The sequence below is a fragment of the Rhodococcus sp. NPDC056516 genome (assembly GCF_042794655.1).
Lineage (GTDB): Bacteria > Actinomycetota > Actinomycetes > Mycobacteriales > Mycobacteriaceae > Rhodococcus_F.
The window spans coordinates 115,343-230,685 of the sequence record NZ_JBHTTG010000002.1 but is presented as its reverse complement, the minus strand read 5'-3'; the positions used below and the strand labels follow the sequence as shown (position 1 = coordinate 230,685).

General features: G+C 63.6%; 83 protein-coding genes, 1 pseudogene and 1 riboswitch (2 of these 85 running past the window's edge). Of the genes and pseudogenes, 37 read left to right on the top strand and 47 right to left on the bottom strand.

Features of this window, described 5'->3' with window-relative positions:
* The 3 genes from fabG1 to ACFQ6Y_RS06105 all read left to right on the top strand — a co-directional run.
* Window positions 1–22, top strand: the final stretch of a protein-coding gene (gene fabG1 / locus ACFQ6Y_RS06115) for a 3-oxoacyl-ACP reductase FabG1 (protein ID WP_378533077.1). Its footprint begins 728 nt before the window's first position; 22 of the gene's 750 nt are visible here — the last part of the coding sequence; the start codon falls outside the window, past its left edge; its stop codon occupies window positions 20–22.
* A 57-nt stretch (window positions 23–79) separates the two neighbouring features.
* Window positions 80–877 carry an NADH-dependent enoyl-ACP reductase InhA gene (gene inhA / locus ACFQ6Y_RS06110; protein WP_003944803.1) on the top strand — a complete coding sequence of 266 codons (798 nt, stop codon included), beginning with the start codon at window positions 80–82 and terminating at the stop codon, window positions 875–877.
* An 84-nt stretch (window positions 878–961) separates the two neighbouring features.
* A complete protein-coding gene (locus ACFQ6Y_RS06105) occupies window positions 962–2,014 on the top strand; it encodes a ferrochelatase (protein WP_378631320.1) in 1,053 nt (350 codons plus the stop codon).
* An 11-nt stretch (window positions 2,015–2,025) separates the two neighbouring features.
* Here ACFQ6Y_RS06105 and ACFQ6Y_RS06100 read toward each other — a convergent pair whose 3' ends face one another.
* Together ACFQ6Y_RS06100 and ACFQ6Y_RS06095 are read right to left on the bottom strand one after the other, a co-directional pair.
* Window positions 2,026–2,634 carry a transcriptional regulator gene (locus ACFQ6Y_RS06100; protein WP_378630204.1) on the bottom strand — a complete coding sequence of 203 codons (609 nt, stop codon included), beginning with the start codon at window positions 2,632–2,634 and terminating at the stop codon, window positions 2,026–2,028.
* Between the two features lie 106 nt (window positions 2,635–2,740).
* A complete protein-coding gene (locus ACFQ6Y_RS06095; protein ID WP_003944783.1) occupies window positions 2,741–3,082 on the bottom strand; it encodes a metallopeptidase family protein in 342 nt (113 codons plus the stop codon).
* A gap of 77 nt (window positions 3,083–3,159) precedes the next feature.
* On the opposite strand from ACFQ6Y_RS06095, the gene ACFQ6Y_RS06090 reads away from it, so the two are divergent.
* Window positions 3,160–3,651 (top strand): hypothetical protein, encoded by a 492-nt coding sequence (locus tag ACFQ6Y_RS06090; RefSeq protein ID WP_378630201.1) that lies wholly within the window; start codon window positions 3,160–3,162, stop codon window positions 3,649–3,651.
* A 153-nt stretch (window positions 3,652–3,804) separates the two neighbouring features.
* On the top strand, window positions 3,805–5,598 hold the full coding sequence (locus ACFQ6Y_RS06085; RefSeq protein ID WP_378630198.1) for an enoyl-CoA hydratase-related protein: 1,794 nt from the start codon (window positions 3,805–3,807) through the stop codon (window positions 5,596–5,598).
* On the opposite strand, the gene ACFQ6Y_RS06080 is transcribed toward ACFQ6Y_RS06085, so the two are convergent.
* Entirely contained in the window at window positions 5,588–6,379 is a 792-nt protein-coding gene (locus ACFQ6Y_RS06080; protein ID WP_378630195.1) for a hypothetical protein, read from the bottom strand. The two genes, ACFQ6Y_RS06085 and ACFQ6Y_RS06080, sit on opposite strands and share 11 nt — an antisense overlap.
* A 67-nt stretch (window positions 6,380–6,446) precedes the next feature.
* Here ACFQ6Y_RS06080 and ACFQ6Y_RS06075 point away from each other — a divergent pair, with 67 nt between their 5' ends.
* Genes ACFQ6Y_RS06075 through ACFQ6Y_RS06065 form a run of 3 tightly spaced genes read left to right on the top strand, consistent with a single transcriptional unit; the run spans window position 6,447 to window position 9,031 of the window.
* The gene (locus tag ACFQ6Y_RS06075) at window positions 6,447–7,274 is read left to right on the top strand and encodes a DUF3097 domain-containing protein (RefSeq protein ID WP_378533067.1); all 828 of its coding nucleotides are present in this window, start codon (window positions 6,447–6,449) and stop codon (window positions 7,272–7,274) included.
* A gap of 42 nt (window positions 7,275–7,316) precedes the next feature.
* Window positions 7,317–7,748 (top strand): NfeD family protein, encoded by a 432-nt coding sequence (locus ACFQ6Y_RS06070; protein WP_003944877.1) that lies wholly within the window; start codon window positions 7,317–7,319, stop codon window positions 7,746–7,748.
* Window positions 7,748–9,031: an SPFH domain-containing protein gene (locus ACFQ6Y_RS06065; protein ID WP_378445985.1), complete on the top strand. Its 1,284-nt coding sequence runs from the start codon at window positions 7,748–7,750 to the stop codon at window positions 9,029–9,031. Before ACFQ6Y_RS06070 ends, ACFQ6Y_RS06065 begins: the two co-directional genes overlap by 1 nt.
* Window positions 9,032–9,080: 49 nt before the next feature.
* Here the strand turns inward: ACFQ6Y_RS06065 and ACFQ6Y_RS06060 are convergent, their stop codons facing one another.
* Genes ACFQ6Y_RS06060 through ACFQ6Y_RS06050 form a run of 3 tightly spaced genes read right to left on the bottom strand, consistent with a single transcriptional unit; the run spans window position 9,081 to window position 11,041 of the window.
* Window positions 9,081–9,614 carry a hypothetical protein gene (locus ACFQ6Y_RS06060; RefSeq protein WP_378630191.1) on the bottom strand — a complete coding sequence of 178 codons (534 nt, stop codon included), beginning with the start codon at window positions 9,612–9,614 and terminating at the stop codon, window positions 9,081–9,083.
* 55 nt (window positions 9,615–9,669) lie between these two features.
* Window positions 9,670–10,266, bottom strand: coding sequence for a hypothetical protein (locus ACFQ6Y_RS06055; RefSeq protein ID WP_378630188.1), 597 nt, complete (start codon window positions 10,264–10,266; stop codon window positions 9,670–9,672).
* Window positions 10,267–10,297: 31 nt separating this feature from the next.
* On the bottom strand, window positions 10,298–11,041 hold the full coding sequence (locus ACFQ6Y_RS06050) for a TVP38/TMEM64 family protein (protein WP_378544612.1): 744 nt from the start codon (window positions 11,039–11,041) through the stop codon (window positions 10,298–10,300).
* A gap of 436 nt (window positions 11,042–11,477) precedes the next feature.
* On the opposite strand from ACFQ6Y_RS06050, the gene mutA reads away from it, so the two are divergent.
* From mutA to meaB, 3 genes are read left to right on the top strand one after another with little or no spacing between them, the layout of a single operon-like run.
* Window positions 11,478–13,373, top strand: coding sequence for a methylmalonyl-CoA mutase small subunit (gene mutA / locus ACFQ6Y_RS06045; protein WP_378630185.1), 1,896 nt, complete (start codon window positions 11,478–11,480; stop codon window positions 13,371–13,373).
* Window positions 13,370–15,622 carry a methylmalonyl-CoA mutase gene (scpA, locus tag ACFQ6Y_RS06040; protein WP_378544227.1) on the top strand — a complete coding sequence of 751 codons (2,253 nt, stop codon included), beginning with the start codon at window positions 13,370–13,372 and terminating at the stop codon, window positions 15,620–15,622. The genes mutA and scpA overlap by 4 nt, the downstream gene beginning before the upstream one ends.
* 17 nt (window positions 15,623–15,639) lie before the next feature.
* A complete protein-coding gene (gene meaB, locus ACFQ6Y_RS06035; RefSeq protein ID WP_378630183.1) occupies window positions 15,640–16,659 on the top strand; it encodes a methylmalonyl Co-A mutase-associated GTPase MeaB in 1,020 nt (339 codons plus the stop codon).
* 60 nt (window positions 16,660–16,719) lie between these two features.
* Here meaB and ACFQ6Y_RS06030 read toward each other — a convergent pair whose 3' ends face one another.
* The 14 genes from ACFQ6Y_RS06030 to ACFQ6Y_RS05965 form a co-directional block, all read right to left on the bottom strand.
* Complete coding sequence (locus tag ACFQ6Y_RS06030; protein ID WP_378630180.1) at window positions 16,720–17,667, bottom strand: sulfite exporter TauE/SafE family protein; 948 nt, start codon at window positions 17,665–17,667, stop codon at window positions 16,720–16,722.
* 233 nt (window positions 17,668–17,900) lie between these two features.
* Window positions 17,901–18,935 carry a nucleoside hydrolase gene (locus ACFQ6Y_RS06025; RefSeq protein WP_378630177.1) on the bottom strand — a complete coding sequence of 345 codons (1,035 nt, stop codon included), beginning with the start codon at window positions 18,933–18,935 and terminating at the stop codon, window positions 17,901–17,903.
* A complete protein-coding gene (locus tag ACFQ6Y_RS06020) occupies window positions 18,928–19,404 on the bottom strand; it encodes an OsmC family protein (protein ID WP_230815609.1) in 477 nt (158 codons plus the stop codon). The genes ACFQ6Y_RS06025 and ACFQ6Y_RS06020 overlap by 8 nt, the downstream gene beginning before the upstream one ends.
* Before the next feature lie 31 nt (window positions 19,405–19,435).
* The gene (locus tag ACFQ6Y_RS06015) at window positions 19,436–20,737 is read right to left on the bottom strand and encodes a CoA transferase (RefSeq protein WP_378630173.1); all 1,302 of its coding nucleotides are present in this window, start codon (window positions 20,735–20,737) and stop codon (window positions 19,436–19,438) included.
* A gap of 19 nt (window positions 20,738–20,756) precedes the next feature.
* On the bottom strand, window positions 20,757–21,632 hold the full coding sequence (locus ACFQ6Y_RS06010; RefSeq protein WP_378630168.1) for a 3-methyladenine DNA glycosylase: 876 nt from the start codon (window positions 21,630–21,632) through the stop codon (window positions 20,757–20,759).
* 3 nt (window positions 21,633–21,635) lie between these two features.
* On the bottom strand, window positions 21,636–22,724 hold the full coding sequence (locus ACFQ6Y_RS06005) for a hemolysin family protein (protein ID WP_378630164.1): 1,089 nt from the start codon (window positions 22,722–22,724) through the stop codon (window positions 21,636–21,638).
* Window positions 22,717–24,099, bottom strand: a complete 1,383-nt coding sequence (locus ACFQ6Y_RS06000) for a hemolysin family protein (RefSeq protein ID WP_378445995.1) — start codon at window positions 24,097–24,099, stop codon at window positions 22,717–22,719. Before ACFQ6Y_RS06000 ends, ACFQ6Y_RS06005 begins: the two co-directional genes overlap by 8 nt.
* A gap of 311 nt (window positions 24,100–24,410) precedes the next feature.
* Window positions 24,411–25,847, bottom strand: coding sequence for a GuaB1 family IMP dehydrogenase-related protein (locus ACFQ6Y_RS05995; RefSeq protein ID WP_378630162.1), 1,437 nt, complete (start codon window positions 25,845–25,847; stop codon window positions 24,411–24,413).
* Between the two features lie 3 nt (window positions 25,848–25,850).
* Window positions 25,851–26,732, bottom strand: coding sequence for a DMT family transporter (locus ACFQ6Y_RS05990; RefSeq protein ID WP_378630158.1), 882 nt, complete (start codon window positions 26,730–26,732; stop codon window positions 25,851–25,853).
* Window positions 26,733–26,736: 4 nt separating this feature from the next.
* On the bottom strand, window positions 26,737–28,239 hold the full coding sequence (locus ACFQ6Y_RS05985; protein WP_378630155.1) for a DEAD/DEAH box helicase: 1,503 nt from the start codon (window positions 28,237–28,239) through the stop codon (window positions 26,737–26,739).
* A 62-nt stretch (window positions 28,240–28,301) separates the two neighbouring features.
* The gene (gene gndA / locus ACFQ6Y_RS05980) at window positions 28,302–29,759 is read right to left on the bottom strand and encodes an NADP-dependent phosphogluconate dehydrogenase (RefSeq protein ID WP_378630151.1); all 1,458 of its coding nucleotides are present in this window, start codon (window positions 29,757–29,759) and stop codon (window positions 28,302–28,304) included.
* A 217-nt stretch (window positions 29,760–29,976) separates the two neighbouring features.
* Complete coding sequence (locus ACFQ6Y_RS05975; protein ID WP_378630148.1) at window positions 29,977–31,953, bottom strand: DEAD/DEAH box helicase; 1,977 nt, start codon at window positions 31,951–31,953, stop codon at window positions 29,977–29,979.
* A gap of 261 nt (window positions 31,954–32,214) precedes the next feature.
* Window positions 32,215–33,168, bottom strand: coding sequence for a M56 family metallopeptidase (locus ACFQ6Y_RS05970; protein ID WP_003944922.1), 954 nt, complete (start codon window positions 33,166–33,168; stop codon window positions 32,215–32,217).
* Between the two features lie 25 nt (window positions 33,169–33,193).
* Window positions 33,194–33,607, bottom strand: a complete 414-nt coding sequence (locus ACFQ6Y_RS05965) for a BlaI/MecI/CopY family transcriptional regulator (protein WP_003944876.1) — start codon at window positions 33,605–33,607, stop codon at window positions 33,194–33,196.
* 191 nt (window positions 33,608–33,798) lie between these two features.
* On the opposite strand from ACFQ6Y_RS05965, the gene ACFQ6Y_RS05960 reads away from it, so the two are divergent.
* Window positions 33,799–36,372 (top strand): bifunctional lysylphosphatidylglycerol flippase/synthetase MprF, encoded by a 2,574-nt coding sequence (locus ACFQ6Y_RS05960; RefSeq protein ID WP_378630145.1) that lies wholly within the window; start codon window positions 33,799–33,801, stop codon window positions 36,370–36,372.
* Between the two features lie 10 nt (window positions 36,373–36,382).
* On the opposite strand, the gene ACFQ6Y_RS05955 is transcribed toward ACFQ6Y_RS05960, so the two are convergent.
* The 3 genes from ACFQ6Y_RS05955 to ACFQ6Y_RS05945 are packed head-to-tail and all read right to left on the bottom strand — an operon-like array spanning window position 36,383 to window position 39,779.
* Window positions 36,383–37,234 (bottom strand): ABC transporter ATP-binding protein, encoded by an 852-nt coding sequence (locus ACFQ6Y_RS05955; protein ID WP_020907760.1) that lies wholly within the window; start codon window positions 37,232–37,234, stop codon window positions 36,383–36,385.
* Complete coding sequence (locus ACFQ6Y_RS05950) at window positions 37,231–38,322, bottom strand: iron chelate uptake ABC transporter family permease subunit (RefSeq protein WP_230815623.1); 1,092 nt, start codon at window positions 38,320–38,322, stop codon at window positions 37,231–37,233. The genes ACFQ6Y_RS05955 and ACFQ6Y_RS05950 overlap by 4 nt, the downstream gene beginning before the upstream one ends.
* Window positions 38,319–39,779: an iron ABC transporter permease gene (locus tag ACFQ6Y_RS05945; RefSeq protein ID WP_230815749.1), complete on the bottom strand. Its 1,461-nt coding sequence runs from the start codon at window positions 39,777–39,779 to the stop codon at window positions 38,319–38,321. The genes ACFQ6Y_RS05950 and ACFQ6Y_RS05945 overlap by 4 nt, the downstream gene beginning before the upstream one ends.
* A gap of 201 nt (window positions 39,780–39,980) precedes the next feature.
* Between ACFQ6Y_RS05945 and ACFQ6Y_RS05940 the strand changes: the two genes are divergently transcribed.
* The gene (locus ACFQ6Y_RS05940; protein WP_378533031.1) at window positions 39,981–40,763 is read left to right on the top strand and encodes a hypothetical protein; all 783 of its coding nucleotides are present in this window, start codon (window positions 39,981–39,983) and stop codon (window positions 40,761–40,763) included.
* 236 nt (window positions 40,764–40,999) lie between these two features.
* Complete coding sequence (locus ACFQ6Y_RS05935; RefSeq protein WP_003945020.1) at window positions 41,000–41,428, top strand: PaaI family thioesterase; 429 nt, start codon at window positions 41,000–41,002, stop codon at window positions 41,426–41,428.
* A gap of 68 nt (window positions 41,429–41,496) precedes the next feature.
* Here the strand turns inward: ACFQ6Y_RS05935 and ACFQ6Y_RS05930 are convergent, their stop codons facing one another.
* Window positions 41,497–42,912, bottom strand: a complete 1,416-nt coding sequence (locus ACFQ6Y_RS05930) for an NAD(P)/FAD-dependent oxidoreductase (protein ID WP_378533029.1) — start codon at window positions 42,910–42,912, stop codon at window positions 41,497–41,499.
* Window positions 42,913–43,355: 443 nt separating this feature from the next.
* Between ACFQ6Y_RS05930 and ACFQ6Y_RS05925 the strand changes: the two genes are divergently transcribed.
* A complete protein-coding gene (locus ACFQ6Y_RS05925; protein ID WP_378630141.1) occupies window positions 43,356–44,120 on the top strand; it encodes an ArsR/SmtB family transcription factor in 765 nt (254 codons plus the stop codon).
* Between the two features lie 391 nt (window positions 44,121–44,511).
* Here the strand turns inward: ACFQ6Y_RS05925 and ACFQ6Y_RS05920 are convergent, their stop codons facing one another.
* Window positions 44,512–44,883 (bottom strand): hypothetical protein, encoded by a 372-nt coding sequence (locus ACFQ6Y_RS05920; RefSeq protein WP_378630137.1) that lies wholly within the window; start codon window positions 44,881–44,883, stop codon window positions 44,512–44,514.
* Window positions 44,884–44,934: 51 nt separating this feature from the next.
* Between ACFQ6Y_RS05920 and ACFQ6Y_RS05915 the strand changes: the two genes are divergently transcribed.
* The 5 genes from ACFQ6Y_RS05915 to galE are packed head-to-tail and all read left to right on the top strand — an operon-like array spanning window position 44,935 to window position 50,332.
* Window positions 44,935–47,022, top strand: coding sequence for a glycosyltransferase (locus tag ACFQ6Y_RS05915; protein WP_378630134.1), 2,088 nt, complete (start codon window positions 44,935–44,937; stop codon window positions 47,020–47,022).
* A gap of 47 nt (window positions 47,023–47,069) precedes the next feature.
* On the top strand, window positions 47,070–47,342 hold the full coding sequence (locus tag ACFQ6Y_RS05910) for a PqqD family protein (RefSeq protein WP_378630130.1): 273 nt from the start codon (window positions 47,070–47,072) through the stop codon (window positions 47,340–47,342).
* Window positions 47,343–47,349: 7 nt separating this feature from the next.
* On the top strand, window positions 47,350–48,228 hold the full coding sequence (locus tag ACFQ6Y_RS05905) for a hypothetical protein (RefSeq protein WP_378630126.1): 879 nt from the start codon (window positions 47,350–47,352) through the stop codon (window positions 48,226–48,228).
* The gene (locus ACFQ6Y_RS05900) at window positions 48,207–49,337 is read left to right on the top strand and encodes a nucleotidyltransferase family protein (protein ID WP_378630123.1); all 1,131 of its coding nucleotides are present in this window, start codon (window positions 48,207–48,209) and stop codon (window positions 49,335–49,337) included. Before ACFQ6Y_RS05905 ends, ACFQ6Y_RS05900 begins: the two co-directional genes overlap by 22 nt.
* On the top strand, window positions 49,334–50,332 hold the full coding sequence (gene galE, locus ACFQ6Y_RS05895) for a UDP-glucose 4-epimerase GalE (RefSeq protein ID WP_378630121.1): 999 nt from the start codon (window positions 49,334–49,336) through the stop codon (window positions 50,330–50,332). The genes ACFQ6Y_RS05900 and galE overlap by 4 nt, the downstream gene beginning before the upstream one ends.
* Before the next feature lie 7 nt (window positions 50,333–50,339).
* Here galE and ACFQ6Y_RS05890 read toward each other — a convergent pair whose 3' ends face one another.
* Window positions 50,340–51,320: a hypothetical protein gene (locus ACFQ6Y_RS05890; protein ID WP_378630119.1), complete on the bottom strand. Its 981-nt coding sequence runs from the start codon at window positions 51,318–51,320 to the stop codon at window positions 50,340–50,342.
* A 622-nt stretch (window positions 51,321–51,942) separates the two neighbouring features.
* Between ACFQ6Y_RS05890 and ACFQ6Y_RS05885 the strand changes: the two genes are divergently transcribed.
* On the top strand, window positions 51,943–52,983 hold the full coding sequence (locus ACFQ6Y_RS05885) for a diguanylate cyclase domain-containing protein (protein WP_378630116.1): 1,041 nt from the start codon (window positions 51,943–51,945) through the stop codon (window positions 52,981–52,983).
* On the opposite strand, the gene ACFQ6Y_RS05880 is transcribed toward ACFQ6Y_RS05885, so the two are convergent.
* The 4 genes from ACFQ6Y_RS05880 to ACFQ6Y_RS05865 form a co-directional block, all read right to left on the bottom strand.
* Complete coding sequence (locus tag ACFQ6Y_RS05880; RefSeq protein ID WP_003945009.1) at window positions 52,972–53,445, bottom strand: DUF5709 domain-containing protein; 474 nt, start codon at window positions 53,443–53,445, stop codon at window positions 52,972–52,974. The two genes, ACFQ6Y_RS05885 and ACFQ6Y_RS05880, sit on opposite strands and share 12 nt — an antisense overlap.
* Window positions 53,446–53,518: 73 nt before the next feature.
* Window positions 53,519–54,754 (bottom strand): lipase family protein, encoded by a 1,236-nt coding sequence (locus ACFQ6Y_RS05875; RefSeq protein ID WP_378630114.1) that lies wholly within the window; start codon window positions 54,752–54,754, stop codon window positions 53,519–53,521.
* Between the two features lie 50 nt (window positions 54,755–54,804).
* Window positions 54,805–81,378: a non-ribosomal peptide synthase/polyketide synthase gene (locus tag ACFQ6Y_RS05870; protein WP_378630109.1), complete on the bottom strand. Its 26,574-nt coding sequence runs from the start codon at window positions 81,376–81,378 to the stop codon at window positions 54,805–54,807.
* 309 nt (window positions 81,379–81,687) lie between these two features.
* Window positions 81,688–82,044, bottom strand: a complete 357-nt coding sequence (locus ACFQ6Y_RS05865) for a hypothetical protein (RefSeq protein ID WP_192804714.1) — start codon at window positions 82,042–82,044, stop codon at window positions 81,688–81,690.
* Between the two features lie 189 nt (window positions 82,045–82,233).
* On the opposite strand from ACFQ6Y_RS05865, the gene ACFQ6Y_RS05860 reads away from it, so the two are divergent.
* Together ACFQ6Y_RS05860 and ACFQ6Y_RS05855 are read left to right on the top strand one after the other, a co-directional pair.
* Entirely contained in the window at window positions 82,234–82,572 is a 339-nt protein-coding gene (locus ACFQ6Y_RS05860; protein WP_230815631.1) for an RNA polymerase-binding protein RbpA, read from the top strand.
* Window positions 82,573–82,924: 352 nt separating this feature from the next.
* The gene (locus tag ACFQ6Y_RS05855; protein WP_378630106.1) at window positions 82,925–83,491 is read left to right on the top strand and encodes a hypothetical protein; all 567 of its coding nucleotides are present in this window, start codon (window positions 82,925–82,927) and stop codon (window positions 83,489–83,491) included.
* A 10-nt stretch (window positions 83,492–83,501) separates the two neighbouring features.
* Here ACFQ6Y_RS05855 and ACFQ6Y_RS05850 read toward each other — a convergent pair whose 3' ends face one another.
* The 4 genes from ACFQ6Y_RS05850 to ACFQ6Y_RS05835 all read right to left on the bottom strand — a co-directional run bounded on the left by ACFQ6Y_RS05850 (window position 83,502) and on the right by ACFQ6Y_RS05835 (window position 88,253).
* The gene (locus ACFQ6Y_RS05850; RefSeq protein ID WP_378630102.1) at window positions 83,502–84,347 is read right to left on the bottom strand and encodes a hypothetical protein; all 846 of its coding nucleotides are present in this window, start codon (window positions 84,345–84,347) and stop codon (window positions 83,502–83,504) included.
* Between the two features lie 92 nt (window positions 84,348–84,439).
* Complete coding sequence (gene lnt / locus ACFQ6Y_RS05845; protein ID WP_378631318.1) at window positions 84,440–86,008, bottom strand: apolipoprotein N-acyltransferase; 1,569 nt, start codon at window positions 86,006–86,008, stop codon at window positions 84,440–84,442.
* A 37-nt stretch (window positions 86,009–86,045) separates the two neighbouring features.
* On the bottom strand, window positions 86,046–87,680 hold the full coding sequence (locus ACFQ6Y_RS05840; RefSeq protein ID WP_378630099.1) for an amidohydrolase: 1,635 nt from the start codon (window positions 87,678–87,680) through the stop codon (window positions 86,046–86,048).
* 12 nt (window positions 87,681–87,692) lie between these two features.
* Complete coding sequence (locus ACFQ6Y_RS05835) at window positions 87,693–88,253, bottom strand: FxsA family protein (RefSeq protein WP_378630097.1); 561 nt, start codon at window positions 88,251–88,253, stop codon at window positions 87,693–87,695.
* Between the two features lie 249 nt (window positions 88,254–88,502).
* Here ACFQ6Y_RS05835 and ACFQ6Y_RS05830 point away from each other — a divergent pair, with 249 nt between their 5' ends.
* Window positions 88,503–89,162 carry a hypothetical protein gene (locus ACFQ6Y_RS05830; protein WP_378630095.1) on the top strand — a complete coding sequence of 220 codons (660 nt, stop codon included), beginning with the start codon at window positions 88,503–88,505 and terminating at the stop codon, window positions 89,160–89,162.
* Between the two features lie 37 nt (window positions 89,163–89,199).
* Here the strand turns inward: ACFQ6Y_RS05830 and ACFQ6Y_RS05825 are convergent, their stop codons facing one another.
* Together ACFQ6Y_RS05825 and ACFQ6Y_RS05820 are read right to left on the bottom strand one after the other, a co-directional pair.
* Window positions 89,200–89,859, bottom strand: a complete 660-nt coding sequence (locus ACFQ6Y_RS05825) for a response regulator transcription factor (protein ID WP_003945024.1) — start codon at window positions 89,857–89,859, stop codon at window positions 89,200–89,202.
* Window positions 89,860–89,936: 77 nt separating this feature from the next.
* The gene (locus ACFQ6Y_RS05820) at window positions 89,937–91,100 is read right to left on the bottom strand and encodes a sensor histidine kinase (protein WP_378446023.1); all 1,164 of its coding nucleotides are present in this window, start codon (window positions 91,098–91,100) and stop codon (window positions 89,937–89,939) included.
* 38 nt (window positions 91,101–91,138) lie between these two features.
* Between ACFQ6Y_RS05820 and ACFQ6Y_RS05815 the strand changes: the two genes are divergently transcribed.
* From ACFQ6Y_RS05815 to ACFQ6Y_RS05800, 4 genes are read left to right on the top strand one after another with little or no spacing between them, the layout of a single operon-like run.
* Window positions 91,139–91,906: a TSUP family transporter gene (locus tag ACFQ6Y_RS05815; RefSeq protein WP_230815638.1), complete on the top strand. Its 768-nt coding sequence runs from the start codon at window positions 91,139–91,141 to the stop codon at window positions 91,904–91,906.
* A gap of 30 nt (window positions 91,907–91,936) precedes the next feature.
* Complete coding sequence (locus ACFQ6Y_RS05810) at window positions 91,937–93,457, top strand: TldD/PmbA family protein (RefSeq protein ID WP_378630088.1); 1,521 nt, start codon at window positions 91,937–91,939, stop codon at window positions 93,455–93,457.
* On the top strand, window positions 93,454–94,815 hold the full coding sequence (locus tag ACFQ6Y_RS05805; protein WP_378630084.1) for a metallopeptidase TldD-related protein: 1,362 nt from the start codon (window positions 93,454–93,456) through the stop codon (window positions 94,813–94,815). Before ACFQ6Y_RS05810 ends, ACFQ6Y_RS05805 begins: the two co-directional genes overlap by 4 nt.
* Complete coding sequence (locus ACFQ6Y_RS05800) at window positions 94,815–95,720, top strand: TIGR01777 family oxidoreductase (RefSeq protein ID WP_378630080.1); 906 nt, start codon at window positions 94,815–94,817, stop codon at window positions 95,718–95,720. The genes ACFQ6Y_RS05805 and ACFQ6Y_RS05800 overlap by 1 nt, the downstream gene beginning before the upstream one ends.
* 7 nt (window positions 95,721–95,727) lie before the next feature.
* Here ACFQ6Y_RS05800 and ACFQ6Y_RS05795 read toward each other — a convergent pair whose 3' ends face one another.
* A complete protein-coding gene (locus tag ACFQ6Y_RS05795; RefSeq protein ID WP_378630076.1) occupies window positions 95,728–96,108 on the bottom strand; it encodes a PPOX class F420-dependent oxidoreductase in 381 nt (126 codons plus the stop codon).
* A gap of 203 nt (window positions 96,109–96,311) precedes the next feature.
* Here ACFQ6Y_RS05795 and ACFQ6Y_RS05790 point away from each other — a divergent pair, with 203 nt between their 5' ends.
* Window positions 96,312–97,967, top strand: coding sequence for a GMC oxidoreductase (locus ACFQ6Y_RS05790; protein WP_378630073.1), 1,656 nt, complete (start codon window positions 96,312–96,314; stop codon window positions 97,965–97,967).
* Between the two features lie 39 nt (window positions 97,968–98,006).
* On the opposite strand, the gene cobN is transcribed toward ACFQ6Y_RS05790, so the two are convergent.
* Window positions 98,007–101,627 carry a cobaltochelatase subunit CobN gene (gene cobN / locus ACFQ6Y_RS05785; RefSeq protein WP_378630069.1) on the bottom strand — a complete coding sequence of 1,207 codons (3,621 nt, stop codon included), beginning with the start codon at window positions 101,625–101,627 and terminating at the stop codon, window positions 98,007–98,009.
* 63 nt (window positions 101,628–101,690) lie between these two features.
* Window positions 101,691–101,777, bottom strand: a riboswitch (cobalamin riboswitch).
* A 74-nt stretch (window positions 101,778–101,851) separates the two neighbouring features.
* On the opposite strand from cobN, the gene cobG reads away from it, so the two are divergent.
* From cobG to ACFQ6Y_RS05750, 7 genes and pseudogenes are all read left to right on the top strand, one after another.
* Window positions 101,852–102,994, top strand: coding sequence for a precorrin-3B synthase (gene cobG / locus ACFQ6Y_RS05780; protein ID WP_378630065.1), 1,143 nt, complete (start codon window positions 101,852–101,854; stop codon window positions 102,992–102,994).
* 19 nt (window positions 102,995–103,013) lie between these two features.
* On the top strand, window positions 103,014–103,640 hold the full coding sequence (locus tag ACFQ6Y_RS05775) for a precorrin-8X methylmutase (protein ID WP_007729839.1): 627 nt from the start codon (window positions 103,014–103,016) through the stop codon (window positions 103,638–103,640).
* Complete coding sequence (gene cobJ, locus ACFQ6Y_RS05770) at window positions 103,637–105,124, top strand: precorrin-3B C(17)-methyltransferase (RefSeq protein WP_378630062.1); 1,488 nt, start codon at window positions 103,637–103,639, stop codon at window positions 105,122–105,124. Before ACFQ6Y_RS05775 ends, cobJ begins: the two co-directional genes overlap by 4 nt.
* A 26-nt stretch (window positions 105,125–105,150) precedes the next feature.
* Window positions 105,151–105,510, top strand: coding sequence for an HNH endonuclease (locus ACFQ6Y_RS05765; protein ID WP_378630058.1), 360 nt, complete (start codon window positions 105,151–105,153; stop codon window positions 105,508–105,510).
* Window positions 105,507–105,794, top strand: coding sequence for a hypothetical protein (locus ACFQ6Y_RS05760; protein WP_378630053.1), 288 nt, complete (start codon window positions 105,507–105,509; stop codon window positions 105,792–105,794). Before ACFQ6Y_RS05765 ends, ACFQ6Y_RS05760 begins: the two co-directional genes overlap by 4 nt.
* 113 nt (window positions 105,795–105,907) lie before the next feature.
* On the top strand, window positions 105,908–106,147 hold the full coding sequence (locus tag ACFQ6Y_RS05755) for a PLDc N-terminal domain-containing protein (RefSeq protein ID WP_378532974.1): 240 nt from the start codon (window positions 105,908–105,910) through the stop codon (window positions 106,145–106,147).
* 76 nt (window positions 106,148–106,223) lie between these two features.
* Window positions 106,224–106,828, top strand: a pseudogene (locus tag ACFQ6Y_RS05750) (dihydrofolate reductase family protein).
* 503 nt (window positions 106,829–107,331) lie between these two features.
* Here the strand turns inward: ACFQ6Y_RS05750 and ACFQ6Y_RS05745 are convergent.
* Both ACFQ6Y_RS05745 and ACFQ6Y_RS05740 read right to left on the bottom strand, forming a co-directional pair.
* On the bottom strand, window positions 107,332–108,159 hold the full coding sequence (locus ACFQ6Y_RS05745) for a DUF4352 domain-containing protein (protein ID WP_378630052.1): 828 nt from the start codon (window positions 108,157–108,159) through the stop codon (window positions 107,332–107,334).
* 324 nt (window positions 108,160–108,483) lie between these two features.
* Window positions 108,484–109,257 carry an alpha/beta hydrolase gene (locus ACFQ6Y_RS05740; RefSeq protein WP_378630051.1) on the bottom strand — a complete coding sequence of 258 codons (774 nt, stop codon included), beginning with the start codon at window positions 109,255–109,257 and terminating at the stop codon, window positions 108,484–108,486.
* Between the two features lie 274 nt (window positions 109,258–109,531).
* Here ACFQ6Y_RS05740 and ccsB point away from each other — a divergent pair, with 274 nt between their 5' ends.
* A complete protein-coding gene (gene ccsB, locus ACFQ6Y_RS05735) occupies window positions 109,532–110,491 on the top strand; it encodes a c-type cytochrome biogenesis protein CcsB (RefSeq protein WP_378630050.1) in 960 nt (319 codons plus the stop codon).
* 13 nt (window positions 110,492–110,504) lie between these two features.
* On the opposite strand, the gene ACFQ6Y_RS05730 is transcribed toward ccsB, so the two are convergent.
* From ACFQ6Y_RS05730 to cbiE, 7 genes are all read right to left on the bottom strand, one after another.
* Window positions 110,505–111,020: a DUF1990 family protein gene (locus ACFQ6Y_RS05730; RefSeq protein ID WP_378631315.1), complete on the bottom strand. Its 516-nt coding sequence runs from the start codon at window positions 111,018–111,020 to the stop codon at window positions 110,505–110,507.
* On the bottom strand, window positions 111,020–111,379 hold the full coding sequence (locus ACFQ6Y_RS05725) for a VOC family protein (protein WP_378630048.1): 360 nt from the start codon (window positions 111,377–111,379) through the stop codon (window positions 111,020–111,022). The genes ACFQ6Y_RS05730 and ACFQ6Y_RS05725 overlap by 1 nt, the downstream gene beginning before the upstream one ends.
* Before the next feature lie 10 nt (window positions 111,380–111,389).
* A complete protein-coding gene (locus ACFQ6Y_RS05720) occupies window positions 111,390–112,031 on the bottom strand; it encodes a ScbR family autoregulator-binding transcription factor (protein ID WP_378630046.1) in 642 nt (213 codons plus the stop codon).
* A gap of 159 nt (window positions 112,032–112,190) precedes the next feature.
* Window positions 112,191–113,090, bottom strand: a complete 900-nt coding sequence (locus tag ACFQ6Y_RS05715; RefSeq protein WP_225320034.1) for a HAMP domain-containing protein — start codon at window positions 113,088–113,090, stop codon at window positions 112,191–112,193.
* A gap of 166 nt (window positions 113,091–113,256) precedes the next feature.
* On the bottom strand, window positions 113,257–114,030 hold the full coding sequence (locus ACFQ6Y_RS05710; protein ID WP_378631313.1) for a cobalt-precorrin-6A reductase: 774 nt from the start codon (window positions 114,028–114,030) through the stop codon (window positions 113,257–113,259).
* Complete coding sequence (gene cobM / locus ACFQ6Y_RS05705; protein WP_378446043.1) at window positions 114,027–114,776, bottom strand: precorrin-4 C(11)-methyltransferase; 750 nt, start codon at window positions 114,774–114,776, stop codon at window positions 114,027–114,029. Before cobM ends, ACFQ6Y_RS05710 begins: the two co-directional genes overlap by 4 nt.
* Window positions 114,773–115,343, bottom strand: partial view of a precorrin-6y C5,15-methyltransferase (decarboxylating) subunit CbiE gene (cbiE, locus tag ACFQ6Y_RS05700; RefSeq protein WP_378630044.1) — the 3' portion only. Its footprint extends 713 nt past the window's final position; only the last 571 of its 1,284 coding nucleotides appear in the window; the start codon falls outside the window, past its right edge — the gene reads right to left on this strand; its stop codon occupies window positions 114,773–114,775. The genes cobM and cbiE overlap by 4 nt, the downstream gene beginning before the upstream one ends.

The window sequence follows — 115,343 nt, the reverse complement described above, 5'->3', positions numbered from 1 at the left end:
CGGACTCGGCATGGGGCACTGACCCGCTTTTTCGAACACGCACACCTTTCTCGTACGTCTGAAATCAGGAGGACATCTCATGGGCGGTTTGCTCGAGGGTAAGACCATTCTTGTCACCGGCATCATCACCGATTCGTCGATCGCGTTCCACGTGGCCAAGGTCGCGCAGGAGCAGGGCGCGAAGGTTCTCATCACCGGGTTCGATCGTCTGCGCCTCATCGACCGCATCGCACAGCGCCTGCCGCAGCCCGTGCCGCCGGCAATCTCGCTCAACGTCCAGAGTTCCGAGGATCTCGCCTCCCTCGCCGAGCGTGTTCGCGAGCTGGCTCCCGAGGGTATCGACGGCGTCGTCCACTCGATCGGCTTTGCCCCCCGTTCCTGCCTGGGAAGCCCGTTCATGGACGCGCCGTGGGAGGACGTGGCGGTCGCACTCGAGGTGTCCGCATACTCGTACAGCGCGCTGGCCAAGGCGTTGCTGCCGGTGCTCAACGACAACGCGTCCATCGTCGGTATGGACTTCGATCCGGCACGCGCGATGCCGTTCTACAACTGGATGGGCGTCTCCAAGGCGACGCTCGAGGCCGTGAACCGCTATGTGGCCAAAGAGGTCGGCGTTCGTGGCATCCGCTCGAACCTGGTGTCCTCCGGTCCGATCAAGACCCTGGCCGCCAAGGCCATTGCCGGTGACAGCACCGGTCCGGGCGCGGAGTTGGACAAGCTCAACACCGCGTGGGACGGCGCTGCGCCCATCGGCTGGGACGTCGACGATCGCGAGCCCGTGGCCAAGACCGTCTGCACCGTCCTCTCGGATTGGTTGCCCGGCACGACCGCGTCGATCATCTACGTCGACGGCGGCTTCCACGCGATGGTCGGCTAGTAGCACTAGTTCTACTACGCAGGTGAGTACCCGGATGATCCCCGCCGAACGGCATCGCGCAAGATTGAACTCATGACCGCAAGTATGGACATGCAGTTCGATGCTCTTCTCGTTTTGTCGTTCGGCGGTCCCGAAAAACCCGAAGACGTACGACCCTTCCTCGAAAACGTCACGCGCGGTAGGGGAGTGCCGGCGGAGCGCCTCGACGCCGTCGTCGAGCACTACATGCATTTCGGTGGGGTTTCACCTATCAACGCGCTCAATCGGGACCTGATCGACCGGGTCGAGGGTGAACTGGCAGCAGCCGGCCTGGACTTGCCCGTGTACTTCGGCAACCGCAACTGGCACCCGATGGTCGAAGACACCGTTGCCAAGATGCGCGAGGACGGTGTCCGCAACGCCGCCGTGTTCGCCACGTCGGCGTGGGGCGGTTACTCCGGGTGTCGGCAGTACCACGAGGACATCGCCCGTGCCCGTGAGGCGGTCGGTGACGGCGCGCCGACGCTGACCAAACTTCGCCAGTACTACGACCATCCGCTGGTCGTCGGCGCATTCGCCGACGGGGTCCGAGCTGCCCGCGCCGAGTTGCCCGAAGCGACTCGCGATACCGCGCGCCTGGTGTTCACAGCGCATTCGGTACCGATTGCCGCAGACCGCAATGCGGGTCCGCCGACGGAGGGTGGAAACCTCTACAGCCGACAGGTCGCCGAGGCCGCGAAGCTTGTTGCCGAAGCCGTCGGCGTCGAAGATTTTGATCTGGTGTGGCAGTCGCGATCTGGCCCGCCGCAGGTTCCTTGGCTGGACCCTGACATTTGCGATCATCTGGATACGTTGTCCGCCAAGGACGTTCGTGCCGTGATCGTGTGCCCCGTCGGCTTCGTCTCCGATCACCTCGAAGTGGTGTGGGATCTGGATACCGAGGCCAAGGACAAGGCAGCCGAACTCGGGATGGATTTCGTTCGTGCAGCGACACCCGGCCGCGATCAGCGTTTTGCGCAACTGGTGCCCACGCTCGTTCAGGAACTGGCCGAGGCCGAGCAGCCACTGCGACTGGGGGTCGAGCCGCTGCTCGGCTCGACCACCAACGGACTCTCGTGCGCAGTGAACTGCTGCGCGGCCGTTCAGCGCCCCCGCTGACGCCCCGACGCTCAGGTGTTCGGCTGCTTGAGCTTTCCGCAGGGCCCCGGAACGGTGGACGTGCTGCGCGAGGTGAGGAGCGTCTCGACGATCTGTCGCTCTTGCGGGCTCAGTGACGGGTCAATGTAGTTGAGTTCGGGCGCGCCCAGTTCGCGGACTCGCCCGGCGAGGGTCGCGACAAACGAGACCCGTTCCTCGTCGTCGCCGTTGACGTCGTGGATCTGCAGAACCGACACCGGGAACTTGCGCAGCGTCACGGGCAGGAAGCGGGCGCTCAACACGTGGTCGACGTTGAATCCTGCCCACTGTCCCTGGTTGGCTTCCACGCATTCGGCGTCGGAGTGAATTGCGCTCTCGCCGATGTACTTACGGGCGGGCAGCATCTTCTTCGGTGCAAGTTCGGATGCGCCTTGCTGAAGGACGGGAAAGTCGCCGTCCGAGTACAACCACGGTTGGTTGGCCATCGAGATCAACCGGCCGGCGTCCAGATCCGGGAGATAGCGAGACTTGAGGAGAAACGCGACGCTGTCGACCGAGATACCCAACAGTTCGGCAGCCTTCTGCCGGCTCATCGCAAACGTCGGGGCATTCTTCGGGGCGATCTGGATCAAATTGACCATGCGAACTCCTGTGAGTGTTCAATTGTTGCGGGCTTGGTACAGCTGACATGACAATTCGCCGATTATCAACCTCTAGCTGATTTCCGACTTGTAGATGAGTCGGTTGTCACCATCCGAGTTCGCGCAACCGGGGATCCCCGATCCCGAAGTGGTGGCCGATCTCGTGGATCACGGTTCGGCGAACCTGCTCGATCACCTCGTCTTCGGTGCTGCAGATCGCACAGATGGCCCTGCGGTAGATCGTGATGCGGTCGGGGAGTACGCCCGCGTACGTGGTGGTTCTCTTGGTCAGCGGGATACCTTGATACAGCCCGAGTAGCCCTGGTCGTCCCCCTTCGAGTTGAACGGTCACCGCGACATTGGCCATCTCCGCTCCCAATTTGGGCGGCAGACTGTCGAGCGCCCGTTTGACCATGTCCTCGAACTGACTGTCGTCCACGTCGATCATCTGCCCATTGTGCGTGCGAGGGTGGGATCCGGGTGTGTCCATGTGGAAACAGTGCAGCTTACGGCTATGTTCATTGCGTGGCCGAAGACCTCTATCACCGTTACGAATTCACATTCATCGTTCAGATGCTGACAGTCTCGCAAGAGCAGGCGATCGAAGAGAGCTTGGGCGGAAGGGTCGAGGATCGACGTGGGTTGCAGTTGCTGACGCTCACCGCGGAGGGCATGCGCGCAGCGACGACGGCTATCACCGCGGTGGACCAGTTGGTGGCCGCGGGCGTGCGCCCACAGCGGACACATCCTGACCTGGTGTCACGCCAGGACATTGCCGACCGTGCGGGCGTGACCCGGCAAGCCGTCGGACAATGGGTGCGAGGGGTTCGGCAGGCCGCTACTCCTTTTCCGATTCCTTACAACTCGGTGGCCGGTGGTATCTGGTTCTGGGGCGATGTCCTGGATTGGTTGCGCCGTCAGGGGTACAGCCAGGACACCGGTCTGCGCTACCCGACGCTGGACGAACATATTCGAATCGACCGCCACATCGCGATCAACCACAAGCCCGGGCGTTGACCAGACGAACTGTTTGCTTGAAAATAGCCATTGAAACAAACCGACGGTAGGTATAAAGTCCCTAAATACCTCAATCAATCTATCGGTGCGTCGGCCCGGCTCTGGGGGGAGTCGGGTCTGCGCTGCGGATACTCGAGATGCGAGCAGGAATCCATGGTTTCAACCCCCGAAGTCACACCGCTGCCCACATCCGCTGCCCTCGCGACTTCTGTGGCCACTGCGGGTGTGGGAGCTACGGTGAAGCTACGCGAAGGTGGATCGGCCAAGGGTCGCTTGCGGGCGGCCACCGCGGCGCTGTTCCGGCGCTCGCGCCCACACGTCGCTTCCGCGCCGCCGTTGAGCGTGCTTCTCCTCGTCACCTCCGATAACGGTCTTTCCCAGCGGGCCGCCCTGGTTCTTCGGGAGGCAGGACACCAGGTCCGCACCTCCGTCGTAGCCGACGCAGAAGCGGCGCTGACCGCAACGGCGGCGGGGGATTTCGATATCGTCATCTGCCCATTCCTGAAAGCCTATGTACCGGAATCCATTTGGCAGCGGTGGACGACGATCATCATTCACCCCGGCCCACCCGGAGATCGCGGACCGTCGTCGCTGGACTGGGCAATTGCAGACGACGAACCGATCTGGGGAGTCACCGCATTGCAGGCCGCCGAGGAACTCGATGCAGGAGCGGTGTGGGCGTGGCGGACCTTCGAACTTCCGAGCGCGGCAACCAAATCCTCGGTGTACAACGGGGCAGTCACCGACGCGGCGATGGAGTGCATAGCGGTGGTCGTCGAGCATTTCCGTACTCCTGATTTCCAGCCGATCCCGTCCGAGCGCGTTGCCAGGCCCGTGGCATCGGCCCGATCGAGGCCGAGCATGAAACAGTCCGATCGCGTGTTCAGTTGGGCGGAGGACGCATCGAGCATCGTCCGCGCCGTCAACGCCGCCGACGGGTTTCCCGGCGTCGCCGTTCAACTCGGGCTCGACCGGGTCTACGTCTACGACGCTTTCCTCGACGCCCACGTCGATGCGGCACCTGGCACCATCGTCGAGTACTTCCACCAGGCAATACGTGTTGCTACCGGTGCCGGTTCGGTGTGGATCGGGCATGCGCGGCTCGTCGGCGCGGGCAATGTCAAACTTCCGTCGACCGCTGTCGTGCGGCCGGACGTGTTCGTTCCACAGGTCTGGGAGAGTCGCTATCCCGAGACCGACTATCACCGGGACGGCGATATCGGACATCTCTCGTTCCGCTTCTACAACGGCGCGATGAGTACCAAGCAATGCGCACGCCTGGCGGCCAGGCTGCGCTGGGCGATCGCGCAGGACACCAAGATCCTTGTCCTGACGGGCGACTACGACAGATTCAGCAACGGTATCCACCTCAACGTCATCGAGGCGGCGTCGGATCAAGCCGGAGAAGCGTGGGCCAATATCAAGGCCATCAACGAGATCGCGAAAGCGATAGTCACCTGTACGGAGCAGGTAGTGGTGGCGGCTTTCACCGGCAACGCCGGTGCCGGTGGGGTCATGCTCCCGCTCGGGGCCGACGTAGTCGTGGCCAGGGACGGTGTGGTTCTCAATCCTCACTACGCCACGATGGGCCTGTTCGGCTCGGAACTGCACACGTACACACTTCCGACCCGGGTCGGCGAGGAGCAGGCACGCAGCCTGCTGACCGAATGCAGTCCTATCGGTATTCGTCGCGCATTGGACATCGGACTGGTCGACGCGATCGGCCCCAGGCGGCCGGATCTGTTCGAGGCGTGGCTGGACAAGGTCGCCGTCGACTTACTCGAAGGAGATCGCCTGGAATCGATGCTGGAGCGCAAACGTCTTCGGCTGGAACGCGATCCGGTGCAGCCCTACGAGGAACGTGAACTCGAGGAGATGAAGATCGACATGTTCGGTGACCGCAACGGGTTTGCCGAGAAACGCCGGAACTTCGTGCTCAAGCTCTGATCGACACACTGTTGGCCGACGCAACACGGGCGATGCGGACGACGTCCCACAGTCGTCGCAGCAGGTCTTCACGCGTCTGCGCGGTGGACACGCTCGGTGCCTGGTTGGTCCCGGCCGACGCGGCGACGGCAAGAATTGCTGCCACGTTGTCGGCGGTGTCGATCACCTGCAGATGCCGCGGTGACAGCGTCGACGGCCAGCGATACCCGGCCTGCGCCTGCAGTGCTTCGGCGACCAGGGTGCGCGCGTCGCTTCCGGGCATACCCGTGGCAACAGTCGGAAGCCCGCCGAGGATCTCCGCTGCATCCCGAACAGCTTGACGCAGTTCGTATTCGGCTTCACGGAGCCCGATCGTTTCGGCGCTGCCCGCCACAGTCGGGATGGAGAAGACCGTCCACCGCAAGACGTCCGGGCCTTCCTTCGACGGCACGAGGCCGACTCCAGGTTTGCCGACGGCGCCGATTTGTATCCCCTCACCCGCTGTGATCGCAGCGCGAGCGAACTCGGTTCCGGTAGGCAGGCCTCGCACGTCGCCGGCCGTGGGAAGGACCAGGCGGACTTCGGCAGCCTCCGAGCGCGCGATTCTCAGCAGCGTGGAGATACCGGATGCCGTGAGACCCGGCCACTCGAGATCGTGGCGGACTGCGGTTTCCGCATCGGCGGCCCCGATCAGGTGCATCGGTGCCCACGCGGCAAGGGCGTCGATGACGTCGTCCGGCGCAGCGTCGCCGGCGAGCCATGACGCTGCCCACACGGTGAGGGTTGCGCTGGGAGAACTCATGACCGTGAAGTTTAGTTCGGCGTGGCGAGATGCGCGGCCCCGGCGTTGTGACCTAGCGTGATCCGGCGTGAGCGGTGGCAACGGATACGGTGACATTTTTGCGGGTCATACCCGTAAACAGAAGCGCGTGACGCCCGAAGTGGCGGCCGAACGTGATCTAGTCGTCGAGGATGCGGCGACGGGATTCTGCGGGGCGGTAGTCGGTTTCGAGCGCACGTACGACGGCGATTTCGTGCGCCTCGAGGACGGGCGTTCCCGGACGCGGTTGTTCGCGATGCGCGAGGCGGCTTTCCTCGTCGACGGCTCACCGGTCACCCTCGTCCGGCCTGCGCCCAAGGCCGCGTCCACCAAGCCCGCACGGTCGGCTTCGGGTTCGACGCGAGTCGAAGGCTTGCGTGCCCGCACGGCACTGCCCAGCCGGATCTGGGTGGAGGGCGTGCACGACGCCGCCCTCGTCGAGCGGGTATGGGGTCACGACCTTCGCGTCGAAGGTGTTGTCGTCGAACATCTCGAAGGACTCGACAATCTGGGGGAGCGTCTTGCCGAATTCGGTCCAGGCCCCGGCCGCCGCGTCGGGGTCCTGGTCGACCACCTGGTCACCGGTTCCAAGGAGACCCAACTGACTCAGGGCCTCGGCCCCAACGTGCTGGTGACCGGTCATCCGTACATCGACGTCTGGGAGGCAGTGCGCCCCACATCCGTCGGTATCGCAGCCTGGCCGAAGATCCCGCGCGGCGAGGATTGGAAGACGGGAATCTGCCGCGAACTCGGTTGGGGGACCCCTCAGGAGGGCTGGCGGCGGGTCTACAACTCGGTGGAGAGCTTCCGCGATCTGGAAGCTCCGTTGATCGGCGCCGTCGAACAACTTGTCGATTTCGTTACCGAGCCGAACTGACGTAGCGGCGGCCTGGGTCACACATTCTGGTTAGATGGTGTTGTGGCTGCACTAATTTGGCTGATCGGAGCACTTGTGCTCGCCGGGGCCGAGGCGTTGGTGGGGGATTTCTTCCTGCTGATGCTCGCCGGTGGGGCACTCGCTACTGCCGGTGTCAGTGCTGTCACCGACTTCCCGGTGTGGGTCGACGCCGTCATGTTCGGAGTTTTCTCCGCCGCTCTGGTCCTGGGCGTGCGACCGATCATGTTGCGTCGCTTCGGTAGTCCGCCGCCGACCCCGACCGGAATTCAAGCACTCGAAGGTAAGCACGCTCTGGTTCTGGAAGAAGTAGGCGAGCATTCCGGGCAGGTCAAGTTGGACGGCGAGGTGTGGACTGCCAGGCCGTACGACACCACCGAGGTGTACCCGCCGGGCACCAAGGTGACGGTGATGGAAATCAACGGCGCAACAGCAGTCGTCTGGAGGGGACCTTAATGGCAGCACTCATAGTGCTCGGTGTGTTGGTGTTATTCGTGATCTTGGTGGTCGCGAAGTCGGTGGCACTGGTACCGCAGGCAGAAGCCGCGGTCATCGAACGGCTCGGCAGATATTCGAAGACGGTGTCCGGTCAGCTGACGTTCTTGATCCCGTTCGCCGATCGCGTGCGCGCCAAGGTGGATCTTCGCGAGCGCGTCGTCTCCTTCCCGCCGCAACCGGTGATCACCCAGGACAACCTGACACTGTCCATCGACACCGTGGTGTACTTCCAGGTCACCAATCCCCAAGCTGCGGTGTACGAGATCAGCAACTACATCGCTGCCGTCGAGCAGTTGGCAACCACGACGCTGCGAAACGTCGTCGGCGGAATGACCCTCGAAGAGACGCTGACCTCGCGTGATTCCATCAACGGTCAGCTTCGCGGTGTCCTCGACGAGGCAACCGGTCGCTGGGGCCTGCGAGTGGCCCGCGTCGAGCTCAAGAGCATCGATCCGCCGCCCTCGATCCAGGAGTCGATGGAGAAGCAGATGAAGGCGGACCGTGAAAAGCGCGCCATGATTCTGACGGCTGAAGGTCACCGTGAGTCCGCCATCAAGACCGCCGAGGGTGCAAAGCAGAGTCAGATTCTTTCTGCCGAGGGCAACAAGCAGGCGTCGATCCTGAACGCCGAGGGCGAGCGACAGTCTCAGATCCTTCGCGCTCAAGGTGACCGCGCGGCCAAGTACCTGCAGGCCCAAGGCGAGGCCAAGGCCATCGAGAAGGTCTTCGCCGCCATCAAGTCCGGTAAGCCGACTCCGGAATTGCTTGCATACCAGTACCTTCAGACGTTGCCGCAGATGGCGCAGGGCGATGCAAACAAGGTCTGGCTCGTACCCAGCGACTTCGGTGATGCACTGAAGGGATTTGCGAAAACGCTTGGCGCGCAGGGACAGGACGGTGTTTTCCGTTACGAGCCGCCGGCCGCCGAAGAGAATCTTCCCAACCCTGAGGACGATTCAGCTGAGGTGGCAGAGTGGTTCGAGACAAAATCCGACCCGGCCATCGCAGAAGCGGTGCGCGCCGCTGAAGTTGCTGCGCGCACACCCGTCGAAGATCCGGCAGCTGCAGTCAGGCACCGCCGTGAAAGTGCGCCCGAGCAGCCTGGATTCACCGATCCCGCGCTACCGCAGCAGGGTGAAAACCCGTGGCCCGGTCAGCTACCGCTGCCGTCCGAGCGTGAAGAATTCCAGCAGAAGTACCCGTACCAGGGTCAGCCGCCGGAAGGCGGCCAGCGCCAGTAGTCACCTCTCGTAGTAGTAACTCGTAGTCGTCGGGACGGGCACTCATCACCTATGTGATGAGTGCCCGTCCCGTTCCACATACAGCGATCGCCCAGAGGACGCTGACGAAGGTTCCCATGATGAACTGCTCGGACGCGTGCGGTTCGCGAAGTTCCGGGTACCGTGCGAGTCCCTTGACTGCCAAGACGATCGCGATGCCTTCCGGCCAGGTAGCGAGAATCGACGCCGCCACCGCGAGTCGCTCGAGGATGCCGATCACACGTCCGCCCCGAAGAGGTCCGGCGTCCGGTGCCGGGCTTCCGTCTGGTTGGCGACGAGCGATCTTGAAGGTGGCAAGTACCAACGGTGCACCGGCCGTGGCGGCGGCAAGTACGCACAGGACAAGCGTCGCGCCAAGAGCGAAACCGGTGACCGGGGTCGTTCGGGTCGATGCCAGCGCGGCAACACCCAGCGCCGGAAGAGCCACCACGGACGACGCCCATTCGGGGACTTCCAGTCGACCACGACTGAGCGGTCCCAGTGCCGCTGCAACTGCTGGTGCCGCGGCGGCGATGGCGAGCGCGATCAACGCCAGAACGACCATGAATTCGAGCCCCCTGCTGTGTCGACGAGTTTGTACCGGTGCGAGCGTGAGCAGTCTAGGGCTGGAGTCTGACCAAAAGTCGTTCTGCGAGGCGGCGCCCGGCGAGTTCTGCGTGCCACCCGGCTGTCAAGAGTCTCTTCGACATGGCCTGCTTGGTGATTCCGAGCTGGGCCGCCGCGCTGACCTGAGTGAGTCCGCTGTCCATCAGAGCGATGGCTTCGCGTCCGTCCTTCGTCTGTCTCGTGACGATCGTTCCGAGCAAGGTGAACGCGGCATCGACATCTGCGGCGAGTTCGTCGCGTGAGCTATCCGCCGGCGCTTGTTCGACGGCAATTCTGGCCGGGGCTCGCTTGGCTCGCTCGACGGCGATCCGGGCAGCTTCGAACGCCGGTCCGCGTCCGGCTCGGGTCTGCCGTGGGAGAGGCTGCTCGACTGGGCCGATCCCGATCCCGACACTCCAGTGCTCGCGCCGAATCAGCTCCAGTGCGACGAGGACGAGCAGCGCCGGATCGTCGGTCACCGCTTGAATCTCGTCGCCTGCAGTGCGCTCGAACGGCCGCAGGAACCTGAGATCGGCCATGTCGTCGATGATGTCCCCGACGCGATCGACATCCCGTCGGCTACCTCGCTGATCCACTGTCAGTACGAACATTAGTCAATGCTAAATAGTTGACTTTCATTAGTCAATCGTTTTGGGTTGACTTCATTAAATCAATCTCTTGGGGTTGACCAACGTCGTGGGGTTGACCAGTGTCGTCGGGTTGACCATTGTCGGCGGTAGTTTCGCCCAGCGGGGGCTGGCGGCGAGCGTCGAACACCAGACCGGCGATGCCGATTGCGATGCAGACCCCCGACAGGATCAGGAGACGAGGATCGGCTTCGCCGGAGAGAGCATCACCCAGAACGACGATCCCCACGGTGCCGGGCAAAATGCCGACAACGGTGGCAAGGACGTAAGGCACGATCCGGATCGACGAAATGCCGCAGCAGTAGTTCACCACCGAGAAGGGGACGAACGCGATCAAGCGTAGAGAGCCGACGGCCAGCCAGCCCCGCTTCTCGATCCGCTCGTCCACCCGCCGGATCGTCGGACTCGAAATCCGTTGCCAGACGACGTCGCGGCCGATGGCGCGCACCAGGTAGAGGGCCAGAACAGCGCTCACCGTCGTCGCCGCCACGGTCAGGGCGATGCCGGTCACCGAACCGAAGAGAACGCCCGCGCTGAGGGTGAAGACGGTGCGCGGGAACGGCGCGACGGTGACTATCGAGTGAACCAGGAAGAACACGAGGGGAAACGCCGGGCCAACCGAGTCCGCCCACTCGCGCACCTGAGACACCGTGGGATGTGGAGCGAGGAGGGCTGCGAGGAACAAAGCGAGCACTACCAGGACTATTGCGATCAATCTTCGGTCCAGCAGGCGTCCCATCACAGGTCACAAGGCTACCTGTGAACGGTGAACCGAGACGCTCGCGCGCTGGGAACGGTGTGCCGAAGACCATCCCGAATGCTGGTAATTCACGTGCTCCAGGCGACAATGAAAGCTGAGCTGTGACGAAAACCACTACGCTTTCCAGGTGGTCCACACCTGCAGTCCCGGCCAGTGAAACGAACTCGCGAGTAACTCACATACATGCTGAACAATCGCTAGGTAAGGACCAGTTGCAGGTGTCCGAATCACTGAACACGCACGCCGGCGGACCGGTCGGGAAGTGGTCGTGAACCGCGTCGTGAACGGCACTGTGAAGAACCTGACGTGATCCTCACGATATCTGAGCTCAGACGCGGGTTAGCATCACAGAACTAACGAACAATTCCGATTATCGGTAAAGCGCTCACGCTAAAAATGAGAGGGAGCGGACACAGTGTCATTAGCTTCAGAAGCCGAGGCTGTCGAGCAGGCATACGCGGAGTGGCAGCGCTCCGTAGCCGGTGTGCTCGCCAAGTCCCGCAGAGTCGATGCGGCAGAACTGGGCCCCGAGCCTCAGAAACTGCTTGAAACCGTCACCTACGACGGAGTCACTGTCGCACCGCTTTACAGCCCCCGCGACGAACGCCCCGAGCAGACCCTGCCGGGCACGTTCCCGTACGTGCGGGGTGTCGATGCTCACCGTGACGTCAATGCAGGCTGGTTGGTCTCCGCTGCATTCGGAACCTCCTCCGCAGCCGAGACGAATCGCAGCGTCCTGGACGCCCTCGAAAACGGCGTCAGCGCACTCTGGTTGAAGGTGGGCGGGGACGGCGTTCCGGTCACCGACCTCGCCGCTGCGCTCGAGGGCGTGCTTCTCGATCTCGCGCCGCTGACGCTCGACGCAGGCGCGGAGGCCGGCGATGGCGTCCGCGCACTCTTCTCACTCCTCGACGCGCGTGCCGAAGCCGGTGACGGCGTCAGCGATCGCGCCGGTATCCGCATCCACCTCGGTGCTGCTCCGCTGACCAGTTCGTTTTCCGGCTCAGCCGACGTCGAACTTGCCGACGCCGTCGAGTTGGCCGCCCTCGCTGCAGCTCGCGCGGAAACCGTGCACGCGATCACCGTCGACGGCACGGCGTTCCACAACGCCGGTGCCGGGGATGCCGAAGAACTCGGAGCCGCGATTGCCGCAGGCCTCGAATACCTCCGCGCACTCACCGCCGAGAGCGGCCTGACCATCGGTGCTGCGTTGTCGCAGTTGGCTTTCCGCTACTCGGCAACCGACGATCAGTTCCAGACCATCGCGAAGTTCCGTGCCGCACGTCTCGTGTGGGCACGCATCGCCCAGGTCTGCGGAGCTTCCGATTTCGGTGGAGCACCCCAGCATGCGGTCACCTCCGCCGCGATGATGGCTCAGCGTGATCCCTGGGTGAACATGCTGCGCACCACCCTCGCCGCGTTCGGCGCCGGTGTCGGTGGAGCAGACGCAGTGACGGTTCTCCCGTTCGACGTCGCGCTTGCCGACGGCACCCTCGGCGTCAGCAAGTCGTTCTCCTCACGCATCGCCCGAAACACACAGCTGCTCCTGCTCGAAGAGTCGCACCTGGGCCGTGTTCTCGATCCTTCGGCCGGATCCTGGTACGTCGAAGACCTGACACAGCAGATCGCCGCCACCGCGTGGGAGTTCTTCCAGGAAATCGAAGCAGCCGGCGGATATCTTGCTGCACTCGAAGCGGGAATCGTCTCCGGTCGCATCGCTGCCACCAAGGCCAAGCGCGACTCCGACATCGCACACCGCAAGACCACTGTCACCGGTGTCAACGAGTTCCCGAACCTCGGTGAAACACCGCTGTCCGCCGAAGCCGTCGAGCCGGGCCAGGCCGTCGCCCGCTACGCAGCCGCTTTCGAAGCGCTTCGCGACCGTTCGGATGCGTTCCTCGCCGCCGGTGGCGCCCGCCCCACGGCACTTCTCGCGCCGTTGGGCTCGGTCGCAGAACACAACGTGCGCACCACGTTTGCGTCCAACCTGCTCGCTTCGGGTGGTATCGACGCAGTCAACCCCGGCCCGCTCGAGGTAGGCGCCGAGGCCATTTCCGCAGCCGTCAAGGCATCCGGCGCCACCGTCGCCGTGCTGTGCGGCACGGACAAGCGTTACGGCGAGAGTGCCGCAGCGGCCGTCGCCGAACTTCGCGCCGCCGGTATCACCAAGGTGCTGCTGGCCGGCCCGGAAAAGGCAGTCGCCGACGCGACCGGCGATTCTCGCCCGGACGGATTCCTCACCGCCCGCATCGACGCAGTGTCGGCTCTGACCGAACTGCTCGACTTCATCGAGACGGGAAGCTCCAAGTGACGACACGAGAGGTCAAGCACGTGATCGGCAGTTTCGCCGAGGTCCCACTCGAGGACCCGCAGTCTCCGGCACCCACACCGCCGTCGGTCGAGCAGGCCCAGGCGCTCATCGAAGAGGGCGCCAACGCCAACAACTACGCCGCCGAGCAGGTTGTCTGGTCCACGCCGGAAGGCATCGACGTCAAGCCGGTGTACACCGGTGCGGACCGCACGGCCGCTGCCGAATCCGGATACCCGCTCGACAGCTTCCCAGGTGCTGCTCCGTTCCTGCGTGGTCCGTACCCGACCATGTACGTGAACCAGCCGTGGACCATTCGTCAGTACGCCGGCTTCTCCACTGCCGCCGAGTCGAATGCGTTCTACCGACGTAACCTTGCGGCCGGTCAGAAGGGCCTCTCGGTCGCCTTCGACCTCGCTACACACCGCGGCTACGACTCCGACCACCCGCGTGTGGCCGGCGACGTCGGAATGGCCGGTGTCGCAATCGATTCCATCCTCGACATGCGTCAGCTCTTCGACGGGATCGACCTCTCGCAGGTGTCGGTTTCGATGACGATGAACGGTGCCGTGCTGCCGATCCTCGCGCTGTACGTCGCAGCGGCAGGCGAGCAGGGTGTCACTCCGGACAAGCTGGCCGGAACGATCCAGAACGACATCCTCAAAGAGTTCATGGTTCGTAACACCTACATCTATCCGCCCAAGCCCTCGATGCGGATCATCTCGGACATTTTCGCGTACTCCAGCGCGGAAATGCCGAAGTACAACTCCATCTCCATCTCGGGCTACCACATCCAGGAAGCCGGAGCGACGGCCGATCTGGAACTGGCATACACCCTCGCCGACGGCGTCGAGTACATCCGCGCCGGCCTCGACGCCGGTATGGACATCGACAAGTTCGCGCCTCGCCTGTCCTTCTTCTGGGCCATCGGCATGAACTTCTTCATGGAGGTCGCCAAGCTCCGCGCCGGACGCCTCCTGTGGGCCGAGCTGGTTGCCAAGTTCGACCCCAAGAGCGCCAAGTCCTTGTCGCTGCGTACCCACTCGCAGACCTCGGGCTGGTCGCTGACCGCTCAGGACGTCTTCAACAACGTTCCGCGTACCTGCGTCGAAGCCATGGCAGCCACGCAGGGACACACCCAGTCGCTGCACACCAACGCTCTCGACGAAGCCATCGCTCTGCCGACGGACTTCTCGGCGCGAATTGCCCGCAATACCCAGTTGCTGCTGCAGCAGGAGTCCGGCACCGTTCGCCCGATCGACCCGTGGGGCGGCTCGTACTACGTCGAATGGCTCACCAACGAGCTCGCCAACCGGGCACGTAAGCACATCGAAGAGGTCGAGGAAGCCGGCGGAATGGCTCAGGCCATCAACGAGGGCATCCCGAAGCTGCGCATCGAGGAAGCTGCCGCCCGCACCCAGGCACGCATCGACTCCGGTCGTCAGCCGTTGGTCGGCGTCAACAAATACGTTCCCGACGAGGTCGACACCATCGAAGTTCTCAAGGTCGAGAACTCCAAGGTGCGTAAGGAACAGCTCGAGAAGTTGGTTCGTCTTCGCGCAGAACGTGATCCGGTAGCCGTCGAGGCTGCGCTCGCCGACCTCACTCGCGCAGCAGCGTCCACCGAAGGCGGCATGGAGAACAACCTCCTCGCCCTCGCTGTTGTCGCCGCCCGCGCCATGGCCACCGTCGGCGAGATTTCCGACGCCCTCGAAAAGGTGTACGGACGCCACCAGGCGGAGATCCGCACCATCAGTGGTGTGTACCGCGACGAGGCAGGATCGGTGAGCAACATCAGCAAGGCGATGGAATTGGTCGAGAAGTTCGCCGAGGACGAGGGACGTCGTCCCCGCATCCTCGTTGCGAAGATGGGCCAGGACGGTCACGACCGTGGCCAGAAGGTCATCTCCACGGCATTTGCGGACATCGGATTCGACGTCGACGTCGGACCGCTGTTCCAGACCCCCGAAGAGGTCGCCAACCAGGCGGCCGACAACGACGTCCACGTAGTCGGTGTGTCGTCGTTGGCAGCCGGTCACCTCACCTTGGTGCCGGCGCTGCGGGAAGCTCTGGCTGCGGCCGGTCGTCCCGACATCATGATCGTGGTCGGCGGAGTCATCCCGCCCGGCGACTTCGACGAACTCTACGAAGCCGGCGCTGCTGCCATCTTCCCGCCCGGAACCGTCATCGCCGACGCCGCCAGCGGATTGTTGGAGAAGCTCTCCGCCCAACTGGGTCACGACAACAGCTGAGAAGGGGGTCACTGAAGATGGCACGTCAGCCCATCGACACGCCGTCGCCAGCGGCAAGGCCATCAGTTGATTCCCTCGCCGAGGCGGTGCGCGGAAATCAGCGTGCCGGCCTCGCTCGGGCGATCACCCTCGTCGAGTCCACTCGCGACGACCACCGGGCCCTTGCGCAGCAGCTTCTATTGAAGTTGCTGCCCGAGGCCGGGGGAGCGCACCGGATCGGCATCACCGGCGTTCCCGGCGTCGGCAAGTCGACCTTCATCGACGCGCTCGGAATGTATTTGCTGGGCAAGGGACATCGGGTTGCGGTGTTGGCGGTTGATCCGTCGTCCACCCGCACCGGCGGCTCGATTCTCGGCGACAAGACACGCATGGCTCGGCTCACCGTCGAACCGAATGCGTACATCCGGCCGTCACCGACGTCCGGCACGCTCGGTGGTGTTGCAAAGGCAACCCGCGAGACCATCGTGCTTCTCGAAGCTGCCGGTTTCGACGTCATCCTGGTGGAGACGGTGGGTGTCGGCCAGTCCGAGGTCACCGTCGCGAACATGGTGGACTGCTTCACGTTCTTGACCCTCGCTCGTACGGGCGATCAGCTGCAGGGGATCAAGAAGGGTGTACTCGAACTCGCGGATCTGGTCGCGGTCAACAAGGCCGACGGCAAGCACGAGCGCGAGGCGAAAGGCGCAGCCCGCGAACTGGCCGGAGCGTTGCGCCTGATCTACCCGCACGACGCCATCTGGAAGCCGCCCGTCATCACGATGAGCGGCCTCGAAGGTGTCGGACTGGACGAGTTCTGGGGAACTGTCACCAAGCACCGTGAGGTGCTCACCGAAGCGGGGCAGTTCGAGGAGAAGCGCCGACAGCAGCAGGTGGACTGGACCTGGACGATGGTCAACGATCAGTTGCTGCGCAGGCTCTCCAGCAACGAGCGGGTGCGTGCGATCCGGGCTGACGTCGAGCAGAGCGTGCGCGACGGTTCGCTGACAGCGGCGTTGGCTGCGGGGCGGATTCTCGACGCGTTCGACGGAAGCAACTAGTACGGAAGCAGGAAATCCCGGGTATCCAGCGCGGATACCCGGGATTTCTTCTGTGACGAGTTATCGTTCGCGTTTGGCTGCAGGCTCGGTGAGTTCGGTCTCGACCGCGAGTTCGACTCCCGTGAAGTTGCCTTCTGCTTCGGCCGGGGTGAGCGTGGACCGCTTCCACGCGTAGAACAGCAACGCTGCCCAGGCGGCGATGATGGTGAGGTATCCGGCCACCGTGACCGCTCCGGTGATGTCGAAGGATTTGAACAGCTTCTGCGCGTTGGTCAACACGATCACGCCGCCCACTGCCGTTCCGAGCAACGTCGCGGGCACGCGGCTGACCAACCACGCCGCAAACGGTGCTGCGATCACACCGCCGAGAGCGAGACCGGCAACAACGAGGAGGTTTCCCGCCGACTCACGACCCAATCCGACAAGAAATCCCAGCGACGCGGCTGACGCGACCAGAAACTCCGAAGCGCTGACCGAGCCGATCACCGTGCGCGGCGCGGTCTTGCCGCGGGAGAGCAGTGTGCTGGTGGTGATGGGGCCCCAACCGCCGCCGCCGGATGCGTCGATGAAACCACCGAACAGGCCGAGTGGGGACAGGAAACGTGCAGTGTGCGGAGTGGTACGAGCATCCGCGACGGCCGGTGGGCGGACCGAAAAGCGAAGTGCCACATAGATACCGATGGCCAGCAGGATCGTCGCCGTGATGGGGACTGCCGCTTCGGTCGACAGACCCGAGAGCACAGTTGCGCCGATGAATGCACCGACTGCGCCGGGCACACCGAGCTTGGCGACGAGCTTCCAGTCGATGTTCTTGAACTTCCAATGCGACACACCCGAAGCGAGGGTGGTGCCGACCTCGGCCAGGTGAACAGCGGCGCTGGCCTGAGCCGGACCGAGGCCACCGATCATCAACAGAGTGGTTGCGGTGACACCGAAGGCCATACCGAGGGCGCCGTCGACGAGCTGGGCGCCGACGCCGACAAGGGTGAACAAAAGAAGGTTGAACATGAGAAGACAGACTCCGAGCGAAGAAGCGACAAAGTCAGGGGTGCAGGCAGCGAGAAACCGCCGCTCAGCAACACGCCTGATCGAAGCATGCGCTACGACGAGTGGGCCAGAACGCCATCAATCCGAGCGCAAATGCCGGGGAGGCATCGTGGCTGGAAATCTGCACGTCAGGGTCCTTCGGTTCTCGTTCGTTGGTGTTCTGTCCATGCGAGCATAGCCGGTGCCGCGCTCGGTCAACCCACGGCGCGGGCGTAATTTCCCACTCGGTGGACAAGTCGATCGAAGAATTCCGCCGGATCGGTGCTGACCGCGATGTCCGCGTTGGGTTTGCGTTTCCAATGTCCGACCCAGTCCGCGACAGTGGTACCGATCAACAGCGGGCTCTCGGTTTCGACGTCGACCGTTGCCGGTTTCAGAGTCGCCAGGGTCGGGTCGAGCGCGACAGCAGCAGCAAACGGGTCGTGCATGTGAGCAAGAAATCCCTGGTCGTACTCGCGATGGAACTCCATGTAGAACCGGATCGCGTCGGACATGTGCCGGATCACGCTGTTGGACGCGGAACTGCGGACGTCGGGGCCGTCGTCAGGAGAGATGATCTCTTCCGGGGTGCTCCCGGCAGCTTCGGCGAGCCGACGCACATGTTCGGGGAACATCTCGATGGATTCGGTGACGTTGAGGCCGCAGATGATCGGACGTCGGTGCGCGGGCACTACGGAGAACGCGTCGAACACTTCCTTGGCGGCGTGCGGATCAACCGAGACGTTCCATTCCGCGGTCGGCGTCGTGTTGCCCGGATAATTGAACGACCCACCCATCACGACCAATCGTTTCAGCAGAGAAGGAAGATCGGGTTCGCGTCTGATCGCCAGGGCCAGATTGGTGAGCGGTCCCGTCACCAGCCCTGTGAGCTGTCCGGGGTACTCACGCACCAGATCCACCCAGAGGTCGGTGGCGGAACGAACCGAGAGCTCACAACCAGAGTCGGGGAGCACGGCATGCCCGATCCCCTGTGGACCGTGGGTCTCCTCGGTGGTGCGCAGCGGGATGACCAGGGGCTCGCGGGCACCGAGTGCAACCTCGATGTCCGGGGCCCCGCAGAGCGCAAGCCAGTTCAAGTTGTTGGCCGCGACCTGTTCCACGGGAACGTTGCCGGCGGTACTCGCGATCCCCAGAATCTCGGCCTCGGCGCTGGCGAGTAGATAGAGCAGTGCCAGCGAGTCGTCGATACCGGTGTCGACGTCGACAATGAGCTTGTGGACATCACTCATCGGTGGCCACCAGGATCGTCGGGGAATGCAGGACCGGGAAGTTCACCGAACGAGCGATGAAGCACTTCGTGTGTGCCGGGCCGTGAAGATCCTCGGCCGTCTCGACCATCGACGCGTCGGCGACCAACACCGTCGGATTCAACGTCACTTCGATGAACTGGCCGCCGCCATCGGATTCCTCGATCATGCTGCCGACCGGCTGATCGCTGTAGTCGAGAACGACGACCCCTGCGGCCGCTGCCAGGCCGAGGTACCAGAGCATGTGGCACTGGGCGAGCGAGGCAACGAGCAGTTCCTCGGGATTCCACCGCTGCGCGTCACCGCGGAACGAGGGATCGGAGCTGCCGAGAAGCTCCGGCTTCCCGACCGCGGATATTGCGTGATTGCGCGAATATGCCTGTGTGCTGGACGTTCCGGATCCCAGATCGCCCGTCCACTGAAGGTCGAGTGTGTAGGTATGTGACTTCACAGGTCCATCTTGCCCTGAATGTGCCGGTCCCTCAGTGTGCCCACTCCGCCCGATCCGATCCCCACGAATGTGCCGGTGAAGGGTAGTCCTCGAACTCTGCCAACGCGGGTCGTGCGGTGGTCACGTCGCCGTGGTTGACAACAGCATCGAAGCCGGGGGCCGTCGGCAGGCCGGGGTGGAGGGTCCGCCCAGGCGCGTCCAGAAGACGGGCGCAGGTACCTGCCAGCGACACGTCGACAGCGCGGCCACGGCCGTCGTGCGAGCGCATGGTCAACGCGTCGAGGATCCCTGCTGCAAGGAAGTACCCGCTTGCGTGGTCGAGTGCCTGTGCGGGAAGGGCGCCGGGTTTCTCTCCACCCTCGAGGAACGAGATACCGGACGCGGCCTGCACGATGCTGTCGAAGCCGCGCCGATCCGCCCACGGACCTTCCCAACCCCATGCGCTGACACGACCGTGAATCAGGTGCGCGGGAAGATCTCGCCCGATGAGCGCTTCGAGTGCACCCGGCCGGTATCCGGTGACCAGCACGTCGGCAGTTTCGAGGAGTTCGCGGAACGCTGTCGCACCCTCCGAGGATTTCAAGTCGAGAAGCGCCGAGCGCTTGCCCTGGCCACTGTCGAGATGCTGCCATCCGATTTCAGGGATCGCCGGGGGATCGATCCGTAGAACTTCGGCGCCGACCAGCGCGAGGGCGCGGGTCGCGACCGGGCCGGCGATGACGCGGGTCAGGTCGAGAACACGTGGGCGCGTGGGGAGTGCGCGGGGTTCCCCCATCTCGCGTGCTCGGATGGATACCAGAGGCGCAGACCTCGCGGCTGCACACTGCTCACTCAGGCGCCACTCGGTCTCGGTACGCACGCGAACCGCGATGGCACCGATCTCGGCGGCTTGCTGTTCGATCTCGATAGCAGAGAGTTCGGATATACGTTGCGCCACTGCTTCTTTGGGCGACCCAGGTTCGAGTTCCAGAATGGTGAGCAGTCGGTCGCGATGGTGCGGATAGTTGCCGTGCGTGCGGACCCAACCGTCACGGGCGGCGAAGAATCCCGAGTACTCGGAAAACCCGTTGATCGGTTCGCCTCCGGTGCGGAACAGGCGATCGCTCGAGAAGGACGCGGCGATACGCTCGGGATTCAGCGTCCAGTGCCCGGCCGCTCGATCAATCGCAGAGGCGAACGCCCCAACCGAACCCGCAGCGAGGTCGAACACCGGCAAGTGGGCCGCGAGAAAGCCCGCCGAGTCCGGGCATTCGATGTGCCCGCGCCGGTCCTCGGTATGCACTCCGACGTCGCGTTGGTATTCGTCGAGATAGAACCCGTACCCGTGATCCATACGACGCCTTTCGGGCAGTTCAGTGGTCGAGAAGCTCCCGACACTTCTTTGCCAGCGTATCGCGGAGCGGCGCAGCACGATCCGCCAAGTGCTGTTGCTGGCGCACGTATTCGGCGCGTCCGGCGGGGGTTTCGATGCGAATAGGGGAGTACCCGTACTCGGCGAGGTCGTAGGGGCTCGCGCGCATGTCGAGTTCGCGGGCCAGGAGCGCGTGTTCGAAGCACCGCATCACCAGATCCGAATCGACGAGCGGCAACAATTTGAAAGACCACTTGTACAGGTCCATCCCGGCGTGCAGGCAGCCCGGCTGCTCGTGGTCCGCCTGAGTCTCCCGGGCAAGGGGGAGCGAATTCTTGGGGGCCGCGTCCGGCGTGAAGAACCGGAACGCGTCGTAGTGCGTGCATTTGAGCGGCAAGGATTCGACGACCGCGTCTGTACCCGCGAATCCGAGCCGCAACGGCACGGATTGGTGCCGGATCGCATCCTCGCCGCCGCGATAGACCATCGCCCATTCGTGCAGGCCGAAGCAGCCGAGCACAGCGGGGCGCGCAGACGTCTGGTTCAACAGATTCCACACGAATTCGACAGTGTGACGACGCCGCTCGAGCACTAAATCGTCGACCGTCGCGGTACCCGAATCGACACGGTAGCCGGAGAAGGCTGCGTACTCACCGGCATTCTCGAGCGCGACTCCGTAGCCGGGGTGCCAGCGCCGCAGTTGAGCGGGCTTGAAGTTGTAGTACGTGAAGAGGAAGTCGTGCACCGGGTGCGAGATACCGGCGCTACGACGCGCTCGGTGCGGCTCGACGAGCTTCTCCACCTCCTCGAGGTGAAGTGCCCGCCGAGCCGTCCACTCGCTCTGCGCGAGTGCGAGTGAGTGCACCGAACGTGTCATCGATCAGCTGTTTCGTTGTCCGGGAACAGCATCCGTGCCGCGGTGTGTGCCGTCGCGAACAGTGCCGACGTACTCCTCGAGGAGATCCTCGAGCGCGACGATACCGATCACCACTCCGTCCACGTCGGTGACTGCACCGAGGTGCGAGCTGGCCCGACGAAGGCCGGCCAACGCTTCGGCCAGCGGCGTGCTGAGCGGAACGATGGGCAGCGGGCGGATATCCGACGTCGGAACGACGGTGTCCGGTCCGGCAGCTTCGTCCAGAACCTCGTCGAGCACGTCCTTGAGGTGCACGTACCCAGCCAGGGATCCGTCGCTCGCCCGCACCGGGTAACGCGAGTATCCGGTCTCGATGACCGCACGCTCGATCTCACCCAGTGTCGTTCCCGAGGGTGTGAGGGGAATGGTCCGAACCTTGTCGAGGGTGATCAGAACCTCGGACACCGTGCGATCGGTCGATTCGAGAGCCTGCTTCAACCGCCGGTGTTCTTCGGCGTCGATCAGACCTTCGGATCGCGATTCACCGATCATCGCGGACAACTCCACGGCAGAGACCGTGACGTCGAGTTCGTCCTTCGGTTCGACGCGCAGGAGCTTCAGCACGCCGTTTGCGCACAGGTTGTAGAACGCGATGATCGGGCGGGCGATCTTGATGAAGGCCAGATGCACGGGAACGAGCAGCATGGCCGTCTTCTCGGGGCCGGCCAACGCGATGTTCTTCGGAACCATCTCGCCGAGCAGGATGTGCAGTACGACGACGAGCGAGAGCGCGATCGCGAACGAGATCGGGTGCAGCAGCCCGTCAGGCAGGCCGACGGCTTCCATCGGCACCTCGAGGAGGTGCGCAATGGCAGGTTCGGCGACCTTACCCAGGAGGATCGAGCAGATCGTGATACCCAACTGAGCCGCCGCGAGCATGAGCGAGAGGTTCTCACCGGCCTTGATGACTGTGAGTGCCCGCTTTTTACCTTGCGCGACCAGTGCCTCGAGACGGTCACGGCGAGCGGAGATCAGCGCGAATTCCGCGCCGACAAAGAATGCGTTGCTCGCGAGCAACACGACGGTCAGGAGAACGCCGAAGAGGTTATTCATCGTCGGACTCCTTCTTGTCGTGGTCGGCGGATTCGGGTTCGACGTCCGCCGGGACCGGTGTGATGGTTACTCGGTCGATGCGACGGCCGTCCATGCTGGTCACTCGGGCGATCCACTTTCCGCGGGAATCCCCGGACGAGTCCACGTCGGGCAACTCCACTTCGTCACCTTCCTCGGGGATGCGCCCCAATTCGGTGAGCACCAATCCGCCGAGGGTGTCGTAGTCGCCTTCGGGCGCGGTGTATCCGGTAGCCGAAGTGACCTCGTCGATACGCAGGAGACCGGAGCACGACCATCCGTCGCCGACGCGTTGCACGTCCAGCTCGGGCTCGTCGTGTTCGTCGCGCACATCGCCGACGATTTCCTCGATGAGGTCTTCCATCGTGACGATGCCCGCAGTTCCGCCGTATTCGTCGACGACCAGAGCGACCTGCATGCCGTCCGAGCGGATCCGCTCCATGACGGTGTCACCGTCCAGGCTCGACGGCACGACCGGAACACGTTGAGCCAGACTGTCGACTCGCGTCGTGCGCCTGCGCTCGGCGGGAACCGTGAACGCGTGCTTGATGTGTACGACGCCGACCGTGTCGTCCAGATCGCCGCGAACGACCGGGAAGCGCGAGTAGCCGGTCCGCGACGCCGTCACGATCAGGTCTGCGACGGTGTCCGAGAGTTCCAGCGATTCGATCTTCACTCGCGGGGTCATCAGTTCTTCTGCCGTGCGGTCACCGAACTGCAGCGAACGGTCGACGAGCATCGCCGTGCCCTTGTCGATGGAACCGCGCTGCGCGGACGTCCGCACGAGGGATCCGAGTTCCTGCGGTGAACGCGCCGAGCGCAGTTCCTCCGCGGGTTCGATGCCCAGGCGTCGCACGATCCAGTTGGCAGTTCCGTTGAGACCGTTGATTGCCCACTTGAAGATCAGCGAGAAGCCGGCCTGCAGGCCCGCAGTTGCGCGGGCGGTGGGCATCGGCTTGGAGATTGCGAGGTTCTTGGGTACGAGCTCGCCGAAGATCATCGAGAACGACGTCGCGAGTACCAGCGCCAAGATCAAAGACGTTGTCGAGGCAGCGGATTCGCTGAGTCCGACGGCCTTCGCAACCGGTGTGATGAACCGCGCCAGAACGGGCTCGGCCAGGTAACCGGTGATCAGTGTCGTGATCGTGATGCCGAGTTGGGCACCGGAGAGCTGGAACGAGAGAGTCTTGTGCGCGTGTTGAACCTGGCGCGAGCGTCGGTCGCCGTCGCGAGCGGCTTCGTCGACGGTACTGCGCTCGAGCGCGGTCAGTGAGAATTCGGCCGCCACGAAGAGGGCAGTGCCTGCAGTCAGCGCGATGAAGCCGAAGAGGCTGAGAATGGTGAAAACGATGTCCATGTGTCATCGCCACCTGAGTTGTGCACGGGGGCCGCCGGGTTTGTCTCCCGGCTCGCTAGAGGAGCCCTCCGAACCGGCGGAATCAGACGATTCCTCGGATAAAACGACGGGTGTAGCGCCGGGTAAGTGTGTGGGTGCCTCGGGCACCGGGTTCCTCTCGTCAGAGCCGAGGATTTCTCGGCTGTAGCGGGCTCGGTCGGGTCGCCGAAGGGCACCCGACCGAGTTTTGTTTTCTGTTTACGGAACCAATGATACCGGCGGGTGCCCGGGAGTAGGGACCCGAGCACCCGCCGACTGTCACGGAACCCTGTTCACCAACCTGACGGAAGCGGCCGTCCTTCGGCGAATCCGGCAGCGGACTGAACACCGAGAACTGCCTTCTCGTGCAACTCTTCGAGGGAGCGCGCACCCGCGTACGTGCAGGTACTGCGCACGCCGGAACAGATCTGATCGATCAGGTCCTCGACACCCGGGCGCTCGGGGTCGAGGCGCATCCGCGAACTGGAGATGCCTTCCTCGAACAATCCCTTACGGGCGCGATCAAAAGCCGTTTCGGTGGCTGTGCGAGCGGCAACGGCGCGCTTGGACGCCATGCCGAAGCTCTCCTTGTACGCATTGCCCGCCTGATCGACCTTGAGGTCGCCGGGGGACTCGTACGTGCCGGCGAACCACGAGCCGATCATGACGTTCGACGCGCCCGCTGCGAGGGCGAGTGCGACGTCGCGGGGGTGGCGTACTCCGCCGTCGGCCCAGACGTGCTTGCCGAGCTCACGTGCCGCTGCGGCACATTCCGCGACGGCCGAGAACTGTGGGCGTCCGACGCCGGTCATCATGCGCGTCGTGCACATAGCGCCCGGCCCGACTCCGACCTTGACGATGTCCGCGCCGGCCGCGATCAGATCGCGGGTGCCCTGTGCCGACACCACGTTGCCTGCGACCAACGGGACGCCGAGGTCGAGGGCCTTGAGAGTGGTGAGCGCATCGATCATTCTCTGCTGGTGACCGTGCGCCGTGTCGACGACGATCACGTCGGCACCGGCGTCGACGAGTGCCTTTGCCTTCGCGCCCACGTCACCGTTGACACCCACCGCCGCAGCAACCCGGAGTGCGCCCCGATCGTCGACTGCGGGATCGTAGATTCCCGCACGAATCGCACCGGTACGGGTGAGGACTCCGGCAAGAGTGCCGTCTTCGTTGACGATGACCGCCAGCGGATCATGCTTGGCTTCGAGGAGTTCGAACACCTCGCGAGGTGTAGCGGTGACCGGGGCGGTGACGAAGTCGGTGATCGCGACGGTACGTAGGCGCGTGAACCGGTCGACGTCCGCACAGGCGGCCTCGGTGACGACACCGAGCGGCTTACCGTCCTCGACCACCACGACGGCGCCGTGAGCGCGCTTGGGCAGAAGCGCCAGCGCGTCGGACACGGCGTCGTCGGGGCTCAAGGTGACCGGCGTATCGGCGACGAGGTGGCGGCTCTTGACGAATGCCACGGTCTCGGCGACGGCTTCGGTGGGGACGTCCTGCGGAATGATGACCAGCCCGCCGCGGCGGGCAACTGTCTCGGCCATACGGCGGCCGGCCACTGCGGTCATATTGGCGACGACGACGGGAATGGTGGTTCCGGATCCGTCGGAAGAAGTGAGATCGACGTCGAACCGGGAGGTGACCTCTGTCCGGTTAGGGACGAGAAAAACGTCGTCGTAGGTCAGGTCGTATGGGGGGCGTTGCCCTTCGAGGAACTGCACGTTTCACGAGCTTACCGTCGATTCCGCCGCAGCGCCCTCGGTATCGCGTGCCTGTGAGCGGGAGAGGGCGATCGTGGTCATGATCATGACGGCGACAGCGCACCCGATAAGAGCAATTCCGGGGCCGTCGACGCGGAGGCGTTCGTCCAGAACCGTCATCCCCAGGAAGATGGCCGCAATCGGCTCGCCGATCGTGAGAGCGGGCAGCGACGCCGACAGCGGCCCGACTTGGAATGCACGTTGTTGCAGGTAGACGCCGATCGCGCCCGAGGCGATCAGAGCCCACGTCTGCCAGGCCGAAATCACCCCGACGACGCCGTGTCCGAGTAGGTCGGTGACGTACTTGGTGAAGGCGACCGCAACGCCGTAGAAGATGCCGGCCGCGGAGCCGAGAAGCAGTGCGCGCCAACCACCGTCGAGTTTGGACAAGCCGCCGATGGTCGCGACCACGGCGCCTGCGACCGTGATCGTCAGGGGCACAGCCCAATCGGACCACGGAGCATTGCTGTCACCCTCGGTGGGATCGCCGACCACGAGGAAGATCGCCAACGAAATCGCGAGCATGATCGCCAGTGACCACGCCGAACGGGTGATGCGAATACCCGAGAACTTGGCCGAGAGTGGCAGCGCGAACAGCAGTGAGGTCACGATCAGCGGCTGCACCACCAACACCGAACCCAATGACAGTGCAACGGCCTGCATGACGTAACCGCCGCCGTCGCCGATCAATCCGGCCCACCACCGAGGGCTCCGAATCAGCGACGCCACCAGCGCCTCGCCCTCGGGAACCGCCGACGCTGCCCGCTGCTGAGCGACGGACGCGCACGCGAAGAGCAGTGCGGCGACGAGTGCGCAGAGAACCGAGATCAGTGGAAGATCACCCATGTCCTCAGTGTGCGCGTTTGCCCGCCCGATTTCCGGCAGACGGCTTTCCTGCGCCCGGTGCACCCCGCCGAGGCGTCAGGCCCTTGGAGGCCAAACGTTCCGAACGGGTCGGGACCGGGGTGCCGTCGGCCCGGATCTTCTTCACACTCTTGGGATCGGTGACGCGCCGCGAGGAGGCGGCTCGCTTGTCGCCGTCCTTTTTCATGCGGCCACCGGCAGCCGTCCGACCTGCGGTGTCGTGTTCCTGGCGTCCACGCTTTGCGGTGTGCTTGACGGCGACGGTCGTATCGGGAGCCTCGACCGGGATGCCCGTCGGCTCCATTGCTCCGGTGATACGCGTGAGTTCCAGATCGTCGGGGCGGACCCGCACACCGTGAACCTTGATGCCTGCCTGTTTGGTCAGCTTCTCGACCGCGTCACGTTCTTCGTCGGTGACGATGGTGACGACGACGCCCGATTCCCCGGCGCGAGCGGTCCGGCCGGCGCGGTGCAGGTAGTCCTTGGCCTCGGCCGGGGGATCGACGTGAACAACGAGGGTCACGTCGTCGACATGGATTCCGCGGGCCGCGACATCAGTGGCGACCAGGACGGGGGTTGTTCCGTCGGAGAACGACGCGAGGGTCTTGGTCCGGTTGTTCTGTGTCTTACCGCCGTGCAGAGCGCCGGCAGAGACACCGATCAAATGCAGCTGCTGCGCAAGCCGATCCACGCCGTGCTTGGTCTTGACGAACATGATGGTCCGCCCCGCGCGCGAAGCGATATGTGCGACAACGGATCTCTTGTCGTCGCGGTCGACGAAGAGCAGGTGATGCTCCATCGTCGAGACGGTGGCAACCGGGGGAGCAGTCGAGTGCGACGCCGGATTGCGCAGGTAACCCGCGACCAGATCGTCGACCTTGCCGTCGAGGGTTGCCGAAAAGAGAAGACGCTGACCATCTTTCGGCGTCGTGTCGAGAATCTTCGCGACCTCGTCGATGAAGCCCATGTCTGCCATGTGGTCGGCTTCGTCGATAGTCGTGATCACGACGTCGTCGAGCACTACCGACCGCTGCTCGAGCAGGTCGAGTAGACGGCCGGGAGTCGCGATGAGCAGATCGACGCCCCTGGTCAAGATGTCGGCCTGGCGCTTGATGGGAACACCACCGACCGCGTTGGCCACCCGCAAACCGATCTCGGTGGCGGCGTCGTCGAGTGCTTTGTGAATCTGGATCGCCAGTTCGCGGGTGGGAGCGAGCACCAAGCCGCGAGGACGATTCCGCTTGCTCGCCCCACCCTTGAGGCGCACCAACATCGGAAGCCCGAAGGCCAAAGTCTTTCCGGAACCCGTCGCGCCGCGCCCGAGCACATCCCGGCCGGCAAGGACATCGGGGATGGTGGCCGACTGAATGGGGAAGGGGGCATCGATGCCGCTCCGGCGCAACGCGTGCACCATCACGGCGGGGATTCCGAGGTCGACGAACGAACGCCCTTCGGTCGAGGTGGGCGAGTCGATCGTCGATTCCTGCATTTGTCCAGGCTACCGGGTATCGGTAGACGCAGATAACCGCATCTACCGATACCCGCTGTGAATCAGGCCTCGATTTCGCTGCGGTCACCGCTCCACAGCGTGTGGAACTTGCCGGGCTTGTCGATGCGCTCGTAGGTGTGAGCGCCGAAGAAGTCGCGCTGACCCTGTGTCAGGGCGGCCGGCAGACGCTCTGCGCGCAGACCGTCGTAGTACGACAGCGAAGACGCGAACGCCGGTACCGGAATGCCGAGCATCGTCGCCGTGGCGACCACACGGCGCCAACTGTCGATGCCCGCCTCGATGGCCTCGCGGAAGTACGGCGCCAGAATCAAGCTCGGCAGGCTCGGATCCGCGTCGAACGCGTCCTTGATGCGGTTGAGGAACTGCGCACGGATGATGCAGCCACCGCGCCAGATCGTTGCCAAGTCGGCAGGCTTGAGGTTCCAGTCGTACTCGGCGCTACCGGCAGCGATCTGGTCGAAGCCCTGCGCGTACGCCACGATCTTCGACGCGTACAGCGCGGCCTGGATGTCAGCGGCGAACTGCTCGGCGTCAGCCGGCTTGTCGCCGAGCGAACCCGAAGCCAATCCCTGCGCCTGGGCTGCGGCGCGCTGATTGCGGCTACCGGACAGTGCGCGAGCAAACACGGCCTCGGCGATACCGGTGACCGGCACGCCCAGATCCAGAGCGGACTTGACCGTCCAGCGGCCCGTGCCCTTCTGCTCGGCAGCGTCGACGATGACGTCGACCAACGGCTTGCCGGTCTCGGCGTCGACCTGACGGAGCACCTCGGCGGTGATCTCGATCAGGTAGGACTCGAGCGTGCCCTTGTTCCACTCGGTGAAGACGTCGGCAACCTGACCGGCGTCGTAGCCCAGCGCGTCACGGAAGAGGTTGTACGCCTCACCGATGAGCTGCATGTCGGCGTACTCGATGCCGTTGTGCACCATTTTGACGAAGTGACCGCTGCCGTCGGGGCCGATGTGCGTGCAGCACGGTGTGCTGTCGACGTGAGCGGAGATCGACTCGAGAAGCGGGCCGAGAGCCTCGTACGACTCCTTCGGGCCGCCCGGCATGATCGACGGACCGTTGAGTGCGCCTTCTTCGCCGCCGGAGATACCAGCGCCGACGAAGTGCAGACCGCGGGCGCGGATCGCGGCTTCACGGCGGATCGTGTCCGTGTACAGCGAGTTACCGCCGTCGATGATGATGTCGCCGGGCTCCATGGCGTTCGCGAGCTCTTCGATGACAGCATCCGTCGGCGCGCCGGCCTTGACCATGATCAGGACGCGTCGCGGCTTCTGCAGTGCGGCAACGAACTCTTCGACGGTCTCGGTGCGCACGAAATCGCCCTCGGAACCATGCTCGGCGATCAAAGCATCGGTCTTGGCGATGCTGCGGTTGTGCAGGGCAACGGTGTGACCGTGGCGGGCGAAATTGCGGGCAATATTCGAACCCATGACAGCCAGGCCGGTGACGCCGATCTGAGCCCGGGGTGATTCGGTGCTAGTGGTTGACATGCTTACAGCTTTCCCTCTCGGTCCGCGGCTGTGAAATCCTGCGCTGTGCGCAGCCGAAAACTGTGCGGCCGCGACGCGCGTGAACATCAGACCGTGCATACAAAACACGGATGCAGATCACTTTAATTGCAGTGACCTGCATCCGTCTCGATACAGCTTCCGGCGCAGCCGGAAGGTTCTCAGTGTTCAGTTGTCGAGCCGCAGCTCAGCGCAGGTATTACCGCTGATCGCGCTTCGGGCCGTCGAATCCGTCATAGCTACGACGGTCGGTGCGGCTGCGGAAGCCACCACCGCTGGTCGAGGCTGCGCGGTTGTCGCCGCCGTCGCGGTTGCCCTGGTATCCGCCGGAGGAGCGGTTGCCCTGGTATCCGGTCGAGGGGCGGCTGTCGCGGTCTCCGTAGGACGGACGGCTGTCGCGGTTGCCCTGGTATCCGCTGCCACCCGAAGAGCGGTTGCCCTGGTAGCCGCCGCGGCTCTCGCCGTCACGGCTTCCCTGGTATCCACCCGAAGAGCGGTTGCCCTGGTAACCCGTCGACGGGCGGCTGTCGCGGTCTCCATAGGACGGACGGCTGTCGCGGTTGCCCTGGTATCCACCGCTGGAGCGATCACCCTGGTAGCCACTGCCACCCGAAGAGCGGTTGCCCTGGTAGCCGCCGCGGCTCTCACCGTCACGGTTGCCCTGATATCCACCGGAAGAGCGGTTGCCCTGGTATCCGGTCGAGGGGCGGCTGTCGCGGTTGCCCTGGTATCCACCGCTGGAGCGATCACCCTGGTAGCCGCCGCGGCTCTCGCCGTCGCGGTTGCCCTGGTACCCACCCGAGGAACGGTTGCCCTGGTATCCGCCGGAAGAGCGGTTGCCCTGGTAGCCGCCGCGGCTTCCGCCACGATCACCGAAGGAACGCTCGCCACGAGAAGAGCTCTCGCGCAACGGTTCTCCGGTCGGCTTCTTGGCGCCGGTGATACGAGCCAGCTCAGCAGAACCCGGGGTGACGGCGACGGCAGCGGCATTGACGCCGGCCATTCCGGTCAGACGCTTGAACTGACGCTTTTGGTTGGGCAGCACGATTGCGACAACGGTGCCCTTCTCGCCGGCGCGAGCGGTACGACCCGCGCGGTGCAGGTAGTCCTTGTGGTCAGCCGGGGGATCGACGTGAACGACAAGGTCGATGCCGTCGACGTGGATTCCGCGCGCTGCGACGTCCGTTGCGACGAGGACCGGGGTGCGGCCGTTCTTGAAACGCTCGAGGACGCGGGTGCGCTGATTCTGAGCCTTGCCGCCGTGAAGCGACTCGGCAGCGATGCCGACTGCGCGGAGTCGGTCGGTGATTCCCTCGCAACCGAGCTTGGTACGGGCGAACATGATCGTGCGTCCGTCGCGGGCACCGATCTCGGCGAGGACGGAATCCTTCTGGCCGCGGTCGACGAGGAGGACGTAGTGCTCCATCGTGTCGACGCTCGCGCGGCCGTCTTCGGTGGAGTGCGTGACGTGGTTGGCCAGGAACTGACGAACCAGCGACTGGACCTCACGGTCGAGGGTCGCCGAGAACAGCAGGCGCTGTCCGTCTGCGGGGGTCTCACCGAGGATCGAGCGAACCTCGGGCAAGAAGCCCATGTCCGCCATCTGGTCGGCTTCGTCGAGTGCGGTGATTTCCACCGAGTCGAGGATGCAAGTGCCCTGACGCAGGTGGTCGCCGAGACGACCCGGGGTGGCGACGAGGACGTCGACGCCGCGGCGGAGCTGATCGACCTGCTTGGCGAACGGCGTTCCACCGACAGCGGGACGAACCGTGAGTCCGAGTGCGCCGGCGTAGGAGTTGAGGGAGTCGACCACCTGGAAAGCAAGCTCACGGGTGGGGACGAGCACGAGTGCACGGGGACGCTTGGCGGCCGGGCGATCCTCGTGGCGCGAGAGGCGGGTCAGCATCGGCAGGCCGAATGCGAGGGTCTTACCCGATCCGGTCTGTGCGCGGCCGAGAACGTTGGTTCCGGCGAGCGCGTCCGGGATGGACTGCGCCTGGATGGGGGACGGGACGGTGATGGAGTTGCGCGCCAATGCGGCAACAAGCTGCTCGGGCAGGCCGATCTCGGCGAAGGTGATACCCGGCTCGGTGGCGACTGCTTCTTCGGCAGCGGGGGTGTTGACGGTGGTGTCTTCGATGTTCTCGGAAGACGACATTTGGACAGCGTTGGTCACGCGGAAACCTCTCCGGACTACGGGCACGTCGCGGAGCGGAAGAAGCCATGCTGAAATACACGACACAGTTCGCAAAGGGACGAGCCAGGGCACATGTCACCTGGCAATCCGAACGCATACTGCGGGGAATTGGGCTGTGTGCCGTTATATGTTGACGGACCACGATGGTGGCCGAGGTCCACTCTACGCCACCGGCTAGGTCGAAGTCAGGTAACCCCGCCTGTGACCTGCACTACTACACGTGGTTGCGCTGGTCAAGACTCAGTAGGCGTTGAAAAGCAGGCGAAGTTCCGTGAGCCAGGGCACTGCCACAGCCACGGTGGGCACCACGAGAATGGCGACCGCCCCCAGATACGCAAAAACTGCGATGCGGGGATCTGCGTCGTCGGCCGAGAGGCGCTGCACTCTGATGAGCGTCGACGGCCCGCCCGCTGCCATTGCCCCGCGGGGTGCGGTCGATCCGGCACACGCGACCAGTGCCCGCGCGAGGGGAGTGGGACCGGTAGCCCGCACGGCTGAATCGTCGGCGAGCAACTCCACCAGGAGCTGCACCGATCCGAGGGCCGACTTGCTACGAACGAAACGAGGGAACGCGTGATTGACGGCCGTGAAAGCCTCGAGAACCAAATCGTGACGAGCTCGCAGATGTGAACGCTCGTGCGTCAGGATGGCCTTGACCTCGGCATGATCGAGGTTCTGCAGAGTGCCCTGACTGAGAACCACGCGTTGACGCAGACCTGGCAGGCAGTACGCGATCGGTTCGTCGACGTCCAGTACGCGCAGATCGGGTGTGCGTTCCACCGACGCGGGCATGGCGCAGTCGTCGAGAAGGTCCACCAACACGCGGTGACGTGCACGGCGACGTCGGGTCCTCACAGCGACCTGGATGATCGAGAAAATCAGCTTCGCGCCGATCAGAAGCGTCAGGGCGAAAACAACCACGTACAAAATCCACAGCGGCAACCCGAGTGCATCGATCTCGGCCGTCGGGGCCGTCGTCGGCCTGCCGTCAGCACCGGGAACGAGCAGCTGGCTGGCAATGGCCAGGCCCGAGCTGAATGCCGACAACACCGCAGCGATCGCGACGGCTTGCCACAGGACCAACGCCGCGCGTGGAGCGCGGTAAGGCCACGTGGAGCGGCTCAGGAGTGCGGGTACCGGACCGGCCAGCAACAAGGCAAGCAGTCCGAAAACCAGTGCAGTAGTGGCGTTCATGTCCTACACATCATGCACGACGAATTCAGTTCGGCCTAGAAATTCCGGGCTGCGCAGCCTTTTTCGCGGACTCGCGCACCTCGAGGGCAGCGAGCGCTTCGCGGAGAGCATCTGCTTCGTCTGCATTGACCTGGCCCACGAAGTGAACGAGTGCCGCAGCGCGACCGCCGGACTCCGGAGCCTGGGCGAGAGCGTCGACCATCAGGCTCGCAACCAGTTCTTCGCGCTTGTTGACGGGAAGATAGCGATGCGCGCGATCGTCGCGCTGCTGAATCACCAGATGCTTCTTCGCCAGGCGCTGCAGAACGGTCATGACCGTCGTGTACGCCAATTCGCGATGCGTCGCGAGTGCTTCATGCACCTGTCGCACAGTTTGCGGTTCTGATGTGGACCACAAATGATCCATCACCGCGCGTTCGAGTTCACCTAGACCTGCCATTCTTCGATTCTACGGACTTCCACGACGAAATACGTACTACTGGTAGTAGTAACCGCCTCGGTAGGGGTGTGGTATTGGCCATAGTGATCTGCGTGACGGTTACGGTGGTGAGAGACGACCAAAGTCCCGACAATGAACATGCCCGATAATTGGACTCCGCCAGTCGATCCGCAGAAAGCAGCCGCACGTAGATGACGATCGACAGTTCGCCGAGCACCGAAGAATCCACATCACGGGCACGGGCAGTCGCGCAGAAAGCTGCCGACATCGTTCGTTTCGGCATTCGCGACGCACCGTTGACGGTCGTTTTACTTCTCACCATGTGGATCCTGGGCGCCGCCACCGGCAGCCTGGTGCACGGACCGTCCCGCGACCTCGAGCACGCGATCGGCGCGGGAATGGGCTCGATCCAGCACGGACGCATCTGGACTCCGCTCACCTCCGCTCTGTGGGCGGGAAACCTGCTCGGGTACATCGGTGCGAGCGTGCTCCTGATCGCGGTCGCTGCGCCCCTCGAGCGGCGCTTGGGGACGGTCAAGCTCGCAATCGCCGGAGCGAGCACCCAAATCCTCGGTGTACTCCTCGGACTCGGCTGGGCATCGTTCGTGAAAGTGTTCGACTCCAACTGGGGATTCCGCCTACACGTCGGCTCCGCTGTCGGCGCGAGCGCGTGGATCGTCGGCGCCGCCATGGCCGCCAGCTCGAACATGGGCACACTGTGGCGTCGACGCATCCGCGTCGGAACCCTGGCTTTGACCATCACCTTGGCCCTGTTCAGCGGCCAACTTCAAGATGTCATCAGGTTCTTCGCCGCCGTCGTAGGTCTGGTGATCGGCCAGTGGATCGTGGGACGGTCGGCTCGCGGTGAGCGAATCGCCGGGACCCAGCGGGAGGGCCGCGTCCTCGTGGCCATCGTCGTGGCGGCCAGTGCGATCGGCCCGATGATCGCCGCACTGTCCCCACAAGCGGTAGGTCCACTTGCCGTCCTTCGTGACCTCTTCCGCGGAGTTCCGTGGACCGTCGCCGAGGTTCGAGAACTGTGCGAGGAGTCCGCGTCGGACCCGGACTGCCGGCGAGGACTCCTCGAGCTCAGACTCTCGGGTATCGGGCCGACTCTGCTCTCGCTGATGCCGTCGATTTTTGTCCTGGTGCTGAGCGACGGGCTTCGGCGTGGCCGCAGATTCGCCTGGATTGCGACGGTGTGCGCTCAGGTTGTCCTGCTCGTCCTCTCGATCGGGAACTTCGTCATCAGGTTCGTCGACGCCGTGGACAGTGACAGTCTGTTCTACGGAATCAGCGATCCGAACGTGTACCGGACACTCGTGCCGTTCCTGACGCCGCTGTTCGTGCTGATCCTCTTGATCTCCACACGCCGATACTTCGACGTGGCGGCCCCGGCCAGGACATACAGACGCTTGGGCGTTGCGATCGTGACGTTGCTCGGGGTCCTCGCCGTGATCTACGTGGGCGGCGGAATGCTCGCCAGGCACGGGTTCGACCGCGAGCCCACTGTCACCATGCTGCTCGCAGACTTCCCTCAGCGCCTCGTACCGCCGGTGTACCTGCAGTTGATCGACCCGCGCCTGCTCCCTGTAGACATCGAGTCGACGCTGCTGTTCGAGTGGACCGGCGTCGTGTTCTGGGGCGTTGCTGCCGTGCTGGTCTTCGTGAGCTTCCTCAAGCCCGTCAAGACCGCTGATCCGAAAGCCGCCGAACGCGCGCGATCGATGTTGCTCGCCGGCACCGGCAGTCCGTTGTCGTGGATGACGACGTGGAAGGGCAACACCTACTGGTTCAGTGCAGACGGTTCGAGCTACGTCGCCTACCGCGTCATCGCCGGAGTCGCACTCACCACGGGTGACCCGGTCGGTCCTCCTGATCGGATGCGCGCAGCGATCGAGGGGTTCGCCGAGTTCGCGTCGTCGAACGGTTGGATTCCGTGCTTCTACTCGGTGACCGACGACGCGCGCACCATTACCGATTCCATGGGCTGGAGCGGCCTACAGGTCGCCGAGGAAACAGTGCTCGATCTGGGCGGAATCGCGTTCACGGGCAAGCGGTTCCAGGACGTGCGCACGGCACTGAATCGGGCGAAGAAGTCCGGGATCACGGCCGAGTGGATTTCCTTCCCGCACGCGCCTCTCGCGATCAAGGATCAGATCGTCGCGATCTCGGAAGAGTGGGTGGCGGACAAGGGGATGCCCGAGATGGGCTTCACTCTCGGCGGGCTCGACGAGGTCGACGACGAGGCGGTGCGCTGCCTGATCGCCGTCGACGAGGATCGCACGGTGCACGGTGTCACGTCGTGGCTGCCGGTGCACCGTGACGGCCAGGTCGTCGGCTGGACCCTCGACTTCATGAGGCGACGCTCCGAAGGGTTCCGGCCCGCGATGGAGTTCCTCATCGCTTCTGCCGCACTGAAATTGGAGGAGGAGGGTGTTGAGTTCCTCAGTCTGTCCGGTGCACCGTTGGCAACAATCGCCGCCGACTCCACTACGGACGCAGCCGAACCTGCGGCCACGACCTTCTCGGCGATGATGGACAGCGTCCTCGATCTACTCGGTCGCACACTGGAACCGGTGTACGGCTTCCGATCGCTGCTGGCCTTCAAATCGAAGTTCCAACCCCGGTACGTGCCGATGCACATGACTTTTGCCGATCCGGCCGCGCTACCGAGCATCGGCAACGCGGTCGGGCGGGCGTATCTGCCGACCGTGTCGATCGGTCAGGGATTCAAACTCGTTCGGACGATTCTGGGTCGCTGATTCGCGATCTTCAGGCGGGCTTGGCCGGCCCGCCGACAGCGCCGAAGACGTGTCGGGTGCCGATCGGGACGATCAGGGGCCGATCCGAGACCGGATCGTCGATGACTGCAGCTTCGAGACCGAAGACCTCGAGCAGAAGTTCCGCGGAAATGATGTCCTTGGGGACGCCCGAAGCGACGACGGCGCCGTCGCGCATCACGATCAGATGATCGCTGTACCGGACTGCGAGATTGAGGTCGTGCAGAACCATCACCACGGTGCGCCCCATTTCCTCGTGGAGTTGATCCACCAGGTCGAGGACTTCCATCGAGTGCGCAAGGTCGAGGTACGTGGTGGGCTCGTCGAGGAGCAGGATGTCGGTTCCCTGGGCGAGAGCCATCGAGATCCAGGCCCGCTGACGTTGGCCGCCGGACAATTGATCGACCGGCCGATCCGCAAGGTCCGAGACTCCGGTCAGCTCGAGTGCTTCGGCGACCTCGCCCTCGTCGTCCGCAGACCACTGCCGAATCCACGACTGATGCGGGTGGCGTCCACGTGAGACCAGATCGGCGACGGTGAGCCCTTCAGGCGCTACCGGCGTCTGGGGGAGCATGCCGAGGACCCGCGCGACTTCCTTGGTCTTCATCGAACTGATCGCTTTGCCGTCGAGGATGACCGATCCGCCCTTGGGCTTGAGTAGACGGCCCAGCGCGCGGAGAAGTGTCGACTTGCCGCATCCGTTGGGTCCGATGACCGTCGTGATCACGCCGGTGGGGATCTCGAGATCGAGTCCGTCGACGATGATGCGATCCCCGTACCCGAGCGTCAGATTCTGCGCGACGAGACGCGAAGGAGCATCGGTGGACTGGGCGATGGTGGTCATGCTGTGACCTTCCGATTGTTACGAACCAACAGGTAGAGCAAGAACGGACCACCCAGTGCGGAAGTCACGATTCCGACGGGGAGTTCCACAGGCAGAATTGTTCGAGCGATGACGTCGCTGCCGACCACCAGTACAGCACCGGTCAGCGCGGAAGCCACGATGGGCGGGCCGGCAGAGCGCACCAGACGCATGGCGACCTGAGGCGCAGCCAGGGCGACAAAGCCGACCGGACCTGCTGCGGCGGTTGCGATGGCGGCCAGCGCCACGGCGGAGAGCAACAGTTTGGCCTGCGATGATTGCAAGCGAACACCGAGTGAGGTGGCGTTGTCGTCACCCAACCGCAGCGCTCCCATGGTGAACGAGGCGATCACCGCGTAGCCGCCGACCACCGCGACAGCGATGGCTACCGGCCACATCTGATTCCAGGTGGCACCGTTGAGCGAACCGTTGAGCCACACCTGCGCTCGGGAAGCATCGTTTATGTCCGCCGAGATGAGGAGCCATCCCGTCGCTGCCACGAGCATGGCGTTTATGCCGATGCCGATCAGGATGAGGCGGAACCCCTCTACGCCTTTACGCCATGCCAAGGCGTAAATCACCACTGCTGTCAGCAGTCCGCCACAGAGTGCCGCCAACGGAATCCCCAGTGTGGCAAGCAGTCCCACGAACGACCCGCCACCGCCGAGCACGATGAGAGCAACTGCGGCAGCACTCGATCCGGCCGTGATTCCGAGGATGTCGGGGCTGGCGAGGGCGTTGCGAGCGATCGTCTGGGTGACCGCACCGGCAATGCCGAGTGCCATACCGATGAAGAGTGCGGTGAGCGAGCGAGGAAGTCGGAGGTCGAAGACGATCAGGTTCTGTGTCTTGCTTCCATTGCCGAGCAGGACGGAAATGACATCGGGGATCGAGATCGGATAGTCGCCGCGTCCGATGTTGATGCAGAGCAGAAGGAAGAGTGCGACCGCGAGTGCAATGCTCACCGACACCGCGAGTGGACGGTAGACGAGCGAGAATCCACCGATACGAATCGACTTACGGGAGGGGACGGTCCGGGGCAGTACCCGGAGTTCTTGCTTGAGCGTCACAGACTTGCCAACTTCCTGCGGCGTACGAGAGCGATGAAGAACGGAGCGCCGAAGAGGGCCAGGATGATTCCGACCTGCAACTCGCCGGGGCGCACGACCACGCGACCGATGATGTCCGCGGTGATCAGCATGACCGCACCGAGCAAGCCCGCGTACGGGACCAGCCATCGGTAGTCGGGTCCGGTGATGGCCCGGGCCACGTGGGGGACCACCAATCCGATGAACGCGATAGGTCCACACGCTGCAGTCGCGGCGCCGGTCAGCAGGGTGATCGCGATGATGCCGAGTGTGCGACTGAACGCGATGTTCGTTCCCAACGCTTTTGCGACGTCTTCACCCAGGCTCAGGACGTTGAGACCAGGCGTACTTGCCAGGGCGATGACCAAACCGAGTATCAGGAAGGGGAGGACCTGCCAGAGAACGTCGAACCCTCGACCGGACACCGACCCGACTACCCAGAAACGGTAGGCGTCCAGGCTGGTCTGGTCGAGGATGATCACGGCATTGGTCATGGCTTGCAGGAAGAACGCGACGGCTGCGCCCGCCAGAGCCAAACTCAGAGGACTTGCGCCGCCGTTTCCGATGGAGGACAAGCCGAAGACGACGATGCTGGCGACGAACGATCCTGCAAACGCGAACCAGAGATACTGACTCGGTGCGGTGAAGCCGAAGAGATAGATCGCCATGACTACGAAGAACGCCGCGCCGGCGTTGAGGCCGAGCAGACCGGCATCTGCCAACGGGTTACGCGTGTGTCCCTGAATCAGGGCGCCGGCGATACCGAGTGCGATGCCGACAACAAGACCCAGGATGGTCCGAGGCGCACGCAACGTTCGCACGATGATGTCCGTCTGGGTGCCGTCCGAACTGAAGATGGCGTGGAAGATCTCGGCAAACGTCAGCGGCCGAGCGCCCACCGCGATGCTCGCGAGCATGACGAGCGCGAGAAGTACCGTGAGCACCGCGAGACCGATCAGTCGGCGTCGACGAGTTGCCCCGACGCTGTTGTCGCGCGCGAGTTCCTCGAACCCTTCTTCGCGCGCCGTGCTTTCACGCACCACCTCGATACCGGTTCGATCGAACGGCCTGCGCAGAGCCCGGCGAACACCGATGGGCTGCTTTGTCTTCGCGTCTCGCGTGACCAGGCCTACCCATCCCTTTCCCGAGGTCCGGCCCGTGGCACCTTCGCGGAATCCGAGGTTCCACACAAGGAGACCGACGGCAATGGCTATTGCCGTCCCACCGAATACGGCGCGGTCGGCTTCGCCGCCACCGTTCTCGTCTCGGAGCGACTGAACGATGTACCAGCCGACGAGCAACGGAAGCAGGAACACCCCCGCGTCGAAAATGCCAGCTAGAACACGCATTCGGACAGGAGCCGGGCCGCGCGGCACTATGCGCCGTCCGTACGTCTCGCTGGGTCCTCGGGGATGTCCGTTCCCGAGAGGTTTGATCATCGTCACTGGCGGTTCGAGCTCCTGGTCTTTGTGCGCAGGGATTCGCATCTTAGGTTACGGAACCCTATGTGGGTGTGCTCCCCGCGGGGCAAGTTCCTGTGAATATGCGGTGCCCAGCGTCACAGTTCTTTACTCTTGAATTATGGTGAGGCTAACCTACATTAAGAACCACAAGACAACTTCGGCCGATTGGAGTGCACGGTGACAATCACCTTGACCACCCAGCATGCGGATGTTCGTGAATTCGAACTCCGGTCGAACGCATTGAGCCGCACCAGCGTTCGCCTACGAGCACTCAACCCTGACTATCCGCGTGTCTATGCGGTTGCCGCCATGGCGGGCGAAGGCAAACGGCGCTGGTGGCAGCTCAGTGAAGGCTTGTGTGGGGATCGGGTGCAACAGATGTTCGCCCGGTCACTTCAAGATCTCGACAGTGCTGAAGCTGCCGCGATACAGGTTGCGACGTCGCTCATTCATGCCGTGGTCGGCAGAGTTGCCGCATCCATCGTCTCCGAGGGGTCCGCCTGGGACCCGGGGCTCGAGAACCTGTTCATCCACATGGACAGCGACGGCGGAATCGATTGGGCAGGCGTAGTCGACGAAACGCTTCGTGTGGCACCCAACGGGCGAGAGTCCGGAAGTGACGGCGTCGTCGACATGCCGTGTGAAGAGGCGCTCCTCATCTGGACTGCGCACCGTTGCCTGACGTCGCTGCGCGCCATCTACGACGCCGTGGCCAGATGTGCGCCCGTCGACCAGTTCAGATTCTGGGGACTGGTGGGGGAGTCGATCCTGGGTGCAGCTGCTTATGTCCCCATCCTGGCCGGTGAAGGCGAATCGGTAGCGCAGCGCCGTGGACAGGGCCTGCTCGACGCCTTTGTCGCAGCCGGGTTGCCGGTTCGCGCGCGCCGCAAGGTCTCGCTGCGCCCTCGCTGGAACCAGTTCGACGAAGGGCTTGCTAAATTAGGTCAGCCTTGCCTATGATTGTGGAACACCTCGCGGAGAGTTACACACCGCGAGAGCGGCGAAACTGCCGGACCGCGCCGGAGTCCTGAGGGCTGCAGAGACTCCCGGTCCTTCCCACGGCGGGTTTCACATCGATTGATGTGAAACCCGCCGGTTCTTTTTCCAGACCTGATTCCAAGCTCGAGTTACCTCTCGTGTAATCAAGTAGGGAGTGGCAGCCACACCGGCGCCGGAGAATCACAGATGGAGATGGCATGGTCGACACTGCTGAGACCGCAGAGATGATGAAACGGCTCGGAACGGGCTTCGACGCCACCATCGGCCTCGAATACACCGAACTGAGCCCAGATCGTGTGCGGGCGCAATGGACGGTCAAGCCCACGCTGCACCAACCCGCGGGGATTCAGCACGGAGGCGTCTACTGCTCGGTGGTGGAGTCTCTCGCCAGCGTCGGTGGCACCGTGTGGCTGGGCGAGCGAGGTCACGTGGTCGGCGTCAACAACAACACCGACTTCCTGCGCGCAACGAGGGAAGGCACACTCACCGCAGAAGCCACCCCGATTCATCGCGGACGCACTCAGCAGCTCTGGGAGGTTCGCATCACCGACGAGAACGACAGACTCGTCTCCAAGGGACAGGTTCGCCTCGCGAACATCACCGAGGTGGCGAAGATCGGAAACTGAGAACACGGGAAAGGGTGGCAGTGGAGTTGAACTCCACTGCCACCCTTCGCCGTTCACTCAGGTACTGATCAGCCGGCAGCCTTCTGTTGCTTGCCTGCCGTCTTCTTCGACTCGCCGTTGGAAGCACTGCCGGACTCGGTCGCTTCCTTGTTCTTCTTCTCCAATTCGCCCATCGCGTTTCGCGCGAAGACCTGCTGCTCGGTGGACGCCATCTGAGCACGGCCACGCCCGAAGAACGTCACAGCCCATGACAAGAGCGTCGAGGCTCGCGAACGGAACCCGACCAAGTACAGAAGGTGAATTGCCAGCCAGGCAACCCATCCGATGAAGCCACTGATCTCGAGCTTGCCCACCTTGGCTACCGCGCTGAAGCGCGAGATCGTTGCCATGCTGCCCTTGTCGAAGTACTTGAACGGAACTCGCGCCGAGGGGGACTGACCATTCAGTTCCGCCTTGATCTGCTTGGCCGCGTACTTGCCGCCCTGCATGGCGACCTGAGCCAAACCGGGAAGCTTGTCGAGCGACATCATGTCGCCGATGACAAAGACATTGGGGTGTCCGGGAAGCGACAGGTCAGGATTGACCATCACGCGGCCGGCGCGGTCGGTTTCTCCGCCGCTCTGCTCTGCGAGCTGCTTGCCGAGAGGGCTCGCCTGAACCCCGGCAGACCACACCTTGCACTGCGACTCGATACGTCGAAGCGTGCCGTCCTTCTCCTTGATGATCAAACCGTCGTTGTCGACGTCGGTGACCATCGCGTCGAGCTGGATCTCTACGCCGAGCTTCTCGAGGGTCTCGGCTGCCTTACGGCTGAGCTTGCCGCCGTACACGGGCAGGACTGCAGGCGCGCCGTCCAGGAGCACAACACGTGCCTCACGCGGATCGATCTTGCGGAAAGCGCCGTCGAGCGTTCGGCGGGAAAGCTCGGCGATCTGTCCGGCCAACTCCACGCCGGTGGGGCCGGCGCCGACCACGACGAAGGTCAGCAAGCGCGCGCGCTCGGCAGGATCGTCCGACAGCTCAGCTTGTTCGAACGCGCCGAGGATACGTCCACGCAGTTCGAGGGCATCGTCGATTGTTTTCATGCCCGGGGCGAACTCTGCGAACTGATCGTTACCGAAGTACGACTGACCGGCACCTGCTGCCACGATCAGACTGTCGAATGGCGTTACCGTGACGCGTTCGAGCAGGCGCGAGGTCACAGTCCGGTTCTCGAGATCGATCGTCTCGACTTCACCGAGCAGTACCTGGGCGTTCTTCTGCTTACGCAGCACGAGCCTCGTAGCGGGAGCGATGTCCCCGACCGAGAGGATGCCGGTGGCAACCTGATAGAGGAGCGGCTGAAACAGATGGTGGGTTGTACGCGCGATCATCGTGATGTCGGCATCGGCTTTTTTGAGAGCCTGAGTGCCGAACAATCCTCCGAAGCCGGAACCGATCACCACTACGCGGTGGCGGTGCGGTTCAACCGACTGGATGCTCATTCCGTACTCCTCGAGTTCTAGGCGACAGTCCTACGGTAGTCCCACCGCGGCCGAGCTTCTCTGCGAGCAGGCCGTCGAACGCAGCAGGGTCCGAATCGATCAAGCGGCCTCGGAGGTGATCACTCCCGATGCGATCGGCTTCGCCGAACCGGGGGTGATCACCACTTTGTCGAGGTGTCGGCTACTGGCGGACCGACAAGATGAACAGTGCGATGCACCCGCCGACGAAAACCAGTATCGACAGGGCCACCGACGCGTACCCGACACCTACTCCAATTGCTGCCCAGTCCATGTGCCCAACCTCTCGTCTGCTGCGATCCGGGATTCAGATCACATTCACCTAGTGACATCACACCTCATCGATCCCCACTTTCGAAACCCGGCACGCCCAACCATTGACATGCAAGTAAATGCTTGCATATTGTGAAGTTGTGGACGACCGGATGAATGCAGTGTTCAAAGCTCTTGCCGATCCGACACGGAGGCTTCTTCTGGATCGCTTGTTCATAGCCAACGGTCAGTCGCTCGGCGATCTGTGCGACAGCCTGGACATGAGTCGACAAGCTGTCACGCAACACCTCACAGCGCTCGAGGATGCAAATCTGATCAGCACGGTTCGGCAGGGGAGATCCAAGCTTCATTATCTCAATCCCGTTGCGCTCGAAGAAATTCGAGAGCGATGGATCAACAAGTTCGAGGTACCGCGCCTCAACGCGCTCAGTACCGTCAAAAAACTCGCGGAGGAAGCCATGACCGACAAGCCCAGCTTTGTGTATGTCACCTACATCGCCAGCACAGCCGAGAACGTCTGGAAAGCACTCACGGATGCACAGGCCACTGCAGAGTATTGGGGACACAGCAACGTCTCCGATTGGCAGCCGGGATCGACGTGGGAGCATCGCCGGATCGACGGCTCGAACATCGCGGATGTAGTCGGCACCGTGGTCGAGAGCAACCCGCCGTCGAGGTTGGTTACCACCTGGGCCGATCCGAACGGTGAACCGGGCGTCGACATCTCGCGGGTGAGTTTTGACATCGAAGCCTTCGGCGCGATCGTGCGCCTGACCGTCAAGCACACCGATTTGGCGGACGAATCGGCTCGCATGGAGGTAGCGGGCGGATGGTCGGCGGTGCTGTCGAACCTGAAGTCCTATCTCGAGACCGGAAACACGCTTCCGGTGGCGCCGTGGGAGATGCCGGTCGGTTGACGGTTGTCGACCACGACAAACGTGTCCCCTGAACAGGAGGAGTTCGCCGTACTTCGGCCCGAATTGTCGGCACGATCCGGTCTCAAATTCGCAAAAAGCCCAAATTCCGGCGCGTTCAGTCTGTAAAGTTGCCAGTTGGATGCTAGCGTTTGCCCCGACATCGGGTGAGGACGACCTCGTCTCGGACGCATGGGAGAAACGCTATGGGCGGCGACGCTTTTCAGAATGTTCCGGTTGATCGGCGCAAGTTCGTCAAGACAGTTCTAGCGGCCTCGGCGGTAACTGTGCCGGTCGTGACGTCGATCAGCCTCGGTGGTGCGGCGCCGGCCTTCGCAGCCGGTGACACGCCGAATCTTTCCGGAGCGCCTAGTCGTGGCCAGCAGAATCCGAATCAACCAGGCGGTGAACAACCGGGCGGGAACCAACCCGGAGGCAATACTCCGGGCGGAAACGAGCCGGGCAGCCCCGGATCGTCGGGAAGTTCAGGATCGTCGGGAAGTTCAGGATCGTCGGGAAGTTCAGGATCGTCGGGAAGTTCAGGATCGTCGGGAAGTTCGGGGTCCTCGGGTAGTTCTGGTAGTACCGGGAGTTCGGGATCAACTGGTAGCTCTTCAGGTTCGGGTGGAACGACGACCGCAAAGCCCACCGGGCCCACTGGGCCGACTGAGCCGACAGAGCCGACCGTCCCGACTGTGCCAACGGTGCCGACCACTCGCACCGAGCCGACCCTTCCGACCGTCCCGACTCTGCCGACGAATCCCACGGAACCCACGTAACCGACACAACGAAATTGGTTCCGAGTGAGCACACGACGATGACAGAGTTCGACGTCGCGCTACACCGCGCTCTGAAGAAGCTTCAGAGCGCGGGCCCAGTCCAGGTGAGGGAGACGCCGCCGCACGGAGAACCGGCTGATCTGACTATCGCAATCGCGACCTACGACGATTTCGACGGGGCGTACTTCACGATCCACTCGATCCTGGTCCATCATCGCGAGATTCTGGACAGAGTCGAGTTCGTCTTGTTGGACAACAACCCCGAGGGGTTGCCGGCGCCTATGCTCGAGTCGTTTGCGGGATACATCGATCGTTTCCGCTACATTCCGTTTACCGATGTTCGATCCACCGCAGTGCGGGATGTCCTGTTCCGCAAGGCAACCGGGAAGTACGTCCTGGTCCTCGATTCTCACGTGATCCTGGCACCTGGATCGCTGTCGGCCCTGCTGGCGTATTTCGATGCGAACCCGGAAACCGACGATTTGATCCAGGGACCGATGCTCTCCCAGGATTCCTCGCATATCGCGGCGACCCATATGGACCCCAAGTGGCGCAATGGAATGTTCGGCTCCTGGGGTGTTGATCCGCGCGCGAAGCAACACCCCGACGTGCCTTTCGAAATTGTCATGCAGGGCCTCGGCTCATTTGCCTGCAGGCGCGAGGCGTGGCCCGGATTGAACTCGCATTTCACCGGATTCGGAGGCGAAGAGGGGTACATCCACGAGAAGTTCCGAATCAACGGCGGCAAGGTCGTCTGCCTTCCGGCATTCGGTTGGCACCATCGATTCGAGCGCCCGGCAGGTGTCCCGTATCGAATAAATTGGGAAGATCGTGTTCACAATTACCTGCTCGGTTGGAGTGAAGTCGGTTGGGACCTCGGCTCACTCCATCGTCAGTTCTCCAGGTACCTCGGTGATTCGTATCCCGAGATTCGCCGCCGTGCCGAACTGAGCGTCCAGCGACCGGAACTGATTTTCGGTGGGGTGATCGTTCTCAGCGATGACAGCCGAGTCGCTCCGTGGCGTTCATGCCTGGCCGAGGCCGAGTCGATCGAACTGACCGTTCACCGTGCGATTCCGTCGCAAGAGGACGGTCCGGATGTGTGGAGGACGGCGTCCGCGTTGCTCGCCGGAATCGACAAGGCAATTCTGCTGGGATGGAAGTCGGTGGTTTTCCTGGACGAGGAGCGCGTGATCGAACCAGCCCTCGCGTACAAACTGCGGAACATAACCAACGATCTCCCCACCGACGCCGATACTGCCGTTATCCACGCACCCGGCGACAACCTGCCCGGGGCCACACTGATTGTTCGCGCGGCGGCGTACCGAGCTTTGCGGGACGAACTCTCTCGTCTCATCGACGGACCCGCGCCGACCGACTTTTCACTGGCGGCGTATCTGCTCGAGCGGGGCGCAGTCGACGTTGTGCTCGATCGTCCCCTGTCGCCCGCCCGGTCAGTGGGAGAACATGACTCGGATATCGAGGATTCGAACTCGGAACTCGGCGTTGTCGTCGTGAATCTCGACCTCGACATCGACAGATGGAAGGCGTCCTGGCATAGACTCATTCGCCTGCCGGGCGTAGCCGCGGTGGAGAGGGTCTCAGCTTTCGAGGACGTGCTGAATCAGGAAGCGGCCTTTGCCGTCTCGTGGCGTCGCGCGGTCTCTCGGGCGACCGAGAAGGGCTGGGATTCGGTCCTCATCACTGCTGACGACGTCAGTTTGCTCGATGCGGCTGCCTCGATCCTGGACCATGCACGCGAAGAGCTCGATCACCGCGATTGGGATCTCGTCCAACTAGGACACGACCCGAAATCGAGGGACGGAGCTCTGCTCGTCGGTTCGGCACTCTTGCGCACCAGCCCCGAGAACCGTGGTGTCCACGCCGTTCTCGTCCATTCGCGCGCCTTCGAGCGAATTCTCGACGAGATTGCGGATCCGGAGTCAGATCCCGAAGCATTCGGAAAATGGGCGGGTCACTACCGAACTCTGGGCGAGTACCTGGTGGATGCGAGTGCCGGGGGAGCGCTCACGTGCCTGACGGTGGCACCCGGCATCGCCTCCACGCGTAGCCTGATTCGTTCGGGCGCAATCGAATCCGAATACTCACGACGCTTCGCGCTGTGAGACCACCACCAAAACGAAAATCGGATTCGCTGAATCAAGGAGATATCTTGACCGAACTACTCGAAGATGTGAGACCGCAACGCTCTCAGACGGTGGAGAGCAACGATCTCACCGACGGGGTTGTGCTGTACGACAGTTCCAGCGAGGTTGCCCATCACCTCAACCCAGTCGCGACGTTGGTGTGGGAACTGTGTGACGGCCGGACCGTCGGCGAGATCGTCCAGGCTGTGGCAGAGGTGCTCGAGATCCCTGACCACGACGCGGAGTCGGTAGTCACCGAGACGTACGGGCAGCTGAACACCTCGCGTCTGCTGGTGTGAGAATTCCGTGATCGGGAACGACGTACCGCAATTCCGGGCGCACTATCTGTGGGTTGACGCGATTGTGCGCGGTTTCGGCATACCAGAGGTTGGCGTCGTCGAGCATCGGATTGCCAGCCCCTGGCCTGCGGACAACAACGTCGACGTTCGGATTCAGCGGAATCGAGCGACATTCGGTCGCTGGGACGTCACCATCGAATCGACCATCGGTGGGGGCAATGAAATGCTGGTCGGTCTGGACGGTCTACATCTCGCGGAGAGTGTGTATCGCACGGTGCACCGGGATGTCATGACAGCCGCACAGGCCCAACAGTGGACACGCTTGCACGCCGCTCTGGTCGACTGCGACGGTACGAGAGTGGCGATCGCCGGGCATTCCGGGGCGGGCAAGACAACCTTGGCGCTCGCCCTTGCCCTGCGGGGTGCACAATTGCGTGCTGACGAAGGCGTCTTCATTCGTGGTACCGACGCTGTGGGCCTACCGCGGCGGGTTCACCTCAAAGCCGGTACGTTCGACGTCCTCCCGGAGATCAAAGCGCACGATTCGCTGTATCTTCCGTACGCCCCGCCGGTGTGGGCGTTGGACCCGTCAACCTTGCCTGCTGAACCGAACGTCGACTCGGCGGTTCGCGGAATCGACCTGGTGCTAATCCTCGATGGATGGGACGAGGGTCCGACTCGATTCAATCCGATGCCCGTATCCCAGGCGATACAGTCGCTGGCCGAGCAATCCGCGTTGTGGTCCGACAATCACGGACAGACCCTCAGAAACATCGCTGCCCTACTCTCGAATGCCCCGTGCTACAGACTGATTCGGCACCACGGCGACACCGGCGCGGACACTGTGGAGGAACTGGTGGCGTCATGCGTGACACCCGGTATCTGATTTCCATGTTGGAACCCGAGTGTGGGGCCGATGTCATCCGCTTGTGTTCACAGCAGGATTGGCCCAGAGTCATCGACGCCGCTGCAAGGCACAAGGTGTTGCCGCTGCTCGCCTCCCGAGCAGTCGAGGCCGGCTTCGCATCGGTCCTGCCTGCGAGCTTCGCGGAAATGCTGTCGGAATCCTCGGCCACCGCATCGAGTCCGGAATTGACGCTGAGCCTTGTCCATCACCGAAACACCATTCGGATCTCGGACCTCGACGCGCAGCGAGTGGAACTGCAAGAGGTGTTACACAGCAACGGATTTCCGACGGTTGCGCTGAAGGGTGCGGCCCTTCTCGAGCGAAATGTCTGGCCGAACCCGGCAGCACGACGGATGACGGACATCGACCTCTTGGTGGTCGACCCTGCACACGCCGTTCCGGCCAACGAAGCGATCCTCGATTTCGGCTATCGAATGGTCCGCCCGGACGAAGTGGACTCTGACGCCATCGATCACGACGATCATCAGGAACCGGCACTACTTCGCGACGACCGTCATGGCTCCGTCGAAATCCATTCGCACCTGCTTCCGCGGTTCGCCCGTCACGCACTGACCCGAGAGGCCGCCGTCCGAAGAATCAGCCCGGAGGCGAATGGACACCGCCTTGCGATTGCCGACGTCACGCTGCACGTCATCGCTCACGCGCGGCTTGCCGATCGGGCCTTGATTCGAGCCGATTTGTCATTGAACAGCGTTTTCGACGTGGGGTACCTGATCGCTTCCGAACCCGCACTCGCTGTGACGCTCGCCCGACGCCAGTTGCCACGAGACGTCCGTCGGGCGGTGAACGTCCACTGGGCCGCCGTGGAATCGATCTTCGGCGTGAGCACCGGGGTGAGCACCACCTCCGCGCGTTGGTGGTGGCAATGGACGTTGTGGTTGGCCGATCGCCCACGTCTGCACTCGCTCTACCGCGACCTGGTCATGGTGCCGCTCTTTCTCGACCGTAATCGGCTCTCGATCCGGGACGGACGGGACCTACGCGGATGGGACTTGGCGCGCGCACGCGTGTCTCACTTCGTCCGTCGTGCGAGGACTGCTGTCGAAGATGCCGGGGGAGCAGCATGAAAGTCCTGATCACCGGCGGAGCGGGATTCATCGGAAGCACCGTGGCGTCGAAGTGCGTCGACGCCGGGATCGATGTCGTGATCCTCGACAACCTGCTGACAGGCCGTGCCGAATTCGCCCGTCGATTCCCGTTCTACTGCGGCGACATTGCGGACGAGAAATTACTCGACAGGATATTCACCGAGCATCCCGATATCGGTGCCACAGTTCATTGTGCTGCCCTGATCGTGGTCGGAGATTCCGTCAGTAGCCCGGCGCGATACTACGAGAACAACGTCTCCAAATCACTGGCGCTGGTATCGAGTGTCCTTCGGAACGGGTGTGGGCGCTTCGTATTCAGTTCCTCTGCCGCGGTGTACGCGCCGGGCGAGGGCGGGTGTGTCGACGAATCCTCGCCGATCGAACCGCAGAGTCCCTACGCGCACAGCAAAGCTCAGTTCGAAACGATGCTCGACGACATCGTGGCAGCAACAGATTTATCGGCGATATCTCTCCGATACTTCAACCCGGTCGGAGCAGATCCGGATCTACGAAGTGGAACACCATCTGCACGCCCGACGCACGCACTCGGAAAGCTCTTCGAATCATATTCGACAGGAACACCTTTCACAGTGACCGGAACGGATTGGCCGACGCGCGACGGGTCCGGAGTGCGTGATTACATTCATGTCTGGGACCTTGCAGACGCTCATGTTCGAGCACTACAACGGTTCGATCGGATCATCGCCGATTCATCGGGAATGACTGTCGTCAATCTGGGCAGTGGGCGGGGGACCACGGTGTGGGAGCTGGTTCGCACATTCGAGAATGTGCTCGGTGAAGACATCAACGTGGTCGTTGCCGACCGACGCACCGGTGACACTGCCGGCGCTTATGCGTCGAACGATCGTGCGTTGCGACTACTCGGGTGGGTTCCGACATTCACCCTGGAACAGGGGATCGAGGACACCGCGCGGTGGCTGGCAGTGCGGCCGCACCTGCTCAACTCGGTGTAGCCGAACGTCAGCCCGTCGGGTCATCGTCAACGGTGATGTTGTTGCTACGTAGCCAGAAGGTGGCGTCCGGATCCCACCCGGCGAGCACGGTGGCCCCCGCGTTGGCCGACAACGGGATCGCGATGCCTGGAGTGGTCAGGTAAGCCATCATGGTCAGGTGGACGGCGTCGTAATCCGCGGACACCGAAACCCAGTCCGGAATGAACCAGTTGCGGAATTCACCGGTCGTGTCGTACCACACGGAGCGACGTGAAGCGGGCACAGGCAGGGGATAGGTGTCGACCAGATTTGCCCAGGCCTGCGGACCGGTGATCTCGTAGATGCGGGGCGCACCGTAGGTCCTTACCGGCTGCACCCGAGCCTCGTTCGAGGAGCTGTCTTCTTCGAGAAACACCCCGAGTGCCCCGATACCATCGCGGGCCCTGGTTGTTTCGGTTGTGCCGTTGGCAAAAGGGATAGACCACCATTCGCCTCCGATATGGCGGTCCGGATCTGCGTTCTGATACTCCAGAAACTGACGTTCGGTATCGAGCGCCTCAGCGCGCCACTGTTCAAGGCCGTCTTCCGTTCGGTAAATTCGCACGGGTAAGTCCGACCAGCCGTAGATGGGATTTCGCTTCTCAACCAGATGCTGGTTCAGGAGGTCAATCGGCTCGGTCCACCAGGCAGAGTGTGGCGAGCCGAGAAGGGTCCGGGCGATCGGGTGTAATGCCGCAATGACCGCGGGGCGCACGAAGATCAAGTCTTCCTCGTCGGGCGGCTCCCAATAGCGTGCACAATCGACGGCATACGCGAGACAGTGCAGAATCTCGAGTTCCGACATTTCAGTGATTGCTCGGACGTCAACAGCGTCGAGCACTTCGAGCGCATGTTCGGTCGATTGAGGCCAATGTCCGCCGGAGCGTGCGCCGGCGTGGCACGCGTACCCGACGTTCGCGCAGAACCGACGACCACGCGGTGAGCCGAGGACAAGCGCCACAGAATCCATGTGGGTAAAGCTAGCGGACGAGCTGACGGGGGACGTTCGAATATCTATTACTTGACATAATGTAGATTATCGGCAAGTTGTCGACCTGGCGATATTCGGCTTACGTGCCGTTTCTTGCATTCGTCTTCGACGTCGCCCGCCGATGTCGATCTGTCGGTTTCATCTGCCGTCTGTTCACACATTTCCGTCCGAGATCACTGACTGTCGTGGGCTGGCTTGGTCATTGTGACTCGACTGTCGCCGGCCGAGTTGCTACCGATCGACATCTGGCTTCGCCGGCGACTGCGGCTACGCCAAGTCGCTAGTTACCTAGTTACTCACCAAGTAAGATCGACCAATAAGCCCTCTGATCTGGATTGATGTTGATAAGCGCGGCTCGCCCACTTCCAGCCACCCCCTGTTAATTCGTCACTGTGACGTATTAAGGGCGACAGGCTGGACGCGAGTGCAGTTCCATTGTCATTGCCACGGACTACTATCGCCGCATGTGTTGTATTCGACCGGCCGCTTCTCATGGTCAGTGGCCGCTATGAGCGACACACCCAAGGTCGTGCACCGGTGGCTCGCAGTGCCAGACCAGTTTGACCGATTCACTCGATTCTTGCGCGACAACGGAATTCTGATGCCGACGCGCATAGGCATCGGCGTACTGGTTTTCCTCCTGGGCGTCACAATTCTGCTGAAGCGACTCGGCACCCACTCGGTACAGACCATCGGATTTCCGTTGGACGTCGTCGTCGCAGTGCTTGTGATGATCGGCGGAATTGCCCTGCCGGTCATTGCGACCACCCGTGAAAGATCGTATTTCTTAGTCGTTACCGGGGACTTCGCTATTGCGGTGATCGTGCTGGCCGAGGCGAATCCGGATCAGCGATTGCTCGGATGCCTCGTCTTCGGGCTCGTCGGCTCGTACGTAGCCTTCTTTCACAACCTTCGAGCGCAACTGTGGCACCTCCTGTGGTCCGGGGCGATTATCGTTGTCGCCAGCATCGGGGTTTTCACGGACGCGCCTTCGTCAGCCTCAGACGTACTGGGACGCATCGCCTTTGCCATCCCTGTCATCACTGTCATACCGGTCGTCACCCAGATTGCGCTGGCGCTCCTGAGCAACGACGCACAAAGCTCCGAACTCGATCCATTGACGGATCTGCTGAATCGGCGTGGACTGGCGCGGCGGACTTCCGAACTCCTACAGGCGAAATCCAGCCTCGATCAGTCTTTGCTGGTTGTGGTGATCGACATCGACAATTTCAAACACTTCAACGACACCTACGGTCACGACGTGGGTGACCGCGTCATCTTGCGGACCGCGTATCGACTCCACGACTGGGCCAGATCGGACGCAGCGATCGCTCGTATCGGCGGAGACGAGTTCGTCGTCGTTCAGATGATGCCGTTGCCCTATGTCGGCGACTTGCTCGCGCGGATTCACCCCGTCATGAACTCCCCTACGGGCGAACCACTCTCGACGACGAGCATCGGCATAGCCGTACACAACGGCGGCTGGCCGGACGTGCAGGCAGCAGAAAGCGGCCTGCACGATCTACACCGCCTAGCCGATTCAGCGATGTACGAAAGTAAGAGGATGGGCGGAAATCACGTTCATTCCATCGTTCTCACCGATCAGCAGCCACAACAGGTCGGCGGTCGTTCAGTCCTCTGAGTCGTCGATCAGATGCATCGCGGCTTCCTCTGCCGACGCCGCGCCGCCGTCGATTCCGACGTCTCCGGCAATGAGTTCGCTTTCCTCGTCTTCGTATCGGCCCTCGTCCTCGGCAACGAGACGCCCGACACGGCGGTTACCCACTTCGTCACCATTCGGGAATTCTTCTTCCCGTTCGAATTCGTCGGCATCGGCGGGATCCTTCAGCGGATCACCCAGCGACGCGTACGGATCGGGTTCTTCCTCGGCCAGGCGCTCGTCGAGGGTCTCCCCCGCTGATTCTTCACTACCGGTCAATCCGTGAGCGTCCAGTCCGAGTGGGCGCTCCGGTGGTGAGATTCCCTCGTCGAGAATGTCGTCCACGCCTCGATCGATCAGGGTGTCTTCGGGCTGAAGCTGGTCGTCGGGATCGAGACTGTAATCGCCATTGCCGGCTGCGCCGGTGTCATCCGTGTCGCTCATACGATCAACGATGCCACGAGCACACCGAGTTGGCCATGTGCCGCGCTTGCCCGATACATCACTCCGGATACATTCAGCACGAACGCGGGGCCGGCACTCCGTCGAACCGGTCCTGCAGGTACTCGAACGCGGTGGGCAAGCCGAGGACCGCGGTGGTCAGGTGGTCCGGGCTGGGGAACAGTTGGGATTGAATCGTTGCTCCTGCGGCGCAGTACCTCGAAATGGTGTTGACCACCGAATCGATGGGAATCAGCACGTCGTCGGGCGTGTGCCATTCGAACACCGGGGCGGTCGGTACTCCTGGATAGAGTTCGACGCTGTTGTCGTCCATCACCTTTCGCACCTCAGGACTGGACAACAGGGAAGTCGACGTCGACACCTGGGAAGCACTGCGCCCGGCGCCGACTCTCAGGATGTCGTTGGTGCAGGCATTGGTGAGTTCGGACCGCATCGACCGACCGAGGTCGTTGAGTTGGTTACCGAGCGGCAAGAGGTCGGGATACTCCCGCTCGAGGCCCATCGCTGCGGCGAAGGCGAGACCGAATGCCGGGTGCGGATCTTGCCCGAGTCCATTGGCCATCTTGGACAGATTCATCGGAACGCCGCCTTCGGCAACACCGACGAGGTTGACCTCGGGTGCGTAGGTCGGCGCCAGTGCAGCTGCCCACGCGGTGGCCATACCGCCACCGGAGTATCCAGCGATGCCGACGGGGCTGACGCCGCTACGCAATTCGGGGACTTTCTGGACGGCGCGTATGCCGTCGAGCGTGATCTGTCCGCCCAGTCTTGCGGCGCCGTATGCGCTGTTGGGTCCGAGATGGTCGGGAAGCGCGATAGTCCATCCGCGCTGCAGAGCGACGTTGAGGATGGGTGCTTCACGGATGACGATGTTGGGATCCGATGCGTAGAGCGCTCGCGATGGCGCACAACCTGTTCCGAGTGCGTTGACGATGTGCTGATAGGAGAGCAGGGGGCCGTCTTGCGCTTGGTTCGGCGGGACCAGGATCGTGCTGACCGCGGCAATCGGCTTGTTCTCGGAATTCGTGGACCGATAGCTGACCTGCCAGATCGCGACGCCCGGAAAGGTCATCAGATCGGGGGCTCGCCGTACGGAGATCGGCGTGCCGGCGCTGCCCTCGGCTGCTGCCTGCGAATAGAACGGGTCCGGGTCCGGTGCGGGGTACGCGGGATCTGCCTGTGCGGTCCACCCGGAGAGCAGTGTGGCGGTCAGTGCCGCGGCAGTCAGCATCGATCCGGTAAACACGCGTTTGGTTCGCAGTTTCAATGTTTTCCCCTCGTCCGGACCCACGCGGGATCCATCACCCTGTGTGTTTCACTCATACCCATGTCGAACCTGATTCAGACACCCCACTGAGCGATAACTTCTCGCAATCGTACAGCTATGGATGCCGCAGGCCCCGGTTCGATCATCTGGTTGTGTTCACAGTCGACTTCGACGACGCGGATGTCACCCGTCACGAACCGGCGCCATTCGGCCACATCGTGTCCGTTTTCGCTCGACCTTCCGGCGACGAAGAACTCGATGTCTCCGGCGTGAACCGGCGGTCGGTGCTGATTCGTCAACGCGACGGAGTGGGAGTAACCGCGACTGATCCGCGCTAGATGCTCCGCTTCGATCCCGATCCCGGCTCCCAGGGTCCGCTCCAGCAATTCCGCCGCTTCTTCGAAAGTCTCGACTGTCTTCGATCCCGCAGGCATCGCGAGCCCCGCCAGCAGTTCGGAGACCGAGAGTTCAGCGGGCTGATCGGAATCGGACGATGGATAGCTGTCGAGGATCGACAGCGTCACGTCACGTCCGCTCCGAGTGAGCCTGTGCGCCACGGCGTGTGCGATGACGCCGCCGAGCGACCAGCCGGCCAGATGGATCGGGCCGGTCGATGCCACCGCTGCAATGCGATTCGCGTAGTCGTCGGCGAGTTCGGTCAGCGAGTCGAAGCTGGGCCCGCCGCTCAGTGACGGTAGCTGCAGACCGTATACGGGTTGATCCAGCTCGAGATGCTTGACGAATTCCGCGTAGCCCCAGGACAATCCGATACCTGGATGAACGAAGAACAGTGGTGCACGATCGGATCCGGCGCGCAGCGTGATCATCGGGGCAAGCAGATCCGACGAGTCGTCCGGCGAGTGTGCGTCCATTCCGTCGGCCGCCCGGGCGACACCGGCAGGCGTCGGATTTAGGAACAGTGCCTGCAACGGCACCCGCATCCCGAGGCGCTTTTCGAGTTCGATGGTGATCCGGGTGGCCACGATCGACGTTCCTCCCAGTTCGAAGAAGTCGTCGTCCACGCCGATGTGTTCGTGACCGAGCACGGTCTCGAAGATGTCGACGACTGTTCGTTCGGTGCCGTTGGTCGGCGGTGCGTACGGAACCGTACGACGCTCGAAGCTCGGTGTCGGCAGTGCTTTGCGGTCCAGCTTGCCGACCGGCGTCACCGGTATGCGGTCGACGACAACGATCGCGCCGGGAACCATGTGCGCAGGTAGACGAGAAGACAGGTGGCGTCGAAGCTCCCAGTCATCGACGGTCTGTCCATCCACGGGCTGGATGTAGGAGGCGATCATCGTCTCCCCCGACGGCCCTTCGTGCCCGAGTGTCGCGGCGAAGTAGACGGAGGGGTGTGCCATCAGGACAGAGTCGATTTCGCCGAGCTCGATGCGGAATCCGCGGACCTTGATCTGGAAGTCGCTGCGGCCCAGGTATTCGAGGGTGCTGTCGGAGCGCCAGCGCACCAGGTCGCCCGTGCGGTACATCCGCTGGCCTGGTTCGCCGAAGGGATCGGCGACAAATCGGTCGGCGGTGAGGTCGGGACGATTGTGGTACCCGCGGGCGAGTCCGGGGCCGGTCACGTACAGCTCCCCGATGACTCCCACCGGCACGGGCTTGAGGTGCCCGTCGAGAACCAGGCCGGCAAAGCCGATGGCCGGACGGCCGATGTTGATGTCCTTGCCCGGTCGCATGGGTTCACTGACGCTGGCCTGGATCGTGGATTCGGTGGGTCCGTATCCGTTGAACATGCGACGGTCTCGGCCCCAGATGTCCACGAGTTCGGGTGGGCAGGCTTCGCCGCCGACGGCGAGCACGCGGAGTTCTGGCAGCGCGGAGCTTTCGATGGAGCTGAGCGCGGTCGGTGTGATGAACGCGTGTGAGACGTGTTCGTCGGCAAAGATTTCGGCCAACTCGGATCCGCCGAAGACGGTGGGTGGGATGACGACCAGGCAGGCTCCGCTGCCGAACGCCATCATGAGTTCGAAGACGGAGGCGTCGAAGCTCGGTGATGCCAGGTGCGAGATCCGCGAGTACGGCTGGACGTTGAATCTCTTGTGTTCTTCGGCGTTGAGGTTGGACAACCCGAGGTGGGTGACGATGACGCCCTTCGGCTTTCCGGTCGAACCCGAGGTGTAGATCAGGTACGCGGGATGCCCGTGATGCAGTGGGATCGTGCGGTCGCGATCGGTGATCGCGGCGACGCTCTGGCGCTCGATCTCGTCGACGGTCTCCGCTTCATCGAGGACCATCCACTCGACCGTGTCGGGAAGTTGACTGCGGTGAGCGTCGTCGGTGATGCCGAGTACGGCCCGCGAATCGTCGAGCATGTGGTTGATGCGGTCGTCGGGATAGTTCGGGTCGACGGGCAAGAATGCTGCCCCGGTCTTCGTGACCGCCCAGATGGCGACGATCTCCGCGGCGGACCGCGGCAGACCCAAGGCCACAAAATCTTCGGGTCCGACACCGCGCCGGCACAGCGCTCTCGCCAGCTTTGTCGATTCCTCGTCGAGTTCGCGGTAGGTCATCGACCTCTCACGACTCGAGAGGGCTGGTGCATCCGGGTTCGAGGCGACTGCTTCGGCGAGGATCTCCGGCCACACGCGCGCTCGAGTCGCGGCTGCACCGGATGCCGGCACCAGAGCGGCTGTTTCGTCGGCGGCGAGGATACCGATGTCGGCGATGCGTGTTGCCGGTTCACGTCCGACAGCGCCCAGGATCAGGCGAAGTCGGTCGGCAAACCGCCGAATGGTGCCGGGTTCGAACAGATCCGTCGCGAAGTCGAAGGCAGCGGACATCCCGGCAGGGGCGCCGGTCTCGTCGAACTTCTCGTCGACGATCAGCTCGAGGTCTTCCTTCGCGAATTTGGTTTCCACGGTCAGCCCGTCGATGTCGAGGCCGGGCAGGTGGAAGTGCGCGGGTTCGTTGTTCTGAAGTTCGAGGGCTACTTGGAACAGCGGCGAGTACGACGTGGATCTGGTCGGGTTGATCACGTCGACGAGCCGCTCGAAAGGTAGATCCGAGTTCTGGAATGCGGCCAGATCGATTTCGCGGATGTGTTCCACCAGTTCGGCAAACGTGATGTCGGGATCGACGCTGGTTCGCAGGACCAGCGTGTTGACGAACATTCCGACGAGGTGGTCGAGCGCTGCCTGACCGCGGCCGGCGATCGGGGTGCCGATGGTGACCTCGTCTGCGCCGGACAGCTTCGACATCAGCACGGCCAGTGCGCCGTGCAGTGCCATGAACATCGTGACGCCGTGGGACCTGGACAGGTCCGCGAGCGCGCGGTGAGTGTTCGCGTCGATGTCGAAGGTGAATCGGTCACCGTGGAAGGTCTGTTGCACGGGCCGCGGGTGGTCGGTGGGCAGAGCGATGACATCGTCGAGTCCGGCGAGTTGCTCACTCCAGTAGCGCAGTTGGCGGCTGATGACAGATTCCGGATCGTCTTCCGATCCGAGGACCTGACGCTGCCACAACGTGAAGTCCGCGTACTGCACTTCGAGTGGTGCCCACGTGGGCTCGGTTCCGGCCGTACGCGCCAGATAGGCCGCCATGACGTCGCGTGCGAGCGGCGCCATCGACGAACCGTCGGCGCAGATGTGGTGGACGACGACAAACAGAATGTGAACGGGTTCGTCGGTGTCGAGTCGGAAGAGTGCCACGCGCAGCGGTAGGTCGACCGACACGTCGAAGCCGGTGGTGGCGAGCCGTTGCATGCGCTCTGTGAGTTCGTGCTCCCCCAACGTCATTTCACGGACCGGAGGTATTGCCTCGTCGGCGGTGAGGACTTTCTGAATCGGATCGCCGCCGACGGCGGGGAACACGGTCCGCAGTGTTTCGTGGCGCTCGACGACGTCGGCGATCGCCTGTTGCATGGCGGCGACGTCGAGATCACCGGTAAGGCGCACTGCCAGTGGGATGTTGTAGGCGGCCGATCGTGTGTCGAATTGGTTGAGGAACCACATGCGCTTCTGCGCCAGTGACAGCGGGACGTTGCCGACGCGCTCCATGGGAGTGAGCGGCACTGTGCCGACGGCAGTGACGGCGTTGGAAAGCCGCTCGGCGAGCTGGGCGGTCGTGGGCGCTTCGAACAGCACGCGTACCCCGACGTCGATTTTCAGGGCGGAGTTTAGCCGCGAGACGACGCGAGTGGCGATCAGTGAGTTGCCGCCGAGTTCGAAGAAGTTGTCGTCCAGGCCTACTCGCTCGACGCCGAGTACATCGATGAACGCATCGGCTATCCGGCGTTCGAGGCTGGTACCGGGGGCCCGGAATTCCACGGCGGTTCCGGTGAACTCCGGGGTCGGCAACGCTTTTCGGTCGAGCTTGCCGACCGCGGTGCGGGGAAGCTCGTCGACGATCATGATGCTGGCCGGAACCATGTGCGACGGAACACGTCCGGCAAGGTGCGCGGTGATCTCGGCGCCCGTGAGCGTCGATCCTTCCTCGACTGTGAGGTAGGACGCGAGGACAGTCGCTCCGGCCGGTCCGTCGACGCCGAGTGTCACGCAGTTCGTGACAGTCGCCATTGCGGTGATCTGGGCGTCCACCTCACCGAGCTCGATGCGGAATCCGCGAATCTTGACCTGGAAGTCGCTGCGCCCGACGTATTCGATGGTGTGATCGCTTCGCCAGGAGACGATGTCACCGGTGCGGTACATCCGGTCACCCGGCTTGCCGAAGGGGTCGGCGACAAATCGCTCACTGGTCAGACCGGGACGGCGGTGGTATCCGCGAGCCAGGCCGATTCCGGCGATGTACAGCTCGCCGGGAGCTCCGACGGGTACCGGTTGCAGGCGCGAATCGAGGATCATCTCGTGCACACCGCGGATCGGGCCACCGATAGTGATGGGTGCGCCCACCGTCATGGGTTCGCTGATGTCTGCCATGACGGTTGTCTCGGTCGGGCCGTAGGCGTTGACGAATTCTCGTCCGGGAGCCCACAGACCGACGAGGTGCGGTGGCAGTGTCTCTCCCCCGACGACGACGTGCCGGAATTCGTCCAGGCCGGCCGGGTCGACGGTGGCGAGTGCCGCTGTGGTGACAAACGCATGAGTGACGTGTTCGCGACGGATCAGACTTGCCAGTTCGGCTCCGCCGTAGATGTCGGTCGGGACGATCACCATGGTTGCTCCGACACCGAATGCCTGCAGGTACTCGAAGATGGCTCCATCGAAGCTCGGGGTGGCGAAGTGCAGGGTCCGAGAGTGGTGATCGGCGTGGAATCGGCGTTGCTGATCGAGTGCGAAGCTGTCGAGTCCGGTGTGGGTGACGACCACTCCCTTGGGTCGTCCGGTGGATCCCGAGGTGTAGACCACGTAGGCGGCGTTGTCCATGGCCACCGGTGCGGGCCGTTCGTCCTGGGCGATCGGCAGTGTGCAACTGGTGGCGACGTCGTCGTCGAAGGCTTCTTCTCCGAGCACCAACCAGGACACGATCGGTGGCAATGTCTCGATGGCGTCGACGACGGTCAACCCGAACAGCACTTCGGAATCGCTGAGCATGTGTTCGATTCGGTCGGCCGGATAGGTGGGGTCGACGGGGACAAAAGCTGCGCCGGTCTTGGCGACCGCCCAGACCGCGAGAACCGATTCGATGGACCGTTCGATGCCGATGGCAACCGACGTTTCGGGTCCGGCGCCGCGGCGGATCATGGCTCTGGCCATCTGGTTCGAGCGCCGGTCGAGTTCGGCGTAGGTCATGGAGCGATTGCCGGACGAGAGCGCGATGCGGTCGGGATATGTGGCGGAAACGTCGGCGAGTATTTCCGGAAGCGTTCGAGCGGAGCGACCCGGGGATCCGAAGACCGGCGCAAGATCGCGGCTTTCGAACTCCGTGAGTACCTGCAGGCGAGCGAGCGGTTGATCCGGTGCCGAGGCCAGATGTTCGAGGACGATGCCGACGCGCTCGGTGATCTTCGCGACTTCGCGCGCCGAGAAGTGCGTGGGCAGGTACTCCATCTTCAAGTTGAGCGTGTGACTTTCCGACGCGACCACGGCGATCGGGTAGTGCGCCGAGTCGCGTCCGTCGATGCCGAGAACGTGCATACCCGCGATGTCGGTTTCGGCGGTCAGGGCTGCCTCGTCGACGGGATACGACTCGAACACCGTCAGTGTGTCGAAGGATCCGGCAGCGCCGACTGCTCCCGCGATGTCCGACAGGCCGATGTGGTGGTGGTCGAGCAGTGCCGCCTGCTCGGATTGGACGCGAATGGCCAGTTCCGCGAGGGTTTCTCGGGCGTCGAGGCGGACTCGCACCGGGACGGTGTTGATGAACAGGCCGACTATCGATTCCACGCCTGACACCTGGGGTGGGCGTCCTGAGACGGTTCCGCCGAAGACGACGTCGTCGCGGCCGAGGAGTTCGGCGAGCACGATTCCCCAGGCCACTTGGACCAGGGTCGCCATGGTCAGACCGCGGCTTCGCGCGAATGCCCGGAGAGTTTCGGCTCGTTCGGTCGGCAGTGAGTACGAGTGAATGTCACTCGCCACGGTTTCGGCGGCGGTGCTTGCCTGCGAGAGTTGGGTGGATGTGTCGACGCCTCGTAGCGCTTCCTGCCACGCCCGCAGCGAAATCTCGGGTTCCTGCTTCGAGATCCAGGTGAGGTAGTCGCGATACGACTGAACTCTGGGCAGAATCTCGGGGTCGCCGTCAGTTGCGTAGAGAGTGAGCAGGTCTCGAAGCAACAGCGGAGTGGACCAGCCGTCGAGCAGGATGTGATGGTTCGTCACGACGAAGCGTGCCGCGTCCGGTCCGTTTCGCACGAGCATGAACCGGATCAGTGGGGCTGTTTCCATGTCGAAACGCTCAGCGCGATCACTCTCGAGCAGCTGAGCGAACGCGAGTTCGCTGTCCTCGGCCCCGGACAGGTCGATTTCGGTCCAGCTGATCTCGACTCCGGACCGGATCACTTGCAGCGCCCGACCTCCTGGCGCGGAGACAAATCCCGCGCGCAGGCTCGGATGACGATCGACCAAGGCCTGCGCGGCGCGGCGCAGTCGCGGCGCTTCCACCCGTCCCCCGAGCTCGAGGGTCAGTTGCACCATGTACGGATCGATTTCCGTTTCGTCGAACTGGGCGTGGAAGAGCATGCCCGATTGCAGAGGTGACAGTGACCAGATGTCGGTCAGGTCGGGGAATCTGCGCTCGAGTTGCTCGATGCTCTGCTGGTCCGCGGTGACGAGATCGAGATCGGTGGGCGTGAGCTCACGCTCGGAGTGTTCGTCGACGTACGAACTCAGCGCGCCGAGTGCAGTGGCCCAGAGCTCCGCCAGTTCGGTGACTTCAGCCTCACTGAGGATGCCGCGGGGGAAGGACCAGGTAGCCCGCAGAATGGGACCGTGTGCGGTGTCGGTGGTGACGGCGTTGATGTCGAGTACCGACGCGGCAGCAAGCTCTCCGCTGTGCGCTTCGTCGAGGGTCACTTCGGAGATCGGCAGCCACGGCACTTCGCCGTGCTCGGGATCCGAGCCGGCAAATCGTCCGAGGTAGTTGAACGAGATCTGCGGTGTGGGCAACTCCCGCAGGTCTTCGTTTCGATCGAGGTACTTGAGCATGCCGAAACCGATTCCGTTGTCCGGAATGTCGAGCAGCGTTTCCTTCACGAGCTTCACGGCCGAGGCCGCGGTTGTTCCACCGGACAGAGCATCGACGACGTTGAGTCCGGTCAGGTCGATCCGCACGGGGAACAAGGTGGTGAACCAGCCGACCGTGCGCGAGAGGTCGGCACCCGGTGCGGCGTTCTCCTCGCGGCCGTGTCCTTCGAGGTTGAGAAGCACTTCACCGCTGCGCTGTCCGCGAGATCGACGCCAGGCGGTGACGGCAATCGCGAGAGCTGCGAGCAACCCGTCGTTGACCGAGCCCCCGAAATGTTGAGGCACCGTCGAGATGATGTTCTCGGTCACCGTGGTCGGAACGTCGACGCTGACGCGGTCGACAGTGGAACCGATGTCCACGGCGGGGTCGAGTCCGCGCGTTCCGAGCGGTGGCTCGTCGGCCCGCATTCTCGACCACAATTCGACCTCGTCACGTCGATTCGCGGCGGTCTCGGCGAGGGCTGTCGCCCAACGGCGTATCGACGTTCCGCCGGGCGGAAGCATCGGCGTTTCGCCGTCGAACGCCGAGGCGTAAGCGGTGACCAGGCCGGGGACGAGCATTCGCCAGGACACACCGTCGACCGCGAGGTGGTGAAGGACCAGGAGCAACCGGCCGGCCTCGGCCTGGTTGCCGTTCGCGCTGACGGGATCCAACCAGAGTGCGCTGATCATCTTTCCGTGTTCGGGATCGAGACGGCTGGATGCGTTCTGCATCGCGGCTTCCGCGGCGGCCACGAATTCTTCGCCGCTGGTGGACACGATGGGGGTTCGGCGCAGGACGTCGGAGGCGGCGACGGTGCCGGGTTCGCGGATCTCGAGTTGGTGTGTCGCGGTGTCCAGACGCGCCCGCAGTACGTCGTGACGATCGAGGATCGTTTGCAGTGCGCGCTCCAGCGCGGGTCCGGACACATCGGCTGGCAGTGCGATGAGCGCACTCTGGCTGTAACTGCGGATCGTGCTCAGGTCTCCGCGACTGCGTTCGACGAGCCACTCCATGATCGGAGTGAGCGGTAGGGTGCCGACTCCCCCGCCGGGTAGCTCCTCGAGAACTGGTGCAGCTGCCGCTGATTCGACGAGGAGGACCTTGGTGAGGCCGGCAACCGTCTTCGCTTCGAAGACGTCCCTGGGAGTGAAGATGAGGCCTGCGGACTTCGCCCGTGAGACGAGTTGGATCGACATGATCGAATCGCCGCCGAGACCGAAGAAGGAATCGTCCACTCCGATACTGCCCCGCCCCAGCACTTCCGCGAACAGGTCCGCGAGGACCGCCTCGGTAGCGGTGGCCGGTGCCCGCGTCGCCTCCGTTGTTCCCACGACGGCGAAGTCCGGTGCCGGGAGGCCGCGTCGGTCGAGCTTTCCGTTGACGGTCAGCGGCAGTGATTCGAGGACGACGATCGCGGTGGGCACCATGTACTCCGCGAGTTCGGCGGAGACGAAGTCGGTCACCGTCGCGGAATCGACGGCACTGCCTGTCTCGGCGACCACGTACCCGACGATCCGGGGTGAGGCGCCGTCGGTACGCACGAGCGCCACGGAGGCCGCGACGCCGGGGCAGCGGAGCATCGAGGCTTCGATCTCTCCGAGTTCGATGCGGAAACCACGCACCTTCACCTGGAAATCACTGCGGCCCACGTACTCCAACTGCCCCGCGTCGTTCCACCTCGCCAGGTCCCCGCTCCGATACATTCGATCCCCCGAACTACCGAATGGATCGGGAAGGAACCGTACCGAAGTCAATGCGGGTTTCCCGAGGTATCCCCGAGTCACCTGATCACCGGCGACGTACATTTCGCCGACAACACCTGGTGGTACCAGGTTCAGTCGCCGATCGAGTACGTAGACGGACAATCCTGGTACCGCGCGCCCGATGATGCTCGCCGACGCGTGCTCGCTGTCGTTGCGGTCGAGCGCGATTCGACTGACGTGCACTGTCGTCTCGGTGATCCCGTACATGTTGACCAGCGTCGGCGCCGTGTCGGCGCGCCGGTCATACCACTTGCGCAATTGGCCGAGATCGAGAGCTTCACCACCGAAGACGACGTAACGCAGGGCAAGGTCGGGGTCCGCGCCGCTGGGTGTGTACGCGCGGTCGGCCTCGGCGAGTTGGTAGAAGGCGGTGGGTGTTTGGTTCAGCACCGTCACTCGCTCACGGCGAAGCAGTTCGTGGAACATGTCGGGCGATCTGGTCGTGTAGTAGTCGACGACGACCAACCGGCCACCGTGCAGCAGCGGACCCCACAGTTCCCAGACGGAGAAGTCGAATGCGTACGAGTGGAACATCGTCCACACGTCCGAGTCGTCGAACCCGAACGTCGGGGACGTGTTGTCCATCAGAGTCAGGACGTTTCGATGGCTGACCTGGACACCTTTGGGGCGCCCTGTGGATCCGGAGGTATAGATGACGTACGCGACAGCGTCGGGCAGAAGTGGTGTCGTCCGGTCCGCGTCGGTGATGCGATGTGGCGCGGAGTGATCGAGGCGTACGGCGATCTCCGACGATCCGAGTTCGACGATGTCGATGCCGGATTCGATGATCTCCGACGGCAGATCGTTGCGGAAGTCTCCGGTCGTGACCAGGCACACCGGCCGCGCGTCGTCGAAGAGGAATCGCATCCGCTCCGCCGGATAGGTGATGTCGATCGGCAGGTATGCCGCGCCGGTCTTGATGACGGCGACAAGGGCGAGCACGAGGTCGGTCGTTCTGGGCATCGCAACGGCCACCACGGATTCCGGACCGATACCGCGACTGATCAGAAGCCGCGCCAGGCGGTTCGCGCGCCCGTCCAGTTCGGCGTACGTCATTGCGCCGTCGCTGTCGTTGACCGAGGTCGACGACGGATGCGCTGCAACAGCCTCGAAAAATCGGTCCGCGATGTTGTCGGCCGGAGCCGGTTCGGCGTGAGTGTTCCACTCGGTCAGCATCTGTCGACGCTCGTCGGCGCCGACGACGTCGATGTCGCCGGTAGGAGTCGACGGGTCTCGGGAGACCGCCTCGAGGAGGGTGATCAGCCGGTGTGAGAACGATTCGATCAAATCAGCGTCGAACAGGTCTGTGGCGTAGACGAATTCGGCGTCGATACCATCCGAATCTCCGTCCGCGTCGTACCGTTCGGTGACCGCGAGTTGGAGATCGAACTTGGCGACAGGAAGGTCGAACTCGACTCCCGAGACCGACAGCCCCGGCAGTTCGAGTTGCGGTAGTGCGTTGTTGCGGAACTCGATGAGTATCTGGAACAACGGAGTGTGTGACGTCGAGCGTTCCGGGTCGAGTGCGTCGACCAACCTTTCGAAGGGCAGGTCAGCGTGTTGGAACGCACCGAGATCACCTTCACGAACCTGGGCGAGTACGTCCTCGAACGATGCGTCGGGCGTGATCTGCGTTCGCAGCACAAGTGTGTTGACGAACATTCCGACCAGGTGATCGAGTTCGGCCTCTCCGCGGCCGGCGACGGGTGTACCGATGGCGATGTCCTCGGTTCCGGCCAGACGCGCTGCAAGCACCGCCAGCGCTGCATGCATGACCATGAACATCGTGCTGCCGTGCTCGCGTGCCAGGTCGGTCAGCGCTCGATGGATCTGCGGTGAGACAGCGAACCGGTGCACCGAGCCCGCCATGGAGGGCTTCGCCGGACGCGGGAACGACGTCGGCAGCGCGATCGGCTCACCGAGTCCCACGAGACGGTCTTTCCAGTAGTCGAGCTGACGGGTCAGGGCGGAGTCCGGATCTTCTTCGGAGCCGAGTACCTCGTGCTGCCACAACGCGAAGTCGCCGTACTGCACGGCCAGTTCCGACCAGCTCGGCGCGCTGCCGGCGCTGCGGGCCGCATAGGCCGCTGCCACGTCCACGGCCAGGGGGTTCATCGAGAACCCGTCGGCGACGATGTGGTGGACGACGATCACGAGCACGTGTCTGCGTGTGTCCCCGTCCACGCGTAGGACTGCGCAGCGGATGGGGACATCCGCCGAGGCGTCGAACCCTTCCGAGGCCAATTCGAGAATTCGATCGGAAACTTGTGCAGCAGCGACGATCTCCGGTTCCAGGATCGGGATGACCGCCTCGGCGGAGACAACCTGCTGTACCGGTTGTCCGTCGATCGAGGGGAACTTCGTCCGTAAGCTTTCGTGGCGGCCCAGTACGTCCGCTACCGCTGCCTGCAATGCGGCGAAGTCCAGATCGCCGTCGAGGCGCACGGCCAGGGGAACGTTGTAGGCCGGTGACGTCACGTCGAACTGGTTGAGGAACCACATCCGCTTCTGCGCCAGCGACACGGGCAGTGGGTCCGGGCGAGACCGTCGAGTCAACGGTGGTCGGGGGTTTTCGCCGCGGCCGACACTCTCGGCCAGACGCGAGAGCTGCCGAACTGTCGGAGACTCGAACAATCCTCGTACGCCGATGTCGGTGCCTAGGAGCGCGTTGACGCGGGCGATGACGCGCGTCGCGGTCAGTGAGTTTCCGCCGACGTCGAAGAAGTGGGTGTCGATACCGATCGGGGTCACTCCGAGCACGTCCTCGAAGACGCCCGCCACCAGTCGTTCCAACTCGGTGGTCGCTGCCGTGAACGTTTCGGCATCGGTGTCGAAGCGAGGCTTCGGGAGAGCAGCCCGATCGACCTTGCCGACGCCGGTGAGTGGCAGTTCGTCGAGCACGACGACGCTCGCGGGCACCATGTGTGCCGGAAGCACCTCTCGAGCCGCTGCCCGGATGTCCTCGGCGGTGACGGGGTGTTCGTCGTCGCAGACGACGTACGCCGCCAGAGCCTGCTCGTCCGACGGTCCGCGCACCGCCAGCGTGACCGCGTACTCGACGCCCGGCAGTTGACCCAGTGCAGTGTCGACCTCGCCGAGTTCGATGCGGAAACCGCGGATCTTGACCTGGAAGTCGCTGCGTCCGAGGTACTCGATGGTGCGATCACTGCGCCAGCGCACGACGTCGCCGGTGCGGTACATCCGCTCCCCCGGCTCGCCGTACGGGTTGGCGACAAATCGTTCGCTCGTCAGTGGTGAGCGCCCGTGATAGCCACGCGCGAGTCCGACTCCCGCCACGTACAGCTCCCCGGGAACACCGACAGATACCGGTTGGAGTCTGCGATCGAGGACAACTTCGCTGAATCCTCGGTTCGGCGGCCCGAGATAGACCTTGTCGCCGGCTGGTATGGGGTCACTGAGATTGCAGGAGATGGTGGTTTCGGTGGGACCGTAGACGTTGACGAACGATCTTCCCGGCGCCCAGGTGCGCACCAGGTCTGCCGAGGGGGCCTCGCCTCCCACTGTGATGGTGGTCAGTTCGTCGATTCCCTCGGGGTCCACCGACGTCAGCGCTGCGGGCGTGATGAACGCGTGGGTGACGTGTCCGTCCCGGAGAACGTCGGCAAGTTCGGTTCCTCCGTAGACGGTGGTGGGAGCTACGACCAATTCGCCGCCGACGGCGAAGGCGAGCAGATATTCGAGAACGGAGGCGTCGAAGCTCGGTGAGGCGAAGTGCAGTGCGCGCGAATTCTCCGTGAGACCGTAGCGATGGCGCTGTTCGTCGGCGAAGTTCTCGAGGCCGGTATGGGTGACGACGACGCCCTTGGGTCGGCCGGTCGAGCCCGAGGTGTAGATGAGGTAGGCGGTGTTCTCCAACCGCGGGGTTCCTCGGCGCTCGTCTTCGCGTAGCGGCGCCGTGGACACTCCGGAGAGCCGAGCGATGCTCGTCGGATCGTCGAGTTCGAGCCACTGCGTCGCACCAACTTCGCCGGGTCGGTGGGCTGCAGTGGTCAATCCGAGCGAGGATGCCGAGTCCTCGAGCATGAACGAGATCCGGTCACTCGGGTAGCGCGGATCGATCGGCACGAAGGCGGCGCCGGTCTTGGTGATCGCCCAGACGGCTGCCACGGATTCGAAGGAACGTTCCACACAGATCGCCACCCGTGAGTCCGGGCCGGCGCCTTCGGAGATCAGCACGCGTGCCCACTGATTCGAGGCCTCGTCCAGTTCTCGGTAGGTCATCTTTCTCTCACCACAGGACAGTGCGATTCGTTCGGGGAATCTGCTCGCCGTGTCCTCGAAGATGCGATCGAGTGTCCTGACTGAGCGCCCTTGCTTTCCTCGCGCGGGAACAAGTTGCTGCACTTCGGAATCCGGCATCAGACGCAATTTTGCCAGCGGAAGATCCGGTTGCGCAGTGATCAGTTCGAGGGTGCGGAGCAACCGGTCCGCGATCGCGTCGATGTCGTGATCGCCGAGGACTCCCGGGAAATACTCGAACTTGAGCCGCAAGCGTCCGTCTGCTGTGGAAGCGACGATCGCGAGCGGATAGTGCGCCGCGTCCTCGGCGTCGTGGACGTCGAGGACGTGCATTCCGGCGATGTCCGTGCCGGACGAGAGTCCACCGCGGTCGACGGGATACGACTCGAAGACGGTCAAGGTGTCGAATGATGCAGCACCCCCTACTGCCGATGTGATGTGGGAAAGACCCACGTGGTGGTGATCGGACAGCTGCGCCTGCTCGGTTTGGACACGAACACACAGTGCTGCCAAAGACTCTCGCGGGTCGAGGCGAACTCGCACGGGGACGGTGTTGATGAACAGGCCCACCATCGACTCGACGCCCGGAACCTGGGGTGGGCGTCCGGAGACCGTTCCGCCGAAGACGACGTCGTCGCGGCCGAGGAGTTCGGCGAGCACGATTCCCCAGGCCACCTGGATCAAGGATGCTGTCGTCAGACCGCGGGAGCGGACGAATCCGCGCAGGAGTTCCGTCTCACGTTCTCCGAGCGCGGTGGTGGTCGAGCGTGAGGTTGCACCGTCCTCGTCGACTGCGTGGGTTCCGGTGAGCAGTGTCGGATCGTCGAGTCCGCGAAGCGCTTCGTCCCAGGCCTCGATCGACTTGCTCTCGTCACGACTGCTGATCCAGCTCAGATAGTCCCGGTACGGATGCGCGCGCGGGATGGCGCTGTGATCACTGTCCGTGGCGTAGAGGGTGAGTAGATCGCGGACCAGCAGCGGCATCGACCATCCGTCGAGGAGGATGTGGTGGTTGGTCAGGATCAACCGGTATGCGTCGTCACCAGTACGCAGAAGCAGGAACCGCAGGAGGGGCGGTGTGTCCATGTCGAAGCCGCGCACACGATCCGCATGGAGGAGTTCGCGTATCTCGGTCGCCTGTTCGGTGGGAGCCAACGGGGAAATATCGATCTCGGTCCACGGCACATCCACGGCGGCGCTGATCACCTGCACCGATCTCCCACCGGTGTCGGTCGTGAACGCAGCGCGTAGGTTCTCGTGTCTGTCGAGCAGCGCCTGTGCGGCACGGTGCAACCGGGACGCGTCGACGCCGTCGAGTTCGAGTGTGAGTTGGACGGTGTACGCGTCCACGGTGTGTTCTGCGTAGCGGGCATGGAACAGCAGTCCGGATTGCAGCGGCGAGAGGGACCAGATGTCGGTCAGCGTCGGGAACTCGCGCTCGAGGCGATCGATGGACTCCTGGTCCAGGTCGACCAGGTCGATGTCCGACGGTGTTAGTCCACCGTGTTCGCTCTGCTCGGCGTATGTGGCCAGAGCACGCAATGCCTGTACCCAGAGTTCTGCGATGGCGCGCGCATCACCGTCCGCCAGCACGGCGGTGGGATAGGCGATAGTGGCGCCGATGTGCGGTGCACCCGAGATTTCGGTGGTGACGACATTGACGTCCAGTACCGAACCCACGGGCATGTCGGACTGAGCTGCCGCTTCCAGATCGACGTCACGGGCCAGTGCCCAGTCCCCCAGCGACTCTCCGGCTTCGGTGCCGGAAAAACGCCCCAGATAGTTGAACGAGATCTGCGGTTGGCGGAGGTCTTCGAGTACCGCTCGGCCTACCTCGTCGAGGTAACGCAGAACTCCGTACCCGATACCGCTGTCCGGAACACCCAGTAGCTCTTCCTTGACGCGCTTGAGCACCACCGCGGCGTCGGGGCCGCTGCTCATCACGTTCGCGATGTCGATGTCGGCGAGGTCGATCCGCATCGGGAAGACGCTCGTGAACCAGCCGACGGTGTGCAGCACATCCGCTCCGGGGACCACGTGAGCTTCGCGTCCGTGGCCCTCCATCGAGACGAGCACGTTGTCGGTTCGTATGCCCTGTGCCTGCCTCCACTGCGTCAGTGCCAGCGCGAGAGCAGCAACGAGACCGTCGTTGACGGATCCACCGAACAGCGCCGGAAGCGTGGTCAGGACTGTTTCGGACAGTTCGACGGGTACGTCGGCGACAACTCGGCCGACCGAATCGAACGTGTCGAGCCGCGGGTCCAGCGGCCGGGTTCCGATCAGCGGGTCGGCACCTTCGAGTATCGAACGCCACCTGGGCAATTCGACTCTTCGATCGGGCGCGATGTCACGGAGCGCGTACGACCACCGACGAACCGACGTTCCCGAGTACGAAGGCTCCGGTTCCTCGCCTGCATCGATGCGGTGGAAAGCCGACGCAAGTTCCGGTACGAGGACGCGCCAGGAGACACCGTCGACCGCGAGGTGGTGGATCACCAGGAGCAACCGGCCGGTGTTGTGCACGCCGGCCAGCCAGACGACACGGACCATCACACCCCGGCTGGGGTCTAGTTCTCGGCGTGCACCGCCCAGGGCGTCGACGATCGCCGCGTCGAACGCTGCGGTGCCCGGCTCGGCCTCCACTTCGAGTACCTGGCAGATGTCCTCGGCTGCAACAGATCCGGGCTCGTCGACGACGAGCCTGCGCTCGCCGTCGAGTTCGAGGCGCGCGCGAAGGATGTCGTGACGATCGAGTACGACTTGAAGCGCTGCGGTCAACTGCTCCACGCTGTGGAGCCCGTGCGGCGCATTGAGAAGGGTGGCCTGGGAGAACGAATCGAGCCCCTGGAGATCGGAGCCGAGCCGGTCGAGCCACCACTGAGCGACCGGCAACAAGGGCACGTGACCCACGCCGCCTCCGGGAAGTTCCTCGAGCACCTCGGGTTCGTCGTCCTTGGTCGACGCCAGCAATACCGCAAGACCGGCGACCGATTTCACCTCGAAGACGTCACGCGGGGTGAACACGAGTCCCGCGTCGCGGGCGCGGGCGACAAGCTGAATCGACATGATCGAATCGCCGCCCATCGAGAAGAACGAGTCGTCGACCCCCACCGATTCGACACCGAGGACGTCGACGAACAGGGCGGCCAGCGTGCGCTCGGTATCGGATTCGGCTGCCCGTGAGCGTGCCTGGGTTACCCGGAAGTCGGGAATCGGCAGTGCTCGACGATCGAGCTTTCCGTTGGCTGTCATCGGAAGTTCGTCGAGGACGACCACCACTGCGGGAACCATGTACGGGGCAAGAGCCGAACCCGCGAACGCGATGACGGCCTCGGGATCCACAGTCTGAGCGTCGCTCGCAGGCACTACGTATCCGACGATCCGTGCGGCGCCTCCGTCACGTTCGAGCGTCGTCACCACGGAATGTGCAACGCCGGGATAGCGAGCCAGAACTGCCTCGATCTCGCCGAGTTCGATGCGGAATCCGCGAATCTTGACCTGGAAATCGCCGCGGCCCTGATACTCGAGTTCTCCGTTCTTGTTCCACCGGGCGAGGTCGCCGGTGCGGTACATCCGCGTGCCGGCACCGCCCGTGGGATTGGGTACGAACCGTTCGGCGGTGGTGCCCGCGCGGTTGCGGTAGCCGCGGGCGAGTCCGTCGCCGCTGACGTACAACTCCCCCGTCACTCCGACCGGGACGCGGTGTAGGCGATTGTCGAGAACCCACGCGGTGATGCCTGTCGACGGCCGTCCGATGGTCACCCGATCGGTCGGTGACATCGGCTCGGTGATGCTGGCTACGACCGTCGATTCGGTCGGTCCGTAGGCATTGATCATGATCCGGTGATCACTGACCCAGGCGGCGACGAGATCGGGCGGGCAGACGTCGCCGCCGGTTCCGATGCAGACCAACTCGTCCAGTCCACTCGGATCGACCGTGGCAAGAGCGGCTGGGGTGATGAAGGCGTGCGTGACGTGTTGATCGGCGATCAGGCTCGTCAGTTCGGTTCCGCCGATGATGCTCGGTGGAGCGATGATCATCGTGGCCCCGGCACCGACCGCCATGAGGAGCTCGAGAATCGAGGCGTCGAAACTCGGTGAGCTGAAATGCAGCGTGCGGGAGGTCGACTCGACTCCGAATCGACTGCGCTCCTGCTCGGCGAGCGCCGAAAGCCCACGGTGAGTGACCATGACGCCTTTGGGGACGCCGGTGGAACCGGAGGTGTAGATGACATAGGCCGGATTGTCGACAGACGCGGTTCCCAGCAGTTCCGAAGCCTCTATCCGGTGATCACCGGTCTGTTCGAGGGTCGCGAGGATCTCGGCCTGATCGAGCAGAATCGCGTCCGCCTCGTTCGGGACGACACCGGCATGCTCGGCGGTGGTGAGAACGACGGCCGATCCCGAGTCGTTGATCATGTGGTGCACACGATCGACGGGATACGCCGGGTCGACGGGTACGAACGCGGCGCCGGTCCGAGCAACCGCCCAGATCGCCACCACGGATTCCAGTGAGCGCGGCAATGCCAGAGCGACAACGGATTCCGGGCCGGCCCCGCGGCTGATCAACAGTCTCGCGAGCCGGTTGGCGCGGCGGTCGAGTTCGGAGTACGTCAGATGTCGGTCGCCGAAAACCAGCGCGGTTCTCTGCGGTTCGCCAATGTACCTCCGCTCGAGCAACGTCGAGAAGTGAACCTGCTCGGGAAGTTCCGGTGCGACGGTGCGGATCGTGTCGAGATCGCTCACGAGATCGATGTCGCCGACCGGTGTGTGCGGCGACTCCGTCACGGCATCCAGAATACGAATCAGATACCGAGCAAAACCGTCGACAGTCGCCTCGTCGAACAGCGCTCTCGCGTAGGTGAATCCGGCCTCGATGCCCGCCGGCTGACCGTCCTCGTCGTAAGTCTCGGCCAGAGTGAGCTGCAGATCGAAATTCGAGACGGTGGATTCGAGTTCGAGGACTTCGACGTCGAGATCCGTTAGACGAACAACTGGTCGAGTGGTGTTCTTGAACTCGAGCATCACCTGGAACAGCGGTGAATGTGACGTCGACCGCTCCGGAGCGAGCGCATCGACGACGCGCTCGAAGGGAACGTCTGCGTGAGCGAAGGCGTCGAGGTCGGTGCTGCGAACCCTGGCCAGGAGATCGGTGAAGGAGGCCGAGGGGTCCACGTCGGCGCGCAGGACCAATGTTCCGACGAACATGCCGACCATCGGATCGAGCAGGGCATTTCCGCGCCCGGCGATCGGTGAGCCGATCGTTATGTCTTCCATGCCGGACAATCTGGCCAAGAGCGTTGCGTAGGCGGCGTGAATCGCCATGAACATACTGCTTCGGTGTTCGATCGCGGTTTCGCTCAGACGACGGTGGATGCTGGCATCGATATCGAACCGGACGACGCCGCCCGAGAGATCCTGCACACGCGGACGCGGACGATCTGCAGGAAGCGCGAGAAGCTCGGGCACACTTGCCAGCTGACGTGTCCAGTACTCGAGCTGACCGGCGAGCGTACTGTCCGGTTCGTCGATCCGACCGAGCGCCCGTTCCTGCCAGATCGCGAAGTCCGCGTACTGGACCGGGAGAGGAGCCCAGTCGGGGGTCTCACCTCGATGTCTGGCCGAATACGCGCTCATCACGTCGAACGCCAACGGTGCCATCGAGAATCCGTCGGCGCAGATGTGATGGACGACCACAGCCAGGACGTGATCTTCGGCGTCGACCTCGATCAGTTCGGCCCGGATCGGCGGGGCCTGCGTGACGTCGAAGCCCGTCGAGGTGACGCGCTCGATCTCCGTGAGTACCGCTTCGGCGTCTGCGCCGACCACCGGCATCGTGCCCAACGCTTCACCGGGTTCCACGATCACCTGCGCCGGTACTCCCTCGATCATGGGAAACAGCGTGCGCAGCGATTCGTGGCGATCGAGCACGTCGGTGATCGCGCTCTTTAACACGGCAACGTCCACACGGCCTCTCAGCCTGATCGCTATGGCGACGTTGTATGCCGCGGACGTGACGTCGAATTGATTGACGAACCACATGCGCTTCTGTGCCAGCGACAGCGGAATCGACTGTGGCCTCGGCAACGCCTCGAGCGGAAGGACGGCCGGTCCCCCTCGCGCCGTGGCGCACTCGACCGCCAACTGAGCAACGGTCGGCGCGTCGAACAACTCTCTGATCGACAAGTTCAGCGACAGCGAATCGTTCACTCGCGCCACTGCGCGTGCAGCGACGAGGCTGTTTCCGCCGATCTCGAAGAAATTGTCGTGAACACCGACTGCCCCGGATTCCAGAAGCTCCTCGAAGATCGCCGCCAACTGCGCTTCGAGCGGTGTTCGCGGCGCCAGATACGTCTGCGAGCTGTCGAAGCTGGGCGCGGGCAGAGCCTTCCGATCAAGCTTGCCGGTCGAACCGAGAGGGAACACGTCGAGGGCGATGACCACCGCGGGAACCATGTAGGCCGGAAGGAGACCTCTCAACTCGGTGCGTAGGCCGTCCGTGTCGATCGAAGTGCCGGTCTCGGCGATGACGTAGCCGACCAAACTGTCACCGACCACGTCGTCGTGATGGACGAGAGCAGCAGCTTGCGCGACACCGGGCAGCCTGAGCAACGCTGCTTCGACCTCGGCGAGTTCGATGCGCTGCCCGCGGATCTTGACCTGGAAATCGCGTCGACCGACATAGTCGAGCAGCCCGTCGGCGCGCCACCGGACGACATCACCGGTTCGGTACATCCGGGTGCCAGACGGGCCGTACGGATCTGCAACGAATCTGTCGGCGGTGAGGTCACTACGCCCGAGGTATCCGCGCGCCAGTTGCACTCCCGCCAGATACAACTCGCCGTGCACGCCGACCGGGACGGGGTGCAGCCTTCCGTCGAGGACATAGAGCTGGGTGTTCCACACGGGCGCACCGATGGGAACGGTGACGGTCATGTCTGGGGTGAATTCGGCGGCGCTCACGTCGACGGCCGCTTCCGTGGGTCCGTACAGATTGAACAACCCTGCAGGACTCAGACGAGTGAACGCCTCCGCTGTGGTGGGCGCAAGAGCTTCACCACTGCAGAACACCTGGCGCAAGCTCGCGCACTGCTCGGGAGACGCGACGGCGACGAATTCCGCGAGCATCGACGGTACGAAGTGCGCCGTCGTGACTCCCTTTTCGGCGATCAGCGCCGACAGGTATCCAGGATCACGGTGCCCCTCCGGTTCCACGATCACCAACTGCGCGCCGGTCTGCAGGGGCCAGAAGAGTTCCCACACCGAAACGTCGAATGTCACCGGAGTCTTGTGCAGCACCACGTCCGACGCGTGAAGTGGATACGCGTCCTGCATCCACAGTAGGCGATTGACGATCGAACGGTGCGATACGGCAACACCTTTCGGTCGACCGGTCGATCCCGACGTGAAGATCACGTATGCAGCATTGTCCGGACGGAGGGGTCCGACCCGATCAGCGTCCGTGATCGGCGCCGTCGTGGACACCGGATGATCCACATCGACGTCGACGATCGGCACCTCTGCGGGAAGGGCGCCGCGGTCCTGGGGTCGGCTCAGCACGCAGATCGGTTCCGCGATGTCGAAGACGTAGGCAATGCGCTCGGCAGGATGATCGGGGTCCACCGGGACATATGCCGCACCGGCACGGATCACGGCGTGGACGGCGATCAGCAGTTCGGCCGACCGGCGAATCGACACCGCGACGCGCATGTCCGGGCCGACGCCGCGGCCGATGAGGGTTCTGGCAAGTTCGCTCACCCTCGCATCGAACTCCGCATACGTCAGCGTCCGCTCACCGAAGATCAGCGCGGCCCGCTCGGGTGTCCGGGCTGCCTGCTCCGCCGCCAGGTCGGCCAGGGTGGTGATCGGTACGGCGTGCTCGGTGGCATTCCAACGCTCGAGGACCAGTTCCACCTCGCCCGGGGCTGTGAGGTCGACGTCGCCGACGACGGATTCCGGGTCGGCAGCTACCGCGTCGAGGAGCATCGTGAAGCGATCGGCGAGGCCCGACATGGTGTCCGAGTCGAACAGTTGGCTGGCGTAGTTCAACTGGCCGTCGAGATGGTCGCCGCGGTCGGTCAGAATGACCTGAAGATCGAACTTTGCTGCACCCGTGGAGAGTTCGTCAACCATGACGTCGAGGTCGGGCAAGGTGACTTCGGTGGGAGCGGCGCCCTGCATCACCAGCATGACCTGGAACAGCGGCGCCTGGTTGTCTGCGAGGGACTCGACGAGTACGTCGTACGGCACTTCGGTGTGCTGCAAGGCCGCCACGTCGACGTCGCGCACACGGGTGAGAACTTCGCCGAAGGTGAGTCCCCCGTCGAGAACCGTCCTCAGCACCACCGTGTTGACGAACATTCCGACGACGTCGTCGAGGGCTCGCTCGCTACGCCCGGCCACCGGGGTGCCGATCGTGATGTCGTTCGCTCCACATTCTCGGCTGAGCAGGACGGCCAGCGCGGCGTGGATCACCATGAAGACGCTGACATCGCTGCGCGCCGCGATCTCGCCGACCCGGCGGTACGTCGCGGAGTCGATGCGGAAATCGAGATCGTGACCGCGCAGCGAGACACCGGCCGGCCGCGGATGATCCATCGGCAGTTCCGCAAGCTCGCCGCGTTCGGTGAGCGTGTGCGACCAGAACCGCAACTGCTCGGCGAGTATCGAATCCGGGTCGGACGCTTCGCCGAGCGCTCCGCGTTGCCATTCGCTGAAATCGCCGTACTGCACTTCCAGTGGCAGCCACGCCGGTACACGTCCGCTCGCCCTCGAGGCGTACGCGACCATCACGTCACGGGCCAGCGGGGCCATCGACAGGCCGTCTGCGGCGATGTGGTGCACGACGAGGACCAAGGTGTGTTCGAGTTCGTTCACTTCGAGCAGAGTCGCGCGGATCGGCACCGATACGCTGACGTCGAATCCCGTTCGCGCCAGTTCGCTCGCCCGTACGGAAGCCGCTGCGGCAGGAACGGTTTCCACCTCGAGGTGATCGAACATCTCGTCCACACCGAGAACGTGCTGTACCGGACCGCGAGCGCTCTCGGGGAAAACGGTCCGCAAGACCTCATGCCGGACGATCACGTCCCGCAGGGCGGTGAACAGGGCATCGACGTCGAGAGCGCCGGTCATTCTCACCGCGATCGGGATGTTGTACGCCGGTGAGTTCGGATCGAGTTGATTGGTCAGCCACATTCGTTGCTGCGCCAGAGATACCGGTATCCGATCGGGGCGATCGATACGCGTCAGTGCAGGCGCGCGCGTATTCCGCGAGTCCGCCAGGTCGGCGCGTGCAGCCAGAGCGGAGACTGTCGGTGCCTCGAAGAGGTCGAGAACGCTCAGCGTCGTCCCGAGCGCTCCGTTGACCCGGGACACGACGCGAGTAGCGATCAGCGAGTCACCGCCGAGGTCGAAGAAGCTGTCGTCCGCTCCCGCCCGGGTGATGCCGAGCAGATCGCAGAACACCGCCGAAATCCGCTTCTCGGTCGAGGTCTCGGGTGCACGGTATTCGGCCGAGCCGCCCGCCGAATCGATGTCCGGCAACGCCTTCCTGTCGATCTTTCCGGCCGGAGTCAAGGGAATGGAATCGAGTACGACGATCCGCGACGGAACCATGTGAGCTGCCAACGAGGATCCGGCGTGGGCGATCAACTCGGAGTTGTCGATGTGTGTACCCGCAGCCGCCGTGACGTACGCCGCCAACAGTGTTTCCCCGCTCGGGCCCGCAACTCCGGCGGCGACGGCCTGGGCGACGCTCGGATGGCGGCGCAGTACGTCGTCGATCTCACCGAGTTCGACGCGGAAACCGCGGATCTTGATCTGGAAGTCGCTGCGGCCGAGGTACTCGAGTTCACCGGCGCCGTTCCACCTCGCGAGGTCTCCGGTGCGGTACATACGTTCTCCCGCAACACCGTTGGGGTCGGCAACAAATCGTTCGGCCGTGATCGTGGCACGCGCGTGGTACCCGCGCGCCAGACCGATACCGCTCACGTAGAGCTCGCCGGCGACACCGATGGGCACCGGTTGAAGCCGTGAGTCCAAGAGGACGGCCGCGGCGCCGCGCATCGGCTTTCCGATGGTGACGGGAACATCGCTGCTCAGCGGTCCGGTCAGGGTGGCGACGACGGTGGTTTCGGTCGGTCCGTACGCGTTGAACATCGAGCGTCCGTGTGACCACTGATCGACCAGTGCGGGCGAGCAGGCGTCGCCGCCGGTCACGATCACGCGAAGATCCGGCAGGCCGGCGGGATCGACGGTTGCGAGCGCGGCCGGGGTGACGAAGGCATGTGTCACCCGGCCGACGCGCATCACCTGGGCCAGTTCGTCGCCGCCGTACACCGTCGGTGGCGCGATCACCATCGTTGCTGCGCCGCCGAAGGCAAGGAGAAGTTCGAGGACCGAAGCGTCGAAGCTCGGCGAAGAGAAATGCAGTGTGCGGTCTCCCGGTTCGACTCCGAACCGGTCTCGCTCCTCGTCGGCGAAGCTGCTCAGCCCGCGGTGGCTGACCACCACGCCTTTGGGAACACCGGTCGAGCCGGAGGTGTAGATCAGGTACGCCGGATCGTCGTAGTGCACGCGTGAATGACGTTCGGCATCGTCAACCGGTGCATCCGAGCAGTCGGCGTTCAATTCGTCGAGAAGAAGCCAATCCACCGAGTCGGCGAGCCCGCCGTGGTGCTCCCCCACGCTGATTCCGACAACAGCTCCCGAATCGGTGAGCATGTGCCGAATACGGTCCTCGGGGTAGTGCGGATCTATCGGGAGAAAAGCTCCGCCGGCCTTGGCTACCGCCCACGTCGCGGTCACGGATTCGATCGACCTCGACAATGCCAGGGCGACGTAGGTGCCGGGGCCAACCCCGCGGGCGATCAATTCGCGGGCGAGCTTGTTCGACTCGGCGTCGAGTTCCCGGTAGCTCACCTCACGATCGCCGAACACGAGCGCTGGGGCATCGGGGTTTACAGCTGCGGCTCGGCGGAGGAGGTCGGGGAGGGTCAGCGGGTCGGACGCAACCTCTCCCCGTGCCGGTACCAGGGACTCACGTTCCAACTCGTCGAGGAGATCGAGGTCTCCGATCGGCGTTTGCGGGGCTGCGGCTGCGCCGGAGAGGACCCACACCAGTCTCGAGAGGAAACCTCGGACCGTGGATTCGGCGTAGTGCTGTGCGGAGTACGCCACCTCGAGGGCATTGGCCTCCGCGTGGACCTCGATCGCCACGTCGAGGCCGGCTATCGTCGTCTCCCGCGATCCGTCGTTGAGACGGACGTGCAGCGCGGGCAGCTCGGGGACACCTGTCGCCGATCGAACCAGCAACGTATCGTGTTCTTGCGCAAGAGAACCCACGAATTCATCGAACGGTGCTGCCGGATCGACCTCGCAGCGTAGGGGCAAGGTCCCCAACTCGGTCCTCGTCCCGATCAACACGTCCCGGCGCTCGGTCGATCTCGACAGCAATGCAGCAAATGCCGCATGGACAACGGCAAAGAGCGAGACACCTTCCGAGCGTGCGAGTTCGGCGACCGCGGGATCGAGCGGGAGGCTCAGTCGATTCGTACCGGTCGGCTCCGATTCGGCGTCGATTCGCCCGAGATCCAGTGTCTCGAGGCCCAGTGTCGAGCCCTCGTCGGCGTCCCCCAGGTATCTCGCCCAGAACCGCTCGTGTTCCCTCCGCTGTGCACTGCGTGCTCCAGCCTCGGCACTTGCCGGATGAATCCGGTTCATCGGCGTACCGGCGGGCGCTGCTGTCAGTTCAGCGACCAACTCGGTGAAGGCTCGGTGGTGATCAGCCAGTTCGTCGTGATCGTAGCGATTGGGGTTGCCACGAAAATCGATCAACGTCTGGGCCGGATCGCCGCTCTGGTACACGTTGACCAGGAGATCTTCGACCGGCCCCGACGTGACGATGTGGAACTCGCCGGTCAGTGATCCCAGCGTGATCTCCTGCCGGAAAAGCATCACATTCATCATCGGACCGGACAGACGCGCGTCGCCGACCGCCAGGCCTGCATCACGCCGGATGTCCTCGAGACTGCACCGCTGATGACGAAGCGCACCGAGAAGTTCGAGTTGAACCCGCCCGACCAGATCGTCGACGCTTTCGCCGGGGTCGACGTGGATGTGAAGCGGCGCGACGTTGACCAGCATGCCGCCCGACCGTTGCAGCGGCGCCGTGGTCCTGGCCGAGACCGGCAGGTTGATCAGAACGTCGTCGTAGCCGGTGTTGCGGGACAAATAGCACGCCAGTGCCGAAATCAGCACCGCCGCCGCAGTGGCACCGGAACGTGTATTCCACTCGTCCAACGCGGCAAGACTGTTCGGCGACATCGCGGCGCTGACGAGTTCACTGTGCGCAGTCGGCGGTCCCTCCCGCGTGGCCAACGTAGAACCGTGTTCGACGCCGGACACGCGCTGGGCCCAGTATTCGCGGTCGGCGTCGAATCGGCTTGATTCACGGTACTTCTGGTCGAGTTCGGACAGTGTCGTGACGTCGAGCGCCTTGTTCACCGCAGGCTCCCGGCCCTCGACTGCTGCGGTGTAGATCGCGGCAATTCGATTCACTATCGTCATTCCGCTGTATCCGTCGAGAGCAACGTGGTGAATTCTGGTGTACCACAAGTAGTCTCGATCGCCAGTTTGGAGAATTGTCATCTCGACGAGACGATCACGCGTCAAGTCGAGCGTCGTCGCGTAATCGTTGTCCATCCACTCCGACGCAGCCTGCCGAGGGTTCTCACGCTCGCGGAAGTCGAAGTAGTCGATACCCGGATCGATCGTGAAGTCCACGATCTGGCACGGTTCCCCGTCCGGGTACATCAACCGCAGAAATGGCGATTCGAACTCGTGGGCGGCCTCCACCGCAGCGCGGCTGAGCAGCTGCATGTCCAGGTCGCCGTGGAATTCGATGTACTGCGCGATGAAATACGGAACCGTCGGGTGAAGTTGCTGCGCGAACCACATGCTGCGCTGGACGGCCGAGAGAGGAAATGCCCCGGCCGGCAGACTCCGTGATCCGGTCAGCGGATCGATCCTCTTGTCGGTATCCATCACGACCACCCCCACACAGCGTTACCGCGATCAGCGGTGCCACGATCGGCGTGGTCACGATCAGCGCTGGGAACTGTGGTTCGGGGATTGAAGAGAAACATCGCACCGCCTCGATATCGAGTGGAAACCATGTGGCGATCCTGCGAGAGCGCAGCCGAAGGTCATCGACCTCGACGAAGGGTCGCTTCGAAGTCCGAACCTCCCCGAAGGTCCGAACTCAGGATCAGAATTTGTCGTCGTCAGGCGTCAGGCGCACCGCAGTGATGCGGTGCTCAACGCAAGGCTAGAAACCGGTTGCCCACACCTGCTTCACCGGAAACGTTCGGCTTCGCGGGCAAGTTCGGTCAACCGTTCACACAACTGTGTGAGTTCCGAACTTTCGGCGCCCTCGGCAACAGCAGTCGCCACATCTTCGGCGGCGCAGCGGACCTCGAACATCCGATCCACGAGTTCGACAGCCTCGACGGCGGTCAAGATGACGGCGTCAGCCGGGATGGAGGTGCCTTTGACGGCACTGCGTTGTTCGTAGGCGCGCTGGCGACAAGACTGGCTGCAGTACCGGCGACGACGACCCACTCCCGTCACCGCGACCTCGCGGCCGCACCACACGCACGGGTTTCCGGAACGCGCAGTCTGCGGTGATCCGACGCGTGTGCTCTCAGCCATGAGTCGACACTGTACTCGAGATTCGGACGCCTTCGATGAACGCGCACGGTACCCGGTAAGATGGAGAGGTTGCGTCTTCTCGCCACACGGGAACCAATCGGGTGCTCGTGGCGTTGTAGATGAGTGTGAGCGTCTACTCCCCAAGTCAGGGCGCCCACCAGCGGTGACGAACGAAGAGAGGACACCACCATGGCAGATCGCGTACTTCGAGGTAGCCGACTCGGAGCTGTGAGCTACGAGACCGACCGTGACCATGACCTCGCGCCCCGTCGTATGGCCAAGTACAAGTGCGAGAACGGCGAGATCTTCGACATCCCGTTCGCGGACGAAGCCGAGATCCCCGGTACCTGGTTGTGCCGTAACGGCCTCGAAGGCAGCCTCATGGAGGGAACTGCTCCCGAAGCCAAGAAGGTCAAGCCTCCCCGTACCCACTGGGACATGCTTCTCGAGCGTCGCTCGGTCGAGGAACTCGAAGAGCTCCTCAAAGAGCGTCTCGACTTGCTGAAGGCCAAGCGTCGCGGCGCATGAACTAGCACTTCGATCAAGACCGTCCGGTTCTACACCGGGCGGTCTTTCTCGTTCTTCGGGGAGTGATCGTTCACAAGTCGACGTCATACTTCGGCCCTTCTTCGACGTGGCAACTCCAGATGCTTCGCCGTACTGAAAGATATTTCAGTACAACGTCATTCAGCATCCAGGCGCACTCGCGAGCCGACAGTGCGCGAATGCTGGATTCGCGCTGGAGAACCATCGGCACTGCTTCGTGCACCAGTGTGAGCTGTATCCCCCACCCTGCGACACACCAAACTTCGGTGCACCAAACTTCGATACGGCGTGAAACTTCGACACGGCATTGGGACACCTCGGATACGGTGTCGAAATGAGACCGTCAGGAATGTTTGTCGGCGCGGGCGCACTGCTTCTCCTTGTGGGCTGCGGAAGTGCCGAGTCCCCGGTGCTGGGCTCCGCCCCGGCTCCCCCGACAGCCGATCTTTCGATGCTCGAGCCGGCGACCTGCCTCGCCGACAATCTCGGCGCGTCGCTCGGCACCGGAGTGCTCGTTTCCGAACCGAAACCGATCCCCGACGGATTCACCCCCACTCACGTGATCACTTGCGACTTCGGTACTGATGGCGATGGCAATGACAATGGCAGGGGCGATGGCAGGGGCGATCACACGATCGGTTGGGTCGAGCAGCATCGTAGGGGCGATCTGTCGGCGGTACTGTCCGCCTTCAGAGTGCCCTCCGACCATCGGGATCCCTCGTGCATGACCGACCAGCTTGTTCCGCCGACCGTGTGGCTTGTGGACGATCAGGGGTACGGTATGCGGCCGCTCGTTCCCCAGGGCGCCTGTGGCCAGTACAGGTGGGATGCGATCGAGGCGGTCAACACTCTGCCGGTCACCGAAACAATCGTGCACCAGGTTCCCGTCGGCGCGCGATGACTGCGACCTTCTAGTCGACCGTGAATCTTCGCATCGCCAGATATCCGAAAACGCCGACCAGGATCAACGTGACGCCTGCGGTCACGGAAACGGAGTCGGTCACCAGCCCTGCGATTCCGGTCACGGCTATGAACACCGGCAGAAAGTCGAACAGCCGGAAAATCGACTGCGGGGGTTCGGTATCGAGGCCCTGCGCCTGAGCCGCCTTGTTCGGCGCGTACTCGGGGTACCACTCGGTGAACGAGATCGCGAAGAAGGTTCCGAGCAACTGCAGAATCCACCCGGTCCAGAAGTTGTCACCGTCGTGCAGCCGTGCATCTCCGAACAGGCCCACCGCAGCCGACCAGGTGAAGGCGAGCGCCCATACTGCCGTGATGACGTAGTTGATGCGCAGAAACAAGGGCGTCGTCCAATACTCCTCGGGCGTCGACTCTTTCGCGTACTGCAAGGTGAAAGGGTTGCGGAGCAGGATCGACCCGAAGGCGAAGACCACCAGTGCGATGTTGGTCAGTTCGCCTCCCCAGAGTTCGAACCACCGAATCGTGTTCGCCGACGCGAGGAGCCCGATGGCCGCAAGAACGCCGAAGAACGCGACGTCGAAGACCTCCAACAGCTTCACGGTGCCACCGCGCCGGTGACTGGCCGCCAAAATCAGCAGTGACAACCCCAGCGCGGCAGCTGCGGATTCCTCGAACCTTCCCGGCCCGGAGAGTAAAGACAGCAGGATCCACGGCGACAGGCCCGCGAGCGGTGATTGCAGAACCGCATCGACCACGCTCGTTTTACGAACTGCAATCTGTCGCTCGGTCTTTTCGGGCTCGGTCTTCTGTGGCTGGGTCTTCTCGGGCTCGGTCACGGAACGCCGCCTTTGCGCTGGAACGGGTGGCACAGCGAGTACCCGCCCAGGCGCCCCTCGGAACATCGACTGCCCGGTATCCGATGCTCAGCTCAGGTTGCTGCCGTCTTTTCGGCAGGTAGCTCGGCCTTGTCCCGGCGCCTGGCGATCACCGCCAAGGCAATCGCGCCGACAGCGATGATGCTGAGCACGATTTCCGGCGCCGGGCCTACTCGGGTGGCGAGGGTGGTGCTGGTCGAGAGCGGCACCTTCGCCACCAGTGCGGCAGGCACGAACAGTTCGGTCTGCGAAGTCACCGCGCCGTCGGGACCGATGATCGCGCTGACGCCACTGGTCGCAGCAACGACCACCGCGCGGCCGTGCTCGACTGCCCGCACGCGCGACATCGCCAGCTGCTGATACGTCATCTCGGTGTCGCCGAACGTGGCGTTGTTGGTGGGTACCGCGAGAAGTTGTGCACCGTTGCGGACCGACTCCTGGAAGGCTCGGTCGAACGCCACCTCGTAACACGTTGCGACGCCGATGGGTACGTCCGCTGCGTGGACGACCCCGTTGCCCTCGCCGGGCACGAAGTTGCCCGCGCGATCGGCATAGGACGAGAAGTTCCGGAAGAAGCTCCGGTAAGGCAGGTATTCGCCGAACGGCTGGATGATCTTCTTGTCGTGTTGTTCCTGAGGACCGTCGGCTCCGTCCCACACGATCACCGAGTTCGTGGTCGTGCGATCGGCATTCACGAGTACGGTGCCGACAAGAATCGGCGCCCCGATCGCTTCGGAGGCTCGGGTGATGTCGGCCGCGGCATCGGCGTTTCGCAGGGGGTCGATGTCCGAGGCGTTCTCCGGCCAGATCACGACGTCAGGCCGATCGACACGGCCCGCGTCCACCTCGGCGGCAAGTTTCACGGTTTCGCTCACATGATTGTCGAGGACCTGCTTGCGTTGCGAATTGAAGTCCAAGCCCAACCGCGGAACGCTTCCCTGAATCGCGGCGACGGTGATAGTTCGGTCGCCGGAATCCATGGTGGCCAGGAACGGCGACGCCACAAGGGCAATGATCACGGGCACGAGGGCAGCGGCAACAGCTCCGAAGAATCCTCGGTCCCACCGCTTGGCTGCGACAGCGACGGCAATTGCTGCCAAGCCCGTACCGGTCAGGGCCACCGCGAAGCTGAGCAGCGGCGCACCGCCGACACTCGCAAGGGGAAGGAGCCACCCTTCGGATTGACCGAATGCGAGCCTGCCCCAAGGAAATCCGCCGAAAGGAACGCTGGAACGAAGCCACTCGGTGAGCGTCCAGGTCGCGGCAATCCACAACGGTGCCCACGGCAACCTCGCCACCAGGACAGCGAGCAACCCGAACAGTCCGATGAACAACGACTCCACCGCGGCCAACGCGATCCACGGGACCGCGCCTACGAACACACCGATCCACGGAAGCAGCGGCACCAGGAATCCGAGACCGGCCAGGTACCCGTAACCGAAGCCGGCACGCAGACGAAGTCCGCCGCGGCCGAAGTTGGTCAACACACACGTCAGAAGAGCGATCCCGACGGGCGCCAAGAACCACAGTGGGCGGGGTGGGAACCCGGCAAAGATCAGGAATCCACCTGCGGCTGCGTAGAGCGAACGCAGCCATGCCGAACCGGTGAGCACAGCGTTCACGCGGGAGCGATCGTTGCCGGGCGCCTCGGCGCTGCGCTCACTCACTCGTCGAGCTGCGCTGATAGACGACGCGTCCGCGATGCACGGACGAGATGCAGACCGGAATCGGCGCATCTTCCGCCAACCTCGGCAGAGCGGGTACTCGCGAGCGCGGATCGGTGGACCATCGCTGAACCGAGTCGGCCGGTGCACTCACTTCGAGTTCGCCTGCCTCCCACAACACGTAGGACGCCGGTGCGCCCGGATTGAGCGTTCCCGCGGCGCCGTCCCGCACGCCGCCCGCGCGCCACGCACCGCGTGTTGCTGCGGAGAAGGCCGCACGCGGCGAGATCCCACTTCCGTCGGTGCGGTGCTGAACAGCGGCGCGCAGCATCGCCCACGGCTCGATCGGGGTGACCGGCGCATCGGAACTGAATGCGAGTGAGACGCCCTTACCGGCAGCGGGTGCAAACGGATTCAGGGCTGCCGCGCGGTCGAGGCCCAGACGTGTCGCGTACAGGCCGTCGGTGCCGCCCCACAGTGCGTCGAACACCGGCTGGACACTCGCGATGACGCCCAAGGCGGCAAAGGTTTCCGCGTCGGCCATCGACATCATCTCCGCATGTTCGAGGCGGTGACCCAGCGCGGCGACCTTGGGGCCACCCAGTTCGTCGGCCACTTTCCGGAACGCGGCAGCTGCCGACGACACGGCGCCGTCACCGATGGCGTGGAATCCGGCCTGGACACCCGCGAGGGTGCAGGCCCGGATGTGTGCGGCGATCGCGTCGACGTCGAGGTAGGCGTTTCCCGTCGAATCAGGTTGGTCTGCATAGGGTTCGAGCAACCAGGCGGTGTGTGAACCGAGAGAACCGTCGATGAAGAGATCCCCGCCGAGTCCGTGGGCACCGGTCTTGTCGAGGAGCGCGCGCGCGTCCTCCTCGCTGTCGACGCGTTCACCCCAGTAGCCCCGAACCTCCACGCCGTGATCGTGGGACAGGAGTTCCTGAAAGTCGGTCAATCCCGAGATGTCCGGTCCCCCGCACTCGTGAACGGCAACGATTCCGCGTGAGGCGCAGAGATCGAGCGCAGCGGTACGAGCAGAAGCGCGCTGCGTTTCCGTCAGCAGATTCCGAGCGGCATTGCGCGCCAGGTGGTGTGCGTCGAACGTCAACGGGCCCTCGGCTGAGTATCCAGCGGTGTCGGCGAGGCCGGAGATGCCGTCGCGCAATGCGCTCGAGCACGCGGCCGAGTGAACATCGATCCGCGAGAGATATACCTTGCGGCCAGGTGCCGCGGCGTCGAGATCTGCGGTCGACGGCGGCGTCTGCTCGGCCCACTCGGTGTCGTCCCAACCGTGTCCCCAGATGACTGCGTCGGGATGGGCAGTTTCGGGGTTCGCGGCTGCGAATGTTCGTACTCGCGAGAGGCATTCGTCCAGAGAGTTCGCGCCCACGAGATCGAGGCCGACGAGATTGAGTCCCAGTGCGGTGATGTGGACGTGGGTGTCGACGAACCCGGGAGTGACAAACGCACCGCCCAGGTCTTCGATCTCCGCGGCGGGGTGCAACGCCCGTCCGGCGCGCTCGTCGCCGACCCACACGACGGTGCCGTCGGTGATGGCGATCGAGGTCGCGTCAGGTGCAAATGAACTGTAGATCCGGCCGTTGACCAGCAGACGAGTAGTCACGAGCACCCAGTCTGCCTGTTAGTACTGCGGCCCCCGCGAACGGGTGGGTGTATCCGTGTCCAGAATCTCACCCTCGAGGACCAGTTCCTTGCCGTTGCTGGCTACGTACTCGGTGGTTTCGGGTGTCTCGACGATGATCTCGCCGTCGATCACCTCGCCGTTTCCGCGCATCCGCGCCGCGTAGCCGACTGTTCCGGCAAAGGCGTCACCACCGGCAGCAAATGCTGCTGCGCGCTTGCCTGCCAGGAGGACTGCAAGCGGGCGCAGTGCCCAGCGGGTCGGCGGAATCAGAAGCAGCAGGCCCAGAACGGAAGTCACGAGTCCGGGCACGAACATCAACGCGGAGCCTGCCGCGACCAAGGCGCCGTCGGCGACCGCCAGTGACGGCGATCCCTCACCCCGCGTGGCCTTACGGAATCCGTCCATGACCCGTCGCCACTGCGAACGCATGAGGATCAATCCGATAAGCGATCCGGCAAGAAACAGCAGCACGGTCCAGGCGACACCGATGGCGTTGCCCACGATGACCAAGGCTGCGATCTCGACGATCACGTAGAGGAGGAATACGGCGGCAATCATGACGTCCCCTTTCAGACGGTCTACCCGTTCAACGATCGAGGGCCCGGTTTTTCTCCCGACAGCGATGCAGACCTGCAAAACAGGCGGGTGCCGTGAGTCACATGGGGCCTCTGCGGGCGCCGTCGACTTGCCTGGCATTAACTAACGCTCCGCTAACGATTCTAAACCTCAAGTTGACGTTGAGAGTCTGGACGTGGTCAAGTCACTTCGGGCCGCATTTCCCGGCCTCATGAAATGAAGGAGCCCGACATGAGCCGACTCCCCGGCAAGACACTCGCCCGACGCATCCCGGCTGCCCTCGCCGGCACTGCCGCCGTCGTGGCACTCACCGCCGGCAGCACGATGATGAGCGCCGGAACCGCCGCCGCAGAACCGGTTGCACCCGAAGGTATTGCTGCGCTGATCGCCCAGGCCGCAGCCATCTCCCCCGAAGCGTCTGCCGCTGTCCAGCAGCTGATCGGCACGGCAGGCGCCGACCAGATCACCGCAGCCCTCGATATCCCCGCCGTCGGCGTCACGAAGCCACAGTCGTTCATGTACCCGGCACCGACGATCGGGTGCGGCATCGCCGGCGAGCCTGTCACCGTCACGCTCAGCTCCGCGCAGGCCGGTCCGAACTTCCCCTTGCCGCCGTGGGTCGAGGCCGATCACCTTCGTTTCCAGGCAATCCCGGGTTACGTGGGCATCCCCAAGACCTCAGGGTTGAGTGTCGCCTGGATCAACGTGGGCACGTTCAAGGGCGGCATCGTCCCGTTGGACGAGAAGTTGCCGATACTCGATACGCCGTTGCTCTCGAAGGTCGTCGACACCGGTGACGGCAAGGTATTTGCCGCACTGTTCGGCAATGTCGACTACGCCGACGGAAAGTCCTGCATCGTGCTCCCCACAGTGGGCGCCTTTGATGCCTGACCAGAGCGAACCGCTCGCCGCTTGACAGGTGGCCGGCCTACGCGCCCGGAGTCACCAATCCGGTCTCGTAGGCCAGCACCACCGCCTGCACACGATCGCGCAGGTCGAGTTTCGTGAGAATGCGTCCGACGTGCGACTTGATCGTCGATTCGGACAGGTACAGCTGCTGTGCGATCTCGATGTTCGACAGGCCAGTGGCCACGTGTCCGAGGACTTCTCGTTCGCGTTCGGTCAGGACGTCGAGAACAACCGGATCGCGTCGCGGCGCCGGACCGTCCACGATGAACCTCGACAGCAGACGACGTGTCACCTTCGGGGAGACAACCGCATCACCGGCCGCCACGCTGCGGATGGCCGACACGAGATCCTCAGGCGGTGTGTCCTTGAGAAGAAAGCCGCTCGCTCCGGCTCGTAGGGCGCCGAGCGCGTGTTCGTCGAGATCGAACGTCGTCATGACGAGGACTCGCGACTCGATCCCGGAGGCAAGGATCTGCTCCGTGGCTTTCACTCCGTCGACAATCGGCATCCGCACGTCCATCAACACGACGTCAGGCTTCAGCGCCACCGCCGCTGCGACCGCCGCGGCTCCGTCGCCGGCCTCACCGATGACCGAGATGTCTTCATGTGCTTCGAGCACCATGTTCAGGCCCATCCGCATGAGTTCCTGATCGTCGACTAGCAGCACGGTGATGGGCACGGCGTAAACCTATCGGGCCTGAGACGTCGGTGCCAACGCGATTGCTCCGACACCTGGTTACAGAGACATCGCCTGGATCAGTCGTGGATCTCGAGTGGTAGTTCCGCATAGACACGCCAACTGCCGTCGGGGCGTCGTCCGGTCTCGAGGGTCCCGTGCAGTACCGCCACCCGCTCGCGCATGCCGACCAGTCCGTTCCCCGAACCGTGAGAGAAGGTCGAACTCGACGTTCCGTTGTCGACCACCTCGAGCAGCACCGCGGTCTCGGTGCGGCGCACGGTGACTCGTGCCTTCGGATTTGCGCCGGCGTGACGGAGGACGTTGGTCAGGGACTCTTGGACGAGGCGATGAATGCCCAGGCTGACCGACGGACTGACGTCGTCGAGTTCACCGGTCAGCTCGAGGCGCACGCCGAGTCCGGCGGCACGCATCATCTCGACGACCTTGGCAATACCCGCCGTTCCGTGTTGCGGCATCGCGTCGCTACTGACCTCGGTGCGCAGAAGCGAGACGGTCCGGCGAAGTTCGGCAAGCGCGTCGCGTCCGGTGCTGGAGATGTTGCCCAGCGCTTTCTTGGCCAACGCCGGATTGGATTCGACCGCGTACGACGCTCCGTCCGCCTGCACGATCATCACGCTGACCGCGTGGGCCACGACGTCGTGGAGCTCGCGGGCGATCCGGGTTCTTTCCGTGGCCACCGCATCCTCGGCGCGCCGATCCCGTTCGTACTCGGCCACTTCGAGTCTGGCTGCCACTTCCTCGTCGTACGCGCGCCGCGCGCTCAAGAACTCGGCGGTGATCCAGGCGAGCGCATAGAGCAGCGTCGCGATGATGATCGTGAGGATCACGTCTTGGCGGATCACGAGCAACGAGAGAGTCATGTCCAGCGCCAGGAAGCACGCGAAGATTGCCCCGGTTCGTCGATCGACGTAGGCAACGAGTGTGTAGAGCGAGACGCCGAGTGCCAGCAGTCCTGGATGTTCCGCAGCCGGGTCCCCTGTCGCCCACATCATCAGGGTCGCGAAATACGACATGGACAATATCGCCGCTGCGGAGGTGCGGGGAAATTTGCGACGCCACACGACCGGCAGACAGATCAGAAATCCGACGACGAGCTGAGGCCATCGTTCCTCGCGAGGTGAGCTCACGAACGTGACAACTTCGAGCGCGAAGAACACGAGCGCCAGAGCGCTGTCCGCGATCATCGGCTTTCCTCGCAGCCACAGGCTGAACCTCCGCATGTGCTCAAGAGTGTCACAGCTGTGAAAGAGTCACCGCCGTGGATATTGCTGATTGGGGACTGCTGATGACGGCAGCGACGGCGGCGGGTTGGGTGGACGCTGTCGTCGGCGGCGGCGGATTGATTCTGTTGCCCGCGCTCTTTCTGGTCGCGCCCCAATTGACCCCGCAGGCGGCCTTGGCCACCAACAAACTCACGGCCTTCACCGGGACGAGCGCCGCGGTGTACACGTTCTCCCGGCGAATCCCGATGGAGTGGCGGCAGCTGGCTCCGGCAGCTGCCTTGGCTGCGGTGACAGCCGCGTGCGGCGCGGCGGCCGTTTCACTGATCGACAAGAAGTACTTCATTCCGATCGTGATGGTCGTCCTCGTCGCTGTCGCCGTCTTCGTGACCATGCGTCCGACGCTGGGAACCACCATCGCCACTCATCGTCCGACGCAGCGCAAGACCGTTCTCGTCCTGCTGCTCTCCGCCGGACTCATCGGCCTCTACGACGGTCTGCTCGGACCTGGCACGGGCACGTTTCTCATCATCAGCTTCGCGACCTTCCTCGGAACCGAATTCGTCCGCAGCGCAGCGATGGCGAAGGTGATCAATCTCGGTTCCAACTTCGGCGCGCTCGCGTACTTCGCCGTCACCGGACATGTCTGGTGGAGTTTGGGTTTGGCTATGGCAGTTTGCAACGTTCTCGGTGCGGTCATCGGTTCGCGGATGGCGTTGAGCAAGGGATCCGGATTCGTCCGGATCACGCTGTTGGTTGTCGTGATCGCCATGGTGATCCGCCTCGGATGGCAGCAGTTCGGCTGAGATCGGCGGTCGTCGACTAGCGTCGTGTGCGTGACCGTCACCCGAGATGTCGATGCAGATTTCCTCGCCCTCCCGCTGCGAGTCGTCGCTGACGCGGCGCTGTCGGCAGCAAGAACCGCCGGAGCCCAGCACGCCGACGTTCGTGTCCACCGCGTGCTCACACAGTCGATCAGGTTGCGCGACGGCGTAGTTCAGGCCGTGTCCGACGGAGACGAGATCGGGGTCGCCGTCCGCGTGATCGTCGACGGCACCTGGGGATTCGCCTCCCACGCCGAGGTGTCCCCTGACGTCGCGGCTGCGCTGGCGCGCCAAGCCGTCGAGGTTGCGAAGGCATTGCGCTCGCTCAATCGTGATCCGGTCACTCTCGCCGACGAGCCCGTCTACGCCGACGCGACATGGGTGTCGCCGTACCTCGAAGATCCTTTCGCGACACCGACGTCCGACAAGGTAGCCCTGCTGGTCGACTATTCCGGGCGGCTTCAAGCCGCCGACGGCGTGGACCACGTCACCGCGAGCGTCCTACAGGTCAAGGAACAGACCTTCTACGCGGATCTGTCCGGGTCGTCGATCACCCAGCAACGGGTGCGTCTGCACCCCGAGTTCGAAGCGACTGCCGTCGACAAGTCGGCCGGCAGCTTCGAATCGATGCGTACCTTGGCTCCGCCGGTAGGGCGCGGATGGGAGTATCTCGGGGCGGAGAGCACGTGGAACTGGGGCGACGAGCTCGCCCGGATCCCGGAGTGGCTGGCCGAGAAGACCAAGGCGCCGACCGTCGAAGCGGGTCCGACCGACCTCGTGATCGATCCGACCAATCTGTGGCTCACGATCCACGAATCCATCGGACACGCCACCGAATACGACCGGGCGATCGGCTACGAAGCGGCCTACGCCGGTACGTCGTTCGCGACGCCGGACAAGCTGGGAACGCTGAAATACGGAACGCCACTCATGCACGTGACCGCCGATCGTAACGTAGAGCACGGCCTGGCCAGCGTCGGATTCGACGACGACGGCGTCGCCGCTCAGCGGTGGGATCTGGTCGCCGACGGAACACTGGTCGGGTATCAACTCGATCGCGTGTTCGCACCGAGGCTGGGACTGACGCGTTCCAACGGATGCTCGTACGCAGACTCCGCACATCACGTTCCCATCCAGCGTATGGCCAACGTCTCGCTCTCCCCCGACCCTCACACGGACACCTCGACCGAAGACCTGATCTCACGAGTCGAGAACGGCATCTACGTCGTCGGTGACAAGTCCTGGTCGATCGACATGCAGCGCTACAACTTCCAGTTCACCGGTCAGCGGTTCTTCAAGATCCGTGACGGAAAGCTCGACGGTCAGGTGCGTGACGTGGCGTATCAGGCGACGACAACAGATTTCTGGGGCTCGATGGAAGCCGTCGGCGGAGAGTCGACCTGGCAACTGCAAGGCGCATTCAACTGCGGCAAGGCGCAACCCGGTCAGGTTGCGGCGGTCAGCCACGGCTGCCCGTCCGCTCTGTTCCGCGGAGTCAACATCCTCAATACCCGTTCGGAGGCTCAGCAGTGATCGATCCGCAGCAGGTCGTCGAGCGTGCACTGGCCGCGAGGACGGTAGACGAATCGTTGGTGATCGTGACCGACGCCAGTGAAGCGTCGCTGCGGTGGGCCAACAATTCGATGACCACCAACGGAGTCTCACTGTCCCGGACGTGGACTGTGATCTCGATCGTGCGCGAAGGTGACATCGCGAAGGTGGGCACTGTCAGTTCCAGCAGTGTCGATCCGGAGCAGATTTCCGCGCTCGTGCAGGCAAGCGAAGAAGCTGCTCGCACAGCCACTCCCGCTGACGACGCATCCGACTTGATCACCCAATCGGCGGCGGAAACCGACTGGGACCTGCCGCCCGCCTTGACCGACATCGGTGTCTTTGCTCAGTTGGCTGCCGACCTGTCGAAGGCCTTCGACGGCAGTGACCAGTTGTTCGGCTTCGCCCACCACCAGTTGCACACCACCTGGCTCGGAACCTCGACAGGCGTGCGACGCAGAACTGCTCAGGCCACCGGCTCAGTCGAAATCAACGGCAAGCGCGGCGACGCGAGTGCCTGGGTCGGATCCGGAACTGTCGATTTCAGCGACATTTCAATACCGAAGCTCTTGTCACAGTTGACCACTCGACTCGACTGGGCGGGCAATTCCGTCAGCCTGCCCGCCGGCCGCTACGAGACGATTCTTCGGCCATCTGCTGTGGCGGACCTGATGATCTATCTGATGTGGACCATGGAGGGTCGCGGCGCAGAAGAGGGGCACACCGCACTTTCCTCCACCGGCGGCACCCGGATCGGCGAGAAACTTGGTGCCTTGCCACTCACGCTGACCTCCGACCCCGAGGCCGAGGGCTTGCAGTCCGCGCCGTTCGTGATCACGACGTCGTCGAGCGAATCCGTCTCACTGTTCGACAACGGCATGGAGATCGAACCCGTCGACTGGGTCCGAGACGGGGTTGTCAATGCGCTGGCATACCCGCGCCACGCTGCCCGCGAATTCGGTCGACCCGTCGCAGTCCCCGGCGACAACCTCATCCTGACCGGTGGTGACGACACCTCGATCGAGGACATGATCGCAGGTACCGAGAAGGGACTGCTGCTCACGACCCTCTGGTACATCCGCGAGGTGGATCCCACGACGCTGCTGTTGACCGGACTCACGCGTGACGGTGTGTATTTGATCGAGGACGGCAAGATCGTCGGCGCCGTCAACAACTTCCGTTTCAACGAGAGCCCCCTCGATCTCCTGCGGCGGGTCACGGAGGCGGGCCGAACCGAGATCACGCTCCCCCGCGAGTGGAAAGACTGGTTCACTCGAACGGCGATGCCGCCGATGCGCATTCCCGATTTCCACATGTCCTCGGTCAGTCAGGCGCAGTGATGGCGAAGGTCGTGATCGCCGGCGGCACCGGCGCTCTCGGCCGCCGGATCTGCGACGATCTCGCCGGCCGCGGGTACGACGTCGTGGTCCTGACTCGGTCACCGAAACTCGGCAGGCACAGGCAGGTTCAGTGGGACGGCGTCACGGTGGGCGACTGGGCAGGAGAACTTGACGGCGCCGCGGTGATCAATCTGGCCGGCGAGTTGGTCGATCGCCGACCCACACCGGCAAACATTGCACTACTCACCAGTTCCCGAGTCGATCCGACCCGTGCGCTGGTCGAAGCGTCGAAACTACTGGCGAGCCCTGTTCCGGTCTGGATCCAGGCGAGCACGCTCGCGATCTACGGCGACGCGGGTGAGTCCCGGCTGGACGAGGATTCTCCCCTCGCTGACGGACCGCCTCAGATGACCGACGTCGCCAAGGACTGGGAGGCAGCGGTCGAGGGCGCCAACACGTCACGAGTAGTGATCCTGCGGACCAGCGTCGTGTTGGAGAAGGGCACACCGGCGCTCGAGCGACTGCTGTTGCTCGTGCGTTTCGGTCTGGGCGGACGCGTTGCCTCGGGCAGGCAGTGGACGAGTTGGATTCACATCGAGGACTGGCTGTCGATCGTGCGCTGGGCCCTCGAACCCGATTCGGCCGCCTCGGGTGTGGTCATCGCGACTGCCCCGGATCCTGTCCGAAATTCAGAACTGATGGCCGGGCTGCGCAAGCACCTTCACCGCCCACCTGCCCCGCCGACACCCGCTTTCATGGTCCGACTCGGCGCGTTCCTGCTGCGCAGCGACGCGGCCCTGGGCCTGACCGGTCGACATGCCGTGTCGAAAGTGTTGACGGACAACGGCTTCCCATTCGCCTATCCGCAGTTCGACACAGCCTTGGATGATCTGCTCGGCAAGTGACGCGCGGTCAGGCCGAAGTGATGGCAATGCCGATCGTTCCGGTCTTGCCGCGGCGAAGAAGACTGCCCTTCATGGTGATCCAGCCGAGGATTCCGTACCGACGTGCGATCGCGTCGCGAGCATGATCGGTGCCCAGTCCGTCGAGGATCTCGGCGACGGCGGCAACTGGTTCGCCCTTGGGATTTCCCCGAGCATCGCACGCAGCGACGGTGACCGACGGGTTTCGCCTGATGCGCTTGACCTTGTAGGAATCGGTGACTGTCCACATCAGGAGCTTGTCGCCGTCCGGCGCGGCCCAGAGCGGAGTCGCCACCGGCGTTCCGTCCTTGCGGAAGGTCGTGAGTAGGACGTACTTGGCCTCGGAGACACGCTTGAAGTCGGGGTTCACTCCTCGAGGATAGGTGCGAGCACCTCCCGCTGAACACCGACAGGCTTCCGCGACTATCTGGCGACTGCTCATCCTCGACTGAACTTTGCCTCTTATGCACGTTTTATCCGGTTTCAATAGGCATTTGACACACCGTTTCGTCCCCGAATTCCATCTCGAGTTATTCTGAGGCAAACCGTCGAACTGGGGAGTCGAACTTACACATGCAGCGCCGTGACATGCAGCGTCGTGACTTTTTCAAATCGGCCGGGGTGGGGGTGGCAGTTGCAGCCGCGGCACCGCTCATGTCGACGTCGATCAGCCACGCAGCCCCCGCACCTCTGCGGGCGCTACCGATGGGTGCTGATCACTACCGCGCGCTCGTCCCCGAGTTGTTCGTACCCTCGCCTACTCCCCCGGAGCATTCCGAAGCCATCGTCATCGGCTCCGGATTCGGCGCAAGCGCCACCGCCCTCAGGCTTGCGCAGAGCGGCACCCAGGTCACCATCCTCGAACGCGGACTTCGATGGCCTCACGATCCGCAGCGAGAGATTCACACCTCCGACATGCTGGCCGACGGCCGCGGAGTTTTCCGGCGAACATCGTTCACCAACCTCACCGGACTCCCCGTGGCGTGCGACTACTTCAGCGGCGTCCTCGATGCCACCGACTACGAACACATCTCGGTCTGGCGCGGCGCTGCAGTCGGCGGCGGGTCCATCGTCTTCACCGGCGTGATGATCGCCCCCGAGCGCCGATTCTTCGACGCGGTCTTCCGCAACTCCCTCGACTACGACGAGATGACGTCCACCTGGTACCCCAAAGTGCGCCAGATGCTGCGTCTGAGCCCGTTGCCCGAAGACATCTACCTAACCCCGAACTTCGGGCACTCGCGTCGCTGGGATGAGGATGCTCGTCGTGCGGGCTTCGATCCGCAGCGGATCGACGGGATCTGGAACTGGGACGTGGTGCGCTCAGAACTCGACGGCCGAACCCGAGCCTCGGCCACTGTCGGTGACAGCAACATGGGTAACTCCAACGGCGCGAAGTTCGACCTCACGCAGAACTACATTCCCGCCGCCGAAGCCACCGGACGAGCCACCGTCTGTTACGGACATCAGGTGCTCGCAATCAGTCGCGAACGCGATGGACGTTACGTCGTCGACGTCGAATCGACGGATCCGACGGGCGGCGTTCTGGCGCGCAAGACTCTCACCTGTGATCGGTTGTTCCTCGGCGCCGGCTCCATCGGCACGTCCGAACTGTTGGTGCGCGCCCAGGCGACCGGCGCGCTGACGAACCTCAACGAACACGTCGGCAAAGGCTGGGGTACCAACGGCGACGCCGGAATGGTGCGCTCGTTCGGCTTCAGTGACGGCACCGCGCAGGCCGCGCCGTCGGCGTCGCGCATCGTCGACGAGTCGGGAATGCCACTCTCCCTCGAGAATTGGTACGTCCCCGGCTTGCCCGTGAACATCGGCATGCTCGGAACCTTGGGTATGACTCTCGACTCGCAGCGCGCCGACTTCGCCTACGACGGCGGCAACGATCGGGTGGTGTTGAACTGGCCGAAGAACGGCAACGACGCCACCGTCGAGGCCCTGCGCGCCGTTCAAAACAAGATGGCGTTCGCCGGGACCACGCTGCCGTCCGCGTTGCCGTTCGCGAAGGACGTCAATTCCTCGTTCACCGCACATCCCCTCGGCGGTGCGGTTCTGGGCAAGGCCACCGACGGCTACGGGCGAGTCAAGGGCTACGACGGTCTGTACGTGATGGACGGCGCCGCCATTCCCGGCAGCACCGGCACTGTCAATCCGTCACTGACCATCACGGCGCTGGCGGAACGGAACATCGCTCAGATCATCAAGTCCGGACGCTGAAACACTTCAGCGCCCGGACCCTGCCGGTGATCTCGAGGTCTACTCTCCCTCGAGTTCGCCTTCGGTTTCGAGGTACACCTGACGCAAGCCGTCGAGTGTCTTCTGCTCGGGGTGCTCCCACATGTTGCGCTCGGCAGCTTCGAGGAGTCGCTCGGCGATTCCGTGCAAGGCCCACGGGTTCGACTGGGTCATGAACTTCTGGTTCTGCTCGTCCAGAACGTAGGTCTCGGCGAGCTTCTCGTACATCCAGTCCGCAACCACGTTGGTGGTGGCGTCGTAACCGAAGAGGTAGTCGACCGTGGCCGCCATCTCGAATGCACCCTTGTACCCGTGACGGCGCATGGCGTCGAGCCAGCGGGGATTGACGACACGCGCCCGGAAGACGCGGGCAGTCTCTTCCGAAAGTGTGCGTGTACGAACCGATTCCGGCCGGGTGCTGTCCCCGATGTACGCCTCGGGTGACTTTCCGGTCAGCGCGCGCACAGTGGCAACCATGCCGCCGTGGTACTGGAAGTAGTCATCCGAATCGGCGATGTCGTGCTCACGCGTGTCGGTGTTCTTGGCCGCCACGTTGATTCGACGGTATGCGCTGCGCATGTCATCGGCTGCCGGGATTCCGTCGAGCCCACGGCCGTACGCGAAGCCGCCCCAGTTGGTATACACCTCGGCGAGGTCGTCGTCACCGCGCCAGGTCTTGGAGTCGATGAGTTGCAGCAGGCCGGCGCCGTAGGTTCCGGGCTTCGAACCGAAGATACGGGTGGTCGCACGCCTGGCGTCGCCGTGCTCGGCAAGGTCGGCCTGCGCGTGAGCGCGCACGTAGTTCTGCTCGTCCGTCTCGTCCAGCGCCGCCACCAACTGAACAGCGTCGTCGAGCAATGCGAGCACATGCGGGAACGCATCACGGAAGAATCCGGAGATGCGGACGGTGACGTCGATGCGCGGTCGGCCCAGTTCTTCGAGATCGATGACTTCGAGGTTGACCACGCGTCGGCTTGCTTCGTCCCAGACCGGGCGAACACCGAGGAGCGCAAACACTTCGGCGATATCGTCGCCGGAGGTGCGCATGGCAGCGGTGCCCCACACGGACAGACCCACCGAGCGCGGGTACTCGCCGTGATCGGCGAGATAGCGAGCGGCGAGCGACTCGGCCATGGCCTGACCGGTCTCCCACGCCAGACGCGACGGAACTGCCTTGGGGTCGACCGAGTAGAAGTTGCGACCGGTGGGAAGCACGTTGATCAGGCCGCGCAGCGGCGAGCCGCTCGGGCCGGCGGCGATGAAACCGCCGTCGAGCGCATGCAAGACCTGCTTGATCTCGTTGTTCGTCTGCCGCAGACGCGGAACCACTTCGGTGGCGGCGAACTGCAGGATCTTCACGACGGTCTCGTCGTCGCTGAGGTCTTCGGCGGCAGCGGGGCTCCAGTCGGCGTCGTACATGCCGCGAACCAGAGCGTGCGCCTTTTCCTCGATGTCGTCGACACGGCTGCGGGACTCGTCGCCGTCTTCGCTGAGCCCGAGGGCCTCACGCAGACCGGGGACGCTCTGTTCGCCGCCCCACATCTGACGGGCACGCAGCATCGCGAGTACCAGTTCGATTTCGGCGTCGCCCTCGGGAGCGCGGCCGAGAATGTGCAGGCCGTCGCGGATCTGGACGTCCTTGATCTCGCACAGCCAACCGTCGACGTGCAGGAGCATGTCGTCGAAGACGTCTTCTTCGGGGCGCTCCGCGAGGCCGAGGTCGTGGTCCATCTTGGCTGCCCGCATCAGCGTCCAGATCTGCTGGCGAATGGCCGGCAGCTTGGACGGGTCCAGTGCGGAGATGTTGGAGTGCTCGTCGAGCAGTTGCTCGAGACGGGAGATGTCGCCGTAGCTTTCGGCGCGGGCCATCGGTGGGATCAGGTGATCGACGAGCGTCGCGTGGGCACGACGCTTTGCCTGTGTTCCTTCACCCGGGTCGTTGACCAGGAAGGGGTAGATCAGCGGCAGGTCGCCCAGGGCTGCGTCGGTGCCGCAGTTGCTGGACATGCCGAGTGTCTTGCCCGGCAACCATTCGAGGTTGCCGTGCTTGCCGAGGTGCACAACCGCGTCGGCACCGAACCCACCAGCATCAGGCGTCGCCGCGATCCAGCGGTAGGCCGCGAGGTAGTGATGGCTCGGCGGCAGATCCGGATCGTGGTAGATCGCGACGGGCTTTTCACCGAATCCCCGCGGCGGCTGGACCATGAGGACGATGTTGTTGAATCGCAGTGCCGCGATGACGATTTCGCCGTCGGGATCCTGCGAGCGGTCGACGTACAGCTCTCCGGGTGCTGTGCCCCAATGCTCTTCGACGCCGCTGCGCAGCGCTTCGGGCAACGTGGCGAACCATTCGCGGTACTTTGCTGCCGAGATTCGGATCGGATTTCCCTCGAGCTGCTCGGCAGTGAGCCAGTCGGGATCCTGGCCGCCGGCCGCGATCAGGGCATGGATCAGCGCGTCGCCGTCCTTCGCCGCCAGGCCGGGGACTGCGTCCGGACCGTCGATCGGACCGAGGTCGTAACCGGCAGAACGCATTTCAGTGAGCAGGTCGATTGCGCTCGCCGGAGTATCGAGACCGACGGCGTTGCCGATGCGGGCGTGCTTGGTCGGGTACGCCGAGAGCATCAGAGCAACGCGACGCTCGGTGGTGGGAATGTGGCGCAGCTTGCCGTGACGGACCGCGATCCCGGCGACACGGGCAGCGCGCTCGACGTCGGGGACGTACGTGGACAGTCCGTCGGCATCGATTTCCTTGAAGGAGAACGGGACGGTGATGATGCGGCCGTCGAATTCCGGCACCGCGACCTGGGTCGCGACGTCGAGAGGAGACAGTCCGTCGTCGTTCTCGTCCCAGGTGGCGCGGCTACTGGTCAGGCACAGGCCCTGCAGGATGGGGACGTCGAGTGCAGCGAGTGCGGCGACATCCCAGGCTTCGTCGTCGCCACCGGCGGACGCCGTCGCGGGCTTGGTGCCGCCGGCAGCAAGAACTGTCACGACCATGGCGTCGGCGCGGCGGAGAGTGGTCAGAAGTTCGGCTTCTGCGGTTCGCAGTGATGCGCAGTAGATCGGGAGCGCGGTGCCACCGGCCTCGGCGACGGCGTCACACAAAGCCTGGATATACCGGGTGTTACCGGCCAGATGTTGAGCGCGGTAGTACAGAACGGCGATGACGGGACCGGTCGCCCAGTCGAGATCGGGCGCGAAATCCGCGATCCCCCAGGAAGGCAGGTGAGCCGGCGGCTCGAAACCGTGACCGGTGAGCAGGACGGTGTCGGACAGGAAGTGGTGCAGCTGTGCCAGATTCTGCGCGCCACCCTCGGCCAGGTAGTTGTGGGCCTCGGCAGCGACACCGGCGGAAACCGTCGAGCACTCCATGAGGTCGGCGTCCGGCGCGTGCTCGCCGCCGAGCACGACTACGGGGAGTCCGGAGGCGAGGACCATGTCCAAGCCGTCTTCCCAGCTACGACGGCTGCCGAGGATGCGAACGATCACGAGGTCGACGCCGTCGAGCAGAGGCGGCAAGTCTTCCGAGACCAGCAAGCGTGAGGGATTGGCCCAGCGGTAGGAAACTCCGTCGCCGGCTTCCTGGCTGGCGCGGGCGCTCAGCAGATCGGTGTCGGACGTGGAGAGCAGAAGAATCACGGGTGAAGCCTTCCTGGGGTTTCGCGCCCCGTGGCACAGATCTGTCATCGACGGCGGTTGAGGGTCTGACTCGTGTTTCCGAGCGGAAACACATCCCGTTCGAAAGAACACTCACAGTGGCGCGACCGCACCGGACTTTCACCGGTTTCCTCAACTGCCGTCACTGGTGGTGGTGATGCTACCGGTCCGCAGAAGGCACTCATGACAGGTCGTACCCTGGAGCCATGCCCACGGACCGTTCACAGCCAGACGCGTGCCCGGGTGCACTGCAAGTTCACCACGCCGCCGACGGCGCACTGGCACGCGTGCGCCTCCCCGGTGGTCTCCTCAACCCGGCCCAATTGCAGACGCTTGCAGACGCGGCGCGCGATCTGGGTAACGGGCAGATGGAACTCACCTCGAGAGGCAACGTTCAGTTGCGCTCGGTCTCAGATCCCGAAGCCTTCGCGGCGCGCATCGCGTCGGCCGGTCTCCTGCCGTCCGCGACGCACGAGCGAGTACGCAACATTCTCGCGTCCCCACTGTCCGGCCGTATCGGGGGCGTCGCCGACATTCGTGAACTGGTCCACCGTCTCGATTCGGCCATCCAGGCGGATCAGGCATTGGCGGATCTGCCGGGGCGAACGCTGTTCACTCTTGACGACGGGCGCGGAGACATCACCGGACTGCGGGGCGATTTCGGACTCCATGCGCGCAGCGCCACCGAGCATTCACTGGTGCTCGCCGGTCACCACACCACTCATCTCGTCCAGGCGGACGACGCCGTCGAATTGCTCCTCGAGGCGGCTCGATCATTCCTCGACGTTCGCGACAAGCACTGGCGCCTGGCCGAGGTTCCGGACGGAATCGAACGCACCCTCGAGCAGCTGGGTCTGAGCGCCGAGTCCACCGTTGCGGCGGACCTCACGCCGGATGCACGGCCTACTATCGGCTGGCTCGAGCAGCGCGACGGGACCGTAGCTCTGGGCGGCGGCCTGCGATTCGGACTGCTCGACGCTCGGCTGGCCGAGTTCCTCGCCGCCGTCGACAAGCCCGTCGTCGTGACGCCGTGGCGATCGGTGCATATCTTCGACCTCGACGAATGGGCAGCCGAGCAGGTAGTCCGGGTGCTGGCACCCATGGGGTTGATCTTCGACGAGAACTCACCGTGGCACGAGGTCACCGCCTGCACCGGAAGCCCGGGATGCGAGAAGTCTCTCGCCGATGTGCGCACCGACGCCATCACCGCCGTCGAGCAGGCCGAACTTCCCGTTGTCGGGCGCCAGCACTGGGCCGGGTGCGACCGCAGTTGTGGACGTCCCCGCGGGGACGTAGCGGATGTGATCGCGACGGGTGACGGTTACCGGGTGAATCCGCCCGATCGGTGATGCCTCTATCGTGTGGCACATGATCGAGTACATCCGTGACGGCGCGGAAATCTATCGCCAGTCCTTTGCCACCATTCGGGCCGAAGCCGACCTGAGCCGTTTCCCGGCGGATGTCTCGCAAGCTGTAGTGCGCATGATTCATGCAAGTGGCCAGGTCGATCTAGTCGACGACGTCGCCTTCACACCCGGTGTCGTCTCGGCTGCGCGCGCAGCTCTGCGCGACGGCGCGCCGATTTTCTGCGACGCCCAGATGGTGGCTGCCGGCATCACGCGCAAGCGTCTGCCCGCCGGCAACGACGTCATCTGCACCCTCGGCGATCCGCGGGTTCCCGTGCTGGCGTCGACCATCGACAACACTCGCTCGGCGGCTGCTCTCGAACTGTGGGGAGCCAAGCTCGAGGGCGCTGTTGTCGCGATCGGAAACGCACCCACCGCACTGTTCCATCTCCTGAACCTCATCGAAGCCGGAGCGCCCCGTCCCGCCGCGATCGTCGGAGGTCCGGTCGGCTTCATCGGCGCTGCCGAGTCGAAGGAAGCTCTCATCGAACACGCCAGCGGAATCGATCATCTCGTGCTCCGCGGCCGACGCGGCGGAAGCGCGATCACTGCGGCGGTCGTCAATGCGATTGCGAGCGAAGTCGAATGAGCGCAGGCAAGCTCTGGGGTGTCGGAATCGGCCCCGGTGATCCCGAATTGGTCACTGTCAAGGCCGCCCGCGTCATCGGCGAGGCAGACGTGGTCGCGTTCCACTCTGCGCGGCACGGCAAAAGCATCTCCCGCGGCGTTGCAGCGCCGTACATGCGCGAAGGGCAGATCGAAGAACACCTCGTCTACCCCGTCACCACCGAGACCGTTGATCATCCCGGCGGGTATCAGGGCGCGATGGACGAGTTCTACGAAGCGGCTGCCGAGCGGTTGGCAGTTCACCTCGAAGCCGGTCGAACCGTCGCATTGCTCGCTGCCGGTGATCCGCTCTTTTACAGCTCCTACATGCACATGCACAAGAGGCTGGCCGATCGCTTCGACGCCGAGGTGATTCCCGGTGTCACCGCCGTCAGCGCGGCATCTGCTGCACTCGGAAAGCCGCTGGTCGAGGGTGAAGAAATCCTGACGATCCTGCCCGGCACGTTGCCGCAGGCCGAGCTGACCAGGCGGCTCGCGGAAACGGACGCCGCGGCCATCCTCAAGCTCGGACGCACGTTCCCGCCAGTGCTGCAATCGCTCGCGGATTCCGGCCGCTTGGATGAAGCCCATTATGTCGAGCGTGCGAGCACCACACGTCAACGCGTCGAATCTGCTGCCGACGTCGACCCGGACGGGGTTCCGTACTTCTCGATCGCCATCGTTCCGAGCCCGTCGAACAACCCTCGACCTGCGACCGAGTCTCGCGGCGAGGTGGTCGTGGTCGGACTCGGGCCGGGCGATACCGCCTGGACCACACCGGAAGTGGCGCATGAGCTTTCGTTGGCCACCGACCTCGTCGGCTACGGCCCGTACGTCGATCGCGTGCCGACGCGGCCGGGCCAGCGTCGCCATTCCAGCGACAACCGCGTCGAAGCGGAACGCGCCGCGATGGCGTTGGACCTGGCGAAGAACGGCGCCCGTGTAGCTGTCGTCTCGTCGGGAGATCCCGGCGTATTCGCCATGGCTGCAGCAGTTCTCGAAGTTGCCGCCGAAGACCAGTGGCGCGGGGTCCCGGTCCGCATCCTTCCCGGCATGACGGCGGCAAACGCTGTCGCCAGTCGCGTCGGCGCTCCCCTCGGGCACGACTATGCGGTGCTCTCGTTGTCTGATCGCCTCAAGCCGTGGGATGTCGTCGCGCGCCGTATTTCGGCAGTCGCAGCCGCAGACATGGCATTTGCGGTCTACAACCCGGCGTCGAAGTCCCGGACGTGGCAGGTCCAAGCCATGAAGGACCTCGTGCTCGAGCACCGCTCCCCCGAGACTCCCGTCGTCATCGGCCGCGATGTTGCCGGTGCCGAGGAATCAGTTCGCGTCGTGACCCTCGGCGAGCTCGAGCCTTCCGAGATCGACATGCGGACGCTGCTCATCGTCGGTTCGTCGATGACAACCGTCGTCGAAACCGGTTCGGGCCGTCAGGTGTTCACCCCGCGGCGCTACCCGGAGTGAGCATCGCACAGCGATAGCATGGCCTCATGCCCGTCAACCGGACCCGGAAAGCCAGATACGCGCGCAAACGCAAACGCCGAATGGATCTGGTGGAGCACGACCTGTCCGTCGAGCAGTGGTCCGCGCTCAAAGCGGCCTGGGGTGGCTGCGCGTACTGCGGCGAGCCGGGCGAGTCGCCGCAACGTGACTGCGTGCTGGCGATCTCCCGCGGTGGGCGCTACACACTCGACAACATCGCACCGGCTTGCAGCTCGTGCAATGCGAGCAAATGCAACAGCGAGGTCACTCTCTGGTTGCGGCGCAAGGGTTATGACGAGAAGGCCTTCCTCCTGCGCCACGCGGAGATAGGTATGGAGATGAGGGCGCAGTTCTCGGAGCAGTCGTGACGGTCCCGCACGAGTTGCGCCTGATACTCGACGAGTTGATGGAGTTCGAACCTCTGTTTCACCGGACGCGAGTAGCCATGTCACGAGACGAGTTCGATGCAGTCGTCGACCCGGAGTTCCGGGAGATCGGAGCCTCGGGTGCGCGATACACCCGCGATTACGTGCAATCGGTAGTCGAGACCCGGCGACTCCGCGGCGAAGTGAACGACGCGGCCGAACTCGGATGGAAGGTCGACCGACCTGCGCTGGACCGAATCGCTCCGGACCTGCATCTGGTGACGTAACGGCTGGCGCAGGCGCATCGGGTTACCGAGCGATCATCCATCTGGCGGTTCGCCGAGAATCGATGGAGAGTGTTGTTACATCAAGGCACAGTTGTCGAAAGTGGTCTGGAAGAGTGAACGAAACGACCCACAACCCCACCATTCCGCTTTGGGTGGACATCACCTTCACCGTCTTCGTTCTTGCCTGGATCTTCCTCACGATTAGCGCGCTCGTGGCGATCGTGCGCACCGACTTCGACCGTTCGGGCGGCAAATTCTGGTGGTGCGCGCTGGTGATCGCGGTACCCGTACTCGGAGCGCTCGTCTGGTTGCTGTTCGGACGACCCCCGCGTGACTCCAGGTCCCGAACCTGACCTGCACCGACGACGCGGCAGTAGTCTGAGTACGGTCCGGTGCTGTCACTCTGCGCGTATCAGGGAGAACAACGAGATGAGACCACTTCGATACTCGATCAACGTCACCCTCGACGGCTGCTGCCATCACGACGCCGGGCTCCCACCCGACGAGGAGTCGATGCGCTACTGGACCGCTCAGATGAAACGAGCCGACGCTCTGCTTTCGGCCGGGTGACCTACGAGATGATGGAGTCGGCGTGGCGGAAGCCGGCAACGGGCACATGGCCTGACTGGATGGACGAGTGGGAGGTCCCGTTCGCCGATGCCATGGACCGGGCGAAGAAGTACGTCGTGTCGAACACGCTGAGCGGGGTCGATTGGAATGCCGAGCTCGTGCAAGGCGACTTGGGGCCAGCGATTCAACGGCTCAAGGAGCAGCCCGGCGAAGGCCTGTGGGTTGGTGGCGTGACACTCCCCCTGGCGCTGGCAGACCTGGGACTGATCGACGAGTACGAGTTCGTTGTTCAACCGGTCCTCGCCGGACACGGACCGACGTTGCTCGCCGGTCTGCGCGAGCGCATCCAACTCGAACTCGTCGATCGCCACGAGTTCCAGTCGGGTGCAGTCGCCGTGCGATATCGGCCCACTCAAATACCGCCCCCGAGTCAGGTATCGGACGGTTCGAATACCACCAGGTAGGCGAAGCGCGACTGGACGTGCGCCGACACAGCCAAAGTCCTCGTGCACGATGGCGCGCTTCGCCCACACGACCAGCACGTAGCTTCCATCGATCAAAGCCCACAACCAATGGCAACAACCACCCGGGACATGTCGTCGCCTCAGTTCGGACGCGAGAAGAGTTACCACCAGCCTTGTTCGGTGTTCGGTATTGACCGAACACCCGGCACAGCAAGAGCATTAGCCACCGAAGTTCTCCGGACAATCCTCGACGAGATCAAAGCATCGAACTGGATCACGAACAAATTCGTTCCGCCCGGCGGACAGTAAGGACCACTTGTCGCTATTGACACTCTGGCCCCTTATTCCACAGGCACTGCACCTCGAGTTGTAAGCGCCCCCGGTCGAGGGCCATCCTGCGTTTTACTGCGGTGAAATAGGCGTCAGCTCTTGCTGTTACCTGATAACGAGCCAGCCCTCGGAATTTCCATTTGTGCCCCGTTTCGTGTCCCCCATTGCGAGGACTAACCAGCGTTCGCGACGTTGATCAAGGTCAAATTGTTGTAGGTCTGGGTCTCCATGTCAGCGAACCCAAACTGTGCAGGCACAGCGGCGGTGGGGATTTCGTAGACATAGACCATGTGACTGTCGAACCCGGGCTGTAGTCCGTCGTTGCATTCGGGGTTACCCTGAATCTTGTACAGGTCGTCAATCGGGTCATATTGCCGCTTATCCGCAGTGATGAGCGTGTTCTGAATCGGGAACGAACATGTCAGGTCCATCGAGACCTTCCCATCGTTGAGAACCGTCGTATCAACGATCACAAACTTCCCACCAGACCTTGGGGCCTGCTCGGTATACTCGCCGCGCGTGATGGATCTTTCGGGCTGCGCCGTAATCGACTGCGATTCGACCACACTGTTGATCGTGATAATCGCGCCGCCACTGGTCACCGGCTGTCCGATCGTCGGTAGTGCTGGTGTTGCCGATTTAGGTTTCGCCGAGGTCGTGGCAGCACCGCTAGCTTCGGGACTGGTTGAAGACACGTACGAAACTTCGCTGGAGACAAGCGACTTCCCGTCTACTTTCGCAACGCAGCTCACGTCGTAAGCAACTGCCGCTCCGGAATCGAGCGAACCCGTCAACTTTCCATTGACAGAAAAGCTCCCGTCATTACCGGCGACGGTGACAATGTCGGCGACCGCGATATCACCAATGGGGCCAGCTTTATCCTTGATCCCTGATACACACACCGATTCGGCCTTGGCTTCATCGTGCGTGTCACCCGAACTTCCGCATGCCGAGATCAGAAACGCGCTAACTCCAAGCAATGCCAGAATTGTCTTCTTCATGGAGCAATTGATACCAGACCTTACGGTCGGAACTCGCTCGGGGTCACGCTGAGCGGGCAGTACGAGGGACGGTCCGGTAGGTCGATTAGCGCGTACCCTCGAACGCCTCAGCAAAAATGGCAAGCTGGACGGCTACTAGCGAGCAAAGGATCGGAATCACCACCATCGCGAGCGCCACAAAAATGATCATCTGAAAAGCTCCGGTCAAATCGATGCAGGATACGTTGACGCCGCTACTTCGGTCTTGCTAAGAAACGAAACCTGGTCGACATCATATCGGCGTCCGACACCGCCGGACGCCGATACGTGTTCACGTCAGCTCACTCAGCTCACGGCGCTCCTGCCGAGGTGGCGGGCGAAGAACCGAGCCGAACTGTCGCGCTCGTAGTCGGGCACCGGATAGTGCCTGCCCGAGTAGGCGTGCAGAGTCTTCTCCTTCGAGCCGAAGGCATCGAACAACGCCACCCCTGACGTGCGGTCGTAATCCTTGTCGTCCCAAGGGATCCGGTACTCGACCGGGACCGTGAGCTTTCGTGCCGCTTCGATGAGGGAGTCGTCCACAAAAACTCCCCCGAAGCTCACGGCAGCGATCCTGGATTCGACCGGGGCCAACATCAGCCCGGTCACGACCCCTAGCGACACGCCGCCAAAGCCGATCGGAGCGTCGGCGTCGACGTCGGGCAGCGTTTGCAGAGCGTCGATGGTCGCCTGCCATTCCGGCACTGCACGCTCCGCCAGCGACCGGTTGTACTCGACGACGATCGGGGCGATCGGCTCGCGGGCCGCCCGTGCCTGGTGGATCGCCTCGACCCACTGTTCGTCCTGCGTGTCCCGCGGTCGGTCGCCATGTCCGGGCGCGTCGATCGCGGCGACCGTAAACCCGTGCGAGCTCACGCTGTGGAGTGCACTCGCGACCAGTCCCGGCGCCTTCTTGTGCATGCCGCCGGAGTGCCCGGACAGCAGTAGAGGTGATCCGACGGATTCAGATGCGGGTGACCATAGGACACCGGTGATGTCGTCCAGAACGAAGTGGCGTTCGACGACACCGTTCGACGTTGTCTCGGAAGTGAATTCGATGGTCTGAGAATTGGATTGCATGGTGTTACCTTTCGGGATTGCCTACTCGAGGCGCTCCCGGCGACACCTACGTCAATCGCCGATCCGTGAACAGGATTGGGAGCACCCACATGGTTACTGCGTTCATGGGTCTCACCTCCTGGCGTGTTGTCACGGTCTCGCACAAGCTATCAACCCGAACCGAAGCCCGTCCAATCATTTTCCGGCCCACCGATCCGACAGACGGCTCAACCACTTCTACGATCATGTGTAGTAGATTCCGAATGGCAACCAACCGGTCGTTATGGGGAGTTAAATGTCGGTCGATCCAGTTCTTGCGCAGTACAGCGATTATGCCTTCGCGTCGTCTTTCGCGATTTACGTTCTCGCCCTGGTTTTTTCCATCGTCGACTTCTCCAGCGCACCCCTCTCGGCCACAGTGCGACCGGCACTCGCACGTGTGGGAAGTGCATCAAATCCGGCGGTGCCCGGCCGGATTGCTATGCCGCCGAATCGAACTCGCGCCCATCGCGCGGGTCGCGCTGCCGTATCGCTCACCGTCGTCGCCCTGGTCCTCAACGTCACCGCGCTCGCACTTCGCGGCATCTCGACACACCGATGGCCTCTCGGAAACCTCTACGAGTACGCGCTTTTCCTCAGCGCGGCATTGGTGGCGTGCTGGCTGGTTATTCTGGGGCGGTACCAGATTCGTTCATTGACCATCTTCGTTCTGTCACCCACCGTGGTGCTTCTGTTTGTCGCCGCCGCAGGCATGTATGCCGAGGCAGCGCCGGTCGTACCCGCTCTTCGTTCGTACTGGATCGGCGTACACGTCACGATCATCGTCGCCGCCTCCGGCATCCTTACGTTCGCAAGTGCGGTCAGCGCACTTTTCATGATTGCCGAGGTAGGTCCGCAGTCAAAGAATCCCGCGTTGCGTTGGATTGCGGCCAGGCTGCCGTCATCCGAATTGCTTGACCGCGTGGCCTACCGAACAACGATCGTCGGGTTCCCGCTGTTCAGCATCGGGGTAATCTGCGGGGCAATCTGGGCGGAAGCCGCGTGGGGACGTTTCTGGGGCTGGGACCCCAAGGAGACGGTCTCGTTCATCTCCTGGGTTCTCTATGCCGCGTACCTCCATGCGCGTGCTACGGCCGGGTTCAAGAACATGCGTGCGGCATGGATAAATGTTGCTGCGCTCGCAACGATGCTTTTCAACATGTTTGCAATCAACTACGTCGTGTCGGGGTTACATTCGTACGCTGGATTGAATTGACACCGACAACGGGTCAGACCCGCGATCGGTCGACGCTCTCGCGGACTGTACGGATGTAGCGGCGCGTGACAAACGCCTGTACTCGACGTCCGATCGGAGCGCCGAGACGCACCCACCACGTTCCGGGCTTGGAGAACGCAACGATCTCGATACGAACCGCTTGGCTGGCCTCGTCGAACTGGACGACAAACAGTTCTTCGCCGCATTCGGGGTGGCCGGCGCGGGTTCCGTACGCGAATCCCTTGCGATTGGGTTCGTCGACGACGTAGACGATTCGAACTGGGATCGACACCGGACCGAGTCCGAAAGTCGCATCCTGACCCGCCGCCGCGGTCGGGGCTGCCGCCCGGACGGTCAAACCAGCTCCGCGGTGCATTCCCCAATTCGCGACTGTACGAGCGGCAACCTCGAAATCCTCACGTCCGGATCCGACCGTCGCGCTCTCGTGAACGTGGTGATAGCCGGCGGGGAGTACGCCTGACGTTGCGCCCACCTCGAGGTACGTCAGCCCGCCCGGGCCGGACGCCATCATTGCTCGCGTCGATGGCTGAGGATGTTGATCACGTGACCGTCGGGGTCGGCAGCGAAGAACCTGCGTACACCCCACGGCTCCTCGGTGACGGGATAGACGATGGTGTCGCCGCGCTGCACCGCGGCCTCGTACGCCGCATCGAGATCATCCACCTCAACGGAGACGTCCGGCACGACGGGTGCATGAGCGTCGTGCGTCATGACGCTGATCTGCAAGGACGGATCCGTCGGCGAAGCCAACGTCACGATCCACCCGTGATCCATGACGACTTCGAGGCCCAGCACTTCGGTGTAGAAGCGCTGCGCGGCCTCGAGCGAACTACTCGACAGATCCGAAACTATCCGCCTGACGGCCATATCCCGCAGGCTACGCCGCCGCCGGAGTCCACCGCGACTTGACGAGGCGCTCGATGTCACCGGAAAGTTCGTCGCTGACGATTCCCGGAAGCAGGATCTGCCACATCTCGTCGACACGATCCGGAAGATCCGAGCGTCGGGTGAGAACGTTCGAAACCAGCTGTACCCCGGTGAATGCCGAGGGCATGAACCTGCCGAACGATTCTGCGCTGACCGATTTTCGGATTTCACCTTCCGCCTGAGCTCTGGCGGTGAGAGCGGTGATTGCCGAGATCCATTCGGCGTACGGTTCCACCGGCCCCTCGTACGTGCTCAGTTCCAGCGTGAGGCGAATGCCCGCGCGAACGATCGGCTCATCAACGATCTGGCGTGCCATTTCGTGCGTCAGCATGATCATCTGTTCCAACGGGTCCTTGCCCGTCGCGGAAATCGCCTGCACCGACTCGATCGAGAGCCGATGCTGTTCGGCAATGATGAATTGCGCGAGCTCGTCCTTCGACGCGAAATGGAAGTACAACGCGCCCTTGGTAGTACCGGCCCCCGAGACTATGTCGGCCATGCTGGTGCTGCCGTAACCAGTCTTCTCGAACTGCGCGGCCGCGCCGGCAACGATTTGCTGCCGAGTCAGCTCGGCGCGTGCTTGCTTGACCACTGAATCCCTCTCGTCCTCCAAAGGCCCCCGCCCAGCAAACCCCACGGTTCGCGCCACACTCCAGCTATACCCAAAAACTTCACAATTGCCCCACATTACCAGCGCTTCTTCCATTGCTTCAATTACGAATGCAACAAAGTCGCTGGTCAGACGTCCGATTTAGAGGGAATCTCCTCTCCCCAACGTGCTTTCGTCAACCCGCGCACGGTCCACCAACTCTCCGACGAGGAGCGTCAACTCCATCATCTGGTCGGTGATTTCTTCGCGCAACTGCGTTGCATCTGCTTCGGAAATCGCGCCGGACTTGGTATCGAAGGACATCAACAACTCGATATTGGTGCGCAGCGCAGTCAACGGAGCCAGAAGGTCCTGGCCCGCTTCGGTGATCAGACTTCTCTGGCGTGCCCGCGATTCCGACAACGTCCCGAGCATCCGATTGAAACTGACTGTCAACGACGCCAATTCGTCGTCACCGGTCACCGGGATCGGCGCAAGATCATCCGTTTCGGCAACTCGCCGCGTTGCCGCAGTGAGTCGCGCAATCGGCCGTAATCCTGTGCGTGCCACAGCATCTCCGGCCGCATAAGCGAGTGCGATCCCGGCCGCCCCGAGTGCCGCCAACACCACTGCGAGTCGCTTGAGAACCGAACGCGTCGGCCCCAGGGATTGCGCGACAACCAAAGTCTGGCCCGCAACCGAGGGCTCGACAAGAATTCGATACGCATCGACGGTTGCGATTGTCTGCGACGAATTGCCGTCGGCGATCGACCTGATGGCGTCTGCGCTGGTGCTGAACGGCGGCAGACCGGGAGTCGCCGTCACCAAGGCGCCGTCGGCAGTGAGAAGCCCCACCGCCTGGATGACCGCTGTATCCGCGCCGGCCGTCAATCCCAGAACCGGTGTGACACCGCCGAAATTGACGGTGTCGGTGATCGCGTCACTCGTGCGCTCGAGTTGTCGATCGACGTTGCCTTGCAAATACGCGTTGAACACGATGTACACCGCCGACGCCGACACGATCACCGCGATCGCCACCAGGCCTGCAGTCAGCAATTTCACGCGCGCATGGAGCGTCCGGACGTGAATTCCCGATGGTTTTCGACGGCTCATTCCGGGAACCGACACTCTCATGCGCGGTCCCGCAGTGCGGCGTCGAAAGATCCCAACATCCCTCCAGTATGGTCACGGAACCTTAGACGAACCTGAAGCGAACGCGATGTCGGCTTCACAGTGCCGTTCCACTACCGAAAGCCGTGAGCCAGTCCACCGCCCCGGCTTCGCTGTCGAATGCGGGAGCGGTCGCCGGAATCGGTGGTCGTTCGACGACGATAACCGGGATCGACAACTGCCTGGCTGCGGCGATCTTTGCGTACGTCTGCTCGCCGCCACTGTTCTTGGTGATGACGACGTCGATGCCGTGAGTTCTCATCAGATCGACTTCCGCTTCGACGTCGAATGGGCCACGTGCGAGCAGCAATTGCGAATGAGGTGGCACTGTCCCTGAAGGCGGATCGATGGAACGCACGAGAAACGAGACGTCCTTCACACGGCCGAACGCCGAAACTCCTTGCCTCCCGATCGTCAGAAAAGCGCGTGAGCCGACCGTCGGCACCAATTCTGCGGCATGATCGAGACCGCGTACGGGAAGCCAAGTGTCGCCGGGTTGCTCGCGCCACGGCGGGCGTCGGTACATGGCGTACGGAACGGAATTCGCGCGGCACGCGTCGAATGCATTCTTGGTGATGCGAGCGGCAAACGGATGCGTGGCGTCCAGCACTGCACGAATATCATTGGCCGACAGCCACTCCGAGAGCCCGTCGGCTCCCCCGAACCCGCCGATACGCACTTCCCCCTCCGGCCATCGAGGATCACGAACCCGGCCGGCCAGCGATGTGACAACTTCGAGGTCGGCTGAACCGGCCAACCGAGAAGCGATCACTCGACCTTCACCCGTGCCGCCGAGCAGGAGTACGCGACGACGAGTACCCGTCGGGGTCAGTGTGTGCTTCTCTCACGCGCTGCCGAGTAGAGGTAACTGTCCGGGAATCCTTCAGCAGTCAACACTCGGCCGACGATCACAACGGCCGTCTTCGTGATGCCGGCTGCATGAACAAGTTCGACGATCGTCTTCAAAGTGCCTCGAACAACGATCTCCTCGGGCCGCGAGGCGAAGGCGACGACCGCCACCGGGCAGTCCTCGCCGTAATTGTCGGCCAACTCGGATGCGATCTGTTCGATGCGATGAGCGCCGAGGTGAACCACCATCGTTGCGCCGCTGCGGCCCAGGGACCGCAGATCCTCGCCCTCCGGCATTGCCGTCGACAAGGTGGAGACTCGAGTGAGAACAATGGTCTGCGAGACGCCTGGGACGGTCAGCTCACGCCCCAGTGCAGCCGCTGCCGCGGTAAATGCAGGAACACCGGGAATCATGTCGAAATCGACACCCGCTGCGTCCAGGCGACGAGCCTGCTCGGCCACTGCACTGAAGATCGACGGATCACCGGAATGCAGACGCGCGACGTCCAGCCCGGCCGAATGCGCTTCGACAAGGATCGCGGTGATCTCGTCCAGGCTCAGGCGAGCGGTGTCCACGACCTGCGCTCCGACCGGGCACCACTCGAGCAACTCCGCTGGAACAAGGCTGCCGGCGTACAAGCACACCGGGCTCGCAGCGATGATGCGTTGCGCGCGGACGGTGATCAGATCTGCCGCACCGGGACCCGCACCGATGAAATGAACGGTCATTGTGTGGATTCCTCCGGCGTATCTGTGTCTGCGCCTGCAGACGGCTGACTTTTTGTGACGGACCATTGGACCACCGGAAGTTGCGGTCGCCAAACGTTGAATGCCCCCAAAGGCTCGGCGCGCTGCACCTGAAAGCGTCGCAGCGTCCCACCGTGGCGACTCATCCAGCCGAGCAGCAACGACTCGGACTCGGCAGTCACGGCGTTGGCAACCAGACGCCCGCCCACGCTCAACTGCTCCCAGCACGCTTCGAGCATTCCCGGTTGCGTGACGCCGCCGCCGACGAACACCGCATCGGGACGCCGAACCTCTTCCGCAAACGCCTCGGGCGCGGTCCCTTTCACTGCCAACGCAGGCACACCGAGATTGAGTGCATTGGCACCGATCTGCGATACCCGGCTCGCCACCTTCTCGAATGCTGTTGCAGTGCAACGCGGGTGGGTTCTCATCCACTCGATGGCGACGGTTCCCGACCCTCCGCCGACGTCCCAGAGGTGTTCTCCCGGCGCCGGAGCGAGTGCACACAACGTCAATGCGCGGATCTCCTGCTTGGTCATCTGACCGTCG

What these genes read in the sequence shown, in the direction of transcription:
- inhA (WP_003944803.1), top strand. Translation starts at nt 80, where the DNA reads ATGGGCGGTTTGCTCGAGGGTAAGACCATTCTTGTCACCGGCATCATC.
- ACFQ6Y_RS06105 (WP_378631320.1), top strand. Translation starts at nt 962, where the DNA reads ATGGACATGCAGTTCGATGCTCTTCTCGTTTTGTCGTTCGGCGGTCCC.
- ACFQ6Y_RS06100 (WP_378630204.1), bottom strand. Translation starts at nt 2,634, where the DNA reads ATGGTCAATTTGATCCAGATCGCCCCGAAGAATGCCCCGACGTTTGCG.
- ACFQ6Y_RS06095 (WP_003944783.1), bottom strand. Translation starts at nt 3,082, where the DNA reads ATGATCGACGTGGACGACAGTCAGTTCGAGGACATGGTCAAACGGGCG.
- ACFQ6Y_RS06085 (WP_378630198.1), top strand. Translation starts at nt 3,805, where the DNA reads ATGGTTTCAACCCCCGAAGTCACACCGCTGCCCACATCCGCTGCCCTC.
- ACFQ6Y_RS06080 (WP_378630195.1), bottom strand. Translation starts at nt 6,379, where the DNA reads ATGAGTTCTCCCAGCGCAACCCTCACCGTGTGGGCAGCGTCATGGCTC.
- ACFQ6Y_RS06065 (WP_378445985.1), top strand. Translation starts at nt 7,748, where the DNA reads ATGGCAGCACTCATAGTGCTCGGTGTGTTGGTGTTATTCGTGATCTTG.
- ACFQ6Y_RS06060 (WP_378630191.1), bottom strand. Translation starts at nt 9,614, where the DNA reads ATGGTCGTTCTGGCGTTGATCGCGCTCGCCATCGCCGCCGCGGCACCA.
- ACFQ6Y_RS06055 (WP_378630188.1), bottom strand. Translation starts at nt 10,266, where the DNA reads ATGTTCGTACTGACAGTGGATCAGCGAGGTAGCCGACGGGATGTCGAT.
- ACFQ6Y_RS06050 (WP_378544612.1), bottom strand. Translation starts at nt 11,041, where the DNA reads ATGGGACGCCTGCTGGACCGAAGATTGATCGCAATAGTCCTGGTAGTG.
- meaB (WP_378630183.1), top strand. Translation starts at nt 15,640, where the DNA reads ATGGCACGTCAGCCCATCGACACGCCGTCGCCAGCGGCAAGGCCATCA.
- ACFQ6Y_RS06030 (WP_378630180.1), bottom strand. Translation starts at nt 17,667, where the DNA reads ATGTTCAACCTTCTTTTGTTCACCCTTGTCGGCGTCGGCGCCCAGCTC.
- ACFQ6Y_RS06025 (WP_378630177.1), bottom strand. Translation starts at nt 18,935, where the DNA reads ATGAGTGATGTCCACAAGCTCATTGTCGACGTCGACACCGGTATCGAC.
- ACFQ6Y_RS06015 (WP_378630173.1), bottom strand. Translation starts at nt 20,737, where the DNA reads ATGGATCACGGGTACGGGTTCTATCTCGACGAATACCAACGCGACGTC.
- ACFQ6Y_RS06010 (WP_378630168.1), bottom strand. Translation starts at nt 21,632, where the DNA reads ATGACACGTTCGGTGCACTCACTCGCACTCGCGCAGAGCGAGTGGACG.
- ACFQ6Y_RS06005 (WP_378630164.1), bottom strand. Translation starts at nt 22,724, where the DNA reads ATGAATAACCTCTTCGGCGTTCTCCTGACCGTCGTGTTGCTCGCGAGC.
- ACFQ6Y_RS06000 (WP_378445995.1), bottom strand. Translation starts at nt 24,099, where the DNA reads ATGGACATCGTTTTCACCATTCTCAGCCTCTTCGGCTTCATCGCGCTG.
- ACFQ6Y_RS05990 (WP_378630158.1), bottom strand. Translation starts at nt 26,732, where the DNA reads ATGGGTGATCTTCCACTGATCTCGGTTCTCTGCGCACTCGTCGCCGCA.
- ACFQ6Y_RS05985 (WP_378630155.1), bottom strand. Translation starts at nt 28,239, where the DNA reads ATGCAGGAATCGACGATCGACTCGCCCACCTCGACCGAAGGGCGTTCG.
- gndA (WP_378630151.1), bottom strand. Translation starts at nt 29,759, where the DNA reads ATGTCAACCACTAGCACCGAATCACCCCGGGCTCAGATCGGCGTCACC.
- ACFQ6Y_RS05970 (WP_003944922.1), bottom strand. Translation starts at nt 33,168, where the DNA reads ATGAACGCCACTACTGCACTGGTTTTCGGACTGCTTGCCTTGTTGCTG.
- ACFQ6Y_RS05965 (WP_003944876.1), bottom strand. Translation starts at nt 33,607, where the DNA reads ATGGCAGGTCTAGGTGAACTCGAACGCGCGGTGATGGATCATTTGTGG.
- ACFQ6Y_RS05960 (WP_378630145.1), top strand. Translation starts at nt 33,799, where the DNA reads ATGACGATCGACAGTTCGCCGAGCACCGAAGAATCCACATCACGGGCA.
- ACFQ6Y_RS05955 (WP_020907760.1), bottom strand. Translation starts at nt 37,234, where the DNA reads ATGACCACCATCGCCCAGTCCACCGATGCTCCTTCGCGTCTCGTCGCG.
- ACFQ6Y_RS05945 (WP_230815749.1), bottom strand. Translation starts at nt 39,779, where the DNA reads ATGATCAAACCTCTCGGGAACGGACATCCCCGAGGACCCAGCGAGACG.
- ACFQ6Y_RS05935 (WP_003945020.1), top strand. Translation starts at nt 41,000, where the DNA reads ATGGTCGACACTGCTGAGACCGCAGAGATGATGAAACGGCTCGGAACG.
- ACFQ6Y_RS05930 (WP_378533029.1), bottom strand. Translation starts at nt 42,912, where the DNA reads ATGAGCATCCAGTCGGTTGAACCGCACCGCCACCGCGTAGTGGTGATC.
- ACFQ6Y_RS05925 (WP_378630141.1), top strand. Translation starts at nt 43,356, where the DNA reads ATGAATGCAGTGTTCAAAGCTCTTGCCGATCCGACACGGAGGCTTCTT.
- ACFQ6Y_RS05915 (WP_378630134.1), top strand. Translation starts at nt 44,935, where the DNA reads ATGACAGAGTTCGACGTCGCGCTACACCGCGCTCTGAAGAAGCTTCAG.
- ACFQ6Y_RS05900 (WP_378630123.1), top strand. Translation starts at nt 48,207, where the DNA reads ATGCGTGACACCCGGTATCTGATTTCCATGTTGGAACCCGAGTGTGGG.
- galE (WP_378630121.1), top strand. Translation starts at nt 49,334, where the DNA reads ATGAAAGTCCTGATCACCGGCGGAGCGGGATTCATCGGAAGCACCGTG.
- ACFQ6Y_RS05890 (WP_378630119.1), bottom strand. Translation starts at nt 51,320, where the DNA reads ATGGATTCTGTGGCGCTTGTCCTCGGCTCACCGCGTGGTCGTCGGTTC.
- ACFQ6Y_RS05885 (WP_378630116.1), top strand. Translation starts at nt 51,943, where the DNA reads ATGCCGACGCGCATAGGCATCGGCGTACTGGTTTTCCTCCTGGGCGTC.
- ACFQ6Y_RS05880 (WP_003945009.1), bottom strand. Translation starts at nt 53,445, where the DNA reads ATGAGCGACACGGATGACACCGGCGCAGCCGGCAATGGCGATTACAGT.
- ACFQ6Y_RS05870 (WP_378630109.1), bottom strand. Translation starts at nt 81,378, where the DNA reads ATGGATACCGACAAGAGGATCGATCCGCTGACCGGATCACGGAGTCTG.
- ACFQ6Y_RS05865 (WP_192804714.1), bottom strand. Translation starts at nt 82,044, where the DNA reads ATGGCTGAGAGCACACGCGTCGGATCACCGCAGACTGCGCGTTCCGGA.
- ACFQ6Y_RS05860 (WP_230815631.1), top strand. Translation starts at nt 82,234, where the DNA reads ATGGCAGATCGCGTACTTCGAGGTAGCCGACTCGGAGCTGTGAGCTAC.
- ACFQ6Y_RS05855 (WP_378630106.1), top strand. Translation starts at nt 82,925, where the DNA reads ATGAGACCGTCAGGAATGTTTGTCGGCGCGGGCGCACTGCTTCTCCTT.
- ACFQ6Y_RS05835 (WP_378630097.1), bottom strand. Translation starts at nt 88,253, where the DNA reads ATGATTGCCGCCGTATTCCTCCTCTACGTGATCGTCGAGATCGCAGCC.
- ACFQ6Y_RS05830 (WP_378630095.1), top strand. Translation starts at nt 88,503, where the DNA reads ATGAGCCGACTCCCCGGCAAGACACTCGCCCGACGCATCCCGGCTGCC.
- ACFQ6Y_RS05820 (WP_378446023.1), bottom strand. Translation starts at nt 91,100, where the DNA reads ATGCGGAGGTTCAGCCTGTGGCTGCGAGGAAAGCCGATGATCGCGGAC.
- ACFQ6Y_RS05800 (WP_378630080.1), top strand. Translation starts at nt 94,815, where the DNA reads ATGGCGAAGGTCGTGATCGCCGGCGGCACCGGCGCTCTCGGCCGCCGG.
- ACFQ6Y_RS05790 (WP_378630073.1), top strand. Translation starts at nt 96,312, where the DNA reads ATGCAGCGCCGTGACATGCAGCGTCGTGACTTTTTCAAATCGGCCGGG.
- cobG (WP_378630065.1), top strand. Translation starts at nt 101,852, where the DNA reads ATGCCCACGGACCGTTCACAGCCAGACGCGTGCCCGGGTGCACTGCAA.
- ACFQ6Y_RS05775 (WP_007729839.1), top strand. Translation starts at nt 103,014, where the DNA reads ATGATCGAGTACATCCGTGACGGCGCGGAAATCTATCGCCAGTCCTTT.
- cobJ (WP_378630062.1), top strand. Translation starts at nt 103,637, where the DNA reads ATGAGCGCAGGCAAGCTCTGGGGTGTCGGAATCGGCCCCGGTGATCCC.
- ACFQ6Y_RS05765 (WP_378630058.1), top strand. Translation starts at nt 105,151, where the DNA reads ATGCCCGTCAACCGGACCCGGAAAGCCAGATACGCGCGCAAACGCAAA.
- ACFQ6Y_RS05745 (WP_378630052.1), bottom strand. Translation starts at nt 108,159, where the DNA reads ATGAAGAAGACAATTCTGGCATTGCTTGGAGTTAGCGCGTTTCTGATC.
- ACFQ6Y_RS05740 (WP_378630051.1), bottom strand. Translation starts at nt 109,257, where the DNA reads ATGCAATCCAATTCTCAGACCATCGAATTCACTTCCGAGACAACGTCG.
- ccsB (WP_378630050.1), top strand. Translation starts at nt 109,532, where the DNA reads ATGTCGGTCGATCCAGTTCTTGCGCAGTACAGCGATTATGCCTTCGCG.
- ACFQ6Y_RS05730 (WP_378631315.1), bottom strand. Translation starts at nt 111,020, where the DNA reads ATGGCGTCCGGCCCGGGCGGGCTGACGTACCTCGAGGTGGGCGCAACG.
- ACFQ6Y_RS05725 (WP_378630048.1), bottom strand. Translation starts at nt 111,379, where the DNA reads ATGGCCGTCAGGCGGATAGTTTCGGATCTGTCGAGTAGTTCGCTCGAG.
- cobM (WP_378446043.1), bottom strand. Translation starts at nt 114,776, where the DNA reads ATGACCGTTCATTTCATCGGTGCGGGTCCCGGTGCGGCAGATCTGATC.